This window comes from Corynebacterium tuberculostearicum, from assembly GCF_022347235.1.
GTDB classification, from domain to species: domain Bacteria; phylum Actinomycetota; class Actinomycetes; order Mycobacteriales; family Mycobacteriaceae; genus Corynebacterium; species Corynebacterium tuberculostearicum_F.
This window is the reverse complement of the sequence record NZ_JAKRDX010000003.1, coordinates 1-115,343: the sequence shown is the minus strand read 5'-3', so window position 1 is coordinate 115,343 and position 115,343 is coordinate 1. Positions and strand designations below refer to the sequence as shown.

The window sequence follows — 115,343 nt, the reverse complement described above, 5'->3', positions numbered from 1 at the left end:
ACGGCCAGAATACGAATTTCACCTTGCCGCGGACGTTTTCTACTGGAACCGTGCCATGGAACTTATCGGTCATGTGGTAACGAGAATCGGCCGAAGCAGTTCGGTTATCGCCCATCACCCAGATATTGCCCTCCGGTACCTCGACGGGACCAAAGTACGGACCACCGCAGGCCTCCGAGCCGGTCGACTCATCTACCGGGTACGTTGGCGGGTCTTGCACATAGTCTTGTTCGATGGGCTTGCCATCTACCATGACGGCAGGATCGCCCTCCTGGCAGGACACCGTCTGTCCGCCGGTAGCAACCACGCGCTTGACCAGAGTATTTTCGTCTGGCGGTGCCAAAGATACGAAGCTCAACGCATCCTGCACGCCATGAATGATCGGATTGGACGAGCGCGGTGAGACGTAGCTGGAATTCCAGTCCTCAGTGCCTTTAAATACAACGACATCGCCTGGTTCTGGCTCGCCGTCACCGTAGTAAGAGATCTTCTCCGTAAAGATACGGTCATTTGTGCAGCCCTCGCAGCCGTGGAGGGTCGGCTCCATTGAACCCGACGGGATCACATACTGCCGGCCGATAAAATTCTGGAATAGTCCGACGATTACGAGAACCGTCGCCACGACCAGAAGTGTTTCCAGCAGCCACGGCATTTCTTTCTTCTTAGTCGCCTCTTTGCCTTGCTGGGCGGCCTCGCCCTGTACTGGGTGGGCTCCCTCGCCTTCTGGCGGCTGTTCCTGCGAGATGCTGTCTTTATTCACGCGCTAGATCCTAGCAACCCCACGCCCCGTTTCCGGTCTTATCCCCCTCGCTGCAGGAGGATTCACAGACAACTTTCCGTTTAGATCATGCTTCTAACTTTGAAATAAGCGCAATTGGGCATCAAAAAATCCCCTTGCACCCACAGTGGGGCGCAAGGGGAAGCTGGCTCGCAGCGCGCTAGTACTAGCGACGCTCCTTGATGCGAGCCTTCTTGCCGCGCAGATCGCGCAGGTAGTAGAGCTTCGCACGGCGGACGCGGCCACGGCGGGAGACCTTGATGGACTCCAGGTTCGGGGAGTGAACCGGGAAGGTACGCTCAACGCCGATACCGAAGGAGACCTTACGGACGGTGAAAGTCTCGCGGATGCCGGAGCCCTGACGACGGATGCAGATGCCCTTGAAGAGCTGTGCACGCTCGTTGTTGCCCTCGATAACCTTTACGTTAACGTCGAGGGTATCGCCTGGGCGGAAGGACGGGATATCGTCGCGCAGCTGTGCTGCATCGACCTTGTCAATAATGTTGGACATGCCAATATTCCTTTTCAGTTTGGGACAGAGGACCCTAGCGGCGTACTGCCTAACCGGTTCGTGCCCGTTACATAGAACGATGCACTATTTTTCCACATACGCCAGCCGGAACCAAATCCTCATATTGCAAACTTCCTCGCCCCGCCCAAGGTTCCTCACCGCAGCGTAAGGAACCTAGAAACCTGCCTTCTTCAGGGCATCGGCCATAGCTCCGCCACCAGCGCTGCCTGCACCACCCGTGCGGCCGCGCGAGCCGCCCCGGGATCCGCGGCCGGACTTGTGGCCGGAGCGCTTTCCTTCTCCCCTGCCGCCGGACTTGGAGGAGCCACGTGGGGAATCACCGCGGCGTTTGGGAGCCGGCTGCCCCGGTTCATCATCCAACCGGAGGGAGAGGCCGATGCGCTGGCGCGACACATCAACCTCCATGACCTTCACCTTGACCACCTGGCCAGAGCGCACGACCTCGTGCGGATCGGAGACAAACTTGTGGCTCATGGCAGAAACGTGGACGAGGCCATCCTGATGGACTCCGACATCCACAAAGGCGCCAAAAGCCGCCACGTTGGTCACCGTGCCCTCAAGAATCATGCCCGGGGTGAGATCGGAGACCTTATGTACGCCTTCTTTAAAGGTGGCGGTCTTGAACTCAGGGCGCGGGTCACGTCCGGGTTTATCCAGCTCGGCAATGATATCGGTCACCGTAGGAATGCCGAAGGTCTCATCCGCAAAGTCTGCGGGCGCCAGCGTGCTAAGTACGCGGGTATTGCCAATAAGTTCAGAAATACCCAGGCCCGTCTTCGCCGCGATGCGGGAGACGACAGGATAGGCCTCTGGGTGTACGGCAGAGGAATCCAGTGGATCGGTACCGCCGTTGATGCGGAGGAAGCCTGCAGACTGCTCAAAGGCCTTAGGTCCAAGCCGCGGCACCTTCTTCAGTTCCTTGCGGGAGGCAAAGGACCCATTTTCATTGCGGTAGGCCACAATATTGGCGGCGATGGTGGAATTGACGCCAGCTACGCGCTCGAGCAGCGGGACGGAAGCGGTATTGAGATCCACGCCCACGCCGTTTACCGCACTTTCCACCACGCCATCGAGGGTGCGGGCGAGCGCCGTCTGGTTAACGTCGTGCTGGTACTGCCCCACACCAATGGCCTTCGGATCGATCTTGACCAACTCAGCCAAAGGATCCTGCAAGCGGCGAGCGATGGAAACCGCACCGCGCAGCGAGACATCCATGTCGGGGAATTCCTCCGCCGCAAGCGGCGAGGCGGAGTAGACCGAGGCGCCGGACTCGGAAACCACGACGGGCGTGGGTCGCTGGCCGCCGGCCTGTTTAATAAGGTCCGCAATTTCCTGGGCAAGCTTCTCGGTCTCGCGGGAGGCGGTGCCGTTGCCGATCGCCATAAGGTCTACAGAATGCTTGGCGCACAGGGTCGACAGCGTCTGAATAGCCTGGTTCCACTGGTTCTGCGGCTGATGCGGGTAGACAATCGCGGTATCGAGTACCTTGCCGGTTTTGTCCACTACCGCGCACTTCACACCATTGCGGTAGCCCGGGTCCAAGCCGATGGTGGCACGCTGGCCGGCTGGGGCGGCGAGCAGCACGTCGCGCAGATTAGTAGCAAAGATCTTTAGCGCGCCTTCCTCCGCAATCTCTTTCAGCCGCATGCGAACGTCCAGGCTGGAGGAAATATAGAGCTTGGTGCGCCAGCCCCAATGGACGGCGTCGGCAAGCCACTTGGAGGAGCGATCCAGCTCGAAGCGGGAGGCGATTGCGTCCTCGTAGTCGGCGTCATCGCCGGCATCTAGTTGCAACTGCAGCACTCCCTCATTCTCGCCACGCAGCAGCGCCAAAATGCGGTGCGAAGGCAGCTTGTGGAAAGGCTCGTTGAAATCGAAGTAATCCTTAAACTTCGCGCCCTCAGCTTCCTTGCCCTCAACAACGTGCGCGCCCATGGAGCCCTCAGTGAACATACGCTCGCGTACTTCACCCACCAGATCCGCGTCGAGCGCGAAGCGATCCACCAAGATGGCGCGGGCACCGTCGAGGGCCTTCTTGGTGTCCTCAAAGCCCTCGGTAACAAACCCCTGTGCCAGCTCTTCTGGAGCCGCGTTGGGATCCGCAATGAGCTTATCGGTCAGCTCCTCTAGGCCGGCTTCGCGGGCAATATCGGCCTTGGTTTTGCGGCGCTTCTTATACGGCAGGTACAGGTCCTCTAGGCGCGCTTTGGTCTCGCAGGCAAGGATTTGTTCCCTGAGGGCGTCGCTAAGCTTGCCCTGCTCTTCAATCGCCGCAAGGATGGTCTCCTTGCGCTCCTGTAGCTCCTTTAAATAATTCGCGCGCTCTTCAATGGTGCGCAGCTGGGAGTCATCCAGCCCACCGGTGGCCTCCTTGCGGTAGCGGGCGATAAAGGGCACTGTATTGCCCTCCGCAAGCAGCTGCAACGCGGTAGAAACCTGCGATTCCTTGACGTTGAGCTCGGCGGCGATGGTTGCCGCAATATTCACGTGGTCTCCTCACTCTTTCTCGAGGTTTGGGATTAGACCCACCCAATTTACCGCACGGCCCTTACACCGCCTTCGCTTGCCGACGCCCCTCTCAACGCAAATCCTCCTTTCCAGCAGGGAAAGGAGGAAGGTGCGGCGCGTGCTTAGTGGATAACCACGCGGGCGTTATCGCCGCCGGTGCAAGTAACCCGGGCGGAGCTACCGGAGCAGTACATGGTGTAGGTACCACCGGTGGTCGGCGAATGGACGCTCAAGGTGACGTTGGTGCCGCCACCCGCAACCCAGTTATTCATAAAAGCGGTGTAGACGTTGCGAGCAAAAGGACTGGAAGTCGGGCCCGTCGCATAATAGTTAGGGTAATCACCCCAGGAATGTCCATTGCTGGAGCCAGCGGAACCAGCCTGTGCCGGTGCTGGTGCCGGGGCTTCCTTGGTCTCGGTCACCGTGACCGGGCTGGAGTCCTCATCCTCTGCAGAATCCTTGGAGGAACCGGACTTCTTGCCGGACCCCGACCCAGTTCCGGATCCGCTATTCGCATCCGCCTGCTGGAATTGGCTATCGGCAGCAGCGCTGGTCGATGCATCATCCTTGTTATTGGTCACGAACATGATGACCATGGCGGCCACCGCAATGACCGCCACAATGGCTGCGATAATTGCCGCGATGGTGGCGCCGCCTACGCCACCGCTTTGCTGCGGCTGGGAATAATACTGCTGATTGTACTGGGGCGGCTGCTGGTTATATCCACCGTAGTTATTGCCATTGGGAGCCGTCATAGTTCAGGGACCACCTTGGGAATAGGAAACTGAGGGAATGTCCCCTTTACTATAACCCTAGAAGGCATATGCGCTGCAGTTTAGGCAGAAAAAGCGCTAAATGATTTCCAAATTCCGCTTATAACCCAGAATCCGCCCGCCACACCGCCGGGGCACCAAGCCCCATCTCCGTAAAACCGATTTCCGCACTGCCCACCCAGGGGGCTTGCGGCGGCAAGCAGTCTGCCACCAAGGAGGCTACTGCAGCCAGGGACTGTGTGGTCTCTCCGTTAACGATGAGCCGCCACACCGGAATTCCTTGTGGCCACTGGCCGAAACTGAAGCGATATTCCTGCGCTAGCGGGCTGCTTTCAGTGCACTCCTCCGCTACCTGGAGAGCGAAAATGCTTAGCGGCTCAAAGCCCCGTGCCCGCAGCACCTCTGGCAATGCTTCGAGGCTTTTCTCCCACTTCTTGGGCTCTATGAGCACGGAAAGATCGGCGCTTACCTCCATTAGCCTTCGCCCTCTGCGTGAGCTTCTTGTTTCAACTCCGCGATAAAGGCCCTGTCCTTCTTATCGAGCTCAGCCGTCTCCAAGAGTTCGGGGCGACGCTGCCACGTGCGCAGCAATGCCTGTTCCCTCCGCCATTTGTCTACCAAACCGTGGTTTCCCGAGGTGAGTACGTCCGGCACGGCTAGACCACGCCACTCTCGCGGCTTGGTATAGCTCGGGCCTTCCAATAGACCATCAGAAAAGGAATCTTCCTCATGAGAGCGCTTATTTCCCAGCACACCAGGGATGAGTCGCACTACTGCCTCTGCAATCACCAACGTTGCCACTTCCCCACCGATCAACACATAATCGCCGATGGAAACCTCGCGCACACGGTAGCGCCGAGCGGCGTCATCCACCACGCGCTGATCGATGCCCTCATAACGCCCGCAGGCAAAAACAATGTGCTCCTCATTGGACCACGCCCGCGCATCTGCTTGGCTAAACGGTTTTCCCGTCGGCGTCGGCACGATAAGCAGTGGAAGGTCGCTATCCTCATCGGCCGTGGCATCAACCGCATAGGCTTGCGCCTCAACCCCTTCTAATTCATCGTGGCGCGGACGGTTTAGGTGTGGCAACGCAGACTCTAGATTGGGCGCACTTTCCCGCGTGGCGACGCTATCGAGCGCCGGCCCCCAAACTTCTGGCTTCATAACCATGCCGGGGCCACCACCGAACGGCGAGTCATCGACAGACTTATGCGCATCCGTAGCCCACTGCCGCAGATCGTGCACACCTACTTCAAGGCGACCTTGTTCAATGGCCTTTCCCAAAAGCGCATGCCGCAACGGGTCTAGGTACTCCGGAAAGATGGTGATGACGTCAAGCCTCATAGGTCAAGCAGTCCTTCCGGTGGATCGATGGTGCACGTTCCGGCCTCAAGGTTCACCTCAGGAACAATGGCATGCACGAAGGGAATGAGCGCCTCCTTGCTGTTGTCGAGTTTTACCTCCAACAAATCTTGACTTCCGCCGTGGATGACCGATGTGACCTCACCGATCTCCTCGCCCGCCAGAAGTACGCGAAGCCCTTCCAGCTCGTGGTCATAAAAGCCATCATCATCACTGTCAAGCGGAGCGGCAAAGAACTTTGTACCACGTAGGCTATCCGCCACTGTTCGGTCTTTTATCTCTTCAAAGGTAACGAGCAGCCTTCCCTTATGGCTCCGGACCGCCTTGATAGTTAGTGTGTGCTCCTTTTTGCCCTGCGTGCCCTGAAGAACTTCCCCTACCGCAAAGCGCACCTCCGGTTCATCCGTAGTGGCCTCGACTACGACTTCACCTTTCACGCCGTGCGATTTAATCACGCGACCAATCATCAATTCCATAGCGGAAAGTCTACAACACAGACCTCTTTGCCCTTGTCAGTCATGAATTTTGGCGCTTTGGAAAGCAAACCCAGAATTTGAGTCTTATTGTCGTTAAAGTGGGCTCATGAGCGATCTACCGACCAACTCCCCGGACACGTTTGGCGCGGCTTCTCACTCAGGTGAGGATTCCGTCATGTCCGCGCTAAACCTGCTGGACATCGCGCCTGATACCGATCCGCACCGCCCGCGCCCGGGCGTACAGCGCGTCTTAAGCGCTGATGGTGCCAACCTCATTCTCTTTAGCTTCGCACCAGGACAGTCTCTGCCCGATCACAAGGCCGCACATCCCATCACCGTGCAGGCGCTGCGCGGTGAGCTTGACTTCAGCTACGGCAGTGAAACCATCACGCTCACCCCCGGCTCTATCGTGCACCTTCCTGCATATGAGGTGCATAAAGTCGAGGCCACAAGCGAGAGTGGCAACCCTTCCACCCCCGCAGTTTTGCTGCTCACCATGCTAACCAAATAATTTATACGCGCATAAGTTTTGGTGATAAAATGACTTTTATGGAAACGCACAATAAGCCCTACCATCATGGAAACCTCCACGATGAGCTGCTCCGTATCGCGGTTCAACTGGGCAAAAGGAGTGGCCCCGATGCCATCACCGTCCGTGCAGTAACCCGCGAAGCAGGAGTGTCCCCTACCTCCGCATACCGCCACTTCAAGGACCAAGAAGAACTGCACGATAAGGTCGCTGAGCTTGCCACCGATGAGTTGGTCCGGCGTTTACACGAGACTACCGAGACTGCAGAGGGCCTAGATTTTCCAGAACACCTGATGCAAATCGGCTACGCTTACCTCGAGTTTGCCCTGGATGAAACCAATTTCTTCCGCTGCATGCTGGAGTGGAAGGCGCTGCGTTTCATGCTCGGCGTAGATCCCAATACGGAAGATGATCCGAAGATGGATCACCTACAGCAGATTCGCGATTTCTTCGCCCTGTTGTCCCGCCACGCGGAAGCGCTGGACAACACCACTGACGCTACGTATTTCATGCAGAATGCCCTGTTGGCTTGGTCGGCCATTCATGGATTTACCGTACTTGCCATCGACGGCCCTTTGTCCCGGCTTCCACGCGAGCAGATTCTCGAGCTTTTCACACCGGTTGTTGCAGGTGCACTGCGCGGCATGGACTTTAAGGAACCCTCTAACGTCTACAGCCGCTACCCCAACTACAAGCCACAGAACTAAGGGCGAACTTGCAAATCCCCGACATGGATGCCGAAAGTTTTCTAGCGCGTCACTGCCAGTAGCGACCGCGCACGCAGCCCCGCCACGGACTAGCGTGCGCGGTCGTTACTGTGTGCCGGCCCCTCCCCCTACAACTACAAAGGCCCCGCCACTACGACCAGTGATCGTAGCGGCGGGGCCCGAAGCTAGAAGCGCTTTGCGCTTAGCAAGGGAGGCAGATTACTCTGCGGATTCCTCGGAAGCTTCCTCAGCCTTCTCCTCGGCCTCAGCGTCAGCTTCGCCGGCGGCAGCAGCGGCAGCCTCTGCAGCAGCAGCTTCCTCAGCAGCCTTCTTCTCAGCCTCTTCCTTGGCCTTCTTCTTCTTTTCGGTGATGGCCTCGATGGTCGGGCCGTTGTTAGCCTCAGCCAGTGCCTCGTTGAAGATCTCCAGCTTGGACTTCTTCTCCTCAGCAACCTTCAGGGTGCCCTCTGCGCCCGGCAGACCCTTGTGCTTCTGCCAGTCACCGGTGACCTTCAGCAGAGCGAGAACCGGCTCGGTTGGCTGTGCGCCAACGGACAGCCAGTGCTGTGCACGCTCGGAATCGATCTGGATGAGGGAAGGCTCTTCCTTCGGGTGGTAGATGCCGATGTTCTCGATGACCTTGCCGTTACGACGGGTGCGGGCATCAGCAATAACAACGCGGTACTCAGCAGCGCGGACCTTGCCCAGGCGCTGCAGCTTGATCTTGACAGCCATGTTGGCTCCTTTACTAGTCACTGGGCAGTACAGACGCGCACTAGGTTGTGCGCCGGTTCAACCCTTGGATTTTATCTGCGCGTGACATACCGGCCGACCGTAGACGGGAACGGTGCTACGCAGAATATTACGTTCTTCAGTTTATCTAGCTCAGAATATCCGAGTAGATAACCTGGGATATTTTAGCGCGAGCAGCTGCATTTTCAAAAATTACTACGCCACGCACGCAGGTTCGTTATGCCTGCGATAGTTAAGCAGAGTACCCTTAAGGGCCGAATATAGACATTTCGTTTCATATGTATGGCGTGCCTTCCGCCCCACCATCCGGGCATAGGCGCACGAAAAGACAGTTTATGACTAAAGAATCACCGCGAAATTTCCGGTACCGCTATGACCTTGATGGTCTGCGCGGTATTGCCATCGGCCTAGTAGTTATCTACCACGTATTCGTCGGACGCGTATCCGGCGGCGTCGACGTATTCCTGCTGCTATCCGGCTACTTCTTCTTGGGCTCCCAGCTGCGCTACGCAAACAAGCCCAACGCCTCCCTGAACCCATGGTGGCCTATCTGGCGAACCTTGCGGCGCCTGGTACCAAGCTTGGTTTTGGTCATCGGCGTGACCTACATTCTGGTGCGCGTTTTCACCCCGCAGCTCATGCGCACCGAGCTCACCCAGCAGATTACAGCCACCATGCTGTACTACCAGAACTGGGAGCTAGCGGAACAAAACGCCGACTACACGGCGGCCGCGGCTGATACCTCACCGCTGCAGCACATGTGGTCCATGGCCGTGCAGGGTCAGTTCTACATCATGGGCATTGCCTTCGCGCTCATCTTGGCTGCCATCATGAAGTTCCGGCCGAAGCAGCAGCCTTTGGGCAAGCGCAGCTTCCCCACGGTCAACCAGATTGCTGGCCCGATCCTCATCGTGGTCACCATCGCCTCCTTCGCCTATGCTTCGCGCCACGGCCTCTACGGAACTCCGGAGAACTACTATTCCACCTGGTCACGCGCTTGGGAGTTGACCTTGGGCGCGGTCTTGGCCATCTACGGTTCCTCCTGGAAGATTCCAGCCCGCCTCTATGACCTCTTTACCGGCCTGGGCCTTCTGATGCTCATCTTTACTGGTGCCATCATCGCGGATACCACTGCGTATCCTGGCCCGCTTTCCCTCTTGCCACTAGGCGGCGCCGTGCTCATTATATTGGGCGGCGGTGGCAAAATTTCCAAGGCCATGGCCTCCAAGCAGGCGCGCTGGCTGGGCGATGTAGCCTACCCGCTCTACCTGTGGCACTGGCCATTGCTCATTTTGTCCACCTCCTACCTGGGTCAAGAAACCCCGTCGTGGTGGTTGGGCGTCATCATTATCGTCATTTCGCTAGTGTTGGCGGACCTCACGCACCGCTTTTTGGAAAAGCCCCTGCGCCAGCATCGCAAGCGCCCCACGGCCGAGGATCTGCCGGTACGTAAGGGCCTTTCGACCTTGCAGAAACCCGCCGGTGCCGCCCGCGGTGTGGGCGGCGTCGTAGTCGCTGCGGCTGTTGTCGGCCTCTTGGCTATCCAGCCACTGTGGATGCGCACCCTTGATGATGCTGATGCGGAGCTTTTGGATCCTGCCCTCTACCCCGGCGCAACGACGTTCATCAACGACATCACCCCGCCGGATAACGTGGAGGTCAAGCCTGATCCGATTCTGGCCGGCGGAATCCAGCCACCAGTAGCGACAAATTGGTGCTTCGTGCCAGATAGCCAGCCTGCTGACTTCTTCTTCGAAACCCGCAAGGATGGAAAGACCCCCTGCATTTTCGGTGACCTCAACGCAGAGAAGGAAGTCTATTTGGTGGGCGGTTCCCACGCGGAGCAGTATTCTGCCCCGCTGGACCGCTTAGGCAAGGAAATGGGCTTTAAGCTGGTACCGCTGCTGCGCCAGGGATGCCCGATTGAATTGGGTGACGATGTCACCGTGACCCCAGAGTGTGCCGAGTGGGGCAAGCTGGTCATGGATCGCATCGAAGAGGCGAACCCGGCCTTGGTTATCTCAAATACCACTCGCCCGCAAAATGAATTTGGCACCGGCCCCGATGCCGTGCCCGCCGGCTACCAGGCATTCTGGGAGGAATTGGCCGAACGCGATATTCCCTTCTTGGGCTTCCGCGATAACCCGTGGGGATTCGACGAAGAAGGCCGTCCACGCGAGTTTGATGAGTGCTACGTCGCTACTGAAGATGCCTACGGCTGCGGCATGCGCTTTGAGCAGGTCTACCAGCCTTATGACCCCGGTGCAGTCGTGCTGTCGAAGTACCAGAATATGCTCTCGATCGATACCGCTCCGTGGTTCTGCGATGCCAATGGTGACTGCCCGGTCATCATCGGCAATACGATGGTCTACCGCGACATGCACCACATCACCAACGCTTTTGCGGAATCAGCAATGCCGATGATTCGCGAGGCCCTAAAGCCCTTCCTCAACGGGGAAAAAGTCCAGCAGGAAGCCCCGGATATTCCACCGGAGCAGGCTGCAGGAGCCGTAGAGCAAGCACCCGCAGCACCTACCAACGCCGGCAAGCAGCATGCCAACCCCGTCCCCTACCCCAACGCTGCACAAGACGATGCCGTCTAGGCCATAGCTCGGTCGTGCACAAGCCCCGAGGGCGAAGGCGCCTCATGCGAAGGCGCGCTGGGGCTTAGGGCGGCGTCGGCAAGCGTATAAGAAGGAGGCTCCCGCAGCAACGCGGAAGCCTCCTTCTTTATGCCTTAAGGCTGGGGAACACTACTTTTTGCCCTTGCCAAAGTCCAGGTTATCGAGGTCGATATTTTCCATTCCCTTTGGCATCTTCGGCATGCCAGGCATACCGCCCGGCATGCCACCGCCGCCGCCCATTTGCTGCTGGAGCTTTTGCAGCTCCTCCATGGACGGCATGCCGCCGCCACCGGGCATTCCTGGCATTCCGCCCATGCCCGGCATACCGCCCGGCATCTTCGGGCCACGGTTGCCACCGCCGCCTTTGCCCTTCTTTCGCTTGCCATTCTTGCCTTTGCGACCCTTGGGCTTCTTCTTGGTAGCGGAGCGACCACCCATGCCGCCCATGCCGAATTGGCCGGCCATCTTGGACATCATTTTCTTAGCCTGGTTGAAGCGCTCAATAAGCTGGTTGACCTCGGAAACGCTGACACCAGAACCATTTGCAATGCGCTTGCGGCGCGAAGCATTGAGAATCTTCGGATCCTCGCGCTCCTGCGGCGTCATACCGCGAATGATCGCCTGGATGCGGTCCAGCTGCTTTTCATCCACCATGGCGGCCATTTCATTCATCTGCTTGCCGCCGGGCATCATCTTCAGCAGGTTGCCGATGGGGCCCATCTTGCGGATCATCAGCATCTGCTCAAGGAAGTCATTGAGCGTCAGCTCGCCAGAGCCCAGCTTAGAGGCTGCCTCCTCAGCTTTCTGGTGGTCCAGGGTTGCTTCAGCCTGCTCGATAAGGGAGAGCAAATCACCCATGCCCAGAATGCGGCTGGACATGCGCTCCGGGTGGAAGACATCGAAATCATCGAGCTTCTCACCGGTAGAGGCGTACATGATGGGCTTGCCGGTGACCTCACGGATGGACAGGGCCGCACCACCGCGGGCGTCACCGTCCAGCTTGGTGAGAACAACGCCGGTAAAGTCCACGCCATCGCGGAAGGCCTCGGCCGTCTGCACGGCATCCTGGCCGATCATGGAGTCGATGACAAAGAGGACTTCGTCCGGGTTGACGGCATCGCGGATATTGCGCGCCTGGGTCATCAGAGTCTCATCTATGCCCAAGCGGCCTGCGGTATCGATGATGACCACATCGTGCTGCTTCTGCTTGGCCTCAGCAATGCCCTGCTTGGCGACGTCCACCGGGTCCCCGTGCGAGGTACCCATTTCATGCTCGTTGGAGTCCAGGGAGGTTCCCGGATCCGGTGCGAAGGTCGGCACCTCAGCGCGCTCGCCGACGATTTGCAGCTGCTGCACCGCGCCTGGACGCTGCAAGTCACAGGCCACCAGCATCGGGGTATGGCCCTGCTTAGCCAGGTGCTTGGCCAACTTACCGGCCAGGGTGGTTTTACCAGCACCCTGCAGGCCGGCAAGCATGATCACCGTCGGCGGGTTCTTAGCCAGGTTCAGGCGGCGAGTTTCGCCACCCAGGATCTCAATGAGCTCCTCATTGACGATCTTGACTACCTGCTGCGCCGGGTTGAGCGCCTCAGAGACTTCCGCGCCACGGGCGCGTTCCTTGATGCGCTTGATAAAGCCACGGACGACGGTCAAAGACACGTCGGCTTCCAGCAGCGCGAGGCGGATCTCGCGAGCGGTGGCATTGATATCAGCCTCGGTCAGTTTGCCCTTACCGCGCAGGCCCGCCAGGGCTGACTGTAGGCGGTCTGATAGTGAGTCAAACACTACGGATGCGCTCCCTTAATTTAGATCGATCTAAAGTTCAACTATTCAATCTTAGTCCCTAGCCAGGGCCCTGGTCACATTCCCCACCACGGTAGCGCGAGAAACCTGCCCGGCGAGGTACACATTGACGATCATTGTCGCGCCCATAACCTCATGGCGCAGCCACACAAAGTCCGGCAGTGCCTCTACCAAGTGGCCTAAAGCGCCGATGCGCTCGACCGTCCGGATGACCAAAATACCGCCCACATCGAATGCCGCGGTGGTCACCTCCCCTGCTATGACCGGCAGCTCCGTATAAGTTCGTGAGTTATAGGACTGGATAAACCTTATCTCCTGCGCTGCTTCCTTTAGGGTCTGCTGCACCGTGCGGATGAAAAACTCCGCCTTATAGGCACCATCGTCCTCGCGAACGATATTCGCTCGCACGATGGTCCACCCCAGCGCCGATAACAAGGCGAAGATGCGCTTTAGCTCCCCTTGAGAGGTACCGCACCACGACACGCTGACTTCTTGGTCTTCCCAATCCACTTTGAGCGCAACGCCTTCGGTAGATAGGGGTACATGCACAGCAGGGCGGTCGAGAACACGCGGTTTGAGCGCCTCGAGTGCCCGCGCAACGATCAGCTTCTGTGCTTGCTCCACTCGCGGTGTCCACACGCCAGGCCCGGTCGATTGGGCATCCGCCTCTGCCAAAACCGCTAACAGGGAAATAGTTAGCTGATCATAATGCGCGGCAGCCAATAAGGTGTCGCGAGCGGCGTCGGAGGCCGGATCCATCGTCGCCGCTAACCGCGCCAAGGTGGTATGTTCTGCCACCAGGGTTTGGGCGCGCGACCTATCGGCGACGCTCAACCGCATACGGGCTGCCTGACGGGTAATCATCTCCGCACCTACTTGCGCATGAGGGCGCCCGTAGCCCTTGCCTATGTCATGGTAAAGCGCCGCCAAAAGCAATAAGTCCGGTCGAGCCACCGAGATACGCATTTCCGCACAGCGGGTAACCGTAGCGATGAGATGATGGTCCACTGCATGGACGTGGCTGCGCTCGCGCGGCAATAAGCCGCGCACATGCCCCCATTCTGGGACTAAGCGTTCCCATAGGCCATAGCGGTCCAAGTCCTGTATGACGCGCGGCGTGCATCGCGGCGAGGACAAAATAGCGAAGAAATCATCCACCGCTGCCCGCGGCCAGCGTGGCGGCAGCTCGGGCAGTTCTTGGAGCTGGTGCCACGTGGCCTCGGCGATGATATATCCCGTGCGTGCCGCGGCAGCCGCCACGCGGGTGAGCAGCCACGGGTCCTCTACATTTGGATTGCGGGAAAGGAAAATGTTGCCGCCCTCGGACACCACGTCCACATCGAGCGGGCGGCGCCGACCCCGGCCGGACACTGAAGCATTACGGCCTAGCACCCCACGGGCGGTTGCAAGGCCGCGCTCCACCGCCTTATTGACCGTGGCCGCAGCGCTGACCAAAGCCGCTGTCAAGGCATAGCGGCTTTCAAAACCCAGATCCGCCGCTACGTCGGCGGCGAACTCGGGATCCAGTATGTCCCGGTGGCGCCGGGCTGTGACGTGCAGGAGCGTGCGGGCGTCGAGAAGCAGCCGCTGCTCACCGTCCAGATCTGGAAAGTCGCACAGGTTACCCAAGGCCATCGCGCGCAAGAGCTGAATATCGCGCAGTCCCCCGCGCCCATTCTTCAGGTCCGGGTTCGTCATCGCTGCCACCGCGCCCGAACGTTTCCACCGAGTAATCGCGGTATCCAAGAAATCATCAAAGCCGCGCTGCAGCTGGCGCCGCCACGCCGCAAGCAATTGCGCCCGCGCCTCATCCACCAGGACCTTGCGCCCTGCTACAAAGGCCAAATCCAACTGGGCAAAGCCGGCAGAGGCATCCTCGGCGGCAATCGCCCCGCACTCTTGTGGGGTGCGCAGGGCATAATCCAGGCGGTACTTGGCATCCCACACGGGATACCACAGCTGCTCCACCAGAGCCGGATCTGGCTCGTGGCCTTCCGGATAGATGAGGATGACATCAATATCCGAGTACGGAGTCATCTCATTGCGGGCAAAGGAACCGGTGGCAGCGAGCGCGGTTCCTGGAGGAAGCTCGAGACTGCGCAATACACGAAGCGCCGAGGCATGGGCCTCGGCGCGAATCTGTGCGGCGGTATGCATGCGGGCTTAAAGTGCCGCCTCGCCGCGCTCGCCAGTGCGCACACGAATGGCATCTTCAACTGGGGTTACCCACAGCTTGCCGTCGCCGATCTTGCCCGTGTAGGCAGCATCCACGATGGCATTAATGATGTCTTCAACGTGGTCATCGGCCGCAACAACCTCCAGCTTGACCTTGGGCACAAAGTCAGTGGCGTATTCTGCTCCGCGGTATACCTCGCTGTGTCCACGCTGCTGCCCAAAGCCCTGGCTTTCAGTAACAGTGAGGCCGCGTACTTCCTGCTGCTCCAGAGCCTGACGGATTTCCGGCAGGGTGAAGGGCTTAACGATGGCCGTGATGAGTTTCATTGTTACTCCTTGCTAACTCTTCGGGGCGGGTCTAGAGGCACCGAATAACGTGCATCCATTCTAGCCCGAGCACAGCAATTGCTGTGCAACTTTTCCACATTGTGAATCCAGGGCGCTGGTGGGCTCAGAAGACCCCACTGTGCAACCAGAAAAGCGGCGAGCTGTTCTGTTCTCCCCGCAGCTACGCACAGGAGCAGAAAAGGCTCGCCGCCAGAAGGAGCTGAAGAAGACTAGATATCGTCTTCCTCTGCTTGCACGGTCTGAATTTTCTTATGGTTGTGCTTGGCGTGCTTGACGTCGGTGACAGTTACGCCATAGATGGAGCGGCCCAGATAAAAGGAACCTACCGAGCCGATGATCCATACACCGAAGCAGGCAATCAGTGCTTGGATGAGCAGCCACAGCGAAAAACCATCGCGGCCAAAGTCCACGACTAGCTTGGCTACGATGATCAGCGGCACCGCAAGTCCCACGGTAGGGCCCAACAGGTTGGCACGGGTCAAGGCATCGGGCGCTCGCCACAGAGACACCACCGTAGCGACCACCAAGATAGTAGCGATGATAAGCAGGACCGAAGCGATAATTTCAGAAATGGCCATGGTTTATCGCCTGCCCTTCGAAATAATGCGGGCCATCGATAGCGTCGGTAGCACACCGGCGGCAATGGCTCCAAGGAGTGCAATGTAATACGCCATCGGGGCGTTATTGGTCATCGACCACGCCAAATACATGCAGATCATGCCGTAGAAAACGATATCCGAGGTAATGGCGCGGGTGAGCTCATCGCGCGTGCGAAGCGCCAGCAGCACGCCGCACCACGTGGCGATACCCATGATGAATACGCAAACAAATACGACCCAGCCGAACGGGGACAATGTGGCAAAGTCAATCATCGCTCGGTCTCCTTTCTGCGTTGTACGTTGCGGGCGCGGCGCTTTGGCTTTTCGACGTCCGCTTCGCTTTCTGAAAGCGGAGTGTCCTCCGCCCGAGCCAAGTCAGGCGAGCGCATATAACGACCGACGGACTCGAGCGGATACTCGTAGAAAGCCTCATCCAATTCCGTAGTCTCCCCTTGACCCGGGACGCCGTAATCGATGTCCTTAACCCGCGGGGCGAGGCGCTGTTCCATATCAGCAAGATCAGCGACGATTCCCGCTGGGTCGGATCCTTGCACGGCCTGTACCAGCACGATGCGCGGCAGCCCCTTGCGGGGCGGTTCACGCAAACCGAGCGAGAGCGTGCCCGGGGTTGCGGTAATGGAAGACGTAAACCAGAAGATCTCCCAGGCGCTAGTCACGCGCAGTGGGTAACGAATGATAACTGGGTTATATTCGTTATCCGGTTTGAAGGCCGCCAGTGCCAAGCTAATGCCGGCGACGAAAATCTCCTTGATGAGCCACAATGCATACACAATTGCGTTCATTTAACGGCCCTCCTGGATTTCATCGATAGTGGGAACGGCAATCGGCTCGTCGCCCAAGACGGTTTCAGTATATGCGTTAGTGTCCAAAAGCTGCTCCGCTGCAGCATCCACGACATCGAGGACGATGCCGGAGAAGATGAACATGCACAGCGAACCAAGGATGAGAGCGGCGGATGGGGCCATGAGCTTTTTGCGGATGACCAGTTCATCCGGAACCTTGTCTTCCGGCAGTCCCTTGCCCCAAAAGACCTTGCGCCACACGCGCAGCATAGCCAAGAAGGCAGCGAAGGAAGCGATGATGATGGCCGCGATAGCAATCCAGGCCCAAGCACCGCCCACGCGGGCAACCTCGAAGACGATCATCAGCTTGCCCCACATTCCCGAGAACGGTGGGAAGCCCACGACGGAGAATGCACCGGCAGCGAAAATCCACGCGATGATGGGGTCGCGGCGAGCAAGGCCGGAAAGCTTGCTGAGCAAGCCAGTGCCGTAGGTCTCCTCAATGGCACCAGAGGCCAAAATCAGCGAACCAACGGTCAGCATGTGGTGAATCGTGTACATGATGCCGGCTGCCAGTGCGCGACGTGGGTCATCAGAGGTAAACGCAAGCATGACCAAAATGAAGGGCATGCCGTTGAGCATCTGGTAGCCGAGGACGCGGCGGATGGAATTTTCCGCTAGGCCGCCAAAGGCGCCGATCATCATGGAGATAATCATGATGACGATGATCAGCACATTCCAGCGCTGCTCCAGATCGAATAGCTGCACGTAGAGGCGGTAGAGCATGTAGACGGCCACTTTGGTGTGCAGGCCGGAAAACAGGCCCATCACCGCGGCCGAGGTCCCTGGGTAGGTGCGTGGCAGCCACGACTGCACGGGGAACACGCCGGCCTTGGCGGTAATCGCAATGAGGATCAAGCCTGCTGCCACGGTCACCGGCCCATTGCCTGCCGCTGCGCCCTTCAGCGCGCCCAGGTTAACCGCACCGGTAACCGAATACATATAACCCACGCCAACAACCAACAAGGTGGAGGCGAAAAGGTTAACCAAGACGAAGGCACGGCCGGCTGCCAAGCGCGACCACGTACCAGACATGGTGATAAGGCCATAAGACGGCAAAAGCATGACCTCAATAAAGACGAAGAAGTTAAAGAGGTCGGCGGTGAGCAATGCGCCGCACACACCAGTGATCAAGATCAGGGTGAGCGAAGGATAGTAGCGAGACTTAGTCTCTCCGCCCACAATGGCAAACCAGTTGGCACCAAACGCGACGATCATCGTAGTAATGATCATCAACGCGGAGAAGGCATCCGCCGCAAACGGAATACCCACATTGCCTTGATACAGGCCAACGGTATGGGCTACTACCCCATTGTTCATGGTGTAGATGAGCAGACCCAAGCCGGCGAAAATTCCAACGCCCGGGATGATAAGCATGATGGAATCGCGTACCGCACGCCACGGTGCCAGCAATGCGAAGGCCGCTGCAATCAGCGGGACCGCTGGAAATAGCGGAAGGAGTTGAGCTACAGCATCAGCCATTATTTGTCATCCTCCTTCTGTTGAGTTGCCCCGCGTTCTGCAACGGGAGTGTTGTGGTCCACCTGACCAATTCGGTCAAGCTGATTGGTGGACTCTTCCAAAATTTGGCGATTCTGGGCATCTCGACCCAAGGTCGAAAAGGCATGGTCGATGGTGTTGTCATCAACCGGCTCCACCACGTCGGTGTCGTCGTTCTTGCCCATGGCCGCCATCGTCAACAAGATGGTCGAGGTTGCCATGGAAATAACAACGGCGGTCAGCACGAAGGCCTGCGGCAGCGGGTCGGCCATCTGATCGTGCGGAACCTGGGATGGGAAGGACTCTCCGCGGTAGGAATACACGCCCGTAGCCAGCAGCATCAGGTTGGCACCGTGGCCAAAGGCCATCATGCCCAACACGATGCGTACCAGGCCGCGCTGCTGGATGAGATAGACAGCACTGCCGATGAGCAAAGCAATAGTCAATGCAAGGAGCATTACTTCTCCCCTCCCCGGTTAGCCGCGGAGCGCTTATTCTTCCTCTTCGTCTTTGCTTCCGAAGGCGTCAGCAAGGCCAACGGATCGGTCGAAGGGTTGATCGGGTCTGGGTACGGATCGTCGACATCCTCGAGCGAAATGCGCGGAGTCGTAGGCAGCGCGGAATCATCATCATGGACCCATGGCAAGAAGTCGCGCTCAGTACCTGGGCGCAAATAGCCGCCCAAAGCGTTAATCGCCATGGTCAACATGCCCAGCACCGCTAGGTAGATGCCCAAGTCGAAGATGAGCGAGGTGGTCCAGTGTTGGCCAAAGGCTTCGGCATGGATGGCAGCCAGGAAGCCACCATTGCCAATGCCGTGGTGCAAGTAGCCCACAAAGCCGGCGATCAAGGCGGTGATGATGCCGATACCGGTCAGGTGAATCGGAGTCATGCGGCCGAAGACGATTTCATCGGAGCCACGGGACAGATAGATAAGCCCGATTGCCGCGCCCATGATCAGCGCTGCGGGGAAGCCGCCGCCGGAGGCATTGTGCCCGCGGAAGAAAACGATGACGGACATAATGACCAACAGCGGGATAACCACGTGCACGCCCTTGCGCAATGGCACGGAGTTCAGCTGGGACTGGCCAAACGGCGCTGGGCGTGTACCCGACTTGAACGGGAATCGCGGCAACGTCGTGGTGATGGCTGCAATAACCACCGCAGCCATGCCCAGTACGGAAAGCTCGCCCAAGGTATCGAGTGCACGGAACTCCACGATGATAGTAGCGACAACGTTGTCGCCGCCGGTGATGTCCGGAGCATTGTCCAGGTACCACATGGCCAAATCGGAGCGCTCGTGTCGACCCATGAGTCCCCACACACCTAGGAACGCAGCCACGCCGGCCAAGACCGCAATGACGATGGAGCCGGTCTTGCGGGATTTGTTCTTCACCGGATGGAAGGTTTCTGGCAGGTAGCGCAGCACCATCATCATGACGATGACGGACAGGGCCTCCACCATAAACTGGGTCAGCGCCACGTCAGGTGCGCCCAGCAGGAACATCTGCAGGGTCACGCCCGAGCCGGCAATGCCAATCATGATGGCACCGGTCAAACGATTCTGGGTGCGAACCAGTCCAAACATCGCCAGGGCGATGATGCCCAGTGGCAGCAGGTCCCATGGGTTATCCAGGCCAGCCACCCGTGGCTGCAGTGCTACCCCGTCGACGCCATCGCGAATGAGGGTGGTAGCTGCCAGCACGATAATCAAAATGACAATCGGCACCATATGGCGGGATGGATTATGCGAATCGGACATCTTGCCCAGGACGCGCCCCAACTGGGAGCAACCCTTCATCAGTGAATACAGCAAATCATTGCCGCTGCGCGGCATGAACTCGTGGGCTTCAAAGCTTGCCCACATCTTCTTGCGGGCAAAGATACCGGCAATACCGACGATGAGGACCACTAGCGAGATAAGGAAAGGAACGTTGAGCCCGTGCCAGAGGGCAAGGTGCGAATGATGCTCCAATCCCACGGCAGCCACTGCATCATCAATCGGGGCATCAAAGAGCCCGAGCACAAATACCAGCGGCAGGGACATAAAGCCCGGCAAAGCGGCGGGCAGCCAGAGCGACACTGGGGCTTCATGGACATGTCCCATGTCGCGAGGTCCGTCAAAGAAGGCGCCGAAGACAATCTTTGCGGAGTAAGTAAAGGTGAAAAAGGCACCGATGCCAGCAACGATGAGCAGGACTACCTGGCCCGCGCCGCCAATCGGGGCGTCCTCAAACGCCGTGAGCATTCCCTCTTTGGACACAAAGCCCAGAAGCGGTGGCACCGCAGCCATCGAGGCCGCACCAATTACTACGGAGCCAAATGTCCACGGCATCTTATTCCACAGTGGTCCTAGGCGGCGAATATCGCGCGACCCAGCCTCATGGTCGATGACGCCAATGAGCATAAACAGAGAGGACTTAAACAGCGCGTGCGCCAGAGTGTGGACCAACGCTGCAGCGATAGCGAACGGGGTACCCACGCCAATGGTGGCAACAATCCAGCCCAGATGGGAGACGGTGGAATAGGCCGTAAGCTTTTTCAGATCCGTCTTCTGCACTGCAAATACCGCGGACATCACCGCGGTGCCCATGCCTACGACGATGAGCAACCAATTCCACACCGCCACATCGTGGAAGATAGTGGAAAAACGAATAAGCAGGTACACACCGGCCTTGACCACCGCTGCTGCGTGAAGGAAGGCCGATACCGGGGTGGCGGCGGCCATAGCCTCTGGCAACCAGAAATGGAATGGGAACTGTGCCGCCTTAGTAAAGGCGGACGCCGCAATCAACACGGCTACGGCTGCCGTTATCCCTGGGCGTTCCGTCCATACAGGGGACGCCAAGATATCAGAAATGGTAGTCGATCCGGTCACCGTCGCGGCAATACCCAAGCCGGTCAGCAGGGTCAATCCACCAATAAAGGTCAGGATCAGTGTGCGCTGCGAACCAGCCTCGCCGCCTGAACCGGAGCGAGCAATCAACATAAACGAAGCCAAGGAGACTAGCTCCCAGGCAAAGAACAAAACCACCACGTCGTTGGCCAGAACCAGCAACAAGATGGACAGCGTGAACGCTGTCATCAAGGTATAAAAGCTGGTGTTGCCCTCATTCTTGGGCAAATAGGCCGCCGAATACGTGAAAACGACGGCGCCAATGACCAGCGCCAACATAGCGAAGAAGATGCTCAACGCGTCCCCGCGGAGAGCAAAACTTACGTCGACGCCTGGTGCGATGAAATCACGCACCCAAGTGGCGTGGAAACTTAATTCCTCCCCGGCTGCAATGGCAGGAAATTCCTTGGCGATGAGGACCGCTGCAATAAGAAAAAGGCCAGCTAGTGGATAGCCTGCCTTTCGGTCAATAACCTTCACGGTTACCGGTGCCAAGATCACTGCCAGCGCCGCGAGGAGGACTGCATAAAGTAGCGTCACGAAATACTTGCCTCACGAACCTTGGTCTAGGTTTAATGCGAATTTCGCATTAAATACAGCCCTTTCAGGCTACCATTCCCGCCAAGGTCAAACCACATTGCAGCATTCCCCTACGCTACGTAAAAGGCAAGCACAACCGCCACAATTACGCTCGCAGGCAGAGAATTCACAGGCGCTCAGCAGGACTTATTCCCGCGCCAATTGCATAGGACTTTTTGTATAGTCTGCGAACCGACAGCGAGATGAGAGCGAAAAGAATTCGCGAGATTGTTGCACGCTATCACTCGCCCATGAAAACAAAGGACTCCCCCAGCACACCGTGGCGCACGTACGTGACACCCGATATGCAGGGGGAGTTGCAAGGTTGGCTGCTATTTCTCACCCAACAGAGCGTCGACGAAGCCTTCAACTTCGAATGGCGCGAGATCATCGGCGCCTTCGCCCAAGCCCACAAGCTTGACTGGAACACCCAATTCTTCTTGTACCTGGAAGACGATTCCGCCCTTAGCGGTGCCATCCAGCTTGGTGAGAACCACACCGGTGATATCTACTACCTCGCGGAAGATTCGTGCCTGCGTAAGGCCATTCTGCCCCACCGTGGCATCCAATACCAGCAGGACCTCGTCCACATCGGTCTTCTTTTCTACCACGCGCTTGACCTTGCCTAGCTGGTCCATCAAGTCCGTGGAGGTATGGAGGCGGCCTGCGGTGTCGACCAAGACCACATCTACTTGCTGTTCCACGCCGGTTGCTACCGCATCGAAGGCCACCGATGCTGGGTCAGCGCCTTCCTTGCCGCGCACGGTATCGGCGCCAACTCGACGGCCCCACGTCTCAAGCTGATCAGCGGCCGCAGCTCGGAAAGTGTCGGCCGCGCCCAAAAGGACCTTATGGCCCATGGCTACTAGCACGCGAGCAAGCTTGCCGGTGGTTGTGGTCTTGCCGGTGCCATTGACACCGACGACCATTACGATTGCTGGCTTGCCCTCATTCGGCATGGCCTTAATGGAGCGATCCATCTCTGGGTGGCCTGCTTCAATCAGGCATTCGCGCAGCATGGCACGGGCTTCATCCTCGCTGGAAACGCCGCGCTCTGCAATCTTCTCGCGCAGGGAGTCAGTCACCTTCATCGTGGACTTGGTGCCCAGATCCGCCATGATGAGCGTGTCTTCGACTTCCTCCCAGGCTTCGTCGTCCAAATCGCCTGCAGACAAAATTCCCATGAGCCCTTGGCCGATGGCATTTTGCGAGCGCGAAAGGCGCCCGCGCAAACGGCCAAGACGCCCACCGGCGGGTGCGATATCATCCTGCGGAGCTGGTGCTGGGGCAGGTTCGCCTGTTGGAACTTCGGTCTGTTCCTTGGCGGCTTCGGCTGCACCGGTTTGTGCCTCGGCAGCAGCTGCGGCTTCTTCGGCTTCCTCGCGGTCGTCCAGCCGCTCCTCGATGTCTTCCGCATCATTGTCTTCAACAACCTCGTCGAAGACTGGGGATTCCTCTTCTACCTCGGCATTTTCCACGGAGACAACGTCTTCCGGCTCTTTTGCCTTTTCGGCAGCTGCAGGCTCTTCCGGCGTGGGTGCAGCTTCTGGCTGTCCAGCCGCTTCCGGGGCACGGTCTGGGTGCGATTCTTCGCTTTCCGACGCCCCAGCTGCCGCACCCGCTACGCCTGCCGCGCCTGCAGTCGTCGCCGCGGCCGCAGCGCCAGTTCCCTTAGACTGTGGTTTGTCTATCTTCTCAGCGGAAGATTCTGCCGCTAGCTTCTTCTCCTCCGCTGGCGCTTGGGCCTGGGCCTGCTTAGTGGGCTCTGCCGGCTTGTCGGTCTTCGCCGGCTTCCCCTGCTGAGGTGCCGGCTTGGTTTCTGGTTCCTCTGCCACCGACTTGTCTGCCATAGGCTTGTCGGCCACGGGCTTGTTTGCCGCGGCATCAGTCGTGGGCTGAGCAGACTGTGGCTTATCAGCCTGCGGCTTAGCCTGTGCCTGCGGCTTTTCCTTAGACTGTGAGGTCTTGCCGCTGAGCTGCTCGTTGGCGATGTCTGTAGCATTCGGCTCTGTCTTCGCTGCCTGCTGTGACTGAGCGTGTTTTTCTGGGGCAGGCTTGTTCGCGCCGGGTTTGTCCGCCTGAACCGGGGCTTTCTGCGCTTCCTTAGCGCCGCCAGCAGGAGCGAAGTTAAAGCCGGACTTGGCTTGATAGTTGCCGGACTTTTGCTCCTGGGTCAGCTGCTTCGGTTCTTCCTCAGCAGGCTTATCAAAGGACACCTTCTTGGCGTCGCCGCGCTTTTTGCCGATTACCACGAGAAGAATAATCAGCACGATGACGACGATCGCAATGCCGATCCATAACCATAAAGAATTCATGCCTCTATAGTGCCAGTCTTCTCAGCTCGCGGCACGCCAAACCCCCTCCTATAGCGGAAGGAATTCTGCGGGAAGTCGACGAGCCCAGGCTACTTCCCCGCCTCCTCACCACGGGGAGCATCTACGCCCAAGCGAGTGGCATCCTCACTGGCTTGCTCCGTTCCAGGGGCGCTGCCTGCGGGATTCATGCGCTGCGAAATCACGCGAGTAACACCATCGCCGCGCATGGTTACGCCATAGAGGACGTTGGCGACATCCATCGTCGGCTTTTGGTGCGTAATGACGATGAGCTGCGAGTCTTTCCGCAGCTCCTCGAAGAGGGCAATGAGGCGGCGCAGGTTGACGTCATCAAGCGCTGCCTCAACCTCGTCCATGACATAGAACGGGCTGGGGCGGGCGCGGAAGATAGCTACCAGCATCGCAAGGGCAGTAAGCGACTTCTCGCCACCAGATAGCAAGGACAGGCGCTTGACCTTCTTGCCCGGTGGGCGCGCTTCCACCTCGATGCCGGTGGTGAGCATGTCCTCCGGCTCTGTGAGGATGAGGCGCCCCTCGCCACCGGGGAAAAGGGTCTGGAAAACCTTTGGAAATTCTGCTTCGACGTCGTGCCACGCATCGGTAAACAGCTGCAAAATCTGCGCGTCTACATCTTCGATAACACCCGCAAGATCCTTGCGGGCTTGGATGACATCCTCCAACTGAGTGGAAAGGAAGGAATAGCGCTCCTCCAAAGCCTTGTATTCTTCCAGCGCGAGCGGATTGACCTTGCCTAGTGAATTGAGGTCCTTTTCTGCTTGCTTCAAGCGCGCGTTTTCCGCCCCGCGGTCGAAATCTTCGCCTGGAGTGTAGTCCTGCAAGAGATCCGAAATCGCAATGCCCAGCTGTTCCACAATCTTGGCTTCCGCTTCGTCCACACGCACCTGCGCTTGGGAGCGAGCAATTTCCGAGTCATGGGCGCGGTTGGTCAGCCGGTCCAGCTGCTGCCGCGCGGCCGAGACGTGTTGCTTGACCTGCTGTAGCTGCGAGTTGAGGGAGGTGCGCTGCGCAAAGTAGTCATCGCGCTCAGAGGTAGCGCGCTCAAGCAGCTGCGTGGCGCGCGCGGCCAGATCGCGTGAATGCTTGGCTACCGCACCAGCCAACTCGCCCTGGGCCTTGCGCCGCGCCATGGCCTGCTCGTGGCGGGCTTTGGCTTGGCGTTCATGCTGCGCTTGGCGACGCAACGCCTCACCCTTTCCCGCTACCTGACCCACGTGGTCTTGGGCCGAGCGGGCCGCCACCTGCGCCTCCATTTCCATGGACTTGACCTGCTCTAATGCAGCGGAGGCCTCGTCGCGCTCCACCGAAGAGGGCTCGTCGGGCTGCTCGTCCGCATCGACGCGGGCGAGCCTATCGCGGGCGTCGGCAAGCTGCGTGCGGGCTTCGGTGAGCTTGACCTCGATCTCGGTCGCCCGCGCCGCGGCCTTCTCGTGCTCGTTCTTATTGGCCTCGTACTGCTTAAGCAAGCGCTGGTGATCGCGCTTCCACGCATCAACTTCAGTATCATGCTCGCGCAAGGCAGCCTTCGCCGAGGCTGCAGTCACGCGGGCATCCTCCGCCGCGATCTTCGCGCCCTCGAGCGTGCCGGAGAGTTCTTCCAGCTCCTGCGTGGCGGATTCCAACTGCTCCTCTGCCTCCGCGATGCGAGCGGAAACCTCAACGGTGGATGAGGCACCGGTGCCCACTTCTACCCAACCTTCACCCAGCACCACGCCGGATTCGGTGACGGCACGCAGGCGCGGATCCTCTGCCACCAGCTTTTTCGCCTCCGCGACATCGGAGACGAGTACGACATCCGCAAGGAGGCGGTGCAGCGCGGCAGATACCTCTGGAACCACCGCAATATGGTCGAGCAACCACGAGGTGCCTGCGGGCAATGTCGCATCCACGCGCCAGGAAGTGGCGGGGGCGGCCACGGAGACGTCGATAAGCGCGGAGCGCGTGCCCTTTTCCAAGTCTGCAATGAGCTGGGCAGAAATCTCGCCCGCTTGGGCCTCTGCAAAAGCACCCAACGCGGCAGCTACCGCGGTCTCGTACTTGGTGGTGATGAACTCGGCCAACGGTTGGAACTGCTCGCCTACATCAATCTTTTCCGGCGCAGTCTGAGCCAAGGTATCGATGCGGGAACGCAAGGTATAGACGGTGCGCTCACGTTCGCGTTGCTCGTCGCGAAGCTGCTCCAAACGCTTATCGGCTGCACCCGATTCACTGGCCGCCCGCACATGGGCTTCCTCGAGCGGCTCACGCTCGCCGGCCAAAGACTGCAGCTTATCCGCCACCTCATCGGCTTCTGCCTGGGCGGCTTGGGTGCGCTGCTTGGTAGAAGTCAGGGTCTCCTCTTGGCGCACCAGCTCCTCTTCGGCCGAAGTAACCTGGCCTGCCGCCTTTTCCTCTGCGGCGATGAGGCGGACGACGCCCTCGCGCCTATCCGCAATGGCACGCAGCTGCGCCATGTGCTCGCGCTCAGCGGCCTCGAATGCCTCACGGCGCTCTGCTACCTCTTCGCGGATAGCCTCCAGGCGTTCCGCAGCCTCCTCCGCTGCGGCGAGAAGCTCTGCATGTTCTTCGTCCGCGCGGGCAGCCCGTGCCTCTAGGTCATCCGGATCCTGGCCAGAATAGGCCACCTGTGCGCCGGCATTGGCCGCTCGTTCCTCCGCGATACGCAGGGTCGCGGAAATGCGCTCGGAAAGTGTGGACAGATCGAACCACAGTTTTTGGGCAGCATCCGCCTTGGGGTTTACCTCCTCTAGCTGGGCTTCCACTTCTAGCTGCGAACCTGTTGCTTCTTCCAGCTGCGCGGTAACTTCTTCTACCTGCTCGGCTAAGACCTCTGCCGCGCGCTCGGCCTCCTGGAACTTGCTGCGCAGGCGCACCACCCTATCTCCTGCCAGCCGCAGGCGGGCGTCGCGCAGATCAGCCTGCACAGTGGCGGCGCGCTGCGCGGCCTCAGCCTGGCGGGCCAAAGGCTTGAGCTGCTTTCCCAACTCATCAGTAAGGTCCTGCAAGCGATCCAAATTGGCCTGCATGCCGGTGAGCTTGCGCTGCGCTTTTTCCTTGCGGCGGCGGTGCTTGAGTACACCCGCGGCTTCTTCGATATACGAGCGCCGATCCTCAGGCCGCGATTCTAGGATCTCAGAAAGCTTGCCTTGGCCAACGATGATGTGCATCTCGCGGCCAATACCGGAATCAGATAGCAGCTCCTGAATATCCATCAGGCGCGCTTTGGAGCCATTGATTTCGTATTCGCTGGCACCATCACGGAACATGCGGCGGGTGACCGACACTTCCGAGTATTCGATCGGCAGCGCACCGTCCGCATTATCGATGGTGAGGGTGACCTCGGCGCGCCCCAGAGCCTTGCGGTCGCCGGCGCCGGCGAAGATGACGTCCTGCATCTTTCCGCCGCGCAGCGTCTTGGCGCTTCCCTCACCCATAACCCAGGCCAGGGCGTCCACCACATTGGACTTGCCGGAGCCATTCGGTCCGACGACGGCGCAAATTCCGGGCTCGAATTTCAGAGACGTCGCCGACGCGAATGATTTGAAGCCTTTCAGCGTCAGCGATTTCAGGTGCATTTGGGTAAGTTTAGCAAGCCTTGAACGCAGCTGCCCAGCCGAGCCTAGAGGCTCGCTTCGGCGGGCTTGTGCTGCGAGTTAACGTTCGATGAAGCCAGATTCGCCCTTAGGGGAAGCCCATTGTTCGACAACCAGATCCACCGTTCCCGGGCGGTGGGTCGTACTCGGCTGCTCATTGAGGAGGCCCAGCAAGTCCTCGCATTTCTCCCGCGGGCCTTCCGCTACCACCTGCACCCGGCCATCTCTCAGATTGGTGGCATGCCCGCTCAAACCGAGCTCCAAGGCCCGGGAGCGCGTCCACCAACGAAAGCCCACTCCTTGGACGTGCCCATGGACAAAAGCGGTCATTCTCTCCAGTGCCATGCGGCCTCCCAAATTTCTAATAGCGGTCGTGGTGTCCCTTATCGCGCAATACGCGGCGATCCTCTTCGCTGCGGCGAGTAACGGGATCGGATCCGTCCCAGCACTCTACGCCCTTCAGTTCCGGCATCATATCGCGGTGGAATACCGGGTCAATGCCGTGGCTGCGCTGTTCGTTGTAATTCTTGAGCAGCTTAATCGCCACACCGGATAGCGGCACGATGGCGATGATATTGAGGATCACCATGGTTGCCGCACCGGTATCGGCCAACGCAAAGACCAGCGGCAGAGAGCCCACTGCGCCAAACCAAACGAAGAAGAGAACGACGAGGCGGAAAATCACCAACGCAGGCTTGCTCTGGGTGAGGTATTCCAGGTTAGATTCCGCCAAGTAGTAATTGCCCAGGATGGAGGAGAAAGCCAGGAAGAAGAGGATGAAGCTAACGAAGTGGATGCCCCAGTCGCCCACCTCAGAAGACAGTGCCGCCTGAGTCAAGGAGACGCCTTCTGCTTCGGCGCCGTAGGCAATCTCTGGTCCCAGCAGGATGATAAAGGCGGTGATGGTACACACCACCAAAGTGTCAAAGTACACGCCGAGGGTTTGAACCAAACCCTGCTTGACCGGGTGGGACACTGCCGCGGTAGCGGCTGCGTTCGGAGCAGAGCCCTCACCAGCTTCGTTGGAGAACAGTCCGCGCTGAATACCCTTCATCATGGCCGCACCGAGACCGGCGCCAGCGATTTCCTTTATACCCAGAGCGTGGCCGACAATATCGCCAACCATTCCCGGCACCTTGTCAAAGTTCGTGATGACTACAAAACCGCCGACAAGCAGGTAGGCCACCGCCATAAACGGCACGATGATCTGGGTGATATTGGCAATGCGGTTGACGCCGCCAAAGATGATGAGGCCCGCAACCACGGCGATAACAACACCGATGATGGCACGGAACATGGTGTCATCGCGGTCAAAAGAGAAGGACACCGCATCTGCAATGGCGTTGGTCTGGAAGGCGTTGTAGACCAAACCAAAGGTAAAAGCGATAGCGATGGAGAAAAGAACGCCAAGCGGGCCCCAGCCCAAACCGCGCTTCATGTAGTACGCAGGGCCACCACGGTAACCATCACCATCGCGTACCTTCCACAGCTGCGCCAGGGTGGATTCGATGAATGCAGTTGCACCACCAAGGATGGCGATGAGCCACATCCAAAAGACTGCACCTGGGCCGCCCACGGAAATGGCCACAGCCACGCCGGCCACGTTGCCGGTGCCAACGCGGGAGGCGGCCGAGATAGTAAAGGCCTTGAAAGCAGAGATGCCGCCATAGTCCTCATCCTCATCGCGGCCCTCCCCCTTTGGCCGCTCGACGACCGCGCAGAACATATCCGGCACCATGCGCACCTGCACCAAAGCGGTACGGATGCCGAAGAATAGGCCCGCAGCGATGAGCAGCCAGGGCAGAATCCACGACCAGACGCCGTCATTAAATGTCGTTACGACATTTTCAAGAAAATCCATGCAGAATAATTTACTGCCTTGAGGTTCACAACGTGAACCCCATGCGCCATAACTTATTGGCAATGGGGGCAGAAATGGGTGGAACGCCCTGAAATTACGCAGCGCTCCAAGGGCGTTCCGCAGCGCTGACAGGGCTGGCCAGCCCGCCCATACGCGGCCAGGGAACGCGAGAAGTATCCCGATTCACCATTCACGTTGACATACAAGGAATCAAAGCTCGTGCCACCCACTTTTAGGGCGGCGGCCATGACGTCTTGGGCCGCTTCGAGCAGGGCTACGGCATCCTTTTGGCGCAACGTCGATGCCCTTTTGCGGGGCGGAATCTGTGCCGCCCACAGGGATTCATCGGCATAGATATTGCCGATTCCAGAAGCCAAGGTTTGATCCAATAGTGCAGTCTTTACTGCAGTCTTCTTGGCCCGCAAGCGCCGCGCGGTAGCCACAATGTCGAAGTCTGGTTCCAACGGGTCAATGCCAATGTGCGAGATCTTCGCCCACGGTGCATAGAGCCAATAGCCAAAGGTGCGCTGGTCCACAAAGCTAAGCTCTACCCCACCGCTTAGCTGAGCGCTAATGCGCAGATGCGGCGAATCGGTCGTACCGATTCGAACCTGACCCGACATACCTAAGTGGATGAAAAGGACGTCGCGGTGAGGATCCATGGAATCTTCGCCCACAAATTCCAGCCACATGAACTTTCCCCGCCGAGCCACAGCGGCGATCTCTTTGCCTTTTAGGAGACCGGAAAGTGGCTCATCTTGGCCACGGTTGGCACGCGGGTGCAGGACGTGCACAGACTCAAAAGTCCGCCCCACCACATGGGGCTCAAGACCCCGGCGGACGGACTCGACTTCCGGCAGTTCCGGCATGCTTAGCCTTCTTTATGCGCAGTGCCCTGCACCAAGAGAGGAGTCTCGCGCAAAGTCTGGCAGGCCTCCTGAGCCGCTTGCTGCTCGGCCAGCTTCTTATTATGGCCCACTCCATTGCCCACGGTCAGACCAGCAACGGTAGCTACCGCGTTAAAAGTCTGGTCATGTTCTGGGCCGGTGGAGGTAGCCGAGTAGACCGGCATCGGTGCCTTAAGCTCGGCGCACAGCTCCTGCAACGTGGTCTTCCAATCCAGGTGGCGGCCACTCACGGTCGCATTGTCGATCTTTTCTGCAAATAGGCGCAGGATGACATCTCGCGCAGTTTCGAATCCATGCTCGCGGTAGATAGCGCCAAAGATTGCCTCGGTGGTATCGGCAAGGATGGAATCCTTATCGCGTCCACCAGTGGACTGCTCGCCCTTGCCCAGCAAAATGTGCGGGCCGAGGTTTATCTCACGAGCGATATCCGATAGGCCATAGCGCGAGACGATCGAGGCACGCATCTTGGAAATATCCGATTCCGGACGAGAAGGATAAGTGATGTATAGCTGGGAGGCCACCGACAGGCCCAGCACCGCATCGCCCAAAAACTCTAAGCGCTCGTTATTAGGCAAATGCCCATTCTCATTGGCAAAAGAGCGGTGAGTAAGCGCTAGGCGCAGGTGTTCTGGCTGCAAGTCCACGCCGAGCGATTCCAACAATGGGGTGTGGTCTACTGCAGCAAATTCGGCTGCCAGTGCCTCTTCCCCGGTTAGCTTCTTTTTGCGGCTCATAGGAACTTCTCCAAACCAGCCCAGCGGGGATCGACCTTGTCTTCCTCTTCTTCGCCAGAGATACCGGTGGTCACCCCTTCAGGCGTGTCAATCTCACAGCCGTCCTCACACACCGGCGCGAAGGGAAGGTTGAGGCCTGCCTCATCGATCACGGCCTGCAAAAGGTCCAGCTCATCATCCTCGATCTCCGGAATCTCATCTCCGGAACCTTCATCATCGGCTGCAGGATCATCGCCAGAGACAAAGGAGTCATCGGCGGCAAAGACCTGCGTGACGTGGAGATCCAGCTGCGGGTGCAGTTCCTTCAAGCACCGGGAGCATTCCCCGGTTAGCCGGCCGGATACGTTGGCGTCCACCAAGACACCTGCACCTAGAGGGGTTAAGGTGGCGTCTACGGTGAGCTCTTCGCCCTTCGGAATGGCGATCATCTCGACGCCAATCCTCTCAGGTGCGGGGCCGGTTTGGGTGCGTTGCTCCGGCAGTGCGTCAGCGCCTTGGGCGTTCAACAATTCGCCCACATCGAACTTCAATGGTGATGTCATAACACTAGGTAGTCTACCTTGCCCCGCAAACTCCGCCTAGCGGCCCGCGCAGGCAAACTTTCTGTCAAGAGTCTGTCGTTTAAAGTAAAAGGGCCTATGGCTTTCCGGATTAGCCTTTGCCCAAGCCAATGCCGTCTTTAGTGTGGAGGCATGACTTACCACTTGGCGCTAGCCTCCACGGATCCACGCAGCATCGCACTCGGATTCGCCGTGTTTAGCTGCCTTCCTGCCGCGGTATTAACCATTGCCGGCACGCTCGTGCACGCGACTCCACGGCCGGACCGTTCAGGAATCTATGGCGCTAGTGGGATTCGCCTCTTTACTGCACTCATCTGCAGCATCATTGCTGGTTTGATAGCTGGCACCATCCTGGTATTGCCCACTGGCATGGACCTTTCGGTGCTCACCGGCGCACTCATCTTTTCCCTAAGCGCAGGCGCCATTACCTGGTTTTCTCGGGAGACCATTCCTACGGCGCTTATTTCTGTAGGCACCATGCTGGTTGCCACAGGTGCGCTAGTGAGTATGTGCGCCGTGTGCTTTCCGCAGAACTTTAGTGATAGTTCTTTGACGTCACTGTCTTCCTATTTCTTTACCGCACTCGTTGCATTCCTTTTCCCTGGATTAGTGACCACAATCATTGCAGCATGTATGGCCGTCCAATCCGCCGCGCCTGCGCGTCTCACATCGAGGAAGGAAAGCAGCGCCACGTCCACACACACGCCGTTAACAGCTGCTCCCCATGCACCGAATACGGCAGTGCCCACCACACAGCCTCGCTCCCGCGCAACCTCCTGAACTGCCTGCGCTGGTAGGAAAACATAAAGGCTCTGGTGGGTGGGCAGACGGTGTACGACAAACCGTCTGCCCACCCACCAGAGCCTTTGGCCGTGCCTGATATAAGGGGCTAAACCACCCCTCACCCCTTAAGCTCCTTAGCCCGGGTGCCTCCGGGAAATGAAGCTTAAGGGCAGAAAGAATTTAAAGGTTTAGCGCTCGTTATAGCGACGCTCGTAGGCCTCGCCTTCTGCGTAGCGGGAGCCGCCCGCAACGCCGCCGGCACGTCCCGAGGGCTGGTAGTCGCCGCCGCGGGAACGGACCCCGGCACCGCCGCGCAGTGCAGAGCGGTCGGAGCTTACGGTGCGCAGCAGCCCATTGAGGGTGGTTTCAAATTCGCTTAGCTTGCCGTCTACAAACTCATCGCATTCACTGCGCAGACGGTTGGACTCAGTGTGGGCGGACTCCACGATGCGGTGTGCTTCCTCATCAGCGCGGCGCACAACTTCAGATTCCGAAACCATACGCTCTTGCTCGGCACGGCCTTCTGCCACGGAACGCTCATATTCATCGTTGGCCTGAGCGATGGTGCGGTCTGCTTCCGCGCGGGCCTGTTCCACCATGGACTGAGCGCGAGCTTCAGCATCAGCTACCAACTTGGCGGCATGCTGTTCTGCGTGGGAGACCGTGGCATCCGCCTCCTCGCGAGCATGGCCCACGATGTCATCAGCCTGCGCATTAGCGTCATTGATGGTCTGGTCCGCACGCTCTTCGGCGCCGTGCAGGATTTCATCCTGCTTATCCAAGACATCCTGCGCGTCATCAATCTCAACGGGCAGGGCGTTTCGGAGGTCGTCGAGAAGCGCGAGCATTTCATGGCGCGGAACCATGCAATTAGAGGTCATGGGGAGGCTATGGGCCTCTTCCAAGTGCTGGACTAGTTCATCTAGGGACTCAAAGACACGGTACATGCTGCGAATTTTACATGCCCTCACGTGCCAGACGTGGAGGCCACACACCGAGTGTGTACTGCGGATTTCCCCTCCAGTGCAAACAATCGCCTTCCACCCACCCACTCACACAATCTATGGCGCGTATTTACAGCACAAACTCCCCTTCTCCACTACACAAAGGCAGCACAGAAAGGGAGCTTGAAAGAAGAAGTGAGCAGCTAGATAACGCCCTGTGCCAACATGGCGTCCGCTACCTTCTTGAAGCCAGCAATATTTGCACCGGCAACGTAATCGCCTTCACGGTCATATTCCTTGGCCGTACTATCGATGTTTTTAAAGATATTGGACATGATCGCGTGGAGGCGATCATCGGTGTAATCAAACGACCAAGAGTCGCGGGATGCGTTTTGCTGCATTTCCAGCGCGGAGGTAGCAACGCCACCAGCGTTGGCTGCCTTGCCCGGCGCGAAGTTGATCTTGGATTCTTGGAAGACGTGGACCGCCTCTGGGGTAGACGGCATATTGGCACCTTCGGCTACGTAACGCACGCCGCCGTCAACGAGCTTCTTGGCAGAATCGCCATCGAGCTCATTTTGGGTGGCACACGGCAGAGCTACGTCTGCCTGCACTTCCCAGATATTTCCCCCCTTGTGGAATTCCACGCCGTTTCCAGCTTCTTCGGCGTAGGTGGAAATACGTTCACGGCGGGTTTCCTTGACGTCCTTGAGCAGCTCAATGTCCACGCCGTTAGGGGTGGTGATGTAGCCGGAGGAATCGGACATGGCCACTACAGTAGCGCCAAGCTCTTGGGCCTTGGCTGCGGCGTAGATGGCCACGTTGCCAGAACCGGAGACGATAACCTTGGCGCCGTCGAAAGACTCGCCGTGCGTCTTCATCATCTCATTGGTGAGGTAGACCGTGCCAAAGCCCGTGGCCTCAGTACGAACCAGGGAGCCACCCCAGGTCAATCCCTTGCCGGTGAGGACGCCGGATTCGTGCTGCGTGGTCAGTCGGCGGTACTGGCCAAAGAGGAAGCCGATCTCGCGGCCGCCGACGCCGATGTCACCGGCCGGCACGTCGCGGTATTCGCCAATATGGCGGTGCAGCTCCGTCATGAAGGACTGGCAAAAGCGCATGACCTCTACCTCGGACTTGCCCTTGGGATCAAAGTCAGAACCGCCCTTGCCGCCGCCGATGGGCAGGCCGGTCAGGGAGTTTTTGAAAATCTGCTCAAAGCCAAGGAACTTGATGATGCCCAGGTTGACCGAAGGGTGAAAACGCAGTCCACCCTTGTAGGGGCCGAGCGCGGAGTTGAACTGAACGCGGAAGCCGCGGTTGACCTGGATGTCGCCACTATCGTCGATCCATGGCACGCGGAAGATGAGCTGGCGTTCAGGCTCGCACAGGCGCTCCACCAGGCCGTAGTCCGCGTACTGCGGGTCTTTTTCTAGGACAATTTTCAGCGAATCCAGGACCTCAGAAACCGCTTGGTGGAATTCCGGTTCTCCCGCATTGCGCTTGAGCAATTTGTCGTAGTACTCAGAGATTTGGCTATCTACTGACATGGTGTGCATTCCATTCTGTGGGCCTGTAAGAACAGATACCAGTTTCCTATCAAACTACCGATAATGCAAGCAGGTTCAAGGCTTTAGGGAGACATACAACGCCTTTTACCAGCGACAATAAAGTTAAATATTTTCTGTAGACCGTTCGAATCTTAAGTCGCACCGTGCCCCAGCGCGGGCGGGCTTTATAATCACGGGCATGCATATTGTTGTCGCCCCAGACTCATTTAAAGGCACCGCCTCCGCGCCCGAGGCCGCAGCCAGCATTGCTATGGGGGTGCGCCAAGCGCTTCCCGACGCCACGGTGACCACCCTGCCCATGGCCGATGGCGGCGAAGGCACCGCCACTGTCCTTGCACAAGCGGCAGCCTCCGGCGGACAATCCGCCGAGACCATTACCCTGCCCACTACCGACGCCATTGGCCGCTTGACTCAGGCAAGCTATGTTCTCGCCGGAACCACTGCGTTCATTGACGTCGCCTCTGCCACTGGGCTGCCAGCCGTGCAGGACAGCCTTGATCCGCTCCACGCCGATTCCTATGGCACCGGCGTGCTGATCGCGGACGCAGAAACACGTGGCGCTACCTCGATCGTGCTGGGATTAGGCGGCACCGCCAGCATTGACGCCGGGATGGGCATCCTCACCGCACTCGGTGCCGCCGCGCACGACGCCCGCGGCTATGCCCTGCCCAAGGGCGGCGCTCCCCTCGTTCAGCTGGACCACATCGATACCGCGCAGCTCAATATCAAGGCCGGCATGCTTGACTTCACACTGCTGGCAGATACCCGCGCTACCCCAGTGCAAGCGGCAACCATGTACGGCCCCCAAAAGGGAGCGAAAGGCGAACAAGTAGCACTGCTGGCCGGCGCCATGCTCCAAGCATGCGCGGTTACCGGCACCGATGCAGATTCTGCATATTATGGCGCCGCGGGCGGCCTTCCCATTGGCCTGTCCTGGCTCTCGCGCACCCTCTGGGGTTCAGACGAACACGTGCGCGTCCTGTCCGGCGGCACGCACGTGGCCGCTGCACTGGGCCTTCCGGAAAAGATCGCTTCGGCCGATCTCGTCATTACCGGCGAGGGCCGCTTTGATGAACAGTCTCTGACCGGCAAGGCAGTCGGAACCATCACGGATCTTGCCCGGCAAGCCGGAACTCCGGTGGGCATTATCGCCGGCTCCTTCGAGCATGACACCGACGCCTACTGCGCTCCCCTTAGCCAAGAGGGCTCGTTAGCCCAGCAGCTGGCGGCGGCCGCCGGGGACATCGTCAAGCAGCTCTAAGGCCGAATGGACAGCGACCACGGGAAGATGGCGGGCCGCTCATGCGCCAGCTCATCTTCTAGCAATACGTGGTCCTTGGGCAGCACTGCATGCGGGGTGAGAAGGCGCGAGAGCACCATGCCCAGCTGGTTAACCGAGCCACTCACGCCCGCCACCGCGATGTCATAGCGGTGCACGCTCGCGTCCGCAAGGTCGCGGTCCTCATGCTCGTCGCGATAATTTTGCCGCAGCTGCTCTTCCAAGCCCTCTGGAAACTGCGGCGCCTCTGGGCGGGTAACGTCAGCTGAGGAAAGCGAACCGCTCTCCACCAGCTTGTCGGTGGCGGCGGTAAAGATGTCCGCGACGCGCTCTGCTTGCGCGTTGGGAACCAAAACATCAAATTGAATAACCGGCATAGCGCCAACCCTACCCAATCCCTAAGGTGTGAAACCATGTCTGATTCTGCCCGCATCGCCCAGCTCACCACTTCCCAGGAAGCCGATCTGGGGTGGCAGCAGGACTTTTATGAGGACCTGCACCGCCACCCCGAGCTTTCGCATGAAGAGGAGCGCACCGCCAGTCGCATCCGCGCCAAACTCGCCGATTTTGACTGCGAGGTAGTAGAAAACATCGGCGGCTTTGGTATGGTCGCTATCTTCCGCAACGGCGATGGCCCCACTGCTTTGCTGCGTGCGGACTTTGACGGCCTACCCGTGGAAGAGGCCACCGGCGTGTCCTATTCCGCCACTAATGGAAAGATGCACGCCTGCGGGCACGATATGCACACCACGGCGCTGCTGGGTGCCTGCGCGCTTCTCGACGCCTCCCGGAGCACCTGGTCCGGCACCTTCCTCGCTCTTTTCCAACCGGCCGAAGAATCTTCCGTGGGAGCTAAGGACATGTTGGCCGATAACCTCATCGATCGTGTGCCTCGTCCCGATATTTGCCTAGGCCAACACATCATGCCCGGCCGCGCCGGTACTGTACGCCACACCGCAGGCCCCATCATGGCCGGCTGCGATTCCCTACGCATTCGCGTCTTTGGAAAATCGGCCCACGCTTCCATGCCCCATAACTCCATCGACCCCACCTATATCGCGGCCATGATCGTCACCCGCCTCCAAGCTATCGTGGGCCGCGAAGTTGCCCCACACGAGTTCTTTGTCATCTCTGTAGGCGAGCTACACTCGGGCGATAAAAACAACATTATTCCCGAATCCGCCGAGCTCGTGCTCAATACGCGCTACTACGATCCCGCACTCGCGGAAAAGGTCTATGCCTCCCTCGAGCGCATGGTCAAGGCCGAGTGTGTGGCGTCCGGAAGCGAGCAAGACCCGACCTTTGAGTACTACGCTCACGGCGAGGTCACCGATAACGACACCGCAGCCCACGCACCGGTGGCCGAGGTTTTCGATGCCGCCTTCGGCTCCAATTCGGTCATTGCCGCCCCTTCTACCGCCTCTGAGGACTTTTGCTACCTGCCGCAGGCCTGGGGTGTGCCCTATGTTTTCTGGCATATCGGCTGCACCCCGGAAGACGAGTTGCAAGACCCACCGGTCAACCACCAAGCAACCTTCCTGCCGGACTATGCCCCAACCGTCTATGCCTCCACTCGGGCAGCATATGGTGCGGCATTGACCTACTTGGCAAAGCCCTAGGTACCCGGCGCGCCTTTCCCTATTCCTCCCTGCAAGGCGGCGCCAATCCTATTAAGCTGGCAGGCGTTTCGTGACTTCCCACTACCTTAAGGTTTCACATGAGCCAGCCACGGCACTCTGTTTTCGAATCCACCGTTCCCTCCCATGTTCGTGCGGCCTCCGGTGTAAGCCCGCACAGCGCTTCCTACCGCAAGTTCTGGTCGGGCCTATCTGGTGCCGTCATGGAGCAGATTGCCGATAATTGGGAGCGCACCCGTTCCGCCTATGCTGCGACCCGCCAGCAGCACTACTTCTCTGCGGAGTTCCTGCAGGGCCGCGCGCTGCTCAATAACCTCACCAACCTGGGTTTGGTCGACGATGCCAAGGCTGCCGCCACCGCTGCCGACCACGAGCTGAGCGATGTCCTCGAAGCCGAGCACGATGCCGCACTCGGCAACGGTGGCCTCGGCCGCCTTGCTGCCTGCTTCCTCGATTCCGCTGTCACCCAGGACTACCCCGTTACCGGTTATGGCCTACTCTACCGCTACGGACTGTTCCGCCAGTCCTTTGAGAATGGCTTCCAGAAGGAACAGCCTGATGCGTGGATGGAAAACGGCTATGACTTCATCATCCGCCGCGCCTCCGAGCAGCGCCGCGTCCACTTTGATGACATGGACGTGCGCGCCATTCCTTATGACATGCCTATTACTGGCTACGGAACCGATAACGTAGGCACGCTACGCCTGTGGAAGTCCGAGCCCATCGATGAATTCGATTATGATGCCTTCAACTCCCAGCGCTTTACGGAGGCCATTGTCGATCGCGAGCGCGTCATGGATATCTGCCGCGTGCTCTACCCCAACGACACCACCTATGAGGGCAAGGTACTGCGCGTGCGCCAACAGTACTTCTTTGTCTCCGCATCCCTGCAGACCATGGTGGATAACTACATTGCCCAGCACGGCGAGGACCTCACCGGTTTTGCGCAGTACAACTCCATCCAGCTCAATGACACCCACCCAGTGCTCGCCATCCCTGAGCTCCTGCGCATTTTGCTCGATGACCACGGTCTGAGCTGGGATGCGGCGTGGAAGATCGTCACCGAGACCTTCGCCTACACCAACCACACCGTGCTGGCGGAGGCCCTGGAGAGCTGGGAAGTGTCCATCTTCCAAAAGCTGTTCTGGCGCATCTGGCAGTTGGTGGAAGAAATCGACCGCCGCTTCCGCGAAGATATGGCCCACCGCGGCCTGGATCAGGGCCGCATTGACTACATGGCTCCGGTATCCAACGGGCACGTGCACATGGCCTGGATCGCCTGCTACGCCGCCTACTCCATTAACGGTGTCGCCGCCCTGCATACCGAGATCATCAAGGCCGATACGCTGTCCGAATGGTACGAGCTCTGGCCAGAAAAATTCAACAATAAGACCAATGGCGTCACCCCGCGTCGCTGGCTAAAGATGTGCAACCCCCGCTTGGCAGAACTGCTCACCCAGCAGGCTGGTTCCGATGCGTGGGTTACTGACCTCACCCAGCTGGCCAAACTCGCCGATAAGGCCGACGATACCGACCTGCTACGAGAACTGATCGCCATCAAGCGGGCCAATAAGCGCGACTTTGCGCAGTGGGTAAACGACCACCAAGGCGCTGAAATCGACCCCGATTCCATCTTTGACGTGCAGATCAAGCGCCTGCACGAGTACAAGCGCCAGCTGATGAACGCCCTCTACGTCCTCGACCTCTACTTCCGCATCAAGGACGAGGGCGAAACCGTGCCGAAGCGCACTTTCATCTTTGGTGCCAAGGCCGCGCCGGGCTACGACCGCGCCAAAGCGATTATCAAGCTCATCAACACCATCGCAGACCTGGTCAATAACGATCCAGCCACCAAGGACATCATCCGCGTCGTCTTCGTGGAGAATTACAACGTCTCCCCCGCCGAACACATCATCCCGGCCGCTGATATCTCCGAGCAGATTTCTGTGGCTGGCAAGGAAGCCTCCGGCACGTCCAATATGAAGTTCATGATGAATGGTGCACTGACCTTGGGCACCATGGATGGAGCAAACGTAGAAATCGTCGAGGCGGTTGGCGAGGACAACGCTTATATCTTCGGCGCCCGCAATGAAGAGTTGCCGCAGCTGCGCGCCGAGTACAACCCAGGCGAGCTTTACCAGAGCGTGCCAGGCTTGGCCCGCGTACTGGATGCGCTTGTCGACGGCACCCTGGGCTCAGACAATGCCGGTATCTTCGGCGATCTGCGCGCCTCGCTTCTCGACGGCTTCGGGGAGCACGCCCAAGACCAGTACTACGTCCTCGGTGACTTCGCCGACTACCGCGAGACCCGCGACCGCATGGCCGCGGAGTATCAAGAGGACGAGCTTGCGTGGGCAAAGAAGGCGTGGCTAAATATCTGTTATTCCGGTCGTTTCTCCTCGGACCGAACCATCGCGGACTACGCGAACGAGGTGTGGAAGATCCAGCCGACCCCGATTTCCCAGCGCTAAGAAAAGGTCCTACCCTTCGCTTCCACGGCGGAGGACAGGACCTTTATGTAGGCGGTGTGCCTGATGCTGTTTAGCGCAGGCCCACGCGCTTGAGCTGCTCATAAATAGGCTTCAAGTCAATGTTAAGCACACCCATCTGCGTAGCTAGGAAGCCGAGGCCGCCGACAACTGCGCCCAGAATCCCCAGACCCGTAGCTAGACCAGCAGCAAAGCCCTTGCTGCTGCCTTCCTTGCCGGCATCAGCGTCATCGGACGGGTTGGCAGCGTCTTCTGGCTGCTCAGGGTCGCCTGCTTGGCCGGTGCCATCGTTCCACCACTCATCAAAGGTCAAGTTGGCTACCAGGGTGTTATCGACGTAGTCACCGCGGACCGAATCGGTTCCAGAGGTACGGGCCATGATGTCCTCGGAGCCGGCGCCCTTGAAGAAGAACGGCACCAACTGGTTGGTGTGCTGACCGGAGTACCAACCGTGGCGAGCAACCTTGCCCTTCTCACCTTCCATAGCGTTGAAGCGGTTATCCGCCTCAGGGTTATCCTCAGTCGGAGCCTCGTTCGCACCGGAGAGATAGCCGGTTTCGTGGTCTGCGGTAACAACCAGTAGGGTCTCCTCCCACGAAGAGTTCTCCTCTACCCACTTGATGGCGGCATCGACCGATTTGTTGAAGTCCTGGGTTTCTTCGATGTCGCGCACCGGGTTATTGCCGTGTCCAGCCCAGTCGATGGCACCGCCCTCGATCATGACGGAGAATCCATCCTCATCCTGCCCCAGTGCGTTGAGTGCGCCGGTGGTCATGGTGGGGAGATCGACGACGTCGTTAAGCGGGTCAGAGTACGGCTCCTTCGCCTCACCAGAGCGAGAGTTCTGCAAGGTGGATCCTACCTGTGCGATACCCCAGTACTTCTGGTCCGGCTTGACGTCGCCTTCCGCCATCTTCTTGAAGTCATCGTTGGACTCAAAGTAGTTCCAGTCGGTCTCGCCAGCGGAAAGCTTGGCGTAGTCCTCCTCGTACATGAAGCTGTAATCCGGAGTTTCGATCTTTTGGTGGTCATTGTCGTAGAACGGGTGGCCAGCGGCCATGACCAAGTCGAGGGCGCTGCCGAGCATCTCACGGCTAATGTCCTGCAGCTTATCGCGGTCCTTGTTGTGCGCGGCCCACGCCGCCGGAGTGGCTTCGGAATAGAGAGTGTCTGATGGTTTGTGTGTGGGTACCTAACCCGCATAAGGAGATGGACCAGAATGACTACTGTGGCACGACGAGATCCGGCTGATAAGGCCAAGATTGATGCGATTGAAAAGAAGCTGCTTGCTAACCCTGACATCGCGAAGCTGATTGATGACCTAGGCACATCCACAACGGATGCCAACGACCTGGTTCGCGGCATGTTACAAGCCTCGATTACCAGAGGCCTCAACGCTGAAATGGATGCCCACCTAGGCTACGAGTCTGGCGACAGGAGCGCTAAAGCTGCAGCTAGAACAGACAATCACCGCAACGGGTCATATCCAAAGACCGTGGATTCTAACTACGGGCCAGTCACCGTTGATGTCCCACGCGATCGGGCTGGAACATTCTTGCCGACTATGGTCCCTAAAGGTTCTAGGCGCTTGACTGATGTCGATGACATGATAGTCAGCTTGTACGCCGGTGGGATGACAATTAGGGACATCCAGCACCATATGGCAACGGCGATGCGTGTTGATATTTCCCATGAGACGATTTCCGCGGTTACTGACGCCGTCCTCGATGAGGTCATGATCTGGCAAAACCGCCAGCTAGACGAGTTCTACCCGGTCATTTTTCTCGATGCGTTGCGCATTAAAGTCCGCGACGGCGGCCGAGTAGTCAACAAATCTGCGTACATGGCAATCGGCGTGGACCTGGACGGTATCAAGCACATTTTGGGATTGTGGATTGCCAAAGAAGAAGGCGCTTCATTTTGGGCGCAGGTATGCGCCAATCTTTCTAACCGTGGGGTTAAAGACGTCTTTATCGTCTGCTGTGACGGGCTGAAAGGCTTGCCGGAAGAAGTAAAGGCAACCTGGCCGAACTCTATGGTGCAAACCTGTATCGTGCACCTGATTCGTGCCGCTAACCGGTGGGTAGCCTACGGAGATCGCCGGGGCGTATCAGCCGCGTTGAAAAAGATTTACACCGCCACGGACGAGTCCACAGCTAAGGCTGCCTTAGACGAATTTGAAGCCTCTGAATTGGCAGAAAAGTATCCACGCTCAGTCAAAGTCTGGCGAGATGCATGGGCGCGTTTCGTACCGTTTCTCCAGTTCCCACCAGCAGCCAGCAAGGTCATTTACACGAAGAATTCGATTGAATCATTCAACAATGAACTGCGGAAAGCTACCCACAACAGGGTGCAGTTCACTAACAATGAATCAGCGCTCAAGACGCTATGGTTGATGATCTGCAACATCGAAGACAAACGAGCCGCAAAGAGGGCAAAGCAAGGCAAACGAGTCTCAGCAACAGCCGGCAGACTCATGGAAGGAGCCCGAGTTTCCGGCTGGAAACAAGCCATCAACCAAATGGCCGTGGCCTACCCCGACAGCTTCGACAAATACCTATAAACCTAGCCCCACACACAAACAACTTGATACCCTCCGAACAAGCAAGCATTGATAGATGCAGGTCTGCACTACATTTTGTCGGTGAAACCCCACCGTGCCTGAGGTGATTGAAACCTGGCGGCGGGAAATCCCTGGTGAAGCCTACGCCCACGGCCAGATCTGGACACAAGCCTCGGCAAGCGATGCGCGCAAACACACAACCCCGAATACGGTGACCCACTTCCAGTACTCCTATGATCGGGCCAGACGCGGCCTGCGCGGAATCAAAGAGCAAGTCGCAAAAGCCAAACGCGCTGTTGACGGCGAAATCGCCATTAAGCGCAACCGCTATTTCGATCTTTCCACCCCGAACAAGAAGGTCAACTACGCTCTTGCTGCCAAACACCGAGCCCTAGCCGGAATTAAAGGCTATGAAACCGACCTGACCGCTCTTCCCGCCCAGGAGGTTATCGGGCATTACCGCAGGCTATTCCACATTGAAAATGTCGTATCGGATGTCGAAATCAGACCTGAAAGCACGCCCAATCTATGCGAGGAAACAAAACTCGATCACAGCACATCTCAATATTGTGATGGCAGCACTAGCCGTGACCCACCTGATGGAGACCCGCAGTGGTCACTTCATCAAACGCCTCGTGAGAACACTCAAGAAATACCGCAGCTTTCAACTCGTCGTTGGCGGCGAAACCATTCACGCCGCCGTACCATTCCCGCCCGACCTCACTGCCACCATCCAAGTAATCACCGGCCGCGAACTTCCGCACAAAATTGGCCTAAGTCAGGTTAGAAGGGAATCAGCACACCGTCTCGTGGGATTCGTGCTCTGGGTGCTCAATCTGAATGGTGGAGTGCTCGATACCGTGTTCGCGCAGGGCCTGCTGGGCGGCATCCAACAGCGGGCCGGTGCCGACGGTGCCGTCGCGCACGATATGCACGGTCGTGAGCACGTTCACGCCGTCCAGGCTCCACAGGTGCAGGTCGTGGATGTCAGCAACGCCCTCGACCTGCCGCAGCGCGGGCTCGATCGCACTGGCGTCGAAGTCCGCCGGGACTTGCTCGAGCAGCACGCTCGCCGAAAGCCGCATGAGCTGCCAGGCGCGCGGCAGCACCATCGCCGCGATCGCTAGGGAGGCGATCACGTCCGCCGCCACAAACCCCGTGGTCAGTACCACAATGCCGGCCACGATTACTGCGACCGAGCCGAGCATATCCACTAACACGTGCAAGAACGCGCCCTCCACGTTGATCGAGGATTTGCGGTGCCGGTGCAGAACCCACGCCGATAGCGCATTCGCCACCAGGCCGATCACCGCGATGATCAGCATCGTTTTTCCCTGCACTTCGGCCGGGCTCTGCAGGCGGCGCACCGCCTCGACGACAATCCACACCGAGATCGCCAGCACCATCACTGCGTTCGCCAGTGCAGCAAGCACCTCCACTCGTCGGTAGCCGTACGTGGCCTGAGCCGATGCTTGTCGGCGCCCAACCAACACCGCTAACACCGCGATGATCAACCCCGCAGCGTCGGAAAGCATGTGCATCGCATCCGCCATCAGCGCCATCGAACCCGCCAACCAGCCGCCGATCAGCTCCGCGAAGAAGACGGTGCCGGTAATGCCTAGCGCAATCAAGAGTGCGCGCAGCGGCGTGCTGGAGTGATCGTGGTCGTGGTGCTCGTGTGCCATGCACTCAGCCTATCCCCGTCGACGCTTATTGACAATTAATTGAAAATGGATGGCGGTAAGCGCAGCCACTGAGGCCAAGTCGGCCTGATTTAGGTCATTGTGCAGTTGTCCTTTGAATGTGTAGAGAAGCTGAAACATGAACAACCAAAAAGTACTGCAGCCGCATGTCAGGAAAGCAACCGCTGAGTGTACTCGAGGTAAATATAAATCTACATTTGTATAAATGTATATAGAAAAGCGCCGCGAGCCGTGGAACGTGTTAAAGGGTGGGTCGCGGCGCTCGTGCCAAAAATCTACTTCTTGGTTTCACCCAACAAGTGACACTGAATCATGTTGGTGTTGCCAGCAATTCCTGGAGGAGTACCAGCAATGACGACAATCATGTCGCCTTCCTCGTACCTGTCCATCTCCAGCAATGCATCATCGATAGCTTCCATCATGTCATCGGTGGACTTAACGTGCGGGCTCAAGAAGGTCTCAGCACCCCACGTCAAAGCTAGCTGGGAGCGAACCGCTGGGTCCGGCGTAAACGCCAACAGCGGAAGCTGGGAGTGCAGGCGAGCCACGCGCTTAGCGGTATCGCCGGAGGTAGTAAAGGCTACGATGGCCTTTGCATTGAGGCGCTCGGCAATATCGCGGGCGGAATAGGACACCACACCACGCTTGGTGCGCGGAACGTGGGACAGCGGTGGAACCTTGCCACCATCTTCAGCATTAGCCACGATCTTGGACATGGTGCGCACGACGTTCTGCGGGTCAATACCCACGGAAGTCTCACCAGAGAGCATGACGGCATCGGCGCCGTCGAGAACGGCGTTAGCTACGTCAGAAGCCTCTGCACGGGTCGGGCGCAGGTTGGAAATCATGGAATCCAACATCTGGGTAGCCACGATGACCGGCTTAGCGTTCTCGCGAGCAATCTGGATAGCGCGCTTCTGGAACAGTGGCACGCGCTCCAGCGGCACCTCAACACCGAGGTCGCCTCGAGCAATCATGATGGCATCGAATGCCAGCACGATGGACTCGAGCGCGTCTACCGCCTCGGGCTTTTCCAGCTTGGCAATGACCGGAACGCGGCGGCCCTCTTCGTCCATAATCTCGTGGACCTTATCCACGTCTGCTGGGGAGCGGACGAAGGACAGCGCCACGAGGTCAACGCCAAGGTTCAAAGCGAAGCGCAGGTCAGCGATATCCTTTTCCGACAAAGCCGGCACGGAGATATCCATGCCAGGAAGGGAAACGCCCTTGTTATTGGAAACCGGGCCACCTTCGGTGACCTCACAGACGACGTCGTTGCCGTCGACTTCCTTGCAAACAACGGCAACCTTGCCATCGTCGATCAGCAGGCGGTCACCTGGCTTGGCGTCCTTGGCCAGGCCCTTGTAGGTGGTGGAAACGCGGTCATGGGTGCCTTCGATATCGTCCACGGTGATGCGGACGATCTGGCCGTTATCCCACTGCTCCTCGCCGTTGATAAAGCGGCCAAGGCGAATCTTGGGCCCCTGAAGGTCCGCCAAGATACCTACGGCGCGGCCGGTCTTATCGGTGGCCTGGCGCACCCAGTTGTAATTCGCCTCGTGGTTTGCATGCTCGCCGTGAGACATATTCAGGCGGGCAACGTCCATGCCGTCCTGTACGAGGCGCAAGATGCCGTCCTCGCTAGCAACGGCAGGGCCGAGAGTACAAACAATCTTCGTTCTTCTATCCAGCATTATTGGCCTATTCCGTCGGGGGAAATTGAACACTCCCCAACCTACTCCTTCGAAAAGATTGGGGCCACAATTTTTTGGTTCCATTTTCTGAACGGACACCACAAAATGCCCCATTTCCCACAAAACCAAATCTAACCGGGCAAACTTGGGCAGTATTTACGTCGATAATGAACCCGGTTGCTGCCCATCAGATACCGCGTGCTCATGGCTGTGCCCATCAGTATTCCGGCGCTCCGCCCAATACTTAGGATCTACCTCTTCGGGGGACTCTGGGCCCTGGCGGTGCCTATCAAGCACGAAGAAGACAATCGCGGCGATGATAAAAATCACAAGCGACACGATGAGATTCACGCGGACCCCAAAGATATGGGTCGCCTCATCGGAACGCATCCCTTCAATAAAGAAGCGGCCCAATGTATAGCCCATGACATAAAGGGCAAAGACGCGCCCGTGCCCCAACTTCCAGGCCTTGTGAGCCCACAAGAGGAAAAGGCAGACCAGGACATTCCACACGAGCTCGTACAGGAAGGTCGGGTGCACCGAGGTCATGATCTCCCCCGTGGAGTGTCCGGAAACGGGAGCATAGCCGCCATTTTCATTGACGCGGTAATAGATGTCTAAAGCCCACGGAACGTCGGTCGGGCGCCCATAGAGCTCTTGGTTAAACCAGTTGCCTAGGCGTCCAATCGCCTGCGCGAGGACGAGGCCTGGCGCCACCGCGTCAGCAAAGGGGCCGAGCGGTACTTTTTTCACTTTGAAAAGCACCCACAAAGCTAGTGCGCCCAAGGCTACGGCGCCCCAAATGCCCAGTCCGCCATTGGTAATCTTCAGCGCGTCCGCGGGATTGCAGCTATCGCAGAAGTACTTCTGGTTATCGGTAATGACGTGGTAGAGCCGCCCGCCAATGATGCCGGCTGGGATGACCACGATGGCGGCATCCCATACTGTGTCTGGGTTACCGCCGCGTGCGGTGTAGCGGCTTAAGGTCATTCGCAAGGCGACGATAATACCCACGATGATGCACAGCGCATAGGCACGAATGGGAATGGGCCCCAACTGCCACACGCCCTGCGGCGGAGACGGAATATTTGCAAGAATTTCTGTGTGCACGTAGCCAGTGTGCCTTATCCCCCACCCCACCAGCTAGTTGGGGTCTTATTCTATCTTGCGCGCGGGACACGCTGGATGCTGCCCGGCAGCCACCAAAGAGCGCGCCAGCGCCGTAGGATCCTGGGCAGCCATGACTGATTCTCCCACCAACACTGCATCGGCGCCGCGTGAAGCATAGTGAAACAGGTTGCGCGCGTTGTTTACCCCGCCTACTGCGATGCGGAGGATGGATTCGGGTAAGCCCGGGGCGATATCGTTAAACGCCTCGCGGTTAATGGCATCCGAAGCCAACGACCACGCATTGATGGCAATGACGCTACTTCCTGCCTTGATTGCGCGGTCAACCTCGGCGCAGTTGCGTACCTCTACGATCGCGGTCATACCGAGCGATTCCACCCGGTCCAAAAGTGCCTCCAGGCGAGCTTGCTCTAAGAGTTCAACCTGCAATGGAATAGCATCGGCCCCAAAGCACCGGGCTTCATGAATTTGGTAAGGGTCCACGATGAGATCGCGCGACATCATGGGAATATCAATCGCAGCACGCGCAGCTGCCATGTCTTCTAAAGAACCGTGAAAGCGGCGGAAATCGGTCTGGCATGCCATGAGATGTACGCCGCAGTGTTCAAAGGTGCGGGCCCATTCCGCCATCTGTTCCGCAGAACCAACATGTGCGATTTCGCCACCGTAGGGTACGGCGCGCTTGAGCTCCGTGATGACCGAGCAGCCAGTGCGCAGCAACGCCGCGCGGGCATCCCGGGGAGGCTCCATGTCACGCGAGCGGGCTTTCACATCTTTGAAAGACACGCGAGCTTCCCGCGCAGCGACGTCCTCCAAGACTCCTGCAACTAGGTGGTCAACGGCAATGGGCGTAGGCATCAGCACCTCCCTCCACGGGCGATTAAAATCACACTTAGGTTAACCCGCTAGCGTGCCGTTCCGGAAATTACACAGGAAACGGGGCTATTTTTTGTCCATATCGGTGGGATCTATATCACTATCAAGGGCGTCCCACATCACGCGGCCAGAGTCGGAGGAGGTTTCCAAATCCTCCTCCAGCTTTGCCTGTCGTGCTGCTGGGGTTTCGTATTTGCTCGACACCTTCGCCTTATCCTCGCCTGGATTGCGCGCAAGCATCACTGCACCGAAGAGGGCTGCTGCCGCACCTATGAGAGCCAGAATTGGTCCCAGGGAATGCACCTCGGTGGAAACGACTGTGGCCCAGTCAGAAATCTGGGCAGAGTCTACGGCGTTTTCATTGGCCGAGGCCCCCTGCAGGATCTTCTGCGCGCGCTCGGCGTCCGCGCCCGCAGTCAGCAGGCTCACTGGGGTCCACGCGCTGGCCGCGGCCGCGAGGGCACACACGATGCCCACCACTCGCCTACCGACACGCCGCAGCGCCATCCCCGCGACGGCACCGGTTACCAGAACTAGGGTCAAGGCCATGATCTCCAGCGACCAGGCCGAGCCGATGATGTCATTGGCCGCGGAGCCGGCCTTATCGTCCTCGCTGGCGGCGACCACCCACGTGGCTCGGGAGGACAGCCACAATACGATGGCTCCAGCAGCGATAAGTAGTGGTCCAAGGCGTCTAGCCTTCACGATTGCCCTCCTAGGAGATCGGTGGCGTCAAAGCACGTGCGGTCACCGGTATGGCAAGCGCCGCCACGCTGCCGCACCGTCAGCAGAATAGTATCTCCATCGCAGTCAAGGCGAACGCCCAGCACCTCTTGGGTATTTCCAGAAGTCTCTCCCTTAACCCAATACTCATTGCGCGAGCGCGAAAAATACGTTGCCTTGCGGGTGGCGAGGGTATGGGCCAAAGCGTGGTCATCCATCCAGGCCATCATCAGCACCTCACCAGACTCAGCCTGGGCAATGGCCGGCACCAAGCCTTGGTCATTGCGCTTGAGCTGCTTGGCGATGCCCCCGTTAAGTTCATAGTTGCCCGGGGTACTCATCGGCGCACCTCGTAGCCAGCAGCGCCCAAGGCGTCTTTCACGTCGCTGATTTCTACCTCACCGAAGTGAAAAATGCTTGCTGCCAAGACGGCATCGGCGCCGGCTGCAACGGCCGGTGGGAAATCCGCGGCTTTTCCCGCGCCGCCAGAGGCGATAACGGGAATGGTCACCGCTGCGCGCACGGCGCGCAGCAATTCAAGGTCAAATCCTTCCTTTGTGCCATCGCCATCCATTGAGTTGAGGAGGATCTCCCCTACGCCGAGTTCTTCGCCGCGGCGTGCCCATTCGATGGCGTCGATCCCGGCCGATTCCGTACCGCCGTGCGTGGTCACCTCAAAGCCGGATGCAGCATACTCTTTGCGGCACCGGCGGGCATCAACAGACAGCACGATGCATTGGGCCCCGAAAATCTCAGCCATTTCGCGCAGCAGTTCCGGATTCTTAATGGCCGCGGTGTTCACGGAGACCTTATCTGCCCCGGCGCGCAATAGTTCTCGGACGTCATCAACGCTGCGAACTCCGCCACCCACTGTCAAGGGGATAAATACCTGGTCTGCGGTGCGGCGCACGACCTCGAGCATGGTGGAGCGGCCTTGTTTGGACGCAGAGACGTCTAAAAAGGTAAGTTCATCGGCTCCTAGGGAGTCATAACGCGCGGCCAACTCCACTGGGTCGCCGGCATCGCGCAGGTTGTCAAAGTTGATGCCCTTGACCACGCGGCCTTGGTCCACGTCTAGGCAGGGGATCACGCGTACGGCTACAGCCATGGCGGCCGCCTCCTTTTCAGGTGTTTAGTCTTAGCGGTGAAAGGAACCGGTATGACGAGACAGGATATCCACGATGGTGGCATGGACCTGCGGGGTACCTGCCACCATGCCGCGCGACTGCGCAGTCCACGGATTTCCGTCCGGATCGGTAACAACTCCACCGGCTGCCTGAATCTGCAGTGCACCCGCGGCGTTATCCCAGGGGTGCGGGGAGAAGTTAATCGCGCCATCAAACACACCCTGCGCGACGAAGGCATTATCAAGTCCCACGGAACCGGTCATTCGCGGGCGCAGTCCGGTCTCGCGCAGCTCGTGGAAAATGTCGGTGGGCAGGTGGGAAGAGCAGCCCACGTGGCCGCGTGCTTCATCAAAGCCCATCGCGTCTTCCCCACCACCGAAACCAGCGGCAGGCCCACCTACTGAGCGCAGTGGGGAGCCATCGCAGGTGACCAGACGGCGCCCCAGGAGCGGGAAGTCAGATACCGCGGCAACGGGCGCACCCTCATGAATGAGCGCCACTAGGATGCCGGCCATGGGGTTTCCGGCAGAGTAGTTTGCGGTGCCATCGATCGGATCTACCACCCACACGGTATCGAGCACGCTGCCGCCCGATTCTTCTCCATAGACCGGGATGCCGGTCATCTGGGTCAAGATATCGCGCAGCTGTTGCTCGATGACGAGGTCTACCTCGGTGGCGAAATCTCCCTGCCCCTTAAAACGGGCGGGCGCAGCTCCGAGGCCGGAGCGAAAAATGGGTTTTACTTGGTCTACGGCCGCCTCCGCGAAGGCCACCAACTCGCGGGGTTCCATCATGACTTAGTTGTCCTCAGGGTCGTAAGGGTCAATGGTTTCTTCCGCCGGCAGCGGCTCTACCTCGGCCACCGCAGCGAGTGCTTCGTCGAGGGTGAAATTCCCCTCGTACAGGGCCCTGCCAATAATGGCGGAATCGATGCCCTCATTTTCATAAAGCGCGAGCTCGCGCAGGTCTTCCAGGCTAGAAATGCCACCAGAGGCGGTGATTTTTGCCTCCGTTGCCATCGCCACCTCGCGCAGGAGCTCAATATTAGGTCCGGTGAGCATGCCGTCTTTCGACACGTCGGTCACCACAAAACGTTGGCATCCGGCTGCATCCAGGCGCTCGAGTACCTCCCACAGATCGCCGCCATCGGAGACCCAGCCATTGCCGGCGGTACGCCATTCGCCGCCATCTTCGCGCACGGCGAGATCCACGGCGACCTTATCTCCGTAGCGCGCCAGGATGTCCTCGATCCATTCCGGCTGCTCTAGTGCAGCCGTGCCGATACTAATGCGCTGCGCACCGGTAGCCAGTGCGCGCTCCACCGCGGCATCGTCCCGGATTCCGCCGCTAAGCTCCACATTTACACCCAGCTCGCGGGCAATCATCGCCATTTCTTCATGGTTGGAGCCCCGACCAAAGGCCGCATCCAAATCCACAAAGTGCAGCCAGTGCGCGCCTTGGGACTGCCACTTTTGCGCGGCATCGCGCGGGGAGCCGTACGAGGTTTCAGTGCCTGCTTCGCCTTTATCTAGGCGCACGGCTTGGCCTTGAGATACATCGACTGCTGGCAAGAGCGTAAAAGTCATATTCTTCATCCTACCTAGAGCGTACGCATCCAGTTTTCCAAAAGCTGTGCACCGGCGTCCCCGGATTTTTCAGGGTGGAATTGGGTCGCCCACAGGGCGCCGTTTTCTACGGCCGCGACGAACCTATCGCCCGCGTGCTCGGCCCAGCTCACCTGCGGCGGACGGGTAATTTCTGTTTCCAATTCCCACCGGCGAACGCCGTAGGAATGCACGAAATAAAACCGCTCGTCTTCGGCCACTCCGGCAAACATATCGCTGCCGACGGGTACCTCTACGGTATTCCATCCCATATGCGGCAGCACCGCAGATTGCAGCTTTTCCACGGTGCCGGGCCACTCGCCGCAGCCGGTGGAGTTGATGTTGTGTTCCACTCCGGCGTCGAAAAGGACCTGCATGCCTACGCAAATGCCCAACACCGGCCGCTCTCCTGCCAAGCGCTGGCCGATGACCCGAGGGCCCTGCACCGCCCGTAGCCCGCGCATGCAGGCAGCAAAGGCACCCACGCCAGGGACAAGCAGACCGTCCGCTTCCACCGCTTCTTTAGGGTCCGCGGTAACGGTGACGTCCGCGCCCACTCGCTCCAGCGCGCGCTGGGCCGAGCGCACATTGCCCGCGCCATAATCCAATAATGCGACCGTCTTTGCCATGGGCTATACCTTACGCATGCGACGCAGTCGCGTCCGGATATCGTTGGTTTCGCTCACGCGGGTGCGCCCAAGGATAAAATCTGCCAGCGTCATCACAACGCCGGCGACGAGGATGACCACGCCGGCGCCAAAAGCCCCTGCATAGCCGTAGCCGGCGACCAAGGCGCCCAAGAGGGTCGAGCCCAAGCCAGTGCCGCCATCATAGAAAATATTCCAGATGGCCGAAGCTTCCGAGACGCGCTCGCGTGGCAGACGGTCAAACATCGACAACAGGGCTTCATTTTGCGCAATACCAAAGGCACCACCGAAGAGGAAGGCACCCAGCACGAGCCACCACACGGAACCGTCGAGGTACAGCGGGACGGCGATGGCGAGCACGCCCACGATGGCCATGATCTGACTGGGGATATACAGACGGCCTGGGGTGCCTACGCGGTCTGCCACCATGCCGGCAAAGTAGCGGAAAATCATGGCGGCGCCGCCCACGATGGACAGCATGAAGCCGGCCAAGCTAGCGCCGCGCTCGGCATCAAGTTCTTGCACCGCCGGCGGCAGGAAGGATGACACGGCGCCATAGCTCATTGAAAATGTCGTTAGCGCCAGCGCAGGAACGAGCACCAGCTTCCACGTAGGAACGCGGATCAGGTTCGGCTCCTCTTCAGTATCGGAGGCGAGGGTGACCTTAATCTTGGGAATGCGCAGGCACAGACCAAAGCCCACAAAGCCAATGATGCCGGCGGTGATATACGTCGAGGCATAACCCAGCTTTTCCGCCATGATCAATCCCAGCGGCAAAAAGACCATTTGGCCCAGGCCGGTAAAGACACCAATCATGCCGGTAGCCTTGCCCAGCAGGCGTACGGGCGCCAGTTCCGCAATGAGCGCGGACTCAGAAACGGTCAGCGCGCCAAAGCCGACGCCGCGCATGGCAGAAAAGAGCAGGACTACCCAGGCATCAGTTCCCAGTAGGTGGCCAAAGGCAGGTACGCCCAAGGTAAAAGCGGACAGTGCCATCACACGGCGGTAGCCCCACCGGCGCAGGAGCCATGGGGAAATGATCTGGGTCAGCACGGTAAAGGCCATGAAGATGCCGGTGGATGAGCCCGCCAAGGTCGCTGAGCCACCAGAGTCAATGACCGCTAGCGGCACCACTGGAAGGAGGATGGACCACGCACCGAAGGCCGCGGCGATAGCCAACATGGTCGCGGTATAGCCCGGAACCTTCCAGATATTAGTTTCTTGGGTTGTGCTCATTTACCAAACGCTCCTACCATCCACGAGATTGCTGCTACCACGGTGATTGCGGCCAAAAGAGAGGCTACTACTGTCATTGCCTTCGACCCCTGTTGGTAGGCAGACCATGCGCCTCCCACCAGCATGCCAGCTACGAGGAAGAGGACCAAGATCATAAAGTGCATGCGTTCTAGAGTGCTCCCTTCGTCGATGGAATTCCAGTCTGGCGGGGGTCGAATTCCACCGCACCGCGCAGCGCACGCGCGACGGCCTTAAACTCCGCCTCAGTAATGTGGTGCGGATCGCGCCCATAGCGCACGTTGAGGTGGAGCGTAACCCCAGCGTGGGTGGCGAGCGTTTCAAAGAAGTGGCGGTTTATCACGGTGGCGTAATGCCCACCGATGGTCTGCCACTGCAGGTGCTCTGGTTCGCCGTTCATGACGAAATAGGCGCGACCAGAAAAATCCGCAACCGCTTCTACCAAGGCCTCATCCATGGGCAAAAGCTGGGAGCCAAAACGGCGGATGCCGGCCTTATCCCCCACCGCCTTACGCAGCGCGGTGCCGAGCACGATGGCGGTATCTTCCACAGTGTGGTGGGCGTCTACCTCCACGTCGCCCTCCGCCTGCACGGTGAGATCGAAGCTGCCATGAGTGGCAAAGGCCGTGAGCATGTGGTCAAAGAAAGGCAGGCCAGTAGCAATATCGCTACGCCCAGTGCCATCGAGGTCGATGACCACAGAAATCTGCGATTCCGACGTCGCCCGCTGGGCGCGCCCTACGCGGTTGCTCATGCTTCGCTCCTTTTACCTGCGGCCGGGGAATCACCCACTACTGTATCTGCAAGGTCCTCGGCTACGGCTAAAAAGGCCGAATTTTCTTCCGGCAGCCCCACCGTCATGCGCAGGTGGCCTGCGATGCCAACATCGCGGATGAGCACTTCCTTATCCAAGAACTGTTGCCACACGCGGTGTTGGTCAGCAAAGCGGCCGAAGAAGAGGAAGTTGGATTCGCTCGGCAGGACGGTATAGCCCAATTCGCGCAAGCGAGCGGCCACCCGCTCGCGCTCGGCGGCGATCTTTTCCACGGTGGCGAGCGTATCCGCGCTATGGCGCAGCGCCACCGTCGCCGCCGCTTGGGAAAGCACGGACAGGTGATACGGCAAGCGCACCAGCATTACGGCATCCACAAAGGCCGGGTCCGCCACGAAATAACCGAGGCGGCCTCCGGCAAAATCGAAGGCCTTAGACATGGTGCGCGAGATCACCAGCTTCGTAGGGTATTTATCCAGCAGCGTCACCGCAGAAGGTGAGGAAGAAAATTCGCCATAAGCTTCATCGACGATAAGGATGCCCGGGGCGGCGTCGGCAAGCGCGGCAATATCGTCCACGCTAGTCACTCCGCCGGTGGGGTTATTCGGCGTAGTCACAAAGATAATATCCGGCTGGTGCTGCGCCACGGCTGCGAGCGCCCGGTCCATATCAATGCGAAAATTCTCATCGCGCGGGCACTCCACAAACTGCGTATGGGTGCCGTCCGCGAGGATAGGGTGCATGGAATAAGACGGGGTGAAACCGAGGACGCTGCGGCCCGGACCGCCGAATGCCTGCAGCAGCTGCTGCAGAATCTCATTCGAGCCATTGGCCGCCCATACCTGCGTATAGCTCACACGTACGCCGGTCTGTGCAGAAACGTAGTCCGCCAGGGCCTGGCGCAGCTCCACCGCATCGCGCTCCGGATAGCGATTGAGCGTGGCGGCAAGGCGCCGGGTCTCCGCCACCAGGTCATCCACTAGTGCCTGCGAGGGAGGATAAGGATTTTCGTTGGTATTGAGCTGGTAGGCCACGTGGAGCTGCGGCGCCCCGTAGGCGGACTTACCGCGCAGCTCCTCGCGCAGGGGAAGATCATTCAAGTGCGTCATTTAATTCTCCTCGAATCGGGCGCGGATAGCCTCGCCGTGGGCGGGCAGCCCCTCGGCCTCCGCAAAAGCGATGACGTGCGGGGCAATCTCTTCCAACGCAGCTCGGTCATACTCAATAAGGTTGACCGGCCGCATAAAGGTATGAGTAGACAGGCCGGCAGAAAAGCGCGCCGTACCGGAGGTGGGCAATACGTGATTGGAGCCGGCCGCGTAATCTCCGAGCGGCACCGGAGCAAAGTCCCCTACAAAGATGGCACCGGCGTGCTTAATCCGCTCGGCCACCGCGCCGGGCTCTGCGGTGTGGATCTCCAGGTGCTCAGCGGCATAGGCATTGGCTACCGCCACCGCTGCATCCAGGGAATCGACCAGCACAATTCCGGATTGCTCGCCGCCTAGAGCTTCGGCCGCCCGCTGCGCATTCGCGGTGGCGCCGTAACGCGCCTCTACCTCTGCTTTCACGCGCTGAGCCAAGCTTGGCGAGGCCGTAATAAGCACACTCGCGGCCATCGGATCATGCTCGGCCTGGGAGATGAGGTCATAGGCCACATACACCGGATTCGCTGTGTCATCAGCGATAATGGCGATTTCGGTCGGCCCGGCCTCAGCATCGGTGCCCACCATGCCGCGCACCAACCGCTTGGCCGCGGTGACGAAGATATTTCCAGGGCCGGTAATCATGTCCACTGGGGCTAGTTCGGCGTCATCATCACCGTAGGCCATCAACGCGATGGCTTGGCCGCCTCCTACCGCCCAGACCTCCTCCACGCCCAGCATCTGGCACACGGCCAGCACCGTGGGGTGCGGCAGACCGCCGAATTCTTTTTGCGGTGGCGAGGCGACCACTAAGCTTTCCGCGCCGGCCGCCTGCGCTGGCACGGCGTTCATAATCACCGAGGACGGATAGACCGCCTTGCCTCCCGGCACGTATAGCCCAACGCGCTCGATGGGGCGAAAGACCTCGGTCACCGTGGCACCTGGTGCCAGATCGGTGGTGTGCGCGGCCGGTTTTTGCTCGGCGTGAACCTTGCGGACCCGCTCAATGGAGGCCTCAATCGCTTGGCGCACCTGCGGGTCTAGGCCGGAGGCGGCCTTCTCCAACTCCGCTTGGGGCACCCGCAGGTGGGTTGGGCGCACGCCATCGAATTGCTCGCCATAGTCCAAGGCCGCCGCCGCGCCTTCGTGACGTACTCGATGAACCAGCGGCGCCACCTTGTCCACCACGGCGGCGACGTCGGTGCCACCGCGCGGCAAAACTCGCCGCAGCTGGGCGGGGCGCAGCTCTTGGCCACGCAAATCGATGGTGCGGAGCATTCCCGGATCCCCTTTTTGCCAATCGGATTTCTGTTATTAAACCAATATCCTAATGGCCAAACGCCAGCGAGGGGGCCGGTTTGGGCTATAGACTCGATGTCAACACAGCTTTAAGGTGGTGGCAGCGATGAGCGAGATTGAACCCTCTCTTCTGCTCGCGCATGCCTGCACCATCGCCCGCGATAATGATGTTTCCTGCTGGACCCTGCCCACTGGCGAGCTACTCGTGCCGCATGCGGCCGGTGGCTCCACTTTCATTTTTGTAGACCAGCTGGAAGAACCGGTGCTCCACCTGCACACCAGCCCCCGCGGCGGCGTCGATCTCAGCGAGATCTCTGAGCTCGCGCACTTGGCCGACGAGTGGAATCACGATTGCCTCTCCCCGGCCGTCGTGGTTGATTATGACCAGCCCGACTGCGTGAGCGTGTCTGGCCATAGTTATCTGCCGGCCGACACCTCCCCCAGCCGCGAACAGCTCGCGGCATTCCTCCTACCGGCGCTGCGCAACGCGGAGGTCCTCATGGATCTGCTCGCTCAGTCGCACCCCGGCCTCGTGCGCGAAGCCTCACCGGAGCTTGCCCCGCTTGCCGACGCCCCCTTAGAACCCTTCACCCTCGATAGCGTGGCCGAGATCCTGCCGCTTATCGGCATCCAACGCTTCCAAAGCGACGGCGCCACCGCCATCTACGCCTGGGTCAATGACGTCCTTTTCGCCTTCGCACTGGACAACGGGCCCAGCCTCATTCTCAAAGGGCATTGGGACCCCAGCCTGGACGAGGCGGAATTTACCCGGCTATTCCTCATTTGCAATGACTGGAATCGCGCCCACCACGGCGCCGTGGCATTTTGCCACCACACCTCCGAGGGCCTGCAGGTGCGGATGGATGCCGCCACCATTACCGCCGCGGGACTTACCCGGCCGCAACTATTTAGCGCCATCGGCCGCGGGCTCAAGCACATTCTGCACGGCATCGATGACATTGCGCACGAAGTAACCGGCGCCTCCCCCGTCGAATGGCCCTAGACGCGCGGATTACCAATCTTCATCGGCACTCACAAAGGCCGTGGACCAATAGGCAAACATCGCCATAAAGGGCGCGACCGCCCACGAGATGGCCGGGGAGAAATTTGGCGCGAACTCAACGACTTCCCCTGGGTTTTCTGGCGGATGCGTGGCAGTGACCCCGCCAAAGACATAAAACGACGCCGCCCCGGCCAGGGCACATACGCCGACCCACAGGAGCATCGACAAGCCCCGCCCCTGCCGGCGCAGATACGCGCCCAACCCCAAGAACAAACCAAGCAGGCCGGTAATGAGGGCAAAGGTGATAAAGGCGATGAACTGGGCGTTTCCCATCGCATCGATGGCATAGCCGCCGTCATCCACCTCATGGCCGGTAAGTGTCGGCCGGAAAAGCCCCCACAGCGCACCGGCCACGCCATACACCAGGAGCGCACACGCGAGTAACCCCGCACCAAAACCTAGGGTGCGGGGTAACCGGAGTTTTAACAAAGACAACTTAGTTACAGAAGGTCCAGTTGCCGTTTTCGCGGCGGAAGCGGACCGTGGAGGTCTCGGTGCCCTCAGAGTTGGATACGCTCACGGTTGCAGAAGCATCGTCGCCATTGACCACAACGTCGTTGACGGACTGCAGCTTGGTCGACTGCGGGATGGACTCCAGCTGGCCAGCGAACTTCTCTACCTCGGGGTTGCCACCGCCCTGCTGGCGCATGGTGTTGGCGTACTCAGCAAAGGACTGGTTCGGCAGGCTATCGACGTACTGCTGGTACTGGCCGAACTCCTGGGACTGTTCATCGCGGACTGCCTGGCAGGCGTGCTGCGGCATGTAGTTGAAGTATTCCTTCACATTATCGATCTCGTGCTGGCCGCGAACCAGCTGCTCGATGGCCTGCTTATCGCCATCATTAGCGGCCTGGCCGCCTTCGATCGGCTTGATATCCTTCGCGCCAGCGAAAGGATCCTCCCCATTGTTCAGCGGGTTAGCCAGCTGATCGGGCCCCTCGGCAGCGCCGTCCTCGCCTTCTTGGCCTTCTGCACCCGCAGCGGCGTCCTTCTTTTCGCCGTCCTTATTCTGATCCTTTTCTTTGTCCTTGTCCTTGTCCTTGTCCTCGGACTTATCGGCATCTTTGCCCTCGGACTTATCTGCAGACTTATCCTCAGAAGACTTGGACGCCGTGGTGGCGGCAGCCTTCTTGGAGTCGTCATTGTCATCCGAACCACACGCAGCCAACGCCAGCGGGGTGACCAGCGCAACTGCGATGAGGGACTTCTTTGCAGGGGTCAAAAAGGACAAGGGAAAGCTCCTGAATCAATCTTGCGAGTGTGAAGCCGCCCCAAGGGCGGCCTCTTATTTGTCTTCGCAATACTAACAACCCGACGATGGAAATGACATTGAGACTCCGTTAAAAGAACCTGTGAACTACCGTCCCCCGGCCAAGTCCGTACAATTGCCAAGGTGCACATAAACCGCGAGAGTATTATCGACGCCGCTCTTTCCCTGCTTGATGCCTACGGGCTTGGCGACGTCACCATGCGTCGCGTTGCTTCCTCCCTCGGCGTCGCCCCCGGCGCGCTCTACTGGCATATTGCCAATAAACAGGCGCTCATTGCAGCCCTAGCGGAGGACATTATCTCCCCCGTTTCTGGGGAGTCGCTCGAGGCTATCAGCCTCAATCTTCGTGATTTGCTGCTCGCCCGCCGCGACGGCGCCGAGGTAGTCATTGCCGGCCTCTCCCTCCCGCAGGCCCCGGCCTGGGACCGCCTCTTGGCGGCCTTCACCGCTGCAACCGCTCACAGCACGCCCGCCGCCGACAGCGCCCACCGCGCCGCCGCGCTCTCCGCCATTCACCTCGTGCTGGGTGCCACCTTGATGGAACAGTCCCAACGCCAGCTTGCAGAAACCACCGGCGAGTCGCCGGCCACAGATTATCGCGCAGACCTCATTCGCGGCGTACGCATTATTAACGCTGGACTTACGCACGGCGCCGGCGACTAAAAAGTGGTTATGCTCGTGGGCATGAACACTCCCGCCATGGACGCAGTCCCCACGCCCACCGAGAGCTACGGCCGCCAAATCTGGCCCGGCAAACCCACCCCACTGGGATCCACCTTCGATGGATCCGGCACCAACTTTGCCCTGTTTTCCGAGGTAGCAGACAAAGTCGAGCTCTGCCTCATCGACAAGGAAGGCAACGAGGAACGCATCGAAATGTCGGAGGTCACCGCCCATGTGTGGCATATCTACCTCCCCAATGTCACCCCTGGCCAGCGCTACGGCTACCGCGTCTATGGCCCCTATGAACCAGAAAACGGCCTGCGCTGCGATCCTTCCAAGCTCCTAGTGGACCCTTATGCTAGGGCCTTCGACGGCGAATTCGACGGCGATGCCTCCCTCTACTCCTATGACATCCACGCCGAGGAACCTGGCACCGGCCGCAACGAGGAAGACTCGCTGGGCCACACCATGTTGTCGGTGGTGATTAACCCCTTCTTTGACTGGCGCAGCGACCACCGCCCGCATATTCCGGATAACGAAAAGGTCATCTACGAAACCCACGTCAAGGGCATGACCATGACTCATCCGGACGTGCCGGAAGAGCTCCGCGGCACGTATGCCGGCATGGCCCACCCTGCCGTCATTGACTACTTCAAAGAGCTTGGCGTTACCACCGTCGAGCTCATGCCCGTCCACCAATTCCTGCAGGACGATCGCCTGCGCAACCTGGGCCTGCGCAACTACTGGGGCTATAACACCTTCGGCTTTTTCGCCCCGCACCATGACTATGCCTTTGCCAAGAAGCCGGGCGAGGTGGTGTCCGAATTCAAGACCATGGTTCGCGCCTTCCACGAGGCCGGCATCGAGGTCATCCTCGACGTGGTTTATAACCACACCGCCGAGGGCAACCACATGGGCCCCACCATTGCCTTCCGCGGCATCGACAATGGCGCCTACTATCGCCTCGTCGAGGGCGATGAGGCTCATTACATGGATTACACCGGCACCGGCAATTCCCTCAATGTCCGCCACCCGCACTCGCTGCAGCTGATTATGGATTCGCTGCGCTACTGGGTTACGGAGATGCGCGTCGATGGTTTCCGCTTCGACTTGGCGGCGACCTTGGCGCGGGAGCTTGACGACGTCGACAAGCTCGCTACCTTCTTCGACCTAGTCCAGCAAGACCCCATTGTCAGCCAGGTTAAGCTCATCGCCGAGCCCTGGGACATCGGCCACGATGGCTACCAGGTGGGCAACTTCCCGCCGATTTGGAGCGAATGGAACGGAAAGTACCGCGATACCGTGCGCGATTTCTGGCGCGGCGAGCCCGCTACCCTAGGTGAATTCGCCTCCCGCCTGACCGGCTCTTCGGACCTCTATGCCGATAATGACCGCCGCCCTACCGCCTCCATCAACTTCATCACCGCCCACGATGGCTTTACCTTGCGCGATCTTGTGTCCTATAACGACAAACACAACGAGGCCAATGGCGAGGACAACCGCGACGGCGAATCTTTCAACCGCTCCTGGAACTGTGGCGAGGAAGGCCCCACCGATAATGATGAAATCCGCAAGCTGCGCCGCCGCCAGGCCCGCAACTTCCTAACCACTCTCCTGCTCTCCCAGGGCACTCCCATGCTCTCGCATGGCGATGAATTCGGCCGCACGCAGGACGGAAATAATAACGTCTACTGCCAGGACAACGAGCTGTCATGGATGGACTGGTCCATGCTGGAGGAAGAAAAATCCGCCGCGATGCTGGGCTTTACCAAGCGCGTGCTGTCCATTCGCAACCACCACCCCGTCTTCCGCCGCAAGCGCTTCTTGGCCGGCGGCCCGCTCGGCGCGGATGTTAAGGAACGCGATATCGCCTGGCTGGTTCCTTCGGGCCGCCTGATGACCCAGGACGACTGGGACCACGACTTCGGCCGCGCCCTCATGGTCTACCTCAATGGCAATGCGATTACGGAAACCACCGCCCGCGGCGAGCGCATCACCGATGATTCCTTCATCATGATTTTCAACTCCCACGACGGCGAAATCGAGTTCACCCTGCCCACCAAGGATCTCGGCGCTACGTGGCGGCTGATGGTCGATACCGCCGATTCCGGCGGCTACCCCGCGGAGGAAACCCTCATTGAGGCAGAGGGTACGATCACGGTGCAGCCGCGTTCAACGCTGATTCTGCGTCAGATTGAACCGCCCATCTTCGATTCCTAGAGAAAGGCCCCTCGTGTCATTTCCCGCGCACGGCGTACTCATCGATGTCACAGCGGATAAACTCGTGCTCCACCGCACCCTGCTGGCTACCAGCCTCGGCGCCCCCGCCACGCAGGATATCCCGCTTGAGTCCATCGACACCGTGCGCGTGAGTGAACCGACCGCCACCGGCTTCGGCGCCCTCGAGTTGGGCGCCGCCGGCACTATCGCCTTCGCCCCACACCAAGACCCGCAGGCAGTCGCCCGCGCCATTTCCGCCGCACAGAGCGGCGAGGCCCCCTCCTCCGCCGCCACCATCCCCGGCCTCGATTTCACCGCCGTGGACGTGGAAACGGCCAATGACAACTGGGGCTCGATCTGCCAAATTGGCGCGGTGCGCTTCCGCGACGGCCAGGAGACCGCCTCCCGGTCCTGGCTGTGCACCCCTCCACCAGGCCTAGAGCACTTTGCCGATATCAACGTCTCCATCCACGGCATTACCGCGGACGATGTGGAGGGAGCGCCGGCATTTGCCGACGTCGCCAAGGAGCTCTTCGATTTTCTCGGCGGCGACGTCCTCGTCGCGCACAACGCCCAGTTCGATTCCACCGCGCTGCGCTCCGGCCTGCTTACTGCCGGTGCCGAGGTGCCCACCGTGCCGCTGGCCTGCTCCCTAGCACTGTCCCGCGATGCTTCCAAGGCCAAGGTTATTTCGGTGCGCAACCACAAGCTGCCTACCGTCGCCGCCCACCTGTCTGCGCCGGACTTCAGCCACCACGACGCCACCGAGGACGCCCGTGCGGCCGGCGAAATCATCGCCCGTCTAGCCGAGCGCTTCGGACACACCGGCAGCATCCGCGACCTATTCACCGCCCGCGAATTCACCTTGGGTCGCCTCGACCCCGAGGCCATCCTGCCCGTCCTGCGTGCTCACACCGCCCCCACCTCCGGCGCGGACCTCGGCGCTGGCACCGACTTCCGCGACCAGACCCGTGCGGCCGGCTCCACCAAGAAAAAATCCAACGGGCCCGCCCCGTGGCAGTCCGTCGCCACCCCGGACACAATCCCGGAGCCCAACCCCGACGCCGACCCGGAGGGCGCACTCTACGGACAGCACGTCACCCTCACCGGCGATTTCGAGCCTTATGACAAGGGCGTGCTATGGCAGGGTATCGCCGAGCGCGGCGGCCAAGTGGCCAAGAACGTCACCAAAAAGTCCACCCTGCTTATCGTGGGCGAATGGGCCAAGAAAACCTCCAAGGAAAAGCGCGCGGAGGAGCTGCAGGCCAAGGGCCAAGAGATCGACATTTGGCCGGCCGATAAGCTCTTTGCTGAGCTGCAGCTCGACGCCGAGCCACCCTTCTAGGCCCACCCGGGGAACCAAACGGCGGTTTCTCCAGTCCAATAAAGGCGACCGCACCCTACCGCCACACTGGAGAACCCGCCGTGACCGTCGCCCTGCGCCCGCCTCGTCCCACCACCGCAAACCTGCTGCCTGCGCTCTTTGCTCGTTCCTGGCTGAAAGAACAGCGGCTTTCCGACGACGGCTTTTGCGACTCCCTCGCCACCATCCAGCTCTCCCCGAGCCTGTCCATGGCGCTAGTCTTTCCCGGCAAGCAGACCTTTCGCCGGCTCAGCCACCGCGGCCTCGCGGACATGGATATCTCCGCGCGCCGCGCATGGAACCACGCCTCCCATAACCTGCAGCGCGCCGCACTCGATTCGCAGGGGCTGCGTTTTTGGACCCGCCCTGCCGCCTGCGAACTTCCTTCCGCCGCCCGTTTCGGTGGCTTGCAAGTCCGCTCCCACGGCGCACCGATTTCCTCCTGGATTGCCCACCCAGAAACCTTTACCGTGCTGGACAAGCACATGCGCCGCCTCCTGCGATCGCACTCCCTGACATACCTCGTGCCGGACTCCGCCACGCTCTTTGCCTTTGCCCACCTGCCGGACACCTATGCCCGCCAGCTGGCCGCCGATGCCGTCGCGCGCGTGCCCCGCCATCGCACCGTGCTCCACCCACGCCCGCTAGTATGGTCTAACGGATTCCCGCGGGAGTTATGAAAGGAGCACCATGCCGGAAAGTAGGATGTCGCGGCTAAGCAACCAGTACCACGACTGGGCGCGCAGCCACCCCACCGCCGCGGGGGACTTCCGCACCGCCATCGAGGACCTCCTCAATGACGCCGGCATCATCTTTGACCGCGTGTCTACCCGCGTAAAGACCTGGCCCTCGCTGAAGGCGAAGGCCAAAAAGCGCCGCGAGAACGGCGATTTTGTCTATCCCCAGCCTTGGCAGGAGATCCACGATGTGATGGGCGTGCGCGTGACGCTGTATCACTCCACCGCCATCCCGCAAGCGCTCAACGTCTTTGGGGAGTCTTTCCACGTGGAGCGTTCCGTAGACAAGGCGGCCGAAACTCGCATCTCTGGCGGATTCGGCTATGGCTCCCACCACTTGGTGCTCACCGTGACCGAGGATAGCGCCGCCGCGATGGAAGAACTCGCAAGCTACGTGGGCTGGACCTTCGAGGTACAGATACGCACCGTCCTGCAGCACGCATGGGCGGAATTTGAGCACGATATCCGCTATAAGCAGGGACCGAACCCGCCCTCGCCGGAGGTAGATCGCCTCTTTACCTTGGCCGCGGGGCTTATCGAGCTCGCCGACCAGCAATTCGATGAGATCGCCGCCCTCAAGGCCCCCGATACAGAAACCGACAAGGACGTCGAGCTTACCGCCGAGACCCTGCCGGGCGTGCTCGCCATCATTTTGGGTAACCGCTTCCCGCTCTCGCGCTCGGAGCACTACCGCTTCTTGGCGGAGCTCCTGGAACAGAACGGCGTGCGCCACCTAGGCCAGCTTGAGCAGTTGCTGGATGACACCGCCATTGCCCACGTCCACGACGCCATGCGCTACCGTTTCCGCCCCGGCCAGGTGCGGCTTATCGACGACCTGCTGCTCAACAAGTTTGGCAAGCAACACATCGAGGCCACCGCCGAATCCGGCGACCGCCCAGGCCGCAAGCGGCGGCTTACTGCGCGCCTGAAAGCCCTGCGCGCCGCCCACTAGCCGCGCGGTAATTTCGGCGACTTACCGGAAACCGCCGCGGAATTTCTCCATATCGCGGCGCTCCTTCTTCGTCGGCCGGCCGGCACCGCGCGGGCGCACGGGAACCGACGGCAGAAACTCCTTGGGCGGCGGCGGTGGCGCATGGTCCGTGTAGCAGGTGCGCGCGACGGGCGCGCCGACGCGCTTGGCGACGGTCGCTAAAACCTCGAGGTCATGCTCATGGTGGTTGCGCCATACGCGCACGCGGTCGCCAGGCACCACCTGTTGGGAAGGCTTGACGGCCTCGCCGTTTATCTTCACGTGCCCGGCACGCACGGCCGTCGCGGCCGCGGACCGGGTTTTAAACATGCGAACGGCCCACACCCAGGCATCGATCCTGACGGGGCGGCCGCTAGGTTGCGGTGCTGGCATCTAGTACTGGTTGTGGTTCTCGTTGACGATTTTCTGGATCTTCAGCCAGTTATAGCCGCCACCTGCGACGGCAACGATGGCACCAATTAGCATCCAGGCCCAGAAGTTAGCCGAAAGCACGCCGAGCACTACGCCCACACCAATGCCGCCGGCCACGCATACGACGGCGTTGCGGGAGTGCTTGCGCACTTGCTGCTTGCGCTGCGCAATGGGGTTATTCGGTCGTTGCTGCATAGTCATGGTCAGGATCCTACCTCAACCCACGCGCTGCCGGCCTCTGCCGCTTCGAGCTGTCCCTGCGAGATCGCTGCCAGCGTAGCTTCCAGCTCGTCCAGTCCGCCTGGGCGCACGGCCAGCGTAAAGGTCACCGCGGCCGCATAGGAGGTATCGGTTATCTCATAGCCGCGCCCGCGCAGGTCTGCCTCTACTCGCCCGGCCGTCGCATGTGGGCACTCCACGGCATAAAGCTCCCGGCGCGCCCTGGTTACCGCGCGCACCTTCTCCATGGCCTCGCTCACCGCGCCGCCATAGGCGTGCACTAACCCGCCAGCGCCCAACTTGATGCCGCCGAAGTAGCGCACGACCACCGCGCACACATCGAGCATGCCGGAGCCCTTCACCACGTCTAGCATCGGCTTTCCGGCCGTACCGGAGGGCTCGCCGTCATCGGAGGATCGCTCCACCGGGTTTGCGCCGTCGACGTGGTAGACGTAGGCGGAGCAATGGTGGCGGGCGTCGGGAAAGCGGCTGCGGGCGGCGTCGATAAACGCACGTGCTTCTTCCTCGTTGGTGACGCGGCCGATCAAAGTAATGAACCGAGAACGCTTAATCTCAATTTCGTGTTCAACCTGGCCCACTGGGCGACGATAAGAATCCTTCATTAGGCCACGAGGAATTCGTACTCGGGGGTGTCGGGCTTGAGGTACTGCACCGAAATCTTGGATTCTCCCATGCGCTCTAGCAGGCCCTGGAGATCCTCGGCACGGCTAAGCTGCAGGCCCACCAGCGCAGCGCCCGTCTCGCGGTTATTGCGTTTGAGGTACTCAAAGAGCGTGATGTCATCGGTCGGGCCCAAAATCTCGTGCAAGAAGTGGCGCAACTGGCCCGGCTCCTGCGGGAAGTTCACCAGGAAATAATGCTTCAGGCCGCGGTGGACCAGGGAGCGCTCCATGATTTCGGCGTAGCGCAGCACATCGTTATTGCCGCCGGAAATTACGCACACCACCGTCGAGCCTGGCTCCAGGTCCAATTGGTGCAAGCCCGCCACCGACAGCGCACCGGCCGGCTCCGCAATGATGCCCTCATTTTGATACAGGTTGAGCAGGTCCGTGCACACCGCGCCCTCGGACACGGTGTCGAAGCTCAGGCGCTCGCGATTGGCTGCCAAAATCTCATAGGGCAGCACGCCTAGGCGCTTGACGGCCGCGCCATCCACGAAGGGGTCTACCTCTTCCAGCGTGACCGGGCCGCCGTGATCAAACGCCGCTCTTAGCGACGCCGCCCCCTCCGGCTCCATACCCACCACCCGAGTCTGCGGCGCCATATCCGCCACGTAGGAGGTGATGCCAGAAATCAGGCCGCCACCTCCCACCGGAACGACGATGGTGTCGAGCGACTTGCCCTTGGCCGAAAGCTGCGCCAGAACCTCCGCCGCGACCGTGCCTTGCCCGGTGATTGTATCGCGGGCGTCGAAGGGCTCGATGAAGGTGGCGTCGCGCTCGGCGGCGTCGGCATGCGCGGCCGCGGCTGCCTCGTCGAAATTGGCGCCTACCACTACCAATTCCACCTGGTCGCCGCCATGGACCAGGATGCGGTCGCGCTTTTGCATCGGCGTGGGCTCCGGCACGAAAATCTTGCCGGCAATGCCCATCGTGCGGCAGGCATAGGCCACGCCCTGCGCATGATTGCCGGCCGAGGCCGTAACGATTCCCCGGCCGCGCTCTTCCTGGGGAACATTCGACATACCGTTTAACGCGCCGCGAATCTTATAGGAGCGCACGTCCTGCAGATCCTCGCGCTTGAGATAGACCTCGCAGCCCGTCTCGGCCGACAGTCGGGCGCAGTATTGCAGCGGAGTCGGGGCGATTTCCGAGCTAATCCGCGCCTGCGCCTGCTGGATATCGGATGCATGGATGGTCGAATCAGTCATGTCTTGACAGTCTACCCATTCACTGGAAATTCACTGTCCTTTAGTTGCACCGTTACCTCGGTCAGCAATAGTGGACATAACCACAAGAAAGGAATACTTATGCTCAAGCGCATCTCTCTCTGCGTTACCTCCTCGCTCGTCCTCGCCTGTGCCCCGGCCGCCCACGCCCACATCGTGGATAACGTGCTGGAACACTCCGCCCCCAACGCGGCACTGCAGCTGACCCCCATCGGTTCCCATGAATCCGGCGTGCTGGGCAAATCCGCCGCCGAAATCGTCGCCTACCACGCTGCGTCCCAGCGCATCCTCACCGTCAATGCGCGCTCCGGCGAGGTCGATATCCTGGACGCCTCCGACCCCACCCAGCCGCGCAAGATCGGCGCCCTCTCCGCCGGCGGGGACAAGGAAATCAACTCCGTGGCCGTGCGCCCCGATGGCCTGGCCGTCGCCGCGGTACAGCAGGCGGACAAAACCGACAACGGCGAGGCGCTGTTCTTCAATGCCGAAACCGGCGAGGAGCTTGGGCGCGTAGGCGTAGGCGCCCTGCCCGATAACGTGCACCTCACCGCCGACGGCCGCCACGCGCTGGTAGCCAACGAGGGCGAGCCTTCCGACGCCCTCAACGCCGAGGGCACCGCCTATCTCAAGGACCCGGAGGGCTCCATTTCCGTCATCAGCCTGCCCGTGGACGTCGCAGCGCCCGCGCTTGGCGACGTCCACACGGCCGACTTCGCCGCCTTTGACACCGCCGACCTCGACCCCTCGATCCGCGTCTTCGGCCCCTCCGCGCACCACAACCTGCCCTCCCGGGACTTCGAACCGGAATACATCTCCTCCGCGGGCGGCAAGGCCTATGCCACGCTGCAGGAAAACAACGCCATCGCGATCATCGATATCGAGTCCGCCACCGTGGAAAAGGTAATCCCCGCCTATATCGCAGACCACTCCCAGGTGCCGCTGGATCCGTCCAATAAGGATGACGCCGCGGAGCTGCGCACCATTCCGGTCAAGGGCCTGTCCATGCCGGACTCCATCGGCGCCTTCGAGGCAGAAGGCCAGACCTATTTCGCCACCGCCAACGAAGGCGATGCCCGTGAATGGGGCGGCTATACCGACGAAGTAGAGCTCAAGGACCTAGTAAAGGACGGCAAGGTCTGCGATGACCTCGAGCTTCCCGAGGGCATTGAGGATAAGAAGATCGCCGGCAACCTCAAGCTCTCCAACGCTTCTGGCTGGAACGAAGAAAAGGAATGCTTCGACGGCCTATATTCCTATGGATCGCGCTCTTTTAGCATCTACGACGCCGAAGGCAACGTCGTCTTCGACTCCGGTGCGGACTTCGAGAACATCACCAAGGATATGCCCGGCCTGAACTTCAACGCCGATAACGAGGATCCGGATTTCGATGACCGCTCCGATAACAAGGGACCAGAGCCGGAAGCCTTGACCATCGGCAAGGTTGGCGATCGCACCTACGCCTTCATCGGCGCAGAGCGCGTGGGCGGCATCTTCGTCTACGACGTAACCACCCCCGCCGAGGCAAAGTTTGTCACCTACGTCAACAATCGCGATTTCTCCGTTGGCTACGACGAGGACGATGTCGCTGCCACCACCAAGGCCGGCGACCTCGGACCAGAGGGCCTAGCCTTCGTTCCCGCCGCTGACTCCCCTACCGAGGACGCCCTTCTCATCGCCGGCAACGAGGTATCCGGCACCACCACCGTGTTCTCCGTCAAGGACCTGCTTACCGACGCCTCCGATGACAACGATTCCCCCTCCACGTCTGCGGGTTCCACTGGATCCAGCAACGGCAGCAGCGGCAGCAGCGTCGCTGCCGGCGTGGGCATCGTGGCCGGTTTGGTAGGTCTTGGCGCCCTGATTGGCGGGGCGCTGGGCTTCCTGCCGAAGACCGTCGACGAGTTCTATGCACTGTTGCCGGCCCAGGTGCGCAAGCTTTTGCCATAGACCTTCCGGGGTTTACCTGCTAAATTATTTGAGGCTAATACCTCTCACTCTAAAGGAGAACCATGCGCAACCGTCTCAGCACTTCGCTCGTCGCCGCCACCGCCGTGGTAGCGGGCCTCGTTGCACCAGCAACCGCTTCTGCCGCAGAAGATAAGCCGAAGGAGATTTCGGCCGAATGCCAGGCCGAGGTCGACAACGCCAAGGAAGAGCACCTCAAGAAGATTGAGAGCGGCGAGCTCGGATCTTCCGCCCGCACCCCGCAGGAGCTCATGCAGGGCCTGGCCAACGGCTACGGCTCTTCCGGAATGCCAAAGGAGCCGGACTGCGTGGCCGAGGAGGCAGAGGCGCACCAGATCGAGGCACTCAAGCGCCTGCCTATCTGGGGTTCCTCTTCCCCAGAGAAGTTCCTCGAGGTCATGAGCTGGGTTACCGTGGCTGCCAGCCTCGTTGCCGCGCTGCTGCAGGCCTTCACCATGGTTGCCAAGGTGAACCCGGCCGTGCTGGAGCCGATGAAGAATGCCCTCAAGCAGCTGGGCGTGCGCTTCTAAGCACTGAATAATTTAGCCGCTCCGGAGCTCCGGAGCGGCTTTGTGTGTTTTAGAAGAGTTCGCGGGTAGCAATCTCCGCGCCCTCGACCAAGGACTGCAACTTCGCCCAGGCAATCTGGGGGTGCAGGCGGCCGCCCAAGCCGCAATCGGTCGACGCGATGACGTTGTCCGGGCCGACTACCTCAGCGAATTGGATGATGCGATCGGCCACAAGGCGCGGATGCTCTACCGCGTTGGTGGAGTGAGAGACCACGCCCGGGTAAATCACGGTGCCTTCCGGCAACGCATGGTCCTGCCACACGCGCCACTCATGCGCGTGGCGCGGCGAAGCGGCCTCGAAGGAGAATCCGCCGACCTCGGCGCGCAGGATTTCCTCGACGATATCCGCAAAGGGCACGTCGGTAACGTGCGGGCCGTGCCAGGAGCCCCAGCAGATGTGCAGGCGCGTTTGTTCCTTGGGCAGGCCAGAGATGGAATCATTGAGCACATCGATGCGCTCGCGAATAAAACCGCGGAAGTCCTCCACGGACGGCTCCGGGTTGATTTGGTCCCAGGCCTCGGCCAGGTCGGGCGCGTCGAATTGCACAGTAAGCCCAGCATCGGTGATGGCTTGGTATTCGGTGCGCATGGCGCGGCCGACGTCGGCAAGCAGCTCATGCTCATCGTCGTAGTAGCGGTTGGTCAGGCGCGCTGCCGAGCCGGGCGAAAGGGCGGCGATGAAGCCGGGGGTGCCGGCCGGGAGGGCGTCGGCAAGCAAGCGCACATCGGCGGCGACCTCGTCCTGGCCGATGTAGGTCACAGGGCCGGTGAACTCTGGGTTCGCCACCTTGGCGCGGCCGGTGAAGATGCCGGAATCCGGGTCATTATAGGCCTCCGAGAACAGCGCGCGGTCGCGGCGATCAATAAAGGACGTCAGCCGCGGCTCACCCGGCTTAGAGCGCACCACCTCGGCGGATTCCCAGCGGTCGGTATCGGTCATCGTCAGCCCGCCCAGGCGGCTAAACGAATAGTTCCACCACGCGCCATAATCCACCGCGCCAGAGGTGATATGGCCCTACTCGCCCTCGTTAATGATATCGACGCCGAGATCGAGCTGCCGCTTGACGACGTCCGCCACCGCAGCCTCCAAAATCCCCTGAAACTCCGCGGCCGGCAGCTCCCCGCGCTGCAGGTTGGCTTCCAGCAGCTCCGGGGTGCGCGGCAGCGAGCCGACGTGGGTGGTGCGAATCTTGTTCACCATCAGGTTTCCTCCATCGTTATAGACTGTGCTGTCTAGATTAGTGGAGGGGGCCTGCCGCCGCAGAGTTTAAATTCAGCCTAATATGCCCGCACCCATGGTGGCCTTGAGGTCGCCCATGAGGTTGCCGGATCGCTCCACACGCAGGTGGTCGCCGAGGATCATGGTGGTGGACTCGGAGCCATCGACAAGCTCGAGGTACACATCCGACTCGCCCTGGTTTTTGAGCAGGACCTGCTTGAGGCGGGCAATGTTTTCCATGGTGCACTGGTCCGTGCGCATGGTCAGGCGCAGCGGCAGGCCGGCGCCGCCGCCCGGGCCCAGCTCCGGCACGCGGATATCGGAGCAGAACAGCGAACGGCGCTCATCGCGCACCTTGACGTTCACGCGCGCGAGGATGATATTGTCCTCCACAATCTGCGGGGCGACGAGCGAGTACACCTTGTTGAATACCAGGATTTCCACCTGCGCGCCGTTGTGGTCTTCCACCGTGACAATGGCCCACGGCGAGCCATCGCGCTTGGAGAAGCGACGGTCCACGCCCGAAATGATGCCGCCGATGATGAGCTCTTGGCCGTTATGCACCTCGTCGTTGAGGATCTTGGTCAGCGGGGTGTCCGTCTGCGCGGCCAGCGCCTCCTCGAAGCCATCGAGAGGGTGGCCGGAAACATATAGGCCCAGCATTTCGCGCTCGAGGGCAAGTTCGTGTTTGCGATCCCAGTTGTCTTCTGGAATGTCCAAGGCAAAGGCGTTGGAGGCCGCGTCGTCTTCTCCCCCGCCAATTCCAGCGAAGAGATCGAACTGTCCCTTATCCGCGGCCTTCTTGGTGGTTTGCACCGCATCCACCGCGTCCTCGTGGATGAGCATGAGGCCCTTGCGCGGGTGGTTCAAGTCATCGAAGGCGCCGGCCTTAATGAGAGCTTCTGTCACGCGCTTGGTGCAGGCGGCGAGCTCGATCTTGTCCAGGTAATCGCTAAAGGAGGTAAACGCGCCCTTGTCGTGGCGGGATTTGATGATGGATTCCACCACTTCCGAGCCAACGTTGCGGATAGCGCCCATGCCGAAGCGGATATCCTCTCCCACCGCTTGGAAGTCCTCTTCGGACTCGTTGACGGACGGTGGCAGCACCTTGATGCCCAGGTGGCGGCAATCCGAAAGGTAGATGGCGGACTTATCTTTTTTATCGCCCACCGAGGTCAGCAGCGCGGCCATGTACTCCGGTGCATAGTAGGCCTTGAGGTAGGCCGTCCAGAAGGACACCAAGCCGTAGCCTGCGGCGTGGGACTTGTTAAACGCGTAGGACGCGAAGGGCTCGATGGTGCCCCACAGCGCGTCCATGGCGGACTTGGAGTAGCCGTTTTCTTGCATGCCGCCCCAGAACTTGTCGTACTGCTGGGCCAGCACTTCGGGCTTCTTCTTACCCATTGCCTTACGGAAGCCATCTGCTTCGCCGGCCGTGTAGTTGGCGACCTTCTGCGAGATACGCATGATCTGCTCCTGATAAACGATGAGGCCGTAGGTCTCATCCAGGATTTCCTTGAGCGGCTCTTCCAGCTCCGGGTGAATTGGGGTGATTTCCTTGCGGCCGTTCTTGCGGTCCGCGTAGTCCCAGTGGGCGTTCACACCCATCGGGCCTGGGCGGTAGAGCGCAAGGGAGGCCACAATATCCTTAAAGCCGGTCGGCTTCATGCGCTTGAGCAGCTCCTGCATGCCGCCGGAGTCGAGCTGGAAGACGCCCAGCGTATCGCCGCGCGAGAGGAGGTCATAGACCTTGGAAACCTTGGGGTCGTCGGCATGCAGCTGCTCCAAGTGGATTTCTTCGCCGCGGTTGCGCTTGATGTTTTCAATCGCATCGCCGATAACGGTGAGGTTGCGCAGGCCCAAAAAGTCCATCTTCAGCAGGCCGATGGCCTCGCACGCCGGGTAATCCCAGCCGGTGATATAAGCGCCGTCGGCCGGGCGCTTCCACATTGGAATGTGGTCCATGAGCCGGACCGAAGCCATAATCACCGCACAGGCGTGCACGCCCGCCTGCCTGACGACGCCCTCCAAACCCCGCGCCGTGTCATAAATCTTCTTCACATCCGGGTCGGATTCCACCATCTGGCGGACCTCGGCGGCCTCTGAGTAGCGCTCGTGGTCCGGGTCCGTGATGCCCTTAAGCGGAATGTCCTTGGCCATGATGGCCGGCGGCAGCGCGCCGTTGATGCGGTCGGCCATCTGGAAGCCGGGCTGGCCAAAGTGCACCTTGGCCGAGTCCTTAATGGCCTGCTTAGTCTTCACCGTGCCGAAGGTAATCACCTGCGCCACCTTGTCCTCACCCCAGCGCTCGGCCGCATAGGTAATCATTTCACCACGGCGGCGGTCGTCGAAGTCGATATCGATATCGGGTGCGGAAGGGCGCTCAGGGTTCAAGAATCGCTCGAAGAGGAGATCGTGTTCCAGCGGGTCGATATTGGTAATGGTCAGCGCGTAGGCGACGAGCGCGCCGGCCGCCGAACCACGGCCCGGCCCCACACGAATACCCACGGAGCGCGCGTGCTTAATGAGCTCGGCCACGATGAGGAAGTAGGACGGGTAGCCCTTCATCTCAATAACGGAGATCTCATACTTGGCGCGCTCGATATACTCTTCCGGAACGTCCTGGCCGGGGAAGCGCTTTTGCAGGCCCTCCATCACCTCATGGGTGAGCCAGGAAGTTGGGGTGTGGCCCTCGGGGACGTCGGCAATAGGCATGCGATCGTGGGTGTGCTCTTCCCAGATCTCGCCGTAGTCCTGCACGCGCTCGGCAATCCACAGGGTGTTATCGCAGCCATCTGGAATCATATCGTCCCAGGTCTCGCGCATCTGCGCGGCCGACTTAATGTAGTAGCCGGTGCCGCCGAACTTGAAGCGGTCCGGGTCCATGAAAGTCTTGCCGGTCTGCACGCACAGCATCGCCTCGTGCGCCGGCGCCTGGGACTCCAGCACGTAGTGGCAGTCATTGGTCACCAGTGGGGGCAGGTCTAGCTTGCGGCCGATTTCTAGCAGGCCATCGCGCGTGCGCTTTTCGATGTCCAGTCCATGGTCCATCAACTCCAAAAAGAAGTTGTCCTTGCCGTAGATGTCCTGCCACATGGCCGCGGCCTCCAGCGCCTCGTTGAACTGGCCGAGGCGCAGGCGGGTCTGGACGTCGCCAGAGGGGCAACCGGTGGTGGCGATGATGCCGTCGGCATGCTCGGCGATGAGCTCGGCGTCCATGCGCGGCCACTTGCCCAACTGACCTTCATAGGAAGCCAGCGAAGACAAAGTAAAGAGGTTGCGCAGGCCGGTGGCGTTCTCCGCGATCATCGTTTGGTGGAGGTAGGCACCGGACGCGGAGACGTCGTCGCGCTTTTGATCCGGCGTGCCCCACAGCACGCGCTTTTTGTTGAAGCGGGATTCGGGCGCCATATACGCCTCGATGCCGATGATGGGTTTGACGCCGGCGCCGGTCATGCGGCGGTAGAAAGCATCAGAGCCATACATATTGCCGTGGTCGGTCATACCGACGGCCGGCATTTCTTGGCGAACCACCTCGTCTGCCAGCATATCGACCTTGGCCATGCCGTCCAGCATGGAAAACTCGGTGTGGTTGTGCAGGTGGACGAAGGAGGAGTTTTTGGCCATGCGGCTCATCATAGCGGGGCGGTCAAAATGGGCTATTATTTTGTGATGCTCTACACGCTCGCCGCCTACATCATGTGGGGATTTTTCCCCGCGTTCTTTCCCCTGTTGCTGCCGGCATCGCCGCTGGAAATTTTGGCTCACCGCGTGTTGTGGACCGCGGTGCTGGTCACGGGATTTTTGCTCCTCGGCGGCCGGTGGCGCGAAATGGCGCGCATGGACAAGCGCACGTGGGGTTGGCTTGCGGCCGCGGGTGTATTCATCACGGTCAATTGGGGCACCTACGTGGTGGCGATTAATAGCAACCACGTGGCCGATGCGGCGCTTGGGTATTTCATCAATCCCCTGGTTTCGGTCGCCCTCGGCATGGTGTTTTTGAAGGAACGACTGCGGCCATGGCAGGCCGGCGCTGTAGGGGTTGCGGCCATCGCGGTGCTGTATTTGACGTTCTTTACCGGCCAGGCGCCATACATTTCGCTGCTGCTGGCCTTCAGCTTCGGCTTTTATGGGCTGCTCAAAAAGCAGGTCCGGGTATCCTCGGCCGTCTCGGTCGCGGCGGAGGCGCTCGTGATGTCACCGCTGGCGGTGGGCTACATCCTGTGGCTAGAAACAAGCGGCCAGGGCACTTTCGCCAGCGAGGGAGTCGGCCACGCGCTGCTTTTGGTCAGCGCCGGCTTGATTACCGCGCTGCCGCTCCTCTGCTTTGCGGAGGGCGCACGGACACTGCGCTTATCGACGATCGGCATGCTCCAATACCTCACCCCCATCATGCAGATGCTGTGGGCTCTCTTTGTCACCCACGAGCACTTTTCGACGCACCGCTGGATCGGCTTCGGCATCATCGGCGTGGCGGTGGCGATTTACGTCGCCGACTTGGTGCGCATGGCTAGGAGCGCTTAAGTTCCTCGCGGGCGGCGCGGGCGCGGCGACGCGCCGCCTGTTCCTCTTCTGCGCGCAGCGCCCAGCGCGGCATCACCACGACGAGAAAAATGCCATAGGCACATACGATCCCGGAAAACACCAGCGTCATCGGGGTGCCGCCGGTGACAAGGCCGATGAAAAGCGCGATGCCGGAAACCACCACCGCGACCCACGCGGCGATATAGCCAAATTTGTAGTTGGGCATCCACTGCGAAAAGGGCTGGCGTGAGGACATAGGTCTAGTCTACGCGGTGGTCGTATTCGTGGGCCCGGTATCGACGAGGTCCGGTGGGGGCGGATCCCAAGGGTTGACCCAGCGCACGCCGCGGGCAGTGCGCTCGAAGCGGCCATTGCGTGGCGGGCCGGTGCGGTGGTCGTCATTGCGACCATTGTGATAGGCACAAGCGGTGGTGAGGTTCTTCGCATTGGTCCACCCGCCGCCGGCCCAACTGAAGATGTGGTGAACCTGGCACTCATCGGCAGGCTTATTGCATCCCTTGACCGGGCAGGTGGGATTTTCCGCCGCGGCCATCATGAACTGCTTCCAGGTGGCCCCACGGCGCATGCGGTACAAGTTCACTGGGCCCTCTACGGGGTGGAGCAGGGTGACAAATCCCTCCTCGGCAAGCGCACGCTGGGCCAATTCAGCACCCGTAATCTGCGCGCCATTGGTCATGGTCAACACCACATCGTCGCTGCCATGGGCCACGCCAACCAACTTATCCAGTGGCACCACAACGTTGGTGCGCACGGTTGCGGCGGCGCCGGTACCGGTGCGGAAGAGGGAGGTGACGTCGGCAAGCGAACCGGCATGCTGGTGTAACTCGGCGATGAGTGCGGACGGCCCAGTGATGGACAGCGTCCAGGGTTTGCCGGCGGCGCGGCGCCGCAACCGCACCCCCGGCTTGGGTTCGCGCGGCGCGCGCATCTCGCGCAGCTTTTTGCGAGCACGCCTTTCCATCTCCCGCGTATCGCACGCGATATGGGTGAGCTCGGCGCGCAGGGCCCATGCGCGGGCTTGCGTGGGCGCGCGCCGGGCATGCTTTTCGATGACCGCCAGCGTCGGCAGCGAATGCCGGTTGCGGCGGGCCCCGTCCACCGCGCGGCGTTGGCGGCGGCGAAAGCTGGTGGTCCCGAAGTAGACCTGCGCGAGCTGCGCAATAGTGTCAGCCGTGGCATCGGGCATGCCGGCGGCGGTAAGGTCCGCGGCGGAGGCGTCGGCGGCCTCGGCGAGGAGGTCCATCGCCGAGTTGAGCGCCGCGATATAAGCCCGAATGTGTTCCATGCCCTCGATGCTAAAAGCGCTGGGCGGCCACCGCGCGCCACAGGTCCCAGGAGGGCGATATTAGCTGGGAGGGCGGATGGCGAAGCTGCCCCAGGCGGCGTCCGCGGGTGCGGGTTCGACGGCGGCGACGGAGGGGGTGGAGGCGACGTCGGCAAGCTGCGCGCCCGACCCCCACACCACGGCGGCGCTCACCGCGGAGGGGCGCTGGCCATAGGAGGCATCGATGCGGTCGAAGGCGCGTTGGATGACAGCGGCGCGGTCCTCGCCGGCGGTGGGTTCGGGGACGTCAATGGGGGCGGTGGAGCCGATAAGGATGGCATCCATGCGCGGGGCGGCGGCGACGGCGGCCGCGGCGGCTACGGGTGGCAAATCCTCGTCGAAGGTAACAAGGGCGTAGGCAGGCGCGTCCGGAATGTCGCTACCGGATACGCGCGCAATATACTCCGCGCGCGTCTCGCCATCCGGGCCGAGCTGATCGCCTTGTACTTGCGAAGAGGCCTGGGTCCCTAGGGCGCCAAAAAGCGCGAGCGCGGCCAAGAAAAGCACCGCAAGCACCGCCAGGGCCGCTAGCCGACGCCGCCGGTAGACCTTCCTCATCCCCGCAGAACCTCCAAAGCGTGCTCGAGATCGGCCGGGTACGGCGCTTCAATCTCGAACCACTTGCCGGTGCCGGGGTGGGTAAAGCCGAGCTTTACCGCGTGCAGCCATTGACGCTGAAGCCCAAGGCGCTTAGCCAAGTTGGGATCCGAGCCGTACATTGGGTCGCCCACGCACGGGTGGCCGGTGGCGGACATGTGCACGCGAATCTGGTGGGTGCGGCCGGTCTCTAGGTGCACCTCGATGAGGCTGGCCTCGCGGAAGGCCTCGATGAGGCTGTAATGGGTGATGGCCGCTTTGCCGTCGTCAAGCACGGCGAATTTCCAGCCCGACTTGGGGTGGCGGCCGATGGGCGCATCAACGGTGCCCTCGATGGGATCCGGCAGCCCCTGCACCACGGCGTGGTAGGTCTTTTTCACGCTGCGGTACTTAAAGGCGTGCTTGAGCGCGGAATAGGCGCGCTCCGAGGAAGCCACGACCATCACGCCTGACGTGCCCACATCGAGGCGGTGCACGATGCCCTTGCGCTCGGTCGGCCCGGACGAAGCCACGGTATAACCGGCCGCGCGCAGCCCACCAATCACCGTCGGCCCGTCCCACCCCACGCTGGGGTGCGCGGCCACGCCCACCGGCTTATGCACGCAGATGATATCGGCATCGTTGTAAAGCACGTCCATGCCCTCGACCAGCTCTTCGCGCGGCAGCAACGGCTTTTCTGGCTCCGGCAAAAGCACGGAGACCACGTTGCCGGAAGTCAATCGCTCGGATTTGCCCAGCTCTTGGGAATCGATGGTCACACTGCCCTCGGCGCACAGCTGCGCGGTGGCGCTGCGGGAAAGGCCAAGGAGCTTGGCCAGGGCGGCGTCGGCACGCATGCCTTCTAGGCCTTCAGGAATGGGGAAGCTGCGCATCTGCCTATTCATGCTCGGCCTTCCTTTCCTCCATCACCATGGCGATAATGAACAGCACCACGCCGCAGGTAATGGCCGCGTCCGCAATATTGAACACGGCGAAAGAGCCGACCGAAATAAAGTCCACCACGTGCCCGAACCAGAAGCCGGGGGCGCGGAAGATGCGGTCAGCGAAATTACCCAACGCACCACCGGCGATGAGCGCTAGGCCCACCGCCTGGCCGGAGTGGGTAATGCGCGGGGCGGCAATGGCCACGCCGAGCACAAAGACCAGCTGGATAGTGGTAAAAAGCCACGTCGATCCCTCCCCGCCCATGGAAAAGGCCGCGCCAGGGTTAAAAAGCAGGGTAAACCGGAACCAATCCCCAATGACCGGCAGGGGCTCGCCCTCCGTAAGGATGGAGAGCATTATTTGTTTCACGGCTTGGTCCACCAGCGCCACGGCGATGACAACCGCGGCGATAAGTCCTGTCTTGCTCCTTCGTTTTTGACTCACCCGCTCTATTCTAAACGGGAGCGTCCGGTATTTTGGTAAGCGTGTTTCGAGTCAAAGTTTTTGCAGCCCTGACCACAGCCGCCGTAGCGCTTACGGCGTGTTCCTATGAAAAGCCGGGACCCGCGGTAGAACAGCCCGTGGGCCTGACTATCGACGCCCCACGCGTCACCGTGGACAATCCCGGCACCGGGGAGAAAAAGCTCCTGGAATACCGCGATATCGACTCCACGCAGGACGTGAACTACCGCGTTACCGAGGGTTTTTCGCAGGACCTGCTCAAAAAGTCAGCGGCCGAGAAGTTTCAGGCCTCCGACGTCGAATCGACCACCACTACCCTGCCGCTATCGGCCAAGGTAGATAAGGCTAGCGAGGACGTTGAAGATCAGCTGCCCGCCACCCGCAATGCGTTCGTCACGGCCGGTGCGCCGGAAACTTCTGGCGACACCGACGTCTCTTCGGCCGAGGGATTTCAATTTGGCTGGCGAGGCCAAAATACCGGCCAGATGAATTCCTTGCGCCTTGCCGCACCCCAGGAGGCCACGGATGAAGCCCGTGGCTCCGTGGAACAGGCAATTATGAAGCTGACGGCCCTGCCCGTGGTTTTCCCCACCGAGGAGGTAGGCAAGGGAGCGAGCTGGACGGTGGATTCGCGCGTTACCGGCGAGTCCACCCTGCTGCAGACCACGCGCTATACGGTCGCTTCCATCGAGGGCGACCAGGTCAAGCTCAACGTAGAGGTAGAACAGCGGCCGTCGCTAGGCGCGCTGTCCTTTGAAGGCCAGGCCCAGGGCACGGACCTGGAAGACAAGGAGCTTAAGGTAGTGGACTCCAGCACCCAGTCCAAGGGCAACATCACGGTAGACCTGAGCAAGCCGCTGCCCGTGGGCGGTGACGTGTCTTTCGACACGAAGGTCATTTATGGCGCCGCCGGCTCGGAGCTGCGCGTGGTGCAGTCGAGCCTGACGGAGCTGAACTTTTCCTAGTTACTCGGCCGGGGCTTCTACAGGGGCCTCGGCTGGAGCTTGCTCGGCGCCGGCAGCCGGGGCGTCGCCTTCAGCCGGGGCAGCATCGCCCTCGGCCGGTGCCGGGGCGGGTGCAGAGGCACCGGCGCCGGTATCCGCGCACATTTCCGGAACCTGCTCCGGCGGCACGGTGTTTTGGATGAGCGTGCAAGCCCACGCCTTGGAGAGCTTCCAGGTGCCGTCTTCGTACACGAATTCCACCTGTTCAGCGGTCTGCTGCTGGCCGTCAGCGGTGGTGAAGTTCACGGTGGTCAGCACGGACTGCGGGTCATAGCCCGGAAGCACAGGATCGACGACCTCGAACTCGGCGCCGGATTCCGCCTTGGACTGTGCCATGGTGTCAAAGATTTCCGGTGCGGTCTCGCCGCCCTGCACGGTGGCGGTCTTTTCCTGCTCAGAGGCGTTCGGATCCGTGGCCTTGGCCAGGATGGCGTTGAGATCCGCCGGGGATGGCAGCGCTGGGGCGGCGGAATCGCCGTCGGAAGAGGCGGATTCCTGCGCCTCGGTGTTGGTGGCGGCGGTATCGTCCTGCTCGTCGTCGGAAGAGCAGGCGGCCAGGGCGGTGGCCGCGGTCAGTGCGAGGCACGCGGCGCTAAACTTGCGGAATTTCACTTCTAACTCCTCACGTCTGGGTTCTAAACTCCCATCAGTTTACAGCTGCACCAGCCTTTTCCGGGCTGCGCCCGCCGCGTGGGCGGAGATTTCTTTAACCTTGAGTGCATGACCCGACTTGCTTTGATCGCCACCGGCGGCACGATCGCGTGCACCACCGTGGCCGATGGTTCCCTGGTTCCCACCATCTCCGGCGCGGACCTCGCCGCTGAAATCGACGCCGAGGTAGTGGAGTTTCGCCAGCTCGACTCCTCCTCTATTACTTTGGCGGACCTCGATGAGCTCATTGCGGTGGTCAATGAGCACACCGCGCGCGAGGACATCGGTGGCGTGATCATCACCCATGGCACCGACTCCATGGAGGAAACCGCGCTGGCGTTGGAGATTTTCTGTGGAGGGGCAAAACCCATCGTGCTTACGGGCGCGCAGCGCGCCTACGATCACCCCGCGGCCGACGGCCCCACCAATCTTCGGGCTGCCCGCGAGCTTGCGGCCAGCGGGCGCCCTGGGGTTTTCCTCTGCTTCGGCGGCGAGACCATCCCGGCGCGCGGTGCGCGTAAGCGGCACACCAGTGACCTGCGTGGGTTTGAGTCGCTGCCCGTTCCTGGCACTACTCCTCGCTTGCATCCTGCCCCGCTGGCGTCGCAGCGTATCGAGATAATCCCCGCCTATCCGGGAGCGGGGCGCCTGCTGGTCGACGCCGCCGTAAACTCCCCCACCTCCGGTCTCATTGTGGAGGCCATGGGCTCGGGAAACATGGGCGAGGACATGGGCCGCGCGCTTGCCGACGCCCTCCACGCCGGTCTCCCCATCGCCATTTCTACCCGCACCCCCTATGGCCCGACGGCGCTGGCTTACGGTGGCGACGGCGGTGGCGCGAGCCTGGGGAAGCGTGGCGCCATCAACGCCGGATGGTTCCGCCCGAGCCAAGCGCGAATCCTGCTCGCGGCGGCGCTGGCCACCGGCACCGATCCGGCAGAGCTTTTTGCTCAGGAGGGCTAGTCCTCGCTGGTCAGCCAGTCTTGCCAATCCAGCGAGTCGAGCGGGTCTGCTGGCACGAGCGCGGGATCATTAGCCGCGAAGGATTTGGTGCGGCCAGGACCCGTGGCGCGGGTTTCAAAGCGCACGCTGACTACCCCGTGGCCGGCGCCTTGAATCCAACCGTGGCCGTAATCGGGGTGGAAAACGTCTTGCGTGGCGTGCCACTGGTTATCGGTTTCTTCTTCCACCGTCACCGTGGGCGCTGGAATGGTCGGCGTTGCGTCGTCACTCACCCCAGTTTCATAGTCCGTATCTGCCGGTGCAGGGCGCACGATTTCGCGATCCAGCTCCGGAAAAAGCACGTCTTGGCGAGCGGTCTCTAACCCGGAATAGCTCACTCCTACCAGGCGGATGGGCCCCAGCTCATCGGGGTAGCGGGCGAGTTTGAAGGCGGCGGCGGTGAGCACGGCGGCGTCGTCAGTCGCATAGGGCAAGGTGGTCGAGCGCGATTCGATATGAAAATCCGCCATGCGCAGCTTTACCGTTACGGTGCGCGCGCCGCGCCCATCCTTAAGCAACCGGCGGTGCGCACCCTCCGCCGCGCGAGTGATGGCTGCATCGACCTCAGGGGCGGTCTGCAGGTCTTTCGGGTAGGTGTGCTCGGTAGAAATCTGTTTAGAAATAGCGCGCGGCGCCACCTCACGGTCATCAATGCCGCGGGCCAGCTGCCACAGCTGCAGCCCCACCACACTGCCGATGGAAATCTCTACTTCCTTGCGCGTCATCGCCGCTAGCTGCCCAATGGTTTCTACGCCGATGGACTTGAGCTTCGCCCCAGTCACCGGGCCGACTCCCCACAGCTTGTTCACCGCAAGGGGGTGCAGCATATCTAGCTGGCGCTCCGCCGGAATAACAAAGGTGCCGTCGGGCTTCGCTTCGCCGGAGCCAATCTTGGCAAATTGTTTGCCCGAGCCCGCCCCAATGGAGCACGGCAGACCCGTCTCCTCCCGAATGAGCGCGCGCAGCTCATCCGCCCAGCGCTTGACCTCCTCCGCGCTCGCTCCTTCCAAGGCGGCGGGTTCCATAAAGGCTTCATCGATAGAAAGCTGCTCGATAACCTCCACGTGTTGCGCGATGATGCCAAATACGCGCCGCGAGGCTGCTGAATAGACTGCCCGGCGCGGCTGCACCACCACCGCGCGAAGTCCAACAAGCTGCTGCGCGCGGTACATCGGCATGGCCGAATGCGCACCGTACACGCGCGCCTCATAGGAGGCGCCGGCCACCACGCCGCGCCCGCTGGTACCTCCCACCAGGACGGGACGCCCCTGCAGGGTAGGCCGGGTCAGCTGCTCGACGGAGGCGAAAAACGCGTCCATGTCGATGTGTAGAACCCAGCGTTGCATGCGGCCCAGTCTAATAGGCGCACCTCCACATGCACTCCTGGGTGTTTGCGTGCCGTTAATTAAAGCTTTTATTTCTTTCCATCTTCACGTCACCCACATGCAATATTGCGGCCTTATCTTTTTCGAGGTCATTTCTTGAAGAAAGTATTTCGCTGATTATGAACTCACCCCACGTCATCTTGCGCGGCGTTAAGCGCGAATTCGCCGATAATACGGGCCTCCACGAGACCGATCTAAGTATCAACCGCGGTGAATTCATCTCTATTCTGGGTCCCTCCGGCTGCGGTAAGTCCACCCTGTTGCGCTGCATAGCCGGATTAGAAACGCCTGACGCGGGAACCATCTCCTTCGGAGAGATGGAGGTATTTGGTCCACGAACCAACGTGGCCGTCAATAAGCGCCGGCTGTCTATGGTCTTCCAAGACCTCGCACTGTGGCCGCACATGACGGTGGAAAAGAATATCGAGTTTCCGCTGACCACCCCAGGCAATAAGGTGGCGGCAGGCCAGCGGGCCGAGAAAGTCCGCGCCTGCATGGACATGGTGGGCATCGCTTCCAAGGCGAAGGCGCGGCCGAACCAACTTTCCGGTGGCCAACAGCAGCGCGTTGCCATCGCCCGCGCGTTGGTTTCTAATCCAGATGTCCTGCTTATGGATGAGCCGCTCTCCGCCCTCGACGCCGCGCTGCGCGTGCAAATCCGCGCCGAGCTCACCCAGCTGGCACAGGAGCTGGGGCTCACGGTCATCTACGTCACGCACGACCAAGCCGAGGCACTTGCCATGTCGGATCGCGTCGTTGTCATGAACCAGGGCCACATCGAACAATTCGCGGATCCGGTCACCCTTTACGAACAGCCGGCCACCGATTTCATCGCTGGCTTTGTAGGCACCATGAACCGCCACCCACAGCTGCCCAATGTGCGTCCAGAAAATCTCACCGTCACCACTGCGGAGGAAGACACCGGCGCCTCCCCGCGCCGGGTCGAGGCGCAGGTTCTTGGCACTCACTACATCGGTGGGCGCTACGAGTTGCGCTGCGACGTCCCCGGAGCGGAGGAACCCTGGGTGACGTATTCACCGCATCGCTTCACTCGCGGCGAGACCGTCTACCTCAACTATCCATCTTCTCTTTCTGCATAGGAGCCACACATGTTTACCAAGAAGTTCACCGCCACCATCGCCACCACCGCTGCTGGTGCGCTCGCCTTGACCGGTTGCGGATCCGTCGAGGACAGCGCCGATACCGCCACCGACCAGTCCACCTCTTCTGCCGAAAAGTGGCAGGCACCTGAAGGCCTGTCCGGCGAGGTGGATTACTACTCGGCTAACCCGCAGGGGCTTACCGACGCCCTCGTGGAGGCCTTCGAAGAAAAGACCGACGTCCACATCAACGTTTTTGCCGATACCACCGGCAAGATCACCGCCAAGCTCAAGGCCGAGGAAGCCAACCCGCAGGCTGACGTGGTCTACCTCGCCTCCTGGGCGGCAGCTAGCAAGCAGGAAAAGTCCGGCGCCCTTGAAAAGTACACGCCGGAGGGAGCGGACAAGATTGAGCCCAAGTGGGCGTCGGAAAGCGGGGCGTTTACCGGCCGCGATGGTTCGGCCCTAGCGCTGGTAACCAACACCAACGTCGTGGACGAGGCCCCGAAGGACTGGGAGGACCTCACCGATGAAAAGTACAAGGACCAAATCATCATGCCGGACCCGCGCGAATCCGGTACCGCGGCCGACCTCATCGCGGCCATGGTGGACCAATGGGGCGAGGAAAAGACCTGGGATCTCTTTGACAAGCTCTTTGACAACGGCATGATCGTCCAAGGCGCCAATGGCCCAGCGCTCGACCAGGTCACCTCCGGCTCGCGCGGCATCGTCCTCGGCGGCGTTGACTACTCCGCATACTCCGCGCAGAAGAAGGGCGAGCCGCTCGAGGTTGCTATCCCAACCTCCGGCACCACGGTTACCCCGCGCCCAGTCATGATCCTCAAGTCCTCCGATAACAAGGAAGCCGCAGAGGCATTCGTCGACTTCATGTTCTCCGATGAGGCGCAGGAGATCTCGGCCTCCAAGAACATGATCCCGGCCAATAAGGACATCGCTCCAAAGAATGGCCCGAAGCTGGATGAGATTAAGACCCTCAACGATGACCTCGATGGCCTGGTTTCTCAGTCCAAGGACATCAAGGAAACCTTTGCCAAGCGCTACCTGAAGTAACCGATGAGCTCCACCACCACTCCCCAACGTCGCCTTGGGATCTACGGGGTCCTTCTCATCTTGCTTGCCCTCGTCGCCGCGCCGCTAGCCTCCGTGCTGGTCAACGCGGCCGTGGGCTACCACGATGAGCCCTCAGCCCTCGGCAGCATTGTCCAACCGGGCATGCTGCACATCCTTGGCAATACCGTCCTGCTCTCCGTGCTGGTCGTGGCTTTTGCCACGCTCATGGCCGCGCCGCTCGCCTTCCTCCGTTCGTGGACGCGGTTTAGCAGGGCCAATTGGATCGAGATCGTCATCATGATCCCGTTTATGACCCCGCCCTTTGCGGCGGCGATGGCGTGGATGGATTTCACCCGCCGCGGTGGTGTGGCCGAGATGCTGCTCGGCCACGGCGCCGGCAAACTCGCCCACGATGCCATCTACTCGGTGTGGGGCATGGCCTTCATCATGGCCGCGGAGCTTTTCCCTTTCCTATATCTCATCCTGCGCACCTGCCTCAATTCCATTCCGGCGTCCACGCTGGAGATGGCACAGATAGCCGGCGCGAGCCGCTGGCAACAAGCCGTGCGCATCATCGCTCCGAACATAATCGGCCCCTTTTCCCTCGGCGCGCTGATTATCTTCATTAAGGCCGCCGGCGAGTTTGGCACCCCAGTTACGCTTGGCAACGCCATTGGCTACAAGGTGCTCGTCTCCTCCATCTATGAAGACGTCACCATCGACCCCCTCGATTTTTCCAGCGCCGCTGCCTCCTCGTCGGTGCTCTTTGCCATCGGCGTGGCCGCCTGGGCTTTCCAACAGTGGATTTCACGCCGCGACCTCTCCGGCGGTGGCCGAGTAAGCCGCCCCGTACATATCCGCCTCGGCTCGGTCGGCACCGTCTTCGGCGCTGTGGTGACCGCAATAATCTTCATGGCCGCGGTGGTCATCCCCTACCTTTCCATCACCTTGGCCGCGATGACCATTCTGCGCTCGGCCCCGCCTACGCCTAATAACCTCACCTTCGATTACTTTTCCATCGTTGTGCAGATGCCCACCGCTCAAGAGGCACTTGTTCGCTCCATCGGACTAGGCGCCCTTGGCGCGACCACCGCCGTTGCTCTCGGCGTCCTCGTCACGGTGCTCACCCGCCGCCAAAGCACCATTGCCGCAAAATTCAGCGATTTCTTGGCCATCGCCCCCGACACCGTTCCCGGCATTGTCCTGGCCATTGGATTTATTTTGCTGTGGAACTCTCCCTGGCTGCCATGGTCGCCCTACGGCACTATGGGCATGCTAGTTATGGCCTTCACCGTGCTCTTTTTGCCCATGGCCATCCAAAACATCAAGGCTTCAGCAGACTCCGTCTCCCCTACCGTCTACGAGGCCGCTGCTATTTCCGGCTCCTCCACTCTGCATACCTTTGGGCGCATCACCCTGCCACTGCTTGCCCCTGGCATCTTCGCTGGCTGGCTCCTCGCCTTCTTCGTAGGCATCCGCGAGCTGGTCATGTCCTCACTCATTCGCCCGAGCCAAGTCAACCTCTTGGCTCCGTGGATCATGAACCAATTCGATCAAGGCCACCGTGCCGAGGCCATGGCCATGACGCTCATCGGCGTCGGAACCTCCACCGTTGTCTTGGTAGCTATCACCTGGTGGCAAAACCGAAAGGCCGCACATGCCCGCTAGCATTTTTGTCTTTGCCGATCTGCACCTAGGCCGCCCGGGCGCCCCTGGGCTGGACTGGGCCCTGCAAGAACTCGAAGTTGCCGCCAATAGTGGAGCCACGGCGTGCGTATGCTTGGGCGATATCATCGACCGCAACGCTGAGGCGTCCGAATTCGTGCCCCAGGCCCGCGCCGTCATGGCCCACGCTGCCACACTGTTCGGCGAGGTCCACTTCATTTCCGGCAACCACGATACCCACCACAATCTGGACTTCCCGCCCGAGGTCACGGTCCACGGCACGCAGGTGCACTCCTTTCGCATAGGAAACACCACGGTTCTAACCGCAGCGGTGGCCACCGATCCGGACCCGCGCCGCCTCCAGCTTCCACCGCGCCCGAGCGACGGACCCGTCCTCGGCCTCCTACATTCTTCCGTCACCGGTGAGTTTTCTAAAGGCACCTGCCTGCCGCTTTCCGTGGCTGAGCTACAGGCCTGCGAGGCCGATGCCTGGATCCTTGGGCACGTCCACTCCCCGCACACGCTTGCCGACGCCCCCTTCATCGGCTGGGTCGGCATGGGCCACGGCTTACTCTTCGACCCCGATACGTGCCACGTCACACGTTTGCCTAGCTAGATCCGTTCCCCACAAAGTGCCACCGCACGCTTGCTTGCATGCAAGCTTGCATGCAAGATGGATGCATGTCCAATGAACGAATGCAGCCCGCCGCGGAGCGCGCCTATGACTTCGTCAAAGAGAAGATCATTGACGGCTCCTTCGAGCCCTCGCAGATGCTTTCCGAGGCCTCCCTGGCTACCGAAATGGGAATTAGCCGCACCCCGATGCACGAGGCTTTCCTGCGCCTAGAGGTCGAAGGCTTTCTGCAGCTCTACCCCAGGCGGGGTGCGCTCATCGTGCCGATCAGCCCGCAAGAAATCCGCGAGGTCTATGAGGCACGCTTGCTCGTGGATAGGCACTGTGCTGAAAAGATCTGCGCAATGTCTGATGCCGAGCGCGCGGACATCGCTGATCAGCTGGACGCGACCATCGCGGAGCAGGACACTGCGTTGGATGGCGCAGACCTGCATGCCTATACGCATCTTGATGCGCGTTTCCACCAGATCATCATGGATGGCGGTGCCAATAGCCTGCTAGCCGGGCTGGGACACCAGCTGCGCGAACGCCAGCAGCGTTTTACCGCCACGGCCATTGGCCGCAACGTGGCCCGCGCCCGCACCTTCGTGGATCAGCACCGCACGCTTGCCGATGCCCTCCGCACCGGCGACCTCGACGCCTACCTTTCCGCATTGGACACCCACCTAACCAACTCGAGGAATCAACTATGACCGAAAAGTTTGCCAAACACTCATGGTTTCCCGTCGCTGGCAGCATGGTCGCTGTCGCGTGGGGCGGCAATGAGTTCACCCCTCTCCTAGTTATGTACCGCGAGGAGTCACACTTCTCGCAGGTCACCGTCAATGGCCTCTTGGCCGCCTACGTACTCGGCATCGTGCCAGCGCTGCTGATTTCTGGCCCGCTTTCGGACTACATTGGCCGCCGCCCCACGATGCTGCCTGCCGCGCCACTATCGCTGCTCGGTTCCTTCCTTCTGTCCATCGCACCGAACGAGCCACTCGTCATCGCCGTGGGCCGCATCATGTGCGGCTTGGCTTTGGGCATCGTCATGGCGGTCGGCTCCACGTGGGTGGCAGAGCTCATCACCCGCGCTGGCGGCGATCCCGCTGCCGGCCCGCGCCACGCCTCGATGTGTCTGACCTTAGGCTTCCTCATCGGCGCCGGCCTCGCATCGGTGCTGGCCCAGTGGGGTCCGTGGCCGACCCACTTGGCGTATATCCTGCACATCCTCCTCACCGTTGCCACCGCTATCTGGCTGATGAAGACCCCGGAAACCCGCCCGCCGCGTGGCGCTACGGTAAAAGACACCTTCCTTGACTTAAGCATCCGCGACATGCTGCGCATGCTGCACATTCCCTCCGCAGCGCACCACCGCTTCGTGCGCATTGTTCTGCCGGTCGCCCCGTGGGTCTTCGGCTGCGCTGGCGCCGCCTATGCCCTCCTGCCCCAGCTTCTGTCCGAGTCCGCTGGCGATGCCCCCATCGCTTTTTCCGGCCTGATGACCGTTATCACCTTGGGCTGCGGCGTTGGCATCCAGATGCTCGGCAAGGTTATCGATACCAGCCGCTCGGCCCGCGCATCCGCAGTCGCCATGGGCGTTATCACCGTGGGCACCATCCTCGGCGCGGTTGCCTCTCATACTCGGTCGCTGCCGCTCGGCATCGCCGGTGCCGCTGTCATGGGTGCAGGCTACGGCCTCGCCCTTGTCGCCGGTCTCTCCGAGGTCCAGCGCATCGCCCGCGCCGAAGAACTCGCCGGCCTCACCGCCGTGTACTACTCGGTCTCCTATACCGGCTTCTTTATCCCCATGGCCTTCAGCGCACTCGCGCCGCTGCTCGGCTTTACCACCCTATTCCTCATTGGCGCCGTGCTTGCACTGTGCTGCCTCGTTAACGTGGTCCTCGGTTGGCGCGCTCACCTGCCCGGCCCGGTCCGTTAAGTCCTATCACTCATAAAAATTGCCCAGCCGCTAAGGCTGGGCAATTACTTTTAGGTGGCGGCTAAGGCGCTACTGCTTAACGACGGTAGCCTTAACCCCCTTCACCACCTCGTGCACGTCCACACCATCGAGTGCCTCGGTGGTCACCTGGAAATCGGTGGCGAGCACTTCACCGGCGATGTGGTCGGCGTGACGCTCCGCCCAGGCCTTCTTCTCCTCTGGGACAGAGAGCACGGCCGCGATGCGGTCCGAGACCTCGAACCCAGAAGCCTTGCGGGCATCCTGCAGGCCGCGGATAACGTCCGCTGCCCAGCCTTCGGCCTCGAGCTCTTCGCTCACCTCGGTATCGAGTACTACCAGGCCGTCAAGGCCCTCGATACGCGCGGTGGACTTCGGATTCGCTGCCTGCAGGCGCTCGGTGTACTCATCCGGGCCAAGCACGATATCGCCGTCCACTACAACCTCTTCGCCGCGGCGTTCGTAGTTGCCCGCCTTGAGGTTCTTGATGGCGCGCTGCACGTCCTTGCCCAAGCGCGGGCCGGCGACCTTCGCGTTGCAGACAACCTGGAAGGTGCCTACCGAATCGACGTCGTCAGTAAGCTCAACTTCCTTGACATTGACCTCGTCGCGGATGATATCGGCAAAGTCCGCCAGGCGCTGCGCCCCATTGAGAGCCACCGTCAGCTTCGGCAGTGGCAAACGGTTGCGCAGCTTATTGGACTTGCGCACCGAGGATGCAGCCGAAGCGACCGCGCGGGTCGCATCCATTGCAGACACCAGATCTGCATCGGACGGGTAGTCCGCAGCCTGCGGGTAATCCGCCAGGTGCACCGAACGCTCACCGGTCAGTCCACGGTAGATAACCTCCGCCACGTGCGGCAGCAGCGGCGCCACCACGCGAGTCACGGTCTCCAGCACGGTGTACAAGGTATTAAACGCCTCAGGATGGGCGTCCTCGCCCTCCCAGAAACGATCACGCGAGCGACGGACGTACCAGTTGGTCAGGACGTCGGCAAACAGGCGTACTTCTTCGGTTGCCGTGGCGATATCGGTATCGGCAAGCGCCGCGTTGACATTGGCCACGACGTCGTGGGTCTTGGCCAAGATATAGCGGTCCAAAACATGCGTGGAGCTGGTGTCGAACTTTGCTTCCTTCTCTGCGTAGAGCTGCAGGAAGGTATAGGCATTCCAGATAGGCAAGATCGCCTGGCGCACGCCCTCGCGAATGCCCTGCTCGGTCACGATGAGGTTGCCTCCGCGCAGGATAGGCGAAGACATCAGGAACCAGCGCATGGCATCCGAGCCATCACGGTCAAAGACCTCGTTGACGTTCGGATAGTTGCCCTTGGACTTAGACATCTTAAGGCCATCGTTGCCCAGCACGATGCCATGGGCCACGACCTTCTTATACGCCGGGCGATCAAAAAGCGCGGTGGACAGCGCGTGCATCACATAGAACCAACCACGCGTCTGACCGGAGTACTCCACAATGAAGTCGGACGGCGAGTGGGTTTCAAACCATTCCTTATTCTCGAATGGGTAGTGCTTTTGCGCAAAGGGCATCGAGCCGGACTCAAACCAGCAATCCAGCACGTCTGGCACGCGGCGCATCATCGACTTACCGGTCGGATCATCCGGGTTCGGGCGCACCAACTCGTCGATATGCGGACGGTGCAGCGACTCCGGACGAACTCCGAAATCGCGCTCCAGCTCATCCAAGGAGCCGTAGACATCCATACGCGGATAGTTGTCGTCATCGGACATCCACACCGGGATAGGCGCACCCCAGTAGCGGGTACGGGAGATATTCCAGTCGCGCGCACCCTCGAGCCACTTGCCAAACTGGCCATCTCGGATGTGCTCCGGCAGCCACTCAATCTCCTTGTGGTTGAGCTCCACCATGCGATCGCGGAACTCGGTCACCTTCACGAACCAGGCCGGCAGCGCCATGTAGATAAGCGGCTCGCCCGAGCGCCACGAGTGCGGATAGGAGTGCTCGATGGTTACGTGGCGCACCACTCGCCCAGCAGCCTTCAAGTCCTTGATGATGTCCTTATTCGCATCAAAGACCAGCTGGCCCTCATACGGCGGAACCTGCGAGGTGAACTTACCGTCCTCATCCACCGGGATGACCAGCTCGATGTCGTACTGATTGGTGGTATTCATATCGTCTTCACCAAACGCAGGAGCCTGGTGAACCACACCGGTGCCGTCCTCTGTGGTGACGTAATCAGCGATCAAGACCTGGTAGGCATTGCGCAGATCCGGGAAGAAGCCGAAGATAGGCTCATAGGTAAAGCCCTCGAGTTGCGCGCCGGTAAATTTCTCCAGTACCTCGGCCTCACCCAGTTCCTTCTCCAAGGTGGCCAGCAGGTTTTCCGCCATGATGAAGGTACGGCCAGCGAAATCGCCCTCCGTAGCCTTAAAGAGCACGTAAGTAACCTCTGGATGAACCGCCAAGGCCTCGTTCGAAGGCAAGGTCCAGGGGGTGGTGGTCCAGGCGAGGAAAGAGGCGTCGGCAAGCGCAGGGTACTCCGCCAACGTCTTTTCTGCCGCGCTTCCCTCGCGCGCGCCCTCCACTGGGAAGGTAACGGTCAGGGTTGGATCCTGGCGCATCTTATAGGAATCGTCCAGGCGGGTCTCCTGATTGGACAAAGAAGTGTGCTCCGCCCAAGAGTACGGAAGAACTCGGAAGCCCTTGTAGATAAGGCCCTTGTCATAAAGCTCCTTGAACGCCCACATGACCGATTCCATGTAGTTGATATCCATGGTCTTGTAGCCGTTGTCAAAGTCCACCCAGCGGGCCTGGCGGTTGACGTACTCTTCCCACTCGTCGGTGTATTCCAGCACGGACTTGGCGCAGTATTCATTGAACTTTTCCAAGCCCATGTCCTCGATCTGCGCCTTTTCAGTGATACCCAGCTGCTTTTCCGCCTCCAGCTCAGCGGGCAGACCGTGGGTATCCCAGCCGAAGACACGAGGCACGTAATTGCCGGCCATGGTGCGATAGCGCGGGACGATATCCTTCACATAACCGGTCAACAGGTGGCCATAGTGCGGCAAGCCATTTGCGAATGGAGGGCCATCATAAAAGATGTACTCTGGGCAGTCCTTGGTCTTTTCTAGCGAAGCCTGGAAGGTATCATCCTGCTTCCAGTACTTCTGGACTTCCTCTTCCATATCTGGGAAGCGGCTGGAGCCGCCAGTCATGTCGACCTTGGGGTAAACCTTTTTCGCCATAATTATCCTTCACTCTTAACACGGTGCAGGGACGCGCCATCAAGGCTCGCGGTACCACCCTGCTTGAGCCCGAAGGCTCCGCTTCGTTTCGGTGAAGGAGTTGACGGTCCCACCCGTTCAGTTCTACTGGGCCACACTGGCTGTTCTTCTGAATTGCTCCCCGGTGATGGCCGGATCACTGCGTGTAGGCCACAGTATAGCGCCCCAGAATCTTCGTGCACAAGAAGTTATCCACAGGCTAAAAACTTTCCCTTGTGGGGGCTTGCGCGGGGAAATACATTGTGAGTCGTGAACGCGTTAGATACTTACCTCGCAGCCATGGCACCCGGGATGGACATCGTCCTCGGGTGCGCAGGCATGTCTGAGGACGACCTCTGCGCGCGTGGCGCCGCTGAAAAGACGGCCCGCGAGTTGGCATTGCTCAAAGAGGCGTACTGCGGCACGACCAAGTTCACTAGGAAGCGTCGTCGTGCTATCGAAGGAGCTCAGCACAATGGGCATTCCATCGTAGCTTTATCCATCATTGAAAAGTATGCGCGCAAGATGCCCACGCTTTTCGACGCCTGGGTCCTCCGCGAACAGCTATGCACCACCAAGGCCACAGCAGCGGCATTAGAAAAGCTGGCGCAATCCAAGGTTCCGAAGAAAAAGCGCAAGATAAAGCCTGGTATACGCATCATCCGCCGCAAGGATGCGCCGTGGACGTTAGCTATCGACGGCTCGTCTTCGTTTATTGCAGACCTCCACGCGGCGGTGGAGAACCAGGATAAAAAGCCACTGAATGTGGTGGAAGATACCTTCTTCGGCAACGATACGGCGCAACGAAGCACGGTGGTAACCAATGTCATCGTGCGCTTGGAAGACTACGTGCGCATCGTCAACGGTGATGGCGAGGAAATCACCTTGCAGATGACCAACGGAGCAACGCTTACGGGAGCGCAGTATGTGCGCCGCACGCTCAAGGAGCATGGGCTCATTACTCTGGTGAGCCCCTATGAAGGCGCGGTGAACCTGTACCGCACGGAGCGCTTCGCCAATGCCAAGCAGCGGTTGATGGCGGGCGCGGAAAATCCGGTATGCCCATGGCCGCGGTGCGCTAAGCCTGCCGACGAATGCCAAATTCACCATTTGGAGCCGTGGTTGCACGGTGGATTGACCAATATCGCGAACTTATCCACAGCCTGCGCGTACCACAATGGCGCCAACGATGACGATCCCAATGCCCCGCCGCTGCGCGGGCGACTTGCCCGTACCAACGGACAGATTCGGTGGCAACCGCCCGATTGCTAGAGCCCGACTGCAGAATAAGGCGCCTCGTGCGCCTTATTGGCATGCCTGCAACCGAAAGCTTTGGGTCTCGCGGCGTTAGTCCTCGCGGAAGGCTGCGCGCAGCGCCTCCTCCTCGGGGGATTCAGTTGCTGAGGCTTTGTCAGCGCGATGCTTATGCGCCCAGTCCAGGATGAAGCACACGAGTCCGACGCCGGCGGCGCCAAAAACGATATACAGCGACCAATCTGCACCCGAGATAACAAAGTTGACCAAGGCCACGAATGCCACGAGGGCGAGAACTAAAGCGGCTACGAGCACAGTGGTTCCTTTCGGTAGGGGCGGGCTATAGCACGACGGTCTAAAACAACAATAGCGCCCCCGCCGCGGTGGCGGGGGCGCTAGGAAGAACGGGGTGGCTTAGTTGTTGCCAGCCTCGCCGTTCGGTGCGGCGGTGCCGCGGGTAGCCAGCTCTTCCAGCTGAGACTCCAGCAGGGTCTTCAGGCGGGTGCGGTACTCGCGCTCGAAGGTGCGCAGCTCGGAGATACGAGCCTCCAGTGCGGTCTGCTGCTGCTTGACGGTGTTCATAACCTCGGTGTGCTTGCGCTCGGCATCGGCCTGCAGGGAAGCAGCCTTCTCCTCTGCCTGGCGGATTTGTGCCTCTGCGCGAGAGGAAGCATCAGACTCGGTCTGCTTTGCCTTTGCCTCGGCGTCAGATACCAGCTTCTTGGAGCGGGAATCTGCATCCTGCAGCTGGGCGTCGTACTTCTTCTGGGCGTCGGCAAGCTGTGCCTTGGAGCGGGAATCTGCATCGGTCAGCTGCTTCTCGGCGGCGGTGCGCGCCTCGGACAGCATGGACTCGGACTCCGCACGAGCCTCGGAGGTCAGGCGGTCTGCCATCTCCTGTGCCAGACCCAGAACGCGGGCAGCCTGCATGTGGGTTTCCGGGGTAGCCAGGCCATCGGCGGTCTGTGCAACACCAGCGCCTGCGATACCCGCTGCCGCTGCACCAGCCTTGGAGGAACCAGCTGCGGAAGCAGACTTCTTCAGCTCGTCGTTTTCCTTCTTGGAAGCCTCGAGGTCCTTCTTTGCCTGGGCTGCCTCCGCGCGAGCTGCCTCGGCGTCCTTCTTGGCCTGAGCCGCCTCTTCGCGGGCTGCCTTCAGCTCTGCGGAGGAGGAAGCAGCAGCGGAGCCAGACGCCTGTGCCTTGGAAGCCTCAGCCTGAGCTGCCTTAACCTGCTCCTGTGCCTTCTTGGTCTCTTCCTTAGCGCGGGAAACCTCGGACTTGGAGTCCGCCAGCTTGGTTTCGTACTCCGCGCGCAGCTTGGCCTCAATCTCCTTACGCAGCGCAGCCTCATCGGTGCGGGTGGAAGCCGCAGTTGCGGTACCAGCAGCGCCGGCACCAGCACCCGCCTTAACCTGGGAGTTCAAATCGCTGACCTGAGCCTGCAGGTCTTCGTTCTCATCCTGCAGCTGGGCAAGGGCGTCCTCTACGAGGTCGAGGAACTGATCCACCTCGTCTTCGTTGTAGCCGCGCTTGCCAATCGGCGGCTTGCTGAACGCGACGTTGTGAACATCAGCTGGTGACAGTGGCATGTCTTCTCTTCCCCTTCAGGTTGGTACAACCCCGGAGCTTCCAGGGCCTTAGGAGTGCGGTTCAGGCCTAACTAAACCTTCCCCACAAAGGTACATGTGGTTCATAATACGGGTTATCGCGATTTATCGTAACCAAACGCCCACAATAATCGACGCCCCGCCGAGTCTCAACGTTTACCACAGGTTTCGAGGCGACGGGGGTGTTAAGTCAGAAAAATCATCTGCAAGATCAGTGTGAGTATCGAGAGCAAGACGAACAGTACAAGCACCGATACATCAAGCGCTACGCCACCCATTTGCAGGGGCGGGATCAGGCGCCGCAACGCCTTGACCGGCGGGTCCGTAATCACAAACAAAGGCTCCGCTATAACCATGAACCAGCGTGGAGGGTTGAACTGCCGCGAGAAAGACTGGATCATCTCAATAATGATGCGGGCGATGAGCACCCACGTATAGATCCGCACGAGCAGGATAAGAATAATTCCGAGTTGTGTCACAATGACCGAGCCTATCGAATAAACCCCCGCAGGTGCCCAATCGGCACCCCACGGGGGCTAAATGAACCGTGCTGCCTTAGCGCAGGCCTGCGGCACGCTCGAGCTCGTGCTTTGCAATGTCCGCAGCCTTAGGCACGATGGAAAAGACCTTGCGCTCAGTGTCCATACCCTTGGTGAGGTTGAGCATACGGCCCTCCAGGCCGAAGCAGAGGCCGGCAGCGAAGTCGATGAAACGCTTGGCGGTGGCTTTTTCGGCGTCAGTCAACTCGAAGACAACGGCATCGCCGTCGCGGAAGGGCTCGCCTACCTTGGCGGCGTCATTGAAAGACGTCAGGGAAATAGCCACGATGGTCGGGACGAATTCCTCCTGTACCGGGGCCGGCTCGTAGGACTGCGGGGCGCGGCGAGGTGCGTAGGCCGAGGAGCTATTTTCGGAGTAACGCGGCTCCTCGTTGTAGTAGGCATCGTCTTCTTCGATGTCCACCGGGCCCAGCCCGAAGAAATCCTTCGTCTTATCAATGAATGACATTTTTGGGTCTCCCTCTGACCTAAATTTGTACAAGTCTAAACGCGTAAAATGTGTCTGGTGTGACTCATGTGATTTACGCCGTGAAATGCGCTTTTGCGATGTTTTTAACCTACTGGCCGCGGCCCCATGATACTGGTTCCGACACGCACGATATCACTGCCCGCAGCAATTGCCTCGGCCATGTCCGCACTCATGCCAGCAGAGAACTTCAGCGGTCGATTGAGCTCAGACGATAAGCGATCTACCTCTCCGCGGACGTTTCGGAATACCTCACCAGCATCGGCATCAAGAGGCGGAACTACCATGAGTCCGGCAAGTTCCAAGTGCTGCGCGTCTTCTACGGCACGCACGACCTCATCGAGTACGTCTGGAGTTACACCACCACGAGCCCCATCGCCGTCGACGGAGACTTGGATGAAAACTGGCAGATTACCTTCGCGCTCGCCTCGTTCCTTGGCTAAGGAAACGCCTCGCTCCAGTGCGTGGGCGAGTTTGAGGGAATCAAGCGAATGCACGCTGGCCGCCCATCGGGCTACATGGTTGGCTTTCTTGGTCTGGATTTGGCCAATCATGTGGAAACGCAGCTGCGGCAGCTCAGCGGCCTTGGCACGGGCCTCTTGTTCCCGGTTTTCGGCGACGTCGGTAACTCCTAGATCTGCCAGCAGGGAAATATCCGCAGCTGGGTGAAATTTCGTCACCGGCAACAGCTGCGGCGGTTTCCGCCCTGACTGCGCTGCTAGCCTTTCAATCTCGGCACGGGTGGCCGCTAAATTTTCTTGTAGCTGTGCTTTTCTTTCTGACATTACTTAGCCTCCAACCAAATTAGTCCAGCCTGGCGGCCGGTGGTTCCTTCGCGCCGATAGGAAAAGAAGTCTTCGTCTTCAATGGTGCAGCGCGGGTCGGATTCAATCGCGGTGATACCTAGCCCCATGAGCTGGCGAATCAGCCCTGCGCGCACATCGATGCCCCACGTGCCCTTCGACGTCCGAGTCTTGGAGCCGGGCAGGCGACGCTCGACGTCAGTGGCCATTTCCTCGGGCACTTCATAATTCTTTCCCGAAGCAGCCGGCCCCATAACCACCTGAATGCGCTCGGGCTGTGCGCCAAGCTTCTGCATTTCGCGCACGGTATTGACCACAATGCCGTTGCGGGCGCCCAAGCGGCCGGCGTGGGCGGCGGCGATGACACCGGCGGCGACGTCGACAAGCAGCACCGGCGTGCAATCCGCAACGAGAACGCCTAGCCCGAGGCGTCGCTGGGTGGTGACAATTGCGTCTGTGGCTGGCACGGGCTCGTCCTGTGGACCATCGACGACAGTGACGGTATTGGTGTGCAGCTGTTCCATCCACACGATGTCGTCCAGACCGGTCACGCGCTTCAGGCGCTCGCGGTTAGCGGCAACCGCGGCGGGGTCATCGCCGACGTGGTGCCCCAAGTTGAAGGAGTCGTATGGAATAGCAGACGCCCCGCCAGCACGGCTAGTAAAAACCATGCGGACGGGGCGTGTGGTGCGATGTTCCTCGTTTACTGGCATGCACACCAGCGTAGCGCTTTGCGCTTAGCGCATGAAGGAAGGCACGTCCAGATCGTCGTCGCCGTCATCGTCACGACGCTGGGATGGGCGGGACAAACGGTAGTCATCGCGGCGCTCCTCGCGGGAGAAACGGTCAGAGTTGGTGAACAGACCGCTAGATTCTGGGCGACGCTCCTCAGCAGGACGCTGCGGGGTGTAGCGCTCTCGCTCCTGGCCGGCGCGCGGCTCGTAGGAGTGGCGCGGAGAGTAGTCATCCTGTACTGGCTGAGAAGCAGCAGGCTGCGCCGGTGCCGGGGTGACGGGCTCTGCGGCTTCGCGCTGGCGATTGTCAAAAAGGGAGCCCGGCTTGCGCTGTTCCTGCTGCGGCTGCTGCTGCGCAGCGGCCTGGGTCATATTGGCCTCGGCATCGAAACCGGTGGCAATGATGGTGATGCGGATTTCATCGCCCAGGGTGTCATCGATGATGGTACCGAAGATGAGGTTGACGTCTTCGTCAGCGCGCTCTTCCACCATGGAGGCGGCGGCGTTTACTTCGTGCAGGCCGAGATCGGAGCCGCCGGCGATGGACAGCAGCACGCCCTTGGCGCCTTCCATCGTGGATTCCAACAGCGGGGAGTTAATGGCTTGCTCAGCAGCGGTCATGGCGCGGTTATCACCGCGGGCGGAACCGATGCCCATCAGCGCGGAGCCAGCGTCAGACATGACGGAGCGGACGTCCGCAAAGTCGACGTTGATCATGCCCGGGATGGTGATCAAGTTGGTAATACCCTGCACACCATTGTGCAGCACCTCATCGGCAGCGCGGAAAGCCTCGACGATGGAAAGCTCTTCCCCACCGAGCTGCATCAGGCGATCGTTCGGGATGACGATGAGGGTATCGCAGACCTCGCGCAGCTCCTCAATGCCGGCCATGGCCTGGCGGGTACGGCGAGCGCCTTCGAACTTGAACGGGCGGGTGACAACACCGACGGTCAGCGCACCCATCTTCTTCGCGATAGACGCCACGACCGGAGCAGCACCGGTGCCGGTGCCGCCACCCTCGCCAGCAGTCACGAAGACCATATCGGAGCCCTCGAGGGCGTCTTCAATTTCGGACTTGTGGTCTTCTGCGGAGGTCTTGCCTACCTCAGGGTTAGCGCCGGCACCGAGGCCGCGGGTGGCCTCACGGCCAATGTCGAGCTTGGTATCTGCGTCAGAGAAGATGAGGGCCTGGGAGTCCGTGTTGATGGCGACGAACTGCACGCCCTTGAGGCCTTCTTCGATCATGCGGTTCACGGCGTTGACGCCGCCACCGCCGACGCCGACGACCTTGATATCCGCGAGATTGTTATTGGAAGAGATCATGTGAGTTGGTCTCACCTTTCGCTACTTTAAGTCTGCACGTGCATTAAACGAGGAATGTAATGCGCTCCGCCGAGGGCGAATCGCGTTCCTTTCCATCTTTAACGACAGCGGTGTAATTTTCACGCACATTTTCCGCGTGTCGAGACCCTCAAGTTCCACTTTAGGGTTTCTCACCTGCGGTTTTGCTTGTCACACCCGTATCATCCGCCCCATGGTTCAGGCACTGAAATGGGCCCGTGCAGCGCACACGCCTAAGCGGTGCTGCACGGGCCCACAAGCGCGATAGAAAGTACCCGCGGGGGCACCCGTCGCCCTATCCGCGGGTGGTGACCAACTCAGGGTTGGAAATATTCCACTCGCGGCCTTCCATCTTCAACACGGTGGCGAAGGCATGCGCCTTGTCCTCATCGTTGGAATCGCTGGCACCCCAGAAGATGCGCCGGTCATCTTTGGTGGTGAAAGTCAGCGAGTATTCGCCAGCAACTTCGAGTTTTGCTACCTGGTTGCGGACGTCGTCGGAAAGCGCTGCAATCGCTCGCACCGCATCCTGGGTTTGCGGGGAGCCGCTATCGACGGAGCCCGTCACCTCAACCGCGCCCGCGGGAGGCTCAGCGGAGGTAAATTCCTCGCCTTTATCATCGATCAGGTAGGGCTTATTATCGCGCTTTACAAACGCCACGGCCTTGTGCTCGGCCACGTTGATGGTCAAGGTCGAAGGGAAATCGCGAGAGACTGTCACCGAATCGACCCAGTCCAATCCAGCAACGCCGGAAGCTGCCTCACGCGCGTTAACGCGCAGCAAATTTTCGCCCTTGGGAACCCCAGAGGCTTCCTCCACCTGCGCGGGATCGAGCTGGTGGACGCCTTCGACGTGAAAATTGCGTACCTTCAGGACGGGAACTGTCCACATCACGGCGGCCGCTATGACGGCCACGGCGACAATTGCGGCGATGACCCCAGCGATGAGCTTTGCGGAGACGCGCACTAGCTTGCCCGCAATTCATCGAGGATTTCCGCTGCCACCATGGTTACCGAGCCAGCACCGATGGTCAGCACCACATCGCCTGGCTCCACCACCGACACGACGTCGCGGGCAGCGGCGGAGAAATCCGGCTCGAAGATGACCTGCATATCAGCGGGCATCTTATCGGTAATGATGCGGGAGGTAATTCCCTCCACGGGCTGCTCGCGAGCACCGTAGATGTCGAGTACCACGGCGGCGTCGGCAAGCGAGAGTGCCTGGGCAAACTCGGCGTCGAATTCCATGGTGCGCGAGTACAGGTGCGGCTGGAAACACGCAATGACGCGGCCACCGTGGCCTTCCGCCTCGACCTTGGCGCGCGCGGCCCGTAGCACTGCCGCAACCTCGGTGGGATGGTGCGCATAATCATCAAAGACGCGCACGGGTTTGCCCTGCTTGTCGACGCTCCCCCGGTACTCAAAGCGCCGCCGCACGCCGCTAAAGTCAGCCAATCCCTCGGCGATGGCGGCCGGGGTGCCGCCGGAGAGCACGCCGGCGATCAAGGCACCCATGGAATTGAGCACCATGTGGTGGCCTGGAATTTGCAGCTCGTAGCGCACGGTTTCAGAAACGCCAGGAAGGTCGAGCTTGACGGTGGTGTCCATACCTTCCGCGGTGGTCTCTTCGCGCACCAGCTCAGCGGCCAACGGCACGGTAGAGGTAAAAGACTTCTCCGGCGAGCCGTAGGCCACGACGTTGATGCCGCGCTCCAGCGCCCGCTCACCAGCCCGGGCAGCGTGCTCGTCTTCGGCGCAGACAACGAGGTAGCCGGTCTCCGGGGTGACCAAGTCAGCAAAGTCATCGAAGACTTGGAAGTAGGCTTCCTCGCTGTGGAAGAAGTCGAGGTGATCAGGCTCGATAGTCGTGAGCACCGCGACGTCTGGGCTATAGCGCAGCAGCGAGGCATCGGATTCATCGGCCTCGGCGACGAAAGCTTCCCCGGTGCCACCGTGGGCATTGGTGCCCGCGCGATTGAGCTGGCCGCCGATGGCAAAGGAGGGATCGAGACCCGCGTGTTGCATCGCGCTCACGGTCATCGACGTGGTGGAGGTTTTGCCATGGGTGCCAGCCAACAGCACTTGCTTGTGGCCTTCCATCAACGCGGCGAGCAGATCGGAGCGGCGAATTACCGGGATATCGTTGTCCTTTGCGGCTACCAGCTCCGGGTTGTCTTGGGGGATGGCGGCAAAAGAAGTAACCACGACGGTGGGCAGTTCACCAGACAGTCGCAGGTTTTCCGCGGCGTGGCCGATGGCGACCTTGGCGCCCATGGTGCGCAGCACCTCAACCGGGGTGGAGTCTTTGACATCGGAACCTGTGACCACTCCGCCGCGAGCGGCGAGGATTCGCGCGAGCCCCGACATGCCGGAACCACCAACGCCGATGAGGTGGACGCGGCGCAGATCGTAGTGTGCGGGATCGGTCATTTACTTGTCCTTCCTTCCAGCGGCGTCTTCGGCCTCGGATACGCGGGCGGCGATGCGGTCTGCGATGGTATTGGCCACGTCTCCGGCGCTGGCATGGGCGGCGGCGTGCGTCATCGACTCGAGGCGTTGCGGGTCATCAAGAATGCCGCGCACCTCGGAGATGAGTCGCTCTGGGGTCAGCTCTGCGTCCGGAATCTGGATGGCGGCGCCTGCCTCGACCACGTCGCGGGAATTGAGCGCCTGTTCGCCATTGCCGTGCGGCAGCGGAACGTAAATGGCCGGCAGGCCTGCGGCGGATACTTCGGCGACGGTCATCGCGCCGGAGCGGCACACGACGAGGTCAGCCACCGCAAGGGCGGAGCCCATGTCCTCGATATACGGCAGTGCGGCGTAGTTGGGGTGTTCCGCGGGCGGGTCATTCTTCTTGCCGTAGGCGTGCAGGAGCTGGAAGTCCTGTGCCAGGTCCTCCACCGCTCCAGCAACGGCGCGGTTGATGCTGGCCGCGCCTTGGGACCCGCCGGTGATGAGAATGGTGGGAAGCTCGGACAGGTTCCACTTGGTGCGCGCGTCTGCGGCTAGGTTGCCATTCGGGTCCTCTGCCAAGCTCGGGCGAACGGGGATGCCAACGACCTCGCCCGGCATGCCAGAATCCGGGTGGGCGTTGAGTCCTATGCCACCCATCTTCACGCCGAGTTTATTGGCCATTCCAGCCAAAGCATTGGTCTCGAGAACATAAAATGGGATGCCGAGGGATCGCGCAGCGATATAGGCCGGCCCGGCTACGTAGCCGCCGGTGCCAAAGACGACATCCGCCTCGACGTCCTTGAGTACCTGCTTGGCCTCCCCCACCGCGCGGGAGAGGTTGAACGGTAGCTTGAAGAGCTGCGCGTTGACCTTGCGCGGGATTGGCACGGGGGTAATCAGGCTAAGGTCCACGCCGCGGGCGGGAATGATATCGCGCTCGAGGCCCTTTTCGGTACCGAGAGCGGTGATGCGTGCGCCGTGGCGCTCGCGCAAAGCTTCACCCACGGCGAGGGCGGGTTCAATGTGTCCGGCGGTGCCGCCACCTGCGATGACGACGGAAATAGGCGTGGAATTCATAGCCTAAAGGCTACCAGCGCCACCTAGCGATAGCGGCGCTCGGCGCGCGGATAGCGCCGGCCGCTTCCGGTCACGGGGCGGCCAAAGCGCTCCTCGCGCACGCGGGATCGCGGCTCCTGCGGACGAGCGTGACGACCCTGCTGCTTCTTCTTCGGCTTCGGCACCGGCTGCGGCTCGCCGATGAAAAAGAGGCGGTCGAACAGTGGGCGGCCGAAATTCTGCATGGCGGAAATCTGCATCGGCTCATGACGCGCCACGTTGCACAAGATGCCCATCGAGCCGATCGTGATGATCGCCGCGGTACCGCCGGCGGAAATCATGGGCAGCTGAATACCGGTCACCGGCAGCAGGCCAATGACGTAGCCAATATTTACGAAGGCCTGCGTGACCACACCGATGGTCAGCGTTGCGGCCAGCAGGGACTGGAACTGGTTCTGCGCGCGCATCGCGGTGCGCAGGCCCACATAGCCCAGTGCGGCGAATAGCACGATGACGAGCGCACCGCCCCACCAGCCGAGTTCCTCACCCACGATGGCGAAAATAAAGTCATTTTTCGCCTCGGGCAGGTAGAACCACTTGGCACGGGATTGGCCAATGCCAACGCCCCAGAAGCCGCCGTCGGCAAGCGAGAGAAAGCCCTGATAGGACTGGAAACCCGTACCTTGAGTATCGGAGATATTGCCCACTAGGGCGTCGAAATAGGTGTGGAAGCGGTTGGAGCGGAAGCCGCCAGAAAGGAAGATAAACAGCAAACCACACACTGCTGCGACGCCGATGGTCACCGGAACGCGCCAGTCGACACCCGCGAAAATCAAGGTGAAGACAACCACGAGGGCCAAGGACAAAGCCATACCGAAGTCGCCCTGCAAGACGATGAGCAAGAACATAACGCCGGCAATGAGGGAGTACATCATGAAGGGATCCGTCACCTTCATGGATTTGTGCTCCTTATCCGCCAATACGGTCGCACCAAACATGCCTACGGCGATGCGGGCAAGCTCCGAGGGCTGCAGGGAGAACGGTCCCAAGTAAATCCAGGACTGGGAACCTACCTCCTCGCGGCCGGTGCCCACGCCGGGGATCAGCACGGCGATGAGCAAAATGATGGACAAGCCCACAATCCACGGCACGCATTTGCGCAGGGTATGCGGCGACACCTTGAGGCCAAACCAAAAGGCAACGAGGCCCAAGAACACCATCACGCACTGGCGCAATGCCTGGTTCCATACGCCGCCGTCTTCTGTCAAAGAGGTGGCCATGGAGGAGGAAAAGACCATGAGCACGCCGATGCCGACGAGGAAAAAGATGATAAAGCGCAGCAGCTGGTAATCAAGGCCTGCTTCCTGGCGGGCTCGCTCGCGCAGCTCGCGAACGCGGTCGCCAAAACTCTTGGAGCGCGGGCGCTGCTGGGAGGTGGCCGTCATGTGTTCTCCTGATCCTTAAATCTAAAGCTCTACTTACGGGTAAGCTCCCGCGCGGCCGCGGCGAAAACATCACCGCGTTGAGCCATGCCGGTATACATATCCAACGATGCCGCAGCTGGCGCCAAAAGAACGGTATCCCCGGCGTCGGCGTGTTGCAGTGCAGCCTCCACCGCAGCATGCATGGCTGCAAACGGCTCCTGCGTTTCGATGACGTCCACCGGGGCATGCGGCGCGTGCGCGGCGAGTGCCCGGGCAACCTCTTCCCTATCCACGCCTAGGACTACCGCGGCTTTGATGTGGGCGGCGTGCTTGGCGACGAGCCCGTCTACCTCCGCGCCCTTCAACTGCCCGCCGGCAATCCAGACCACGGAGTTGAGCCCCTTGAGCGCCGCATCCGCCGCGTGAGGATTGGTGGCCTTGGAATTATCGATGAACGTGACGCCGGAATGCTCATGGACCACAGCGCCGCGGTGCCCGGCGACGGTGTATGCGGCCAGCCCCTGCGCAATGGACTCCGGGGTGGCGCCTGCCAGACGCGCGACGCTGGCTGCGGCCGCAGCGTCGAGGACTCCTGCCAGGCCAGCGGGCTCAATGCCCTCTGCGGACGCGAGATCCTCGCGCTGCTCGTTAAGCCGCGAGACAAGACGGCCGGCGCTTACGCCCACCTCTCCCTGTGTGGGTTCAGCGGCAGTAAAGCCGTAGAGCTCTGCGGTATCCGCGGCGTAGCGGACCGCCTCGGCGTCATCCTTGCCCACCACTGCGACGTCACCGGAGAGCACCTTGGCCTTCGCGCGAGCATAGGCATCGAACGAACCGTGCCAATCCAGATGGTCATCAGCCAAATTCAGTAGCACGCCCACATCCGGGCGAAGGTGGCTGGACCAATGCAGCTGGAAAGAAGATAGTTCGGCGCAGAGAACGTCGACGCGAGGGGTGGCCGTGAGGGCGTCGAAAAGCGACACACCAATATTGCCCACCGCCAGCGCGCGCTTGCCGGTGCGCTGGGCATCAGCCTGCATGATCTGGGCCAACATACCGGTCGTGGTGGTTTTGCCGTTGGTTCCGGTAACTACCAGCCAGGTACGCGGCGCGCCGAAGACACCCGCACGATCCAAGCGATACGCGAGCTCCACGTCACCGATGACCTCTACCCCAGCGTCCTGGAAAGCAACCAACAAGGGCGAATCGGGACGCCAGCCCGGCGAAGTAACCACAAGGTCAAAATCGCCTTGGGCGGCAGAATCGACGGAGACGGTCGCTACCCCGTATTCTTCCCCCAATTCCGCCAGCGCAGTCTGGTTGGAATCTGCCACGGTGGTATCCACCCCGAGGCTTGCCAGCATAGCGACGCAACCGCGCCCCGATACTCCCGCCCCGGCCACGAGCACTCGCCCGCGCAACGAGGATGGCAACTCGGTCATCTCTATTCCTCTTTCCTCGATAAAGCTAAAAAGGCGTGAGTCTTAGGAAGCAAAGCCGACGGCGGACAGCCAGTCGCCGTAGAAGATGCATACGCCGGCGATAGCGGCCATGGCGCTCAACAGCCAGAAGCGGGTGACCACGGCGGTCTCGGCCCAGCCACCATTTTCAAAGTGGTGGTGGATGGGCGCCATGCGGAAGAAGCGCTTTCCGGTGCTGCGGAAGACGATGATCTGGATGACGACGGAGACCGTCTCAATCACGAAGATGGCGCCGATGATGATCATGAGCAGTTCGGTGCGAGTCGTCACCGAGAGGCCGGCGACGAGGCCGCCGAGTGCAAGCGAACCGGTATCGCCCATGAAGATCTTGGCCGGTGCGGCATTCCACCACAAAAAGCCCAAGCAACCGCCCAGGCCAGCTGCAGCCAGCACGGCCAAGTCGAGCGGATCGCGAACCTCGTAGCACCCTGCCGCTGGCGAGACGGCGCAAGAGTTGCGGAACTGCCAGAAGGAAATCAGTGCATAGGCGCCCATCACCATCGCGGTGGTGCCTGCGGCCAAGCCGTCGAGTCCGTCGGTGAGGTTCACGGCGTTCGACCACGCAGCAATGAGTAGGTAGAGAAAAACCAAGAAAACAATGGTGCCGATGATGGCGCCGCCCACGGCGATGTCGAAGGTTTCAAAATCGCGAACGAAGGAAAGGTTGGTAGACGCTGGGGTCAATCCGTGCTCGTCTGGGAACTGCAGCGCCAGGATGCCGAAGATGAGCGCCACGGCCAGCTGACCTACCAGCTTGGCGGTCTTGTTCAGGCCGAGGTTGCGCTTTTTGAACAGCTTGATGAAGTCATCGGCAAAACCCAGACCGCCCAGGCCCATGGTGAGGAAGTAGACCAAAAGACCGGAGGGGCTAAAACCACCGTTACCGGTCACGCGGGCGTAAATTCCTACCACGAGGTAGGCCACGGTGATGGCCAGCAAAATCGCCAGTCCGCCCATGGTGGGGGTGCCGCGCTTGCGCAGGTGCAGCTGCGGTCCGTCCTCGCGGATTTCTTGCCCCTTGCCTACACCGGAAAAGTAGCGCACCAACATGGGAGTGGTAAAGATCGCGACGAGGAAGCTGAGGATGCCCGCGATAATGATCTGAGTCATTGCTAGAGGTCTTTCTCCTTGTACTGAGGACTAATGGCGATTGAGCTGTTCTGCCACGCGCCACAGGCGCTGGGCATTCGATGACTTGATGAGGACTACATCTTTGGCCTCGCGCCCCGTCCAATCTTCGATGCCGGCAGGCGCTACCCTAATGATGTCTTCGACCGCCGCCGCAGCGGCGTCAACATCCGGGCTGATAGTAGTATTTATACCCCGCGCCTGTGCGGCCTCAACCATGGCCCTCATATTATCGTTGTCTCCCACGGCCACGAGGTGGTCAACATGGTACTTGGAAAGCACCTCTCCCAATGCGCGGTGGGCGGCCACTGCTTCTCCGCCGAGCTCGCCCATCTCACCGAGCACGGCGATGGCGCGGGCATCCGGTCGGGCGGCCGAGGTATAGGCCAGCGCGGCAATGGCCGCATGCATGGAATCGGGGTTGGCGTTATAGGAATCATCGATGGTGGTTACTCCATCGCGGCGGGTACGCACGTCCATGCGGTGTTCCGAGGCATTCTGGTGCCCGGATAGCGCGTTGGCTACCACCTGCGGGTCCATGCCCGATTCGATGGCCGCAGCGGCCGCTGCCAACGCGTTAGAGACCTGATGCTTGCCAAAGACCTGCAGCTTCACCGGAAGCGGGTCCGTTCCCGGCGCATGCAGCACAAACGAGGGGCGGGCAACGTCATCGAGCTGGATATCGCTGGCGTAGTACTGGGCGTCGGAAGCCGGCGGCTTATTGGCCGAGTAGTAGACGACCTTGGCCGAAGTGCGCGGCGCCATGCCGGCGACGAAGGGATCATCGGCATTGAGCACAGCGACGCCGCCCTCAGCGGCCGAGGGCAAGGCTTCAACGAGCTCGCCTTTGGCCTGGGCAATATTCTCGCGGGAGCCAAACTCACCCAAGTGCGCGGTACCAACATTGAGTACCACGCCGACGGTGGGCGCGGTAATGGTGGTCAGGTGACGGATATGACCGATGCCGCGGGCAGACATTTCTGCAACCAGGAAGCGGGTATGCTCATCGCAGCGCAAAGCGGTATACGGCAGGCCGACCTCGTTATTAAAGGAGCCGGGAGGAGCGACGGTGTCGCCCTCAGCGCGGAAAATCGTGGCCAGTAGGTCCTTGGTGGAGGTCTTTCCGGCCGAGCCGGTTACGCCCACGATGTCTAGGCCTTGCTCGGCGGTCAGGCGGCGGGTGACCTCCCGCGCGATATCGGAAAGCGCCTGCACCACCGCGGCGGCCGAGCCGTCCTCGTCGTGGGCATAGATATCCGCGTTGGCGGCATCACCGGTAACGCGGCCTTGGGGCTTGACGACGACCGCCGGAACCCCCACCGGCCGCGCCGCCAGCACCGCCACTGCGCCCTGCTCGATGGCCTTTTCTGCATAGTCGTGGCCATCCACACGGGCACCGGGTAGGGCAAGGAAGAGCCCGCCCTTCGTTACCTTGCGGGAATCGAATTCGATGAACCCGGTAACGCGCTGGTCTGGGTCAGACACGCAATCGAGGTTGCCCCCGGTAATTTCGGCAATATCGGCAATAGAAAGTGGAATCATGTCTACTCCTTCGCATCCCCAAGGGTATCGCGGTGCGGGGTTCCGGCCAGCTTTTCCTCGATGGCGCGGGCCATTTCCTCGCGGTCATCAAAATGCAAGGTCTTTCCGTTCACGAGCTGTCCCACCTCGTGGCCCTTGCCCACGACGATGACAGCATCGCCCGGCTCGGCCCAATCGACGACCTCATCGATGGCACGGGCGCGGGAGCCTACCTCGCGGATATCGCCTTCTGGGGCGGCGTCACGTGCGCCCGCCATCACCGCCGCGCGAATGGTGGCGGGGTCCTCGGAGCGAGGGTTGTCATCGGTCACCACGGTGAGGTCTGCGCGGCTGGCTGCGGCTGCGCCCATGATGGGGCGCTTAGAGCTATCGCGGTCTCCGCCGGCGCCGACGACAATGCCGACGCGGCCTTTGGTTCCCTCCAGCTGGCCGCGCAGGGTGTCGAGCACCGCAGCGATGGCCGCGGGCTTATGCGCGTAGTCCACCACGGCCACAAAGTCTTGGCCGCGGTCGATGCGCTCCATGCGGCCGGGGACTGCGACCTTCTCCACTCCCGATAGGAACTCCGCTGGGTCCTCTCCTACCGCGGTGGCCATGCCGAGCGCCAAGCAGGCATTGGCGATATTGAACTCGCCAGGCAGCGGCAGCCGGAAGGTGAAATCGGCACCGTCATAGTTCAAGGCCACCTCCTGGGCACCGGTGGCCTCAGTGGCGGTTTGGCGCGCGCTAATCGTGGCCGCAGCGCCCTGGGTGGCCACCGTAGTCACTGGGTGGCCGGCGCTCTTGGCGACGCCGCGCATGCGCTCGCCCCACTCATCATCGATGCAGAGGACGGCTCGTTCCGCCGCCTGTTCCCCGGCGAAAAGCTTCGCCTTAGCCTGGAAGTAGTCCTCCATGGTGGGGTGAAAATCAAGGTGGTCCTGGCTCAGGTTCGTGAACCCGCCTACCGCAAACCGAGTTCCGCGCACGCGTCCTAGCTCCAGCGCGTGCGAGGACACTTCCATCACCACGTGGGTAACGCCCTCGTTCTTCATGCGCGCGAAAAGCTCTTGTAGGGTCGGCGCCTCAGGCGTGGTGAGCGAGGTGGGAACCGGCGTGCGGTTGATACGGGTACCGGTGGTTCCGATAAGGCCCACAGAATGCCCGGCGTGGAGCAGGCCAGCCTCCAGCAGGTAGCTGGTGGTGGTCTTGCCGGAGGTGCCGGTAACGCCGATAACCGTCAGGTCGCGGGTGGGGTGGCCATAAATCTCGGCGGAGATTGGACCGAGCACGGCACGAATATCCTCTACCACCAAGATGGGGCGGGTCTCTTGGGCTTCGGTAAGCAGGTCGAGTCCGGCGGCGTCGGTAAGCACAGCTCCCGCCTTGGTATCGCGAGCGAACTGCGCGCCGTGTACGCGCGTGCCCGGCAGGGCGGCAAAGAGCGCGCCTTCCGGCAAACGGGAAGAATCCAGCCCGCACGCGGAAACCTCCACGGTGGCATCACCAATGACGCGCCCGCCAGAAAGCTGGGCGAGAGTATCCAAAGAAACGGTCATACTAAGCTCCTATTGTGCCCGCAGGGTCAGCCGCGGTGCTGGTTTCGAAGTCGGAATATTGTCACGATTAAGTAGCCACGAGGCGATATCGCGGAAGATAGGTGCCGCCGACTGGCCGCCGCCTCCATTGTCCTCCACGCCGGACTTAGGCTCATCCAGCATGACGGCAACAACGAAGCGCGGATCATCGGCCGGCGCAATGCCGGCAAAGGTGATCCAATAGGCGGAATTCGAATACGCCCCGGTATTTGGGTCCACCTTCTGGGCCGTACCGGTCTTGCCGGAAAGCTGATAGCCCTTAAGCTGCGCATTGCCGGCCGTACCGTTTTGCAGGCCGGCATCATCGTCCTGGAAGACGGCGCGGAACATATCCACGGTAGTCTTGGCCGTTTCAGGGCTTACCACCTGGTTCTTTTCCGGTTCCTCTAGCTTTTCGTCCTTGCCGTCTGGGCCCTTGACCGAGTCAATGATGCGCGGCTCGATACGCTCGCCGCCATTGGCCAACGCTTGGTAGACGCTGGCCATCTGCAAAGTGGTCCACGACTGGCCCTGGCCAATAGGCAGGTTAGCGAAGGTGCCGCCGGACCATTGCTCCAAGTCTGGGACGCTGCCGGCCGATTCGTTCGGCAGCTCAATACCGGTGGTATTGCCCAACCCAAACTTCTTGAGGTACTCGGCGTACTTCTCTTGGCCCAACTTATCGGCGATCATCAAGGTACCGACGTTGGAGGACTTACCAAAGATGCCGGTGGTGGTATACGGCTCGGTGCCGTGTTCCCAGGCATCATTGACCGTCACGCCCGCCATATCGATGGAACCGGGGACCTGGTGCACCTCATCCGGGGTGGTCACGCCCTCCTGCAATGCAGCAGCCGCGGTAACCACCTTGGCTACAGACCCCGGCTCATAAGGATGGGAGACGCTGCGGTTTTCAAAGTCCTTACCCTCATCAAGCTGATCCTCAACATTCTTATTGGGATCCACGGTATCGGTATTGGCCATGGCAAGCACCTGGCCGGTGGCAGCATCGAGAACTACTGCTTCCGCACCAGAAGCCTTGGAGTTGGCCTTGGCCTTTTCCAGCTTCTGCTGAACGTAGGTCTGCAGGTCCAGATCCAAAGTGAGGGTGACGTCGCGACCATCAACGGTATCCACGACGTCACGCAGAGTGCCTGGAATCACCTGGCCATCTGCGGATACGTCCTCGGTGGACTGGCCATCAATGCCAGTAAGTTCCGTATCGCGCGCGGCCTCGAAACCGAACTGGCCATGGCCGTCCATCGACACCTTGCCCACAACGTTTTCGCCAATGGCGCCGTTGGGGTACTGGCGGATGTCTTGGCGGTCCGCTGCCACTCCGTGGTACTTATTGGCGATCTCTACGGCAACATCCGGATCGACGTTGCGCACCAGTACCTCATACTGGGTATCGGCTTTGAGCTTATTGAGGATATCGTCCTTATCCACCTTGGAGGTCGAAGCGCCGGAATCCTCAATCAGCTTCGGGATTCCCTCAGACATGTCCTTGAGGGTCTCCTCCATCTTCTTGGTGAGGAAGCTATCCAGCTTCTTATCATCCATGCCTTCGGTCGAGCCATCTTTTTGGGCCTCGATCTCGGCCTTGTCTTTTAGCTCATCGCGCAAGCGGGTCGGCGAAACGGTCAAGGAACGAGACTTCATCGTGTAGGCCAAGCGCTGGCCATCGCGGTCTAGGATTTCTCCCCTACGGGCCGGCTCGATATAAACGCGCTCGCGCTGCGTTACGGCCTTGGCGGAAAGGTCTGGGCCCCACACAAGCTGCACCCACGCCAAACGCCCAGCGAGGACGACCATCGCCACGAGCACCACGGATACGATGATGCGCAGGCGCTTGCGCATCATTTTCTTTTGCGGCACCGCGGAGCTGGCAGAGCGGCGCGGGCGGCGCCTAGCCTTACTTGGCGTAGTCACAGTCCAGTGTCACCTTCCCTATTTCCGCCACAATTTCTTGCGTGTATTGATTGTGCCCTACAAAAGTGAGAATGCCCGCGCCACCACGCGCGAGCATCATCTTTTTCACCGATTATTCTTCCTTAGCTATTCGGCGCGGCTGGCATACGGCGCACGGGCTGGAAGGTTAGGTCGCGCATTGTCCTGGGCGGCACCGGCATCGCCGGCCTCACGATCCGAATTACGGTCGGCATCGCCACCATTGCTGGTGCGCTGCTGTCCCTGCGGCACGGCATTGAGGGAATCCGACATCCCCTCAGTGTCCTTTGGGTCGCTAGAAGCCTGGCCCGGGCGGATTGGTTCACCGTTGACATCAATGAGCTTTTCGGTATCCGGGGTGCCTTCGCGCTTGTCGACGATCTTTCCATCGCCGCCAACTTCCGCAATACCCGGCTGCTTGGGAATAGCCATTCCCATTTCATCCGCGCGGCGCGCAATATCAGCAGAAGAGCTGAGATTTTCCGCATCGCGGTTGAGGGTCTCAGTCTGGTTATCCAGTTGGGAATCCTGCACGGTCAGCTGCTGGATGGCAAAGGTTTGCTTGGTAGACAGACCCGACAGCCACATGGCCAAGGCCACACCGACGATAAGCAGCGTGAGAGAAATGACGCCCAACCGGGTTAGGAGCCCGTTCTTCTTCGTCTGCGGCTGCAGCTGACGGCCGCGGAAGCTCACTACCTGCTTCGAACCCAGGCGCTTGGTGCTGCGGTGCGGCACTCGAGTGCGGCTCGGAGCACGCTTAGTGTTGGGACGCTCGCGCAGCGCCGTCGGGGCTCCGGTATCGATTCCGGCGGTGAAGTCTCGGCTGGCGCCCATGGTGCGAGTGGCCTCTCTGTCGCGGCTGTCAGTCTTTAGGTGGTTCCGGCGTGGGATGGTGCTCATTGCCTGCCTCCCGGCGGTAGAAATTCTGGCATTCCCTCGAGTCTTTCGATGGCACGAACACGCACCGACGCGGCTCGCGAATTTTCCGCGATTTCCTCTTCAGAGGCCTTTTCCGCCCCGCGCGTAACGATCTTGAACTTCGGCGCGGTGCCTGGCAGATCCATCGGCAACCCAGCCGGCGTCTTGGAAGTGGTCAGTTCTTTGAAGGCTGCTTTAACGATGCGGTCTTCCAAAGATTGGTAGCTCATGAATACGGCACGGCCGCCTTCCGAAAGCGCTTGGGTTATGACCGGCAGGACATTTTCGATAGCTTCCAACTCGCGGTTGACCTCAACCCGCAGCGCCTGGAAGGTGCGCTTGGCGGGGTGCCCTCCGGTACGGCGGGTCGCAGCGGGAATGACATCATACAGCAGCTCAACGAGCCGCGCGGAGTTCTCGAAAGGCTCCTTGTCGCGCTCTTTCAACACGGCGGAGGCAATTTTTCCCGCGAAACGCTCATCACCATAGGTTTTGAGGACGCGAGCCAAGTCACCGTGCGTATAGGTATTAAGCACATCCGCCGCAGTAATCCCCTGCGAAGGGTCCATGCGCATATCCAGCGGTGCATCCGCCTTATAAGCGAATCCGCGGTCAGCCTGGTCTAGCTGCATTGAGGAAACACCAAGGTCAAAAAGGGCGCCGGCAATGCCTACAGAGCGAGCCGAATCAAAGATATCGCCCTCCCCTTCCGCGATGGCGCTGCCCAGCTCATCGAATCGTGCATTAACGCCAACGAAGCGATCGCCGTAGGGCGCAAGACGTTCGGTTGCATTGCGCAGCGCCTGCTTATCGCGGTCAACGCCAATGACTCGAGCCTTGGGGAAAGATTCCAAGAAGTAGCGAGTGTGGCCACCGGCACCCAAGGTGGCGTCGACAAGCACTGCCTTATCCCCCGCCGCTTCTACCTGGGGGCGTAGGAGATCAGCCATGCGCTCGCGCATGACCGGCACGTGGCCGTGGTTTTCGGCCACATCATAATTTAGGTCTTTGGTAGCCATGTCTCCCCGCAACCCCCTTTCTCAAATTCCCTGACTTCCAGTGGTGGAAAGCATGCGAGTGCGTATAGGGCCCTGTCCGAGGCAGGTTTCTGATATCGGGGAAGTACACCAGAATCATCCGCCTCGGACAGAGTCCTTACACGCACTCTTGTGCAGGCTTAGAGCAAGCCCGCCAGTACGTCATCGGCATCTGCTGCCGAATAAGCATCTTCAGTTTGCGACTGGTACTCAGCCCATGCGGCTGCGTCCCAAATTTCGAGAAAGTCCACAGAGCCAACCACAACGCACTCCTTAGACAAGTTGGCATATTCCCGATGCCCCGCGGACAACGTAATGCGCCCATGCCCATCCGGCCGCTGTTCGTCCGCACTTGCTGCCAAGTTACGAATGAAAGCACGTGCTTCTGGGTTGGTTCGAGAAACCGCCGCAGCCTTCCGCGCACGTGCCGCAAATTCCTCCCGCGGGTACACGGCCAGCGAGTGGTCCTGCCCCTTGGTGACCATGAGGCCACCCGCGAGTTCATCGCGAAACTTTGCCGGAAGCGTAAGACGTCCCTTGTCATCGAGCTTCGGAGTGTAGGTTCCGAGAAACATCCCGGCGTCCACCTTCCTTACTCAAAAACTCCGGATTCTCTTACTTCAGAATCGAGACCCTTGAGCCCCTCTTTCCTCCGCTGCGCCCCACTCTACCCCACTTTCCCCCACCTAACCCACTTAAAGCGGCGTGTCCCTCGGATTACTTTCAATTACGTGCAGCTAGATAATGGTTTTTCCGGTGGGAAGAAATCCCGCGAAAGGCCTTGACAGCCCACTACAACCACCCCACTTACCCCACCCGTAACACCAATATAATGC

103 protein-coding genes and 3 pseudogenes (1 of these 106 running past the window's edge) are annotated in these 115,343 nt (G+C 60.4%); 27 read left to right on the top strand and 79 right to left on the bottom strand.

All coding sequences use genetic code 11. The features are described from left to right. The 7 genes from lepB to rimM all read right to left on the bottom strand — a co-directional run. Positions 1–760, bottom strand: partial view of a signal peptidase I gene (gene lepB, locus MHK09_RS02665; protein ID WP_005325243.1) — the 5' portion only. Its footprint begins 44 nt before the window's first position; only the first 760 of its 804 coding nucleotides appear in the window; its start codon is at positions 758–760; its stop codon lies off the left edge, out of view. A gap of 184 nt (positions 761–944) precedes the next feature. Beyond that, complete coding sequence (gene rplS / locus MHK09_RS02660; RefSeq protein WP_005325245.1) at positions 945–1,289, bottom strand: 50S ribosomal protein L19; 345 nt, start codon at positions 1,287–1,289, stop codon at positions 945–947. A gap of 174 nt (positions 1,290–1,463) precedes the next feature. After that, positions 1,464–3,797 carry a Tex family protein gene (locus MHK09_RS02655; protein WP_250412594.1) on the bottom strand — a complete coding sequence of 778 codons (2,334 nt, stop codon included), beginning with the start codon at positions 3,795–3,797 and terminating at the stop codon, positions 1,464–1,466. 143 nt (positions 3,798–3,940) lie between these two features. After that, positions 3,941–4,573, bottom strand: coding sequence for a hypothetical protein (locus MHK09_RS02650; RefSeq protein WP_005325248.1), 633 nt, complete (start codon positions 4,571–4,573; stop codon positions 3,941–3,943). Positions 4,574–4,691: 118 nt separating this feature from the next. After that, complete coding sequence (locus MHK09_RS02645; protein WP_179386659.1) at positions 4,692–5,066, bottom strand: hypothetical protein; 375 nt, start codon at positions 5,064–5,066, stop codon at positions 4,692–4,694. Further along, complete coding sequence (gene trmD, locus MHK09_RS02640; RefSeq protein WP_179386660.1) at positions 5,066–5,938, bottom strand: tRNA (guanosine(37)-N1)-methyltransferase TrmD; 873 nt, start codon at positions 5,936–5,938, stop codon at positions 5,066–5,068. The genes MHK09_RS02645 and trmD overlap by 1 nt, the downstream gene beginning before the upstream one ends. Continuing rightward, positions 5,935–6,432, bottom strand: coding sequence for a ribosome maturation factor RimM (rimM, locus tag MHK09_RS02635; RefSeq protein WP_239228116.1), 498 nt, complete (start codon positions 6,430–6,432; stop codon positions 5,935–5,937). The genes trmD and rimM overlap by 4 nt, the downstream gene beginning before the upstream one ends. Positions 6,433–6,538: 106 nt before the next feature. Between rimM and MHK09_RS02630 the strand changes: the two genes are divergently transcribed. Both MHK09_RS02630 and MHK09_RS02625 read left to right on the top strand, forming a co-directional pair. After that, entirely contained in the window at positions 6,539–6,943 is a 405-nt protein-coding gene (locus tag MHK09_RS02630) for a cupin domain-containing protein (protein ID WP_250412593.1), read from the top strand. A 38-nt stretch (positions 6,944–6,981) separates the two neighbouring features. Continuing rightward, complete coding sequence (locus MHK09_RS02625; protein WP_250412592.1) at positions 6,982–7,668, top strand: TetR/AcrR family transcriptional regulator; 687 nt, start codon at positions 6,982–6,984, stop codon at positions 7,666–7,668. Positions 7,669–7,887: 219 nt separating this feature from the next. Here the strand turns inward: MHK09_RS02625 and rpsP are convergent, their stop codons facing one another. Then, positions 7,888–8,403: a 30S ribosomal protein S16 gene (rpsP, locus tag MHK09_RS02620; RefSeq protein ID WP_005325261.1), complete on the bottom strand. Its 516-nt coding sequence runs from the start codon at positions 8,401–8,403 to the stop codon at positions 7,888–7,890. Between the two features lie 353 nt (positions 8,404–8,756). On the opposite strand from rpsP, the gene MHK09_RS02615 reads away from it, so the two are divergent. After that, complete coding sequence (locus MHK09_RS02615) at positions 8,757–11,024, top strand: acyltransferase family protein (protein WP_250412591.1); 2,268 nt, start codon at positions 8,757–8,759, stop codon at positions 11,022–11,024. Positions 11,025–11,174: 150 nt separating this feature from the next. Here MHK09_RS02615 and ffh read toward each other — a convergent pair whose 3' ends face one another. The 16 genes from ffh to MHK09_RS02535 form a co-directional block, all read right to left on the bottom strand. Then, positions 11,175–12,830 carry a signal recognition particle protein gene (gene ffh, locus MHK09_RS02610; RefSeq protein ID WP_250410021.1) on the bottom strand — a complete coding sequence of 552 codons (1,656 nt, stop codon included), beginning with the start codon at positions 12,828–12,830 and terminating at the stop codon, positions 11,175–11,177. Between the two features lie 51 nt (positions 12,831–12,881). Next, positions 12,882–15,005 carry a [protein-PII] uridylyltransferase gene (locus MHK09_RS02605; RefSeq protein ID WP_250412590.1) on the bottom strand — a complete coding sequence of 708 codons (2,124 nt, stop codon included), beginning with the start codon at positions 15,003–15,005 and terminating at the stop codon, positions 12,882–12,884. 6 nt (positions 15,006–15,011) lie between these two features. Continuing rightward, entirely contained in the window at positions 15,012–15,350 is a 339-nt protein-coding gene (locus tag MHK09_RS02600) for a P-II family nitrogen regulator (protein WP_005325265.1), read from the bottom strand. 230 nt (positions 15,351–15,580) lie between these two features. Then, entirely contained in the window at positions 15,581–15,949 is a 369-nt protein-coding gene (locus MHK09_RS02595) for a Na+/H+ antiporter subunit G (protein WP_250412589.1), read from the bottom strand. 3 nt (positions 15,950–15,952) lie between these two features. Next, entirely contained in the window at positions 15,953–16,243 is a 291-nt protein-coding gene (locus MHK09_RS02590; RefSeq protein WP_005328765.1) for a cation:proton antiporter, read from the bottom strand. After that, positions 16,240–16,773 carry a monovalent cation/H+ antiporter subunit E gene (locus MHK09_RS02585; protein ID WP_005325271.1) on the bottom strand — a complete coding sequence of 178 codons (534 nt, stop codon included), beginning with the start codon at positions 16,771–16,773 and terminating at the stop codon, positions 16,240–16,242. Before MHK09_RS02585 ends, MHK09_RS02590 begins: the two co-directional genes overlap by 4 nt. After that, on the bottom strand, positions 16,774–18,315 hold the full coding sequence (locus MHK09_RS02580; protein ID WP_179386667.1) for a monovalent cation/H+ antiporter subunit D family protein: 1,542 nt from the start codon (positions 18,313–18,315) through the stop codon (positions 16,774–16,776). It abuts the gene before it with no gap. Continuing rightward, positions 18,315–18,791 (bottom strand): sodium:proton antiporter, encoded by a 477-nt coding sequence (locus tag MHK09_RS02575; RefSeq protein WP_250412588.1) that lies wholly within the window; start codon positions 18,789–18,791, stop codon positions 18,315–18,317. Before MHK09_RS02575 ends, MHK09_RS02580 begins: the two co-directional genes overlap by 1 nt. Beyond that, complete coding sequence (locus tag MHK09_RS02570) at positions 18,791–21,769, bottom strand: DUF4040 family protein (RefSeq protein WP_250412587.1); 2,979 nt, start codon at positions 21,767–21,769, stop codon at positions 18,791–18,793. Before MHK09_RS02570 ends, MHK09_RS02575 begins: the two co-directional genes overlap by 1 nt. A 371-nt stretch (positions 21,770–22,140) precedes the next feature. Beyond that, on the bottom strand, positions 22,141–24,123 hold the full coding sequence (ftsY, locus tag MHK09_RS02565) for a signal recognition particle-docking protein FtsY (protein WP_250412586.1): 1,983 nt from the start codon (positions 24,121–24,123) through the stop codon (positions 22,141–22,143). A gap of 89 nt (positions 24,124–24,212) precedes the next feature. Further along, on the bottom strand, positions 24,213–27,734 hold the full coding sequence (gene smc, locus MHK09_RS02560; RefSeq protein WP_250412585.1) for a chromosome segregation protein SMC: 3,522 nt from the start codon (positions 27,732–27,734) through the stop codon (positions 24,213–24,215). Between the two features lie 78 nt (positions 27,735–27,812). Next, complete coding sequence (locus tag MHK09_RS02555) at positions 27,813–28,097, bottom strand: acylphosphatase (RefSeq protein WP_250412584.1); 285 nt, start codon at positions 28,095–28,097, stop codon at positions 27,813–27,815. 16 nt (positions 28,098–28,113) lie between these two features. Further along, positions 28,114–29,613 carry an alanine/glycine:cation symporter family protein gene (locus MHK09_RS02550; RefSeq protein WP_250412583.1) on the bottom strand — a complete coding sequence of 500 codons (1,500 nt, stop codon included), beginning with the start codon at positions 29,611–29,613 and terminating at the stop codon, positions 28,114–28,116. A gap of 53 nt (positions 29,614–29,666) precedes the next feature. After that, positions 29,667–30,482 (bottom strand): bifunctional DNA-formamidopyrimidine glycosylase/DNA-(apurinic or apyrimidinic site) lyase, encoded by an 816-nt coding sequence (mutM, locus tag MHK09_RS02545; protein WP_250412582.1) that lies wholly within the window; start codon positions 30,480–30,482, stop codon positions 29,667–29,669. A gap of 2 nt (positions 30,483–30,484) precedes the next feature. Continuing rightward, positions 30,485–31,255 carry a ribonuclease III gene (rnc, locus tag MHK09_RS02540; RefSeq protein ID WP_005328787.1) on the bottom strand — a complete coding sequence of 257 codons (771 nt, stop codon included), beginning with the start codon at positions 31,253–31,255 and terminating at the stop codon, positions 30,485–30,487. Further along, positions 31,252–31,797: a YceD family protein gene (locus tag MHK09_RS02535; RefSeq protein ID WP_204608457.1), complete on the bottom strand. Its 546-nt coding sequence runs from the start codon at positions 31,795–31,797 to the stop codon at positions 31,252–31,254. The genes rnc and MHK09_RS02535 overlap by 4 nt, the downstream gene beginning before the upstream one ends. A gap of 150 nt (positions 31,798–31,947) precedes the next feature. On the opposite strand from MHK09_RS02535, the gene MHK09_RS02530 reads away from it, so the two are divergent. Continuing rightward, complete coding sequence (locus MHK09_RS02530) at positions 31,948–32,595, top strand: hypothetical protein (RefSeq protein ID WP_005328791.1); 648 nt, start codon at positions 31,948–31,950, stop codon at positions 32,593–32,595. Positions 32,596–32,786: 191 nt separating this feature from the next. Here MHK09_RS02530 and MHK09_RS02525 read toward each other — a convergent pair whose 3' ends face one another. Together MHK09_RS02525 and gdhA are read right to left on the bottom strand one after the other, a co-directional pair. After that, entirely contained in the window at positions 32,787–33,545 is a 759-nt protein-coding gene (locus MHK09_RS02525) for a DivIVA domain-containing protein (RefSeq protein ID WP_005328793.1), read from the bottom strand. Positions 33,546–33,745: 200 nt separating this feature from the next. Continuing rightward, positions 33,746–35,092 carry an NADP-specific glutamate dehydrogenase gene (gdhA, locus tag MHK09_RS02520; RefSeq protein ID WP_040425289.1) on the bottom strand — a complete coding sequence of 449 codons (1,347 nt, stop codon included), beginning with the start codon at positions 35,090–35,092 and terminating at the stop codon, positions 33,746–33,748. 199 nt (positions 35,093–35,291) lie between these two features. On the opposite strand from gdhA, the gene MHK09_RS02515 reads away from it, so the two are divergent. Continuing rightward, positions 35,292–36,374 carry a glycerate kinase gene (locus MHK09_RS02515; RefSeq protein WP_250412581.1) on the top strand — a complete coding sequence of 361 codons (1,083 nt, stop codon included), beginning with the start codon at positions 35,292–35,294 and terminating at the stop codon, positions 36,372–36,374. Here the strand turns inward: MHK09_RS02515 and MHK09_RS02510 are convergent. Further along, entirely contained in the window at positions 36,371–36,769 is a 399-nt protein-coding gene (locus MHK09_RS02510) for a hypothetical protein (RefSeq protein ID WP_005325290.1), read from the bottom strand. The two genes, MHK09_RS02515 and MHK09_RS02510, sit on opposite strands and share 4 nt — an antisense overlap. 36 nt (positions 36,770–36,805) lie before the next feature. Here MHK09_RS02510 and MHK09_RS02505 point away from each other — a divergent pair, with 36 nt between their 5' ends. Continuing rightward, positions 36,806–38,011, top strand: a complete 1,206-nt coding sequence (locus MHK09_RS02505) for an amidohydrolase (RefSeq protein WP_250412580.1) — start codon at positions 36,806–36,808, stop codon at positions 38,009–38,011. 98 nt (positions 38,012–38,109) lie between these two features. Then, positions 38,110–40,500 carry a glycogen/starch/alpha-glucan phosphorylase gene (locus tag MHK09_RS02500; RefSeq protein WP_250412579.1) on the top strand — a complete coding sequence of 797 codons (2,391 nt, stop codon included), beginning with the start codon at positions 38,110–38,112 and terminating at the stop codon, positions 40,498–40,500. A 70-nt stretch (positions 40,501–40,570) separates the two neighbouring features. Here MHK09_RS02500 and MHK09_RS02495 read toward each other — a convergent pair. Further along, positions 40,571–41,665 (bottom strand): annotated as a pseudogene (locus MHK09_RS02495) (alkaline phosphatase); the annotation flags it as partial. Between the two features lie 72 nt (positions 41,666–41,737). Between MHK09_RS02495 and MHK09_RS02490 the strand changes: the two are divergent. Together MHK09_RS02490 and MHK09_RS02485 are read left to right on the top strand one after the other, a co-directional pair. Then, entirely contained in the window at positions 41,738–43,081 is a 1,344-nt protein-coding gene (locus MHK09_RS02490; protein WP_250412577.1) for an IS256 family transposase, read from the top strand. Between the two features lie 36 nt (positions 43,082–43,117). Then, positions 43,118–43,845 (top strand): annotated as a pseudogene (locus tag MHK09_RS02485) (IS1634 family transposase); the annotation flags it as partial. A gap of 30 nt (positions 43,846–43,875) precedes the next feature. Here the strand turns inward: MHK09_RS02485 and MHK09_RS02480 are convergent. The 15 genes from MHK09_RS02480 to hisD all read right to left on the bottom strand — a co-directional run bounded on the left by MHK09_RS02480 (position 43,876) and on the right by hisD (position 57,029). Continuing rightward, positions 43,876–44,766 carry a cation diffusion facilitator family transporter gene (locus tag MHK09_RS02480; protein WP_005328806.1) on the bottom strand — a complete coding sequence of 297 codons (891 nt, stop codon included), beginning with the start codon at positions 44,764–44,766 and terminating at the stop codon, positions 43,876–43,878. Between the two features lie 293 nt (positions 44,767–45,059). Beyond that, positions 45,060–46,475 carry a pyruvate kinase gene (pyk, locus tag MHK09_RS02475; RefSeq protein WP_250412635.1) on the bottom strand — a complete coding sequence of 472 codons (1,416 nt, stop codon included), beginning with the start codon at positions 46,473–46,475 and terminating at the stop codon, positions 45,060–45,062. A gap of 159 nt (positions 46,476–46,634) precedes the next feature. Further along, on the bottom strand, positions 46,635–47,588 hold the full coding sequence (gene lgt / locus MHK09_RS02470) for a prolipoprotein diacylglyceryl transferase (protein WP_250412576.1): 954 nt from the start codon (positions 47,586–47,588) through the stop codon (positions 46,635–46,637). 45 nt (positions 47,589–47,633) lie between these two features. After that, on the bottom strand, positions 47,634–48,464 hold the full coding sequence (locus MHK09_RS02465; protein WP_005324614.1) for an indole-3-glycerol phosphate synthase TrpC: 831 nt from the start codon (positions 48,462–48,464) through the stop codon (positions 47,634–47,636). A gap of 84 nt (positions 48,465–48,548) precedes the next feature. After that, positions 48,549–49,187, bottom strand: coding sequence for a TIGR02234 family membrane protein (locus tag MHK09_RS02460; RefSeq protein WP_049377586.1), 639 nt, complete (start codon positions 49,185–49,187; stop codon positions 48,549–48,551). After that, positions 49,184–49,546 (bottom strand): phosphoribosyl-AMP cyclohydrolase, encoded by a 363-nt coding sequence (gene hisI, locus MHK09_RS02455; RefSeq protein WP_200435465.1) that lies wholly within the window; start codon positions 49,544–49,546, stop codon positions 49,184–49,186. The genes MHK09_RS02460 and hisI overlap by 4 nt, the downstream gene beginning before the upstream one ends. Then, entirely contained in the window at positions 49,543–50,313 is a 771-nt protein-coding gene (gene hisF, locus MHK09_RS02450) for an imidazole glycerol phosphate synthase subunit HisF (protein ID WP_200435464.1), read from the bottom strand. Before hisF ends, hisI begins: the two co-directional genes overlap by 4 nt. A gap of 30 nt (positions 50,314–50,343) precedes the next feature. Next, positions 50,344–51,126: an inositol monophosphatase family protein gene (locus tag MHK09_RS02445; protein WP_250412575.1), complete on the bottom strand. Its 783-nt coding sequence runs from the start codon at positions 51,124–51,126 to the stop codon at positions 50,344–50,346. Positions 51,127–51,129: 3 nt separating this feature from the next. Beyond that, entirely contained in the window at positions 51,130–51,918 is a 789-nt protein-coding gene (priA, locus tag MHK09_RS02440; protein ID WP_250412574.1) for a bifunctional 1-(5-phosphoribosyl)-5-((5-phosphoribosylamino)methylideneamino)imidazole-4-carboxamide isomerase/phosphoribosylanthranilate isomerase PriA, read from the bottom strand. Positions 51,919–51,932: 14 nt separating this feature from the next. Next, positions 51,933–52,565, bottom strand: coding sequence for an imidazole glycerol phosphate synthase subunit HisH (gene hisH, locus MHK09_RS02435; RefSeq protein ID WP_179386691.1), 633 nt, complete (start codon positions 52,563–52,565; stop codon positions 51,933–51,935). Positions 52,566–52,568: 3 nt separating this feature from the next. After that, entirely contained in the window at positions 52,569–53,819 is a 1,251-nt protein-coding gene (locus MHK09_RS02430; RefSeq protein ID WP_250412573.1) for an MFS transporter, read from the bottom strand. Next, positions 53,816–53,983, bottom strand: a complete 168-nt coding sequence (locus tag MHK09_RS02425) for a CG2302 family histidine operon protein (RefSeq protein ID WP_005324605.1) — start codon at positions 53,981–53,983, stop codon at positions 53,816–53,818. The genes MHK09_RS02430 and MHK09_RS02425 overlap by 4 nt, the downstream gene beginning before the upstream one ends. A gap of 5 nt (positions 53,984–53,988) precedes the next feature. Further along, on the bottom strand, positions 53,989–54,591 hold the full coding sequence (hisB, locus tag MHK09_RS02420; protein WP_005324603.1) for an imidazoleglycerol-phosphate dehydratase HisB: 603 nt from the start codon (positions 54,589–54,591) through the stop codon (positions 53,989–53,991). Then, positions 54,588–55,718: a histidinol-phosphate transaminase gene (locus MHK09_RS02415; RefSeq protein WP_250412572.1), complete on the bottom strand. Its 1,131-nt coding sequence runs from the start codon at positions 55,716–55,718 to the stop codon at positions 54,588–54,590. The genes hisB and MHK09_RS02415 overlap by 4 nt, the downstream gene beginning before the upstream one ends. Next, on the bottom strand, positions 55,719–57,029 hold the full coding sequence (gene hisD, locus MHK09_RS02410) for a histidinol dehydrogenase (protein ID WP_250412571.1): 1,311 nt from the start codon (positions 57,027–57,029) through the stop codon (positions 55,719–55,721). A 127-nt stretch (positions 57,030–57,156) separates the two neighbouring features. On the opposite strand from hisD, the gene MHK09_RS02405 reads away from it, so the two are divergent. After that, the gene (locus MHK09_RS02405; RefSeq protein WP_250412570.1) at positions 57,157–58,053 is read left to right on the top strand and encodes a YbjN domain-containing protein; all 897 of its coding nucleotides are present in this window, start codon (positions 57,157–57,159) and stop codon (positions 58,051–58,053) included. Positions 58,054–58,062: 9 nt separating this feature from the next. Here the strand turns inward: MHK09_RS02405 and MHK09_RS02400 are convergent, their stop codons facing one another. Then, a complete protein-coding gene (locus MHK09_RS02400) occupies positions 58,063–58,467 on the bottom strand; it encodes a hypothetical protein (protein ID WP_150850770.1) in 405 nt (134 codons plus the stop codon). A gap of 82 nt (positions 58,468–58,549) precedes the next feature. After that, positions 58,550–59,344, bottom strand: coding sequence for a hypothetical protein (locus MHK09_RS02395; protein ID WP_005328821.1), 795 nt, complete (start codon positions 59,342–59,344; stop codon positions 58,550–58,552). A 162-nt stretch (positions 59,345–59,506) separates the two neighbouring features. Here MHK09_RS02395 and MHK09_RS02390 point away from each other — a divergent pair, with 162 nt between their 5' ends. The 5 genes from MHK09_RS02390 (at position 59,507) to MHK09_RS02370 (ending at position 65,318) form a co-directional block, all read left to right on the top strand. After that, complete coding sequence (locus tag MHK09_RS02390; protein WP_250412569.1) at positions 59,507–60,046, top strand: TetR family transcriptional regulator; 540 nt, start codon at positions 59,507–59,509, stop codon at positions 60,044–60,046. A 21-nt stretch (positions 60,047–60,067) separates the two neighbouring features. After that, positions 60,068–62,266, top strand: coding sequence for a glycogen debranching protein GlgX (gene glgX / locus MHK09_RS02385; RefSeq protein ID WP_250412568.1), 2,199 nt, complete (start codon positions 60,068–60,070; stop codon positions 62,264–62,266). 13 nt (positions 62,267–62,279) lie between these two features. Next, positions 62,280–63,611, top strand: coding sequence for an exonuclease domain-containing protein (locus MHK09_RS02380; protein ID WP_250412567.1), 1,332 nt, complete (start codon positions 62,280–62,282; stop codon positions 63,609–63,611). Positions 63,612–63,691: 80 nt separating this feature from the next. Then, positions 63,692–64,309, top strand: coding sequence for a hypothetical protein (locus MHK09_RS02375; RefSeq protein WP_005328828.1), 618 nt, complete (start codon positions 63,692–63,694; stop codon positions 64,307–64,309). 10 nt (positions 64,310–64,319) lie between these two features. Next, the gene (locus MHK09_RS02370) at positions 64,320–65,318 is read left to right on the top strand and encodes a GTP pyrophosphokinase (RefSeq protein WP_250412566.1); all 999 of its coding nucleotides are present in this window, start codon (positions 64,320–64,322) and stop codon (positions 65,316–65,318) included. A gap of 21 nt (positions 65,319–65,339) precedes the next feature. Here MHK09_RS02370 and MHK09_RS02365 read toward each other — a convergent pair whose 3' ends face one another. Genes MHK09_RS02365 through ilvA form a run of 4 tightly spaced genes read right to left on the bottom strand, consistent with a single transcriptional unit; the run spans position 65,340 to position 67,878 of the window. Beyond that, complete coding sequence (locus tag MHK09_RS02365; protein ID WP_005324575.1) at positions 65,340–65,729, bottom strand: RNA-binding S4 domain-containing protein; 390 nt, start codon at positions 65,727–65,729, stop codon at positions 65,340–65,342. Next, positions 65,730–65,969 (bottom strand): hypothetical protein, encoded by a 240-nt coding sequence (locus tag MHK09_RS02360; protein ID WP_005324573.1) that lies wholly within the window; start codon positions 65,967–65,969, stop codon positions 65,730–65,732. 2 nt (positions 65,970–65,971) lie between these two features. Next, positions 65,972–66,610: a YigZ family protein gene (locus MHK09_RS02355; protein WP_250412565.1), complete on the bottom strand. Its 639-nt coding sequence runs from the start codon at positions 66,608–66,610 to the stop codon at positions 65,972–65,974. Continuing rightward, complete coding sequence (ilvA, locus tag MHK09_RS02350; RefSeq protein ID WP_250412564.1) at positions 66,610–67,878, bottom strand: threonine ammonia-lyase IlvA; 1,269 nt, start codon at positions 67,876–67,878, stop codon at positions 66,610–66,612. The genes MHK09_RS02355 and ilvA overlap by 1 nt, the downstream gene beginning before the upstream one ends. A gap of 99 nt (positions 67,879–67,977) precedes the next feature. Between ilvA and MHK09_RS02345 the strand changes: the two genes are divergently transcribed. Both MHK09_RS02345 and MHK09_RS02340 read left to right on the top strand, forming a co-directional pair. After that, a complete protein-coding gene (locus MHK09_RS02345; protein WP_250412563.1) occupies positions 67,978–69,843 on the top strand; it encodes a choice-of-anchor I family protein in 1,866 nt (621 codons plus the stop codon). 62 nt (positions 69,844–69,905) lie between these two features. Beyond that, complete coding sequence (locus tag MHK09_RS02340; protein ID WP_250412562.1) at positions 69,906–70,391, top strand: hypothetical protein; 486 nt, start codon at positions 69,906–69,908, stop codon at positions 70,389–70,391. Between the two features lie 49 nt (positions 70,392–70,440). On the opposite strand, the pseudogene MHK09_RS02335 reads toward MHK09_RS02340, so the two are convergent. Continuing rightward, a pseudogene (locus tag MHK09_RS02335) lies at positions 70,441–71,631 on the bottom strand (cobalamin-independent methionine synthase II family protein). Positions 71,632–71,703: 72 nt separating this feature from the next. After that, positions 71,704–75,276 carry a DNA polymerase III subunit alpha gene (gene dnaE / locus MHK09_RS02330; RefSeq protein ID WP_005328847.1) on the bottom strand — a complete coding sequence of 1,191 codons (3,573 nt, stop codon included), beginning with the start codon at positions 75,274–75,276 and terminating at the stop codon, positions 71,704–71,706. A gap of 45 nt (positions 75,277–75,321) precedes the next feature. On the opposite strand from dnaE, the gene rarD reads away from it, so the two are divergent. Continuing rightward, on the top strand, positions 75,322–76,173 hold the full coding sequence (gene rarD, locus MHK09_RS02325) for an EamA family transporter RarD (protein WP_040425232.1): 852 nt from the start codon (positions 75,322–75,324) through the stop codon (positions 76,171–76,173). On the opposite strand, the gene MHK09_RS02320 is transcribed toward rarD, so the two are convergent. The 5 genes from MHK09_RS02320 to lspA are packed head-to-tail and all read right to left on the bottom strand — an operon-like array spanning position 76,160 to position 79,483. After that, entirely contained in the window at positions 76,160–76,429 is a 270-nt protein-coding gene (locus MHK09_RS02320) for a hypothetical protein (RefSeq protein ID WP_005324562.1), read from the bottom strand. The genes rarD and MHK09_RS02320 overlap by 14 nt on opposite strands. Before the next feature lie 9 nt (positions 76,430–76,438). Beyond that, positions 76,439–77,479: an HNH endonuclease signature motif containing protein gene (locus MHK09_RS02315; RefSeq protein ID WP_250412561.1), complete on the bottom strand. Its 1,041-nt coding sequence runs from the start codon at positions 77,477–77,479 to the stop codon at positions 76,439–76,441. Positions 77,480–77,539: 60 nt separating this feature from the next. Further along, on the bottom strand, positions 77,540–78,076 hold the full coding sequence (locus MHK09_RS02310; protein WP_040425205.1) for a hypothetical protein: 537 nt from the start codon (positions 78,074–78,076) through the stop codon (positions 77,540–77,542). Then, positions 78,073–78,999: an RluA family pseudouridine synthase gene (locus MHK09_RS02305; RefSeq protein WP_005324559.1), complete on the bottom strand. Its 927-nt coding sequence runs from the start codon at positions 78,997–78,999 to the stop codon at positions 78,073–78,075. Before MHK09_RS02305 ends, MHK09_RS02310 begins: the two co-directional genes overlap by 4 nt. Continuing rightward, positions 78,992–79,483: a signal peptidase II gene (gene lspA, locus MHK09_RS02300; protein ID WP_436232097.1), complete on the bottom strand. Its 492-nt coding sequence runs from the start codon at positions 79,481–79,483 to the stop codon at positions 78,992–78,994. The genes MHK09_RS02305 and lspA overlap by 8 nt, the downstream gene beginning before the upstream one ends. Before the next feature lie 41 nt (positions 79,484–79,524). Between lspA and MHK09_RS02295 the strand changes: the two genes are divergently transcribed. Beyond that, entirely contained in the window at positions 79,525–80,466 is a 942-nt protein-coding gene (locus MHK09_RS02295) for a hypothetical protein (RefSeq protein ID WP_250412560.1), read from the top strand. Here MHK09_RS02295 and MHK09_RS02290 read toward each other — a convergent pair whose 3' ends face one another. Beyond that, positions 80,467–81,117 (bottom strand): WKL family lipoprotein, encoded by a 651-nt coding sequence (locus MHK09_RS02290; RefSeq protein WP_179386707.1) that lies wholly within the window; start codon positions 81,115–81,117, stop codon positions 80,467–80,469. A 108-nt stretch (positions 81,118–81,225) separates the two neighbouring features. On the opposite strand from MHK09_RS02290, the gene MHK09_RS02285 reads away from it, so the two are divergent. Further along, positions 81,226–82,119 carry an asparaginase gene (locus MHK09_RS02285; RefSeq protein WP_250412559.1) on the top strand — a complete coding sequence of 298 codons (894 nt, stop codon included), beginning with the start codon at positions 81,226–81,228 and terminating at the stop codon, positions 82,117–82,119. Here the strand turns inward: MHK09_RS02285 and MHK09_RS02280 are convergent. Then, positions 82,116–83,504, bottom strand: coding sequence for a DNA polymerase IV (locus MHK09_RS02280; RefSeq protein WP_250412558.1), 1,389 nt, complete (start codon positions 83,502–83,504; stop codon positions 82,116–82,118). The genes MHK09_RS02285 and MHK09_RS02280 overlap by 4 nt on opposite strands. A 158-nt stretch (positions 83,505–83,662) precedes the next feature. On the opposite strand from MHK09_RS02280, the gene MHK09_RS02275 reads away from it, so the two are divergent. The 6 genes from MHK09_RS02275 (at position 83,663) to MHK09_RS02250 (ending at position 89,934) form a co-directional block, all read left to right on the top strand. After that, on the top strand, positions 83,663–84,643 hold the full coding sequence (locus tag MHK09_RS02275; RefSeq protein ID WP_250412557.1) for an ABC transporter ATP-binding protein: 981 nt from the start codon (positions 83,663–83,665) through the stop codon (positions 84,641–84,643). 9 nt (positions 84,644–84,652) lie between these two features. Continuing rightward, the gene (locus MHK09_RS02270) at positions 84,653–85,714 is read left to right on the top strand and encodes an ABC transporter substrate-binding protein (protein WP_250412556.1); all 1,062 of its coding nucleotides are present in this window, start codon (positions 84,653–84,655) and stop codon (positions 85,712–85,714) included. Between the two features lie 3 nt (positions 85,715–85,717). Then, the gene (locus MHK09_RS02265; RefSeq protein ID WP_250412555.1) at positions 85,718–87,382 is read left to right on the top strand and encodes an ABC transporter permease; all 1,665 of its coding nucleotides are present in this window, start codon (positions 85,718–85,720) and stop codon (positions 87,380–87,382) included. Next, positions 87,372–87,995: a metallophosphoesterase gene (locus MHK09_RS02260; protein WP_005324540.1), complete on the top strand. Its 624-nt coding sequence runs from the start codon at positions 87,372–87,374 to the stop codon at positions 87,993–87,995. Before MHK09_RS02265 ends, MHK09_RS02260 begins: the two co-directional genes overlap by 11 nt. 65 nt (positions 87,996–88,060) lie before the next feature. Next, entirely contained in the window at positions 88,061–88,705 is a 645-nt protein-coding gene (locus MHK09_RS02255; RefSeq protein ID WP_005324538.1) for a GntR family transcriptional regulator, read from the top strand. After that, positions 88,702–89,934, top strand: coding sequence for an MFS transporter (locus tag MHK09_RS02250; protein ID WP_005324537.1), 1,233 nt, complete (start codon positions 88,702–88,704; stop codon positions 89,932–89,934). The genes MHK09_RS02255 and MHK09_RS02250 overlap by 4 nt, the downstream gene beginning before the upstream one ends. 69 nt (positions 89,935–90,003) lie before the next feature. Here MHK09_RS02250 and ileS read toward each other — a convergent pair whose 3' ends face one another. Then, positions 90,004–93,174, bottom strand: coding sequence for an isoleucine--tRNA ligase (gene ileS / locus MHK09_RS02245; protein WP_250412554.1), 3,171 nt, complete (start codon positions 93,172–93,174; stop codon positions 90,004–90,006). Between the two features lie 288 nt (positions 93,175–93,462). Between ileS and MHK09_RS02240 the strand changes: the two genes are divergently transcribed. After that, entirely contained in the window at positions 93,463–94,464 is a 1,002-nt protein-coding gene (locus MHK09_RS02240; protein WP_250412553.1) for an HNH endonuclease signature motif containing protein, read from the top strand. A gap of 75 nt (positions 94,465–94,539) precedes the next feature. Here MHK09_RS02240 and MHK09_RS02235 read toward each other — a convergent pair whose 3' ends face one another. From MHK09_RS02235 to mraZ, 20 genes are all read right to left on the bottom strand, one after another. Then, positions 94,540–94,761, bottom strand: coding sequence for a zinc-binding dehydrogenase (locus MHK09_RS02235; protein ID WP_250412552.1), 222 nt, complete (start codon positions 94,759–94,761; stop codon positions 94,540–94,542). 99 nt (positions 94,762–94,860) lie between these two features. Next, positions 94,861–96,036: a DivIVA domain-containing protein gene (locus tag MHK09_RS02230; RefSeq protein ID WP_250412551.1), complete on the bottom strand. Its 1,176-nt coding sequence runs from the start codon at positions 96,034–96,036 to the stop codon at positions 94,861–94,863. Positions 96,037–96,239: 203 nt separating this feature from the next. Continuing rightward, positions 96,240–96,533 (bottom strand): YggT family protein, encoded by a 294-nt coding sequence (locus MHK09_RS02225; protein ID WP_250412550.1) that lies wholly within the window; start codon positions 96,531–96,533, stop codon positions 96,240–96,242. A gap of 76 nt (positions 96,534–96,609) precedes the next feature. Further along, a complete protein-coding gene (locus MHK09_RS02220) occupies positions 96,610–97,062 on the bottom strand; it encodes a cell division protein SepF (protein WP_250412549.1) in 453 nt (150 codons plus the stop codon). Positions 97,063–97,166: 104 nt separating this feature from the next. After that, the gene (locus MHK09_RS02215; RefSeq protein WP_250412548.1) at positions 97,167–97,865 is read right to left on the bottom strand and encodes a YggS family pyridoxal phosphate-dependent enzyme; all 699 of its coding nucleotides are present in this window, start codon (positions 97,863–97,865) and stop codon (positions 97,167–97,169) included. Next, a complete protein-coding gene (gene pgeF, locus MHK09_RS02210) occupies positions 97,865–98,596 on the bottom strand; it encodes a peptidoglycan editing factor PgeF (RefSeq protein ID WP_150850919.1) in 732 nt (243 codons plus the stop codon). Before pgeF ends, MHK09_RS02215 begins: the two co-directional genes overlap by 1 nt. A 24-nt stretch (positions 98,597–98,620) precedes the next feature. After that, the gene (gene ftsZ, locus MHK09_RS02205; RefSeq protein ID WP_250412547.1) at positions 98,621–99,940 is read right to left on the bottom strand and encodes a cell division protein FtsZ; all 1,320 of its coding nucleotides are present in this window, start codon (positions 99,938–99,940) and stop codon (positions 98,621–98,623) included. A gap of 313 nt (positions 99,941–100,253) precedes the next feature. Beyond that, positions 100,254–100,925 carry a cell division protein FtsQ/DivIB gene (locus MHK09_RS02200; protein ID WP_250409960.1) on the bottom strand — a complete coding sequence of 224 codons (672 nt, stop codon included), beginning with the start codon at positions 100,923–100,925 and terminating at the stop codon, positions 100,254–100,256. Continuing rightward, a complete protein-coding gene (gene murC / locus MHK09_RS02195; protein ID WP_250412546.1) occupies positions 100,925–102,388 on the bottom strand; it encodes a UDP-N-acetylmuramate--L-alanine ligase in 1,464 nt (487 codons plus the stop codon). Before murC ends, MHK09_RS02200 begins: the two co-directional genes overlap by 1 nt. After that, positions 102,389–103,489, bottom strand: a complete 1,101-nt coding sequence (gene murG / locus MHK09_RS02190) for an undecaprenyldiphospho-muramoylpentapeptide beta-N-acetylglucosaminyltransferase (protein WP_250412545.1) — start codon at positions 103,487–103,489, stop codon at positions 102,389–102,391. It abuts the gene before it with no gap. Positions 103,490–103,512: 23 nt separating this feature from the next. Then, positions 103,513–104,913: an FtsW/RodA/SpoVE family cell cycle protein gene (locus MHK09_RS02185; protein WP_250412544.1), complete on the bottom strand. Its 1,401-nt coding sequence runs from the start codon at positions 104,911–104,913 to the stop codon at positions 103,513–103,515. Between the two features lie 29 nt (positions 104,914–104,942). Next, positions 104,943–106,334, bottom strand: coding sequence for a UDP-N-acetylmuramoyl-L-alanine--D-glutamate ligase (murD, locus tag MHK09_RS02180; protein ID WP_250412543.1), 1,392 nt, complete (start codon positions 106,332–106,334; stop codon positions 104,943–104,945). A gap of 42 nt (positions 106,335–106,376) precedes the next feature. Next, entirely contained in the window at positions 106,377–107,483 is a 1,107-nt protein-coding gene (gene mraY, locus MHK09_RS02175) for a phospho-N-acetylmuramoyl-pentapeptide-transferase (protein WP_005328919.1), read from the bottom strand. Positions 107,484–107,513: 30 nt separating this feature from the next. Then, positions 107,514–109,043 (bottom strand): UDP-N-acetylmuramoyl-tripeptide--D-alanyl-D-alanine ligase, encoded by a 1,530-nt coding sequence (locus MHK09_RS02170; RefSeq protein ID WP_250412542.1) that lies wholly within the window; start codon positions 109,041–109,043, stop codon positions 107,514–107,516. 2 nt (positions 109,044–109,045) lie between these two features. Further along, positions 109,046–110,581 carry a UDP-N-acetylmuramoyl-L-alanyl-D-glutamate--2,6-diaminopimelate ligase gene (locus tag MHK09_RS02165; RefSeq protein ID WP_250412541.1) on the bottom strand — a complete coding sequence of 512 codons (1,536 nt, stop codon included), beginning with the start codon at positions 110,579–110,581 and terminating at the stop codon, positions 109,046–109,048. A gap of 9 nt (positions 110,582–110,590) precedes the next feature. Beyond that, entirely contained in the window at positions 110,591–112,462 is a 1,872-nt protein-coding gene (locus MHK09_RS02160; protein WP_371744516.1) for a peptidoglycan D,D-transpeptidase FtsI family protein, read from the bottom strand. Positions 112,463–112,514: 52 nt separating this feature from the next. Continuing rightward, positions 112,515–112,640: a hypothetical protein gene (locus MHK09_RS11745; protein WP_005324502.1), complete on the bottom strand. Its 126-nt coding sequence runs from the start codon at positions 112,638–112,640 to the stop codon at positions 112,515–112,517. 17 nt (positions 112,641–112,657) lie between these two features. Beyond that, entirely contained in the window at positions 112,658–113,452 is a 795-nt protein-coding gene (ftsL, locus tag MHK09_RS02155; protein ID WP_250412540.1) for a cell division protein FtsL, read from the bottom strand. Continuing rightward, positions 113,449–114,489 carry a 16S rRNA (cytosine(1402)-N(4))-methyltransferase RsmH gene (rsmH, locus tag MHK09_RS02150; protein ID WP_250412539.1) on the bottom strand — a complete coding sequence of 347 codons (1,041 nt, stop codon included), beginning with the start codon at positions 114,487–114,489 and terminating at the stop codon, positions 113,449–113,451. The genes ftsL and rsmH overlap by 4 nt, the downstream gene beginning before the upstream one ends. A 158-nt stretch (positions 114,490–114,647) precedes the next feature. Beyond that, positions 114,648–115,082: a division/cell wall cluster transcriptional repressor MraZ gene (gene mraZ, locus MHK09_RS02145; RefSeq protein WP_005324499.1), complete on the bottom strand. Its 435-nt coding sequence runs from the start codon at positions 115,080–115,082 to the stop codon at positions 114,648–114,650. Positions 115,083–115,343: the final 261 nt, after the last annotated feature.

What these genes read in the sequence shown, in the direction of transcription:
- MHK09_RS02160 (WP_371744516.1), bottom strand. Translation starts at nt 112,462, where the DNA reads ATGATGCGCAAGCGCCTGCGCATCATCGTATCCGTGGTGCTCGTGGCG.
- MHK09_RS02260 (WP_005324540.1), top strand. Translation starts at nt 87,372, where the DNA reads ATGCCCGCTAGCATTTTTGTCTTTGCCGATCTGCACCTAGGCCGCCCG.
- trmD (WP_179386660.1), bottom strand. Translation starts at nt 5,938, where the DNA reads ATGAGGCTTGACGTCATCACCATCTTTCCGGAGTACCTAGACCCGTTG.
- MHK09_RS02320 (WP_005324562.1), bottom strand. Translation starts at nt 76,429, where the DNA reads ATGTCCTCACGCCAGCCCTTTTCGCAGTGGATGCCCAACTACAAATTT.
- MHK09_RS02315 (WP_250412561.1), bottom strand. Translation starts at nt 77,479, where the DNA reads ATGGAACACATTCGGGCTTATATCGCGGCGCTCAACTCGGCGATGGAC.
- MHK09_RS02625 (WP_250412592.1), top strand. Translation starts at nt 6,982, where the DNA reads ATGGAAACGCACAATAAGCCCTACCATCATGGAAACCTCCACGATGAG.
- mraZ (WP_005324499.1), bottom strand. Translation starts at nt 115,082, where the DNA reads ATGTTTCTCGGAACCTACACTCCGAAGCTCGATGACAAGGGACGTCTT.
- MHK09_RS02280 (WP_250412558.1), bottom strand. Translation starts at nt 83,504, where the DNA reads ATGCAACGCTGGGTTCTACACATCGACATGGACGCGTTTTTCGCCTCC.
- MHK09_RS02405 (WP_250412570.1), top strand. Translation starts at nt 57,157, where the DNA reads ATGAGCGAGATTGAACCCTCTCTTCTGCTCGCGCATGCCTGCACCATC.
- murC (WP_250412546.1), bottom strand. Translation starts at nt 102,388, where the DNA reads ATGACCGATCCCGCACACTACGATCTGCGCCGCGTCCACCTCATCGGC.
- MHK09_RS02585 (WP_005325271.1), bottom strand. Translation starts at nt 16,773, where the DNA reads ATGAACGCAATTGTGTATGCATTGTGGCTCATCAAGGAGATTTTCGTC.
- MHK09_RS02345 (WP_250412563.1), top strand. Translation starts at nt 67,978, where the DNA reads ATGCTCAAGCGCATCTCTCTCTGCGTTACCTCCTCGCTCGTCCTCGCC.
- priA (WP_250412574.1), bottom strand. Translation starts at nt 51,918, where the DNA reads ATGACTTTTACGCTCTTGCCAGCAGTCGATGTATCTCAAGGCCAAGCC.
- MHK09_RS02600 (WP_005325265.1), bottom strand. Translation starts at nt 15,350, where the DNA reads ATGAAACTCATCACGGCCATCGTTAAGCCCTTCACCCTGCCGGAAATC.
- hisB (WP_005324603.1), bottom strand. Translation starts at nt 54,591, where the DNA reads ATGAGCAACCGCGTAGGGCGCGCCCAGCGGGCGACGTCGGAATCGCAG.
- MHK09_RS02490 (WP_250412577.1), top strand. Translation starts at nt 41,738, where the DNA reads ATGACTACTGTGGCACGACGAGATCCGGCTGATAAGGCCAAGATTGAT.
- MHK09_RS02265 (WP_250412555.1), top strand. Translation starts at nt 85,718, where the DNA reads ATGAGCTCCACCACCACTCCCCAACGTCGCCTTGGGATCTACGGGGTC.
- MHK09_RS02425 (WP_005324605.1), bottom strand. Translation starts at nt 53,983, where the DNA reads ATGCACTTTATGATCTTGGTCCTCTTCCTCGTAGCTGGCATGCTGGTG.
- mraY (WP_005328919.1), bottom strand. Translation starts at nt 107,483, where the DNA reads ATGACTCAGATCATTATCGCGGGCATCCTCAGCTTCCTCGTCGCGATC.
- rplS (WP_005325245.1), bottom strand. Translation starts at nt 1,289, where the DNA reads ATGTCCAACATTATTGACAAGGTCGATGCAGCACAGCTGCGCGACGAT.
- MHK09_RS02275 (WP_250412557.1), top strand. Translation starts at nt 83,663, where the DNA reads ATGAACTCACCCCACGTCATCTTGCGCGGCGTTAAGCGCGAATTCGCC.
- rpsP (WP_005325261.1), bottom strand. Translation starts at nt 8,403, where the DNA reads ATGGCTGTCAAGATCAAGCTGCAGCGCCTGGGCAAGGTCCGCGCTGCT.
- rarD (WP_040425232.1), top strand. Translation starts at nt 75,322, where the DNA reads ATGCTCTACACGCTCGCCGCCTACATCATGTGGGGATTTTTCCCCGCG.
- MHK09_RS02630 (WP_250412593.1), top strand. Translation starts at nt 6,539, where the DNA reads ATGAGCGATCTACCGACCAACTCCCCGGACACGTTTGGCGCGGCTTCT.
- ftsZ (WP_250412547.1), bottom strand. Translation starts at nt 99,940, where the DNA reads ATGATCTCTTCCAATAACAATCTCGCGGATATCAAGGTCGTCGGCGTC.
- MHK09_RS02185 (WP_250412544.1), bottom strand. Translation starts at nt 104,913, where the DNA reads ATGACGGCCACCTCCCAGCAGCGCCCGCGCTCCAAGAGTTTTGGCGAC.
- hisH (WP_179386691.1), bottom strand. Translation starts at nt 52,565, where the DNA reads ATGGCAAAGACGGTCGCATTATTGGATTATGGCGCGGGCAATGTGCGC.
- MHK09_RS02575 (WP_250412588.1), bottom strand. Translation starts at nt 18,791, where the DNA reads ATGCTCCTTGCATTGACTATTGCTTTGCTCATCGGCAGTGCTGTCTAT.
- MHK09_RS02650 (WP_005325248.1), bottom strand. Translation starts at nt 4,573, where the DNA reads ATGACGGCTCCCAATGGCAATAACTACGGTGGATATAACCAGCAGCCG.
- MHK09_RS02430 (WP_250412573.1), bottom strand. Translation starts at nt 53,819, where the DNA reads ATGAGCACAACCCAAGAAACTAATATCTGGAAGGTTCCGGGCTATACC.
- MHK09_RS02365 (WP_005324575.1), bottom strand. Translation starts at nt 65,729, where the DNA reads ATGCCAGCACCGCAACCTAGCGGCCGCCCCGTCAGGATCGATGCCTGG.
- hisI (WP_200435465.1), bottom strand. Translation starts at nt 49,546, where the DNA reads ATGAGTACCCCGGGCAACTATGAACTTAACGGGGGCATCGCCAAGCAG.
- MHK09_RS02605 (WP_250412590.1), bottom strand. Translation starts at nt 15,005, where the DNA reads ATGCATACCGCCGCACAGATTCGCGCCGAGGCCCATGCCTCGGCGCTT.
- MHK09_RS02215 (WP_250412548.1), bottom strand. Translation starts at nt 97,865, where the DNA reads ATGTCAGAAAGAAAAGCACAGCTACAAGAAAATTTAGCGGCCACCCGT.
- MHK09_RS02305 (WP_005324559.1), bottom strand. Translation starts at nt 78,999, where the DNA reads ATGAATAGGCAGATGCGCAGCTTCCCCATTCCTGAAGGCCTAGAAGGC.
- glgX (WP_250412568.1), top strand. Translation starts at nt 60,068, where the DNA reads ATGAACACTCCCGCCATGGACGCAGTCCCCACGCCCACCGAGAGCTAC.
- murD (WP_250412543.1), bottom strand. Translation starts at nt 106,334, where the DNA reads ATGACCGAGTTGCCATCCTCGTTGCGCGGGCGAGTGCTCGTGGCCGGG.
- MHK09_RS02505 (WP_250412580.1), top strand. Translation starts at nt 36,806, where the DNA reads ATGTCTGATTCTGCCCGCATCGCCCAGCTCACCACTTCCCAGGAAGCC.
- MHK09_RS02285 (WP_250412559.1), top strand. Translation starts at nt 81,226, where the DNA reads ATGACCCGACTTGCTTTGATCGCCACCGGCGGCACGATCGCGTGCACC.
- MHK09_RS02500 (WP_250412579.1), top strand. Translation starts at nt 38,110, where the DNA reads ATGAGCCAGCCACGGCACTCTGTTTTCGAATCCACCGTTCCCTCCCAT.
- MHK09_RS02555 (WP_250412584.1), bottom strand. Translation starts at nt 28,097, where the DNA reads ATGGCACTGGAGAGAATGACCGCTTTTGTCCATGGGCACGTCCAAGGA.
- MHK09_RS02525 (WP_005328793.1), bottom strand. Translation starts at nt 33,545, where the DNA reads ATGTACCGTGTCTTTGAGTCCCTAGATGAACTAGTCCAGCACTTGGAA.
- MHK09_RS02480 (WP_005328806.1), bottom strand. Translation starts at nt 44,766, where the DNA reads ATGGCACACGAGCACCACGACCACGATCACTCCAGCACGCCGCTGCGC.
- MHK09_RS02515 (WP_250412581.1), top strand. Translation starts at nt 35,292, where the DNA reads ATGCATATTGTTGTCGCCCCAGACTCATTTAAAGGCACCGCCTCCGCG.
- MHK09_RS02165 (WP_250412541.1), bottom strand. Translation starts at nt 110,581, where the DNA reads ATGACCGTTTCTTTGGATACTCTCGCCCAGCTTTCTGGCGGGCGCGTC.
- MHK09_RS02445 (WP_250412575.1), bottom strand. Translation starts at nt 51,126, where the DNA reads ATGATGGAACCCCGCGAGTTGGTGGCCTTCGCGGAGGCGGCCGTAGAC.
- hisF (WP_200435464.1), bottom strand. Translation starts at nt 50,313, where the DNA reads ATGGCTGTAGCCGTACGCGTGATCCCCTGCCTAGACGTGGACCAAGGC.
- MHK09_RS02250 (WP_005324537.1), top strand. Translation starts at nt 88,702, where the DNA reads ATGACCGAAAAGTTTGCCAAACACTCATGGTTTCCCGTCGCTGGCAGC.
- MHK09_RS02465 (WP_005324614.1), bottom strand. Translation starts at nt 48,464, where the DNA reads ATGCCTACGCCCATTGCCGTTGACCACCTAGTTGCAGGAGTCTTGGAG.
- MHK09_RS02530 (WP_005328791.1), top strand. Translation starts at nt 31,948, where the DNA reads ATGACTTACCACTTGGCGCTAGCCTCCACGGATCCACGCAGCATCGCA.
- MHK09_RS02170 (WP_250412542.1), bottom strand. Translation starts at nt 109,043, where the DNA reads ATGATTCCACTTTCTATTGCCGATATTGCCGAAATTACCGGGGGCAAC.
- MHK09_RS02510 (WP_005325290.1), bottom strand. Translation starts at nt 36,769, where the DNA reads ATGCCGGTTATTCAATTTGATGTTTTGGTTCCCAACGCGCAAGCAGAG.
- MHK09_RS02230 (WP_250412551.1), bottom strand. Translation starts at nt 96,036, where the DNA reads ATGCCACTGTCACCAGCTGATGTTCACAACGTCGCGTTCAGCAAGCCG.
- MHK09_RS02590 (WP_005328765.1), bottom strand. Translation starts at nt 16,243, where the DNA reads ATGATTGACTTTGCCACATTGTCCCCGTTCGGCTGGGTCGTATTTGTT.
- pgeF (WP_150850919.1), bottom strand. Translation starts at nt 98,596, where the DNA reads ATGCCAGTAAACGAGGAACATCGCACCACACGCCCCGTCCGCATGGTT.
- MHK09_RS02370 (WP_250412566.1), top strand. Translation starts at nt 64,320, where the DNA reads ATGCCGGAAAGTAGGATGTCGCGGCTAAGCAACCAGTACCACGACTGG.
- smc (WP_250412585.1), bottom strand. Translation starts at nt 27,734, where the DNA reads ATGCACCTGAAATCGCTGACGCTGAAAGGCTTCAAATCATTCGCGTCG.
- MHK09_RS02220 (WP_250412549.1), bottom strand. Translation starts at nt 97,062, where the DNA reads ATGTCATTCATTGATAAGACGAAGGATTTCTTCGGGCTGGGCCCGGTG.
- MHK09_RS02595 (WP_250412589.1), bottom strand. Translation starts at nt 15,949, where the DNA reads ATGGCCATTTCTGAAATTATCGCTTCGGTCCTGCTTATCATCGCTACT.
- mutM (WP_250412582.1), bottom strand. Translation starts at nt 30,482, where the DNA reads ATGCCGGAACTGCCGGAAGTCGAGTCCGTCCGCCGGGGTCTTGAGCCC.
- ftsY (WP_250412586.1), bottom strand. Translation starts at nt 24,123, where the DNA reads ATGAATTCTTTATGGTTATGGATCGGCATTGCGATCGTCGTCATCGTG.
- MHK09_RS02550 (WP_250412583.1), bottom strand. Translation starts at nt 29,613, where the DNA reads ATGGATTTTCTTGAAAATGTCGTAACGACATTTAATGACGGCGTCTGG.
- dnaE (WP_005328847.1), bottom strand. Translation starts at nt 75,276, where the DNA reads ATGGCCAAAAACTCCTCCTTCGTCCACCTGCACAACCACACCGAGTTT.
- MHK09_RS02535 (WP_204608457.1), bottom strand. Translation starts at nt 31,797, where the DNA reads ATGACATCACCATTGAAGTTCGATGTGGGCGAATTGTTGAACGCCCAA.
- rimM (WP_239228116.1), bottom strand. Translation starts at nt 6,432, where the DNA reads ATGGAATTGATGATTGGTCGCGTGATTAAATCGCACGGCGTGAAAGGT.
- MHK09_RS02580 (WP_179386667.1), bottom strand. Translation starts at nt 18,315, where the DNA reads ATGGCTGATGCTGTAGCTCAACTCCTTCCGCTATTTCCAGCGGTCCCG.
- rnc (WP_005328787.1), bottom strand. Translation starts at nt 31,255, where the DNA reads ATGAGCCGCAAAAAGAAGCTAACCGGGGAAGAGGCACTGGCAGCCGAA.
- MHK09_RS02645 (WP_179386659.1), bottom strand. Translation starts at nt 5,066, where the DNA reads ATGGAGGTAAGCGCCGATCTTTCCGTGCTCATAGAGCCCAAGAAGTGG.
- MHK09_RS02355 (WP_250412565.1), bottom strand. Translation starts at nt 66,610, where the DNA reads ATGAAGGATTCTTATCGTCGCCCAGTGGGCCAGGTTGAACACGAAATT.
- MHK09_RS02340 (WP_250412562.1), top strand. Translation starts at nt 69,906, where the DNA reads ATGCGCAACCGTCTCAGCACTTCGCTCGTCGCCGCCACCGCCGTGGTA.
- ileS (WP_250412554.1), bottom strand. Translation starts at nt 93,174, where the DNA reads ATGGCGAAAAAGGTTTACCCCAAGGTCGACATGACTGGCGGCTCCAGC.
- rsmH (WP_250412539.1), bottom strand. Translation starts at nt 114,489, where the DNA reads ATGGCTACCAAAGACCTAAATTATGATGTGGCCGAAAACCACGGCCAC.
- ilvA (WP_250412564.1), bottom strand. Translation starts at nt 67,878, where the DNA reads ATGACTGATTCGACCATCCATGCATCCGATATCCAGCAGGCGCAGGCG.
- murG (WP_250412545.1), bottom strand. Translation starts at nt 103,489, where the DNA reads ATGAATTCCACGCCTATTTCCGTCGTCATCGCAGGTGGCGGCACCGCC.
- MHK09_RS02615 (WP_250412591.1), top strand. Translation starts at nt 8,757, where the DNA reads ATGACTAAAGAATCACCGCGAAATTTCCGGTACCGCTATGACCTTGAT.
- ftsL (WP_250412540.1), bottom strand. Translation starts at nt 113,452, where the DNA reads ATGAGCACCATCCCACGCCGGAACCACCTAAAGACTGACAGCCGCGAC.
- hisD (WP_250412571.1), bottom strand. Translation starts at nt 57,029, where the DNA reads ATGCTCCGCACCATCGATTTGCGTGGCCAAGAGCTGCGCCCCGCCCAG.
- MHK09_RS02255 (WP_005324538.1), top strand. Translation starts at nt 88,061, where the DNA reads ATGTCCAATGAACGAATGCAGCCCGCCGCGGAGCGCGCCTATGACTTC.
- MHK09_RS02415 (WP_250412572.1), bottom strand. Translation starts at nt 55,718, where the DNA reads ATGACGCACTTGAATGATCTTCCCCTGCGCGAGGAGCTGCGCGGTAAG.
- MHK09_RS02360 (WP_005324573.1), bottom strand. Translation starts at nt 65,969, where the DNA reads ATGACTATGCAGCAACGACCGAATAACCCCATTGCGCAGCGCAAGCAG.
- gdhA (WP_040425289.1), bottom strand. Translation starts at nt 35,092, where the DNA reads ATGTCAGTAGATAGCCAAATCTCTGAGTACTACGACAAATTGCTCAAG.
- MHK09_RS02270 (WP_250412556.1), top strand. Translation starts at nt 84,653, where the DNA reads ATGTTTACCAAGAAGTTCACCGCCACCATCGCCACCACCGCTGCTGGT.
- MHK09_RS02310 (WP_040425205.1), bottom strand. Translation starts at nt 78,076, where the DNA reads ATGAGGAAGGTCTACCGGCGGCGTCGGCTAGCGGCCCTGGCGGTGCTT.